The sequence below is a fragment of the Streptomyces sp. WG7 genome, assembly GCF_049975785.1.
Lineage (GTDB): Bacteria > Actinomycetota > Actinomycetes > Streptomycetales > Streptomycetaceae > Streptomyces.
Genome location: NZ_JBNGGE010000003.1, coordinates 173,015 through 287,242 on the forward strand (window position 1 = coordinate 173,015; position 114,228 = coordinate 287,242).

Annotated in this window: 97 protein-coding genes, 1 tRNA gene and 2 pseudogenes (1 of these 100 running past the window's edge); 32 read left to right on the forward strand and 68 right to left on the reverse strand. The window is 72.5% G+C overall.

The features are described 5' to 3' along the window. Window positions 1–348 precede the first annotated feature (348 nt). The 4 genes from ACP4J0_RS05255 to ACP4J0_RS05270 all read left to right on the forward strand — a co-directional run bounded on the left by ACP4J0_RS05255 (window position 349) and on the right by ACP4J0_RS05270 (window position 3,112). Window positions 349–1,140: a trypsin-like serine peptidase gene (locus ACP4J0_RS05255; protein WP_426597528.1), complete on the forward strand. Its 792-nt coding sequence runs from the start codon at window positions 349–351 to the stop codon at window positions 1,138–1,140. An 83-nt stretch (window positions 1,141–1,223) separates the two neighbouring features. Next, window positions 1,224–1,463: a carboxypeptidase-like regulatory domain-containing protein gene (locus ACP4J0_RS05260; protein WP_426597408.1), complete on the forward strand. Its 240-nt coding sequence runs from the start codon at window positions 1,224–1,226 to the stop codon at window positions 1,461–1,463. A gap of 369 nt (window positions 1,464–1,832) precedes the next feature. Further along, the gene (locus tag ACP4J0_RS05265; protein WP_426597409.1) at window positions 1,833–2,867 is read left to right on the forward strand and encodes a S8 family peptidase; all 1,035 of its coding nucleotides are present in this window, start codon (window positions 1,833–1,835) and stop codon (window positions 2,865–2,867) included. A 92-nt stretch (window positions 2,868–2,959) separates the two neighbouring features. Further along, a complete protein-coding gene (locus ACP4J0_RS05270; protein WP_426597410.1) occupies window positions 2,960–3,112 on the forward strand; it encodes a hypothetical protein in 153 nt (50 codons plus the stop codon). A 267-nt stretch (window positions 3,113–3,379) separates the two neighbouring features. Here ACP4J0_RS05270 and ACP4J0_RS05275 read toward each other — a convergent pair. From ACP4J0_RS05275 to ACP4J0_RS05365, 19 genes are all read right to left on the reverse strand, one after another. After that, window positions 3,380–3,464: transfer RNA gene (locus ACP4J0_RS05275), tRNA-Leu, on the reverse strand. A 273-nt stretch (window positions 3,465–3,737) separates the two neighbouring features. Continuing rightward, window positions 3,738–4,955, reverse strand: coding sequence for a sugar phosphate isomerase/epimerase family protein (locus ACP4J0_RS05280; RefSeq protein ID WP_426597411.1), 1,218 nt, complete (start codon window positions 4,953–4,955; stop codon window positions 3,738–3,740). Between the two features lie 114 nt (window positions 4,956–5,069). Next, window positions 5,070–6,575, reverse strand: a complete 1,506-nt coding sequence (locus ACP4J0_RS05285) for an alkaline phosphatase family protein (protein WP_426597412.1) — start codon at window positions 6,573–6,575, stop codon at window positions 5,070–5,072. Beyond that, window positions 6,572–7,816, reverse strand: a complete 1,245-nt coding sequence (gene eboE, locus ACP4J0_RS05290; protein ID WP_426597413.1) for a metabolite traffic protein EboE — start codon at window positions 7,814–7,816, stop codon at window positions 6,572–6,574. The genes ACP4J0_RS05285 and eboE overlap by 4 nt, the downstream gene beginning before the upstream one ends. A 3-nt stretch (window positions 7,817–7,819) precedes the next feature. Then, window positions 7,820–8,668, reverse strand: coding sequence for a TatD family hydrolase (locus ACP4J0_RS05295; protein ID WP_426597414.1), 849 nt, complete (start codon window positions 8,666–8,668; stop codon window positions 7,820–7,822). Next, on the reverse strand, window positions 8,668–9,438 hold the full coding sequence (locus ACP4J0_RS05300; RefSeq protein ID WP_426597415.1) for an EboA domain-containing protein: 771 nt from the start codon (window positions 9,436–9,438) through the stop codon (window positions 8,668–8,670). Before ACP4J0_RS05300 ends, ACP4J0_RS05295 begins: the two co-directional genes overlap by 1 nt. A 14-nt stretch (window positions 9,439–9,452) precedes the next feature. Further along, window positions 9,453–10,367 carry a sugar phosphate isomerase/epimerase family protein gene (locus ACP4J0_RS05305; RefSeq protein WP_426597416.1) on the reverse strand — a complete coding sequence of 305 codons (915 nt, stop codon included), beginning with the start codon at window positions 10,365–10,367 and terminating at the stop codon, window positions 9,453–9,455. Beyond that, window positions 10,364–11,467, reverse strand: coding sequence for an SCO3242 family prenyltransferase (locus ACP4J0_RS05310; protein ID WP_426597417.1), 1,104 nt, complete (start codon window positions 11,465–11,467; stop codon window positions 10,364–10,366). Before ACP4J0_RS05310 ends, ACP4J0_RS05305 begins: the two co-directional genes overlap by 4 nt. Continuing rightward, window positions 11,464–12,666, reverse strand: coding sequence for an inositol-3-phosphate synthase (locus ACP4J0_RS05315; RefSeq protein WP_426597418.1), 1,203 nt, complete (start codon window positions 12,664–12,666; stop codon window positions 11,464–11,466). Before ACP4J0_RS05315 ends, ACP4J0_RS05310 begins: the two co-directional genes overlap by 4 nt. Before the next feature lie 131 nt (window positions 12,667–12,797). After that, the gene (locus tag ACP4J0_RS05320; protein ID WP_426597419.1) at window positions 12,798–16,502 is read right to left on the reverse strand and encodes a ThuA domain-containing protein; all 3,705 of its coding nucleotides are present in this window, start codon (window positions 16,500–16,502) and stop codon (window positions 12,798–12,800) included. A gap of 264 nt (window positions 16,503–16,766) precedes the next feature. After that, complete coding sequence (locus ACP4J0_RS05325) at window positions 16,767–17,765, reverse strand: sugar phosphate isomerase/epimerase family protein (RefSeq protein ID WP_426597420.1); 999 nt, start codon at window positions 17,763–17,765, stop codon at window positions 16,767–16,769. A 16-nt stretch (window positions 17,766–17,781) separates the two neighbouring features. Then, window positions 17,782–19,059 carry a Gfo/Idh/MocA family protein gene (locus tag ACP4J0_RS05330; protein WP_426597421.1) on the reverse strand — a complete coding sequence of 426 codons (1,278 nt, stop codon included), beginning with the start codon at window positions 19,057–19,059 and terminating at the stop codon, window positions 17,782–17,784. Window positions 19,060–19,145: 86 nt separating this feature from the next. Then, window positions 19,146–20,192, reverse strand: a complete 1,047-nt coding sequence (locus ACP4J0_RS05335; RefSeq protein WP_426597422.1) for a substrate-binding domain-containing protein — start codon at window positions 20,190–20,192, stop codon at window positions 19,146–19,148. A gap of 17 nt (window positions 20,193–20,209) precedes the next feature. After that, complete coding sequence (locus ACP4J0_RS05340; RefSeq protein ID WP_426597423.1) at window positions 20,210–21,229, reverse strand: ABC transporter permease; 1,020 nt, start codon at window positions 21,227–21,229, stop codon at window positions 20,210–20,212. Further along, window positions 21,226–22,743: a sugar ABC transporter ATP-binding protein gene (locus tag ACP4J0_RS05345; protein WP_426597424.1), complete on the reverse strand. Its 1,518-nt coding sequence runs from the start codon at window positions 22,741–22,743 to the stop codon at window positions 21,226–21,228. The genes ACP4J0_RS05340 and ACP4J0_RS05345 overlap by 4 nt, the downstream gene beginning before the upstream one ends. 143 nt (window positions 22,744–22,886) lie before the next feature. Then, a complete protein-coding gene (locus tag ACP4J0_RS05350) occupies window positions 22,887–24,068 on the reverse strand; it encodes an ROK family protein (protein ID WP_426597425.1) in 1,182 nt (393 codons plus the stop codon). A gap of 280 nt (window positions 24,069–24,348) precedes the next feature. Continuing rightward, a complete protein-coding gene (locus tag ACP4J0_RS05355; protein ID WP_426517615.1) occupies window positions 24,349–25,296 on the reverse strand; it encodes a beta-ketoacyl-ACP synthase III in 948 nt (315 codons plus the stop codon). A 200-nt stretch (window positions 25,297–25,496) separates the two neighbouring features. Continuing rightward, entirely contained in the window at window positions 25,497–25,640 is a 144-nt protein-coding gene (locus ACP4J0_RS05360) for an MFS transporter small subunit (protein ID WP_398131410.1), read from the reverse strand. After that, window positions 25,609–26,952, reverse strand: coding sequence for an OFA family MFS transporter (locus ACP4J0_RS05365; protein ID WP_426597426.1), 1,344 nt, complete (start codon window positions 26,950–26,952; stop codon window positions 25,609–25,611). Before ACP4J0_RS05365 ends, ACP4J0_RS05360 begins: the two co-directional genes overlap by 32 nt. 190 nt (window positions 26,953–27,142) lie before the next feature. Between ACP4J0_RS05365 and ACP4J0_RS05370 the strand changes: the two genes are divergently transcribed. Continuing rightward, the gene (locus ACP4J0_RS05370) at window positions 27,143–28,153 is read left to right on the forward strand and encodes a site-specific integrase (RefSeq protein ID WP_426597427.1); all 1,011 of its coding nucleotides are present in this window, start codon (window positions 27,143–27,145) and stop codon (window positions 28,151–28,153) included. 82 nt (window positions 28,154–28,235) lie between these two features. Then, entirely contained in the window at window positions 28,236–29,231 is a 996-nt protein-coding gene (locus tag ACP4J0_RS05375) for a hypothetical protein (RefSeq protein WP_426597428.1), read from the forward strand. A 273-nt stretch (window positions 29,232–29,504) separates the two neighbouring features. On the opposite strand, the gene ACP4J0_RS05380 is transcribed toward ACP4J0_RS05375, so the two are convergent. Beyond that, window positions 29,505–29,693, reverse strand: a complete 189-nt coding sequence (locus ACP4J0_RS05380) for a hypothetical protein (protein ID WP_426597429.1) — start codon at window positions 29,691–29,693, stop codon at window positions 29,505–29,507. Between the two features lie 5 nt (window positions 29,694–29,698). Continuing rightward, a complete protein-coding gene (locus tag ACP4J0_RS05385; RefSeq protein ID WP_426597430.1) occupies window positions 29,699–30,571 on the reverse strand; it encodes a hypothetical protein in 873 nt (290 codons plus the stop codon). Window positions 30,572–30,754: 183 nt separating this feature from the next. Here ACP4J0_RS05385 and ACP4J0_RS05390 point away from each other — a divergent pair. The 3 genes and pseudogenes from ACP4J0_RS05390 to ACP4J0_RS05400 all read left to right on the forward strand — a co-directional run. Then, window positions 30,755–30,956: pseudogene (locus ACP4J0_RS05390) on the forward strand (2Fe-2S iron-sulfur cluster-binding protein); the annotation flags it as partial. 66 nt (window positions 30,957–31,022) lie between these two features. Then, a complete protein-coding gene (gene fdhD, locus ACP4J0_RS05395) occupies window positions 31,023–31,871 on the forward strand; it encodes a formate dehydrogenase accessory sulfurtransferase FdhD (RefSeq protein WP_426597431.1) in 849 nt (282 codons plus the stop codon). 285 nt (window positions 31,872–32,156) lie between these two features. Beyond that, window positions 32,157–34,031, forward strand: coding sequence for an exo-alpha-sialidase (locus ACP4J0_RS05400; protein ID WP_426597432.1), 1,875 nt, complete (start codon window positions 32,157–32,159; stop codon window positions 34,029–34,031). A gap of 16 nt (window positions 34,032–34,047) precedes the next feature. Here ACP4J0_RS05400 and ACP4J0_RS05405 read toward each other — a convergent pair whose 3' ends face one another. Next, the gene (locus ACP4J0_RS05405; protein ID WP_426597433.1) at window positions 34,048–35,190 is read right to left on the reverse strand and encodes a bile acid:sodium symporter family protein; all 1,143 of its coding nucleotides are present in this window, start codon (window positions 35,188–35,190) and stop codon (window positions 34,048–34,050) included. 138 nt (window positions 35,191–35,328) lie between these two features. On the opposite strand from ACP4J0_RS05405, the gene ACP4J0_RS05410 reads away from it, so the two are divergent. The 3 genes from ACP4J0_RS05410 (at window position 35,329) to ACP4J0_RS05420 (ending at window position 39,252) form a co-directional block, all read left to right on the forward strand. After that, on the forward strand, window positions 35,329–36,210 hold the full coding sequence (locus ACP4J0_RS05410) for a LysR substrate-binding domain-containing protein (RefSeq protein WP_426597434.1): 882 nt from the start codon (window positions 35,329–35,331) through the stop codon (window positions 36,208–36,210). 295 nt (window positions 36,211–36,505) lie between these two features. Further along, window positions 36,506–38,332 carry an AMP-dependent synthetase/ligase gene (locus ACP4J0_RS05415; RefSeq protein ID WP_426597435.1) on the forward strand — a complete coding sequence of 609 codons (1,827 nt, stop codon included), beginning with the start codon at window positions 36,506–36,508 and terminating at the stop codon, window positions 38,330–38,332. 83 nt (window positions 38,333–38,415) lie between these two features. Then, a complete protein-coding gene (locus ACP4J0_RS05420; protein ID WP_426597436.1) occupies window positions 38,416–39,252 on the forward strand; it encodes an aldo/keto reductase in 837 nt (278 codons plus the stop codon). Between the two features lie 279 nt (window positions 39,253–39,531). Here the strand turns inward: ACP4J0_RS05420 and ACP4J0_RS05425 are convergent, their stop codons facing one another. Further along, window positions 39,532–40,455, reverse strand: a complete 924-nt coding sequence (locus ACP4J0_RS05425) for a class I SAM-dependent methyltransferase (RefSeq protein WP_426597437.1) — start codon at window positions 40,453–40,455, stop codon at window positions 39,532–39,534. A 150-nt stretch (window positions 40,456–40,605) separates the two neighbouring features. After that, entirely contained in the window at window positions 40,606–42,333 is a 1,728-nt protein-coding gene (locus ACP4J0_RS05430) for a glycoside hydrolase family 6 protein (RefSeq protein ID WP_426597438.1), read from the reverse strand. 509 nt (window positions 42,334–42,842) lie between these two features. On the opposite strand from ACP4J0_RS05430, the gene ACP4J0_RS05435 reads away from it, so the two are divergent. After that, entirely contained in the window at window positions 42,843–45,764 is a 2,922-nt protein-coding gene (locus ACP4J0_RS05435) for a glycoside hydrolase family 48 protein (protein ID WP_426597439.1), read from the forward strand. Window positions 45,765–46,024: 260 nt separating this feature from the next. Then, window positions 46,025–48,670, forward strand: coding sequence for a cellulose binding domain-containing protein (locus tag ACP4J0_RS05440; RefSeq protein WP_426597440.1), 2,646 nt, complete (start codon window positions 46,025–46,027; stop codon window positions 48,668–48,670). A 101-nt stretch (window positions 48,671–48,771) separates the two neighbouring features. On the opposite strand, the gene ACP4J0_RS05445 is transcribed toward ACP4J0_RS05440, so the two are convergent. The 4 genes from ACP4J0_RS05445 to ACP4J0_RS05460 all read right to left on the reverse strand — a co-directional run bounded on the left by ACP4J0_RS05445 (window position 48,772) and on the right by ACP4J0_RS05460 (window position 52,293). Continuing rightward, window positions 48,772–49,173 carry a hypothetical protein gene (locus ACP4J0_RS05445; protein WP_426597441.1) on the reverse strand — a complete coding sequence of 134 codons (402 nt, stop codon included), beginning with the start codon at window positions 49,171–49,173 and terminating at the stop codon, window positions 48,772–48,774. Between the two features lie 117 nt (window positions 49,174–49,290). Then, window positions 49,291–51,165: a rhamnogalacturonan lyase gene (locus tag ACP4J0_RS05450; RefSeq protein ID WP_426597442.1), complete on the reverse strand. Its 1,875-nt coding sequence runs from the start codon at window positions 51,163–51,165 to the stop codon at window positions 49,291–49,293. Window positions 51,166–51,241: 76 nt separating this feature from the next. Continuing rightward, entirely contained in the window at window positions 51,242–51,982 is a 741-nt protein-coding gene (locus ACP4J0_RS05455) for a class I SAM-dependent methyltransferase (RefSeq protein WP_426597443.1), read from the reverse strand. A gap of 5 nt (window positions 51,983–51,987) precedes the next feature. Then, the gene (locus tag ACP4J0_RS05460; protein ID WP_426597444.1) at window positions 51,988–52,293 is read right to left on the reverse strand and encodes a 4a-hydroxytetrahydrobiopterin dehydratase; all 306 of its coding nucleotides are present in this window, start codon (window positions 52,291–52,293) and stop codon (window positions 51,988–51,990) included. A gap of 121 nt (window positions 52,294–52,414) precedes the next feature. Here ACP4J0_RS05460 and ACP4J0_RS05465 point away from each other — a divergent pair, with 121 nt between their 5' ends. Continuing rightward, window positions 52,415–53,230 (forward strand): helix-turn-helix domain-containing protein, encoded by an 816-nt coding sequence (locus ACP4J0_RS05465; RefSeq protein ID WP_426597445.1) that lies wholly within the window; start codon window positions 52,415–52,417, stop codon window positions 53,228–53,230. On the opposite strand, the gene ACP4J0_RS05470 is transcribed toward ACP4J0_RS05465, so the two are convergent. Further along, window positions 53,212–53,637, reverse strand: coding sequence for a hypothetical protein (locus ACP4J0_RS05470; protein ID WP_426597446.1), 426 nt, complete (start codon window positions 53,635–53,637; stop codon window positions 53,212–53,214). The genes ACP4J0_RS05465 and ACP4J0_RS05470 overlap by 19 nt on opposite strands. A 216-nt stretch (window positions 53,638–53,853) precedes the next feature. Here ACP4J0_RS05470 and ACP4J0_RS05475 point away from each other — a divergent pair, with 216 nt between their 5' ends. The 6 genes from ACP4J0_RS05475 (at window position 53,854) to narI (ending at window position 62,282) form a co-directional block, all read left to right on the forward strand. After that, entirely contained in the window at window positions 53,854–54,717 is an 864-nt protein-coding gene (locus ACP4J0_RS05475; RefSeq protein ID WP_426597447.1) for a helix-turn-helix domain-containing protein, read from the forward strand. Between the two features lie 132 nt (window positions 54,718–54,849). After that, complete coding sequence (locus tag ACP4J0_RS05480; protein ID WP_426597448.1) at window positions 54,850–55,665, forward strand: SAM-dependent methyltransferase; 816 nt, start codon at window positions 54,850–54,852, stop codon at window positions 55,663–55,665. A gap of 108 nt (window positions 55,666–55,773) precedes the next feature. After that, window positions 55,774–59,469, forward strand: coding sequence for a nitrate reductase subunit alpha (locus ACP4J0_RS05485; protein ID WP_426597449.1), 3,696 nt, complete (start codon window positions 55,774–55,776; stop codon window positions 59,467–59,469). Continuing rightward, window positions 59,469–61,064, forward strand: a complete 1,596-nt coding sequence (gene narH, locus ACP4J0_RS05490) for a nitrate reductase subunit beta (RefSeq protein WP_426597450.1) — start codon at window positions 59,469–59,471, stop codon at window positions 61,062–61,064. The genes ACP4J0_RS05485 and narH overlap by 1 nt, the downstream gene beginning before the upstream one ends. A 4-nt stretch (window positions 61,065–61,068) precedes the next feature. Continuing rightward, window positions 61,069–61,563 (forward strand): nitrate reductase molybdenum cofactor assembly chaperone, encoded by a 495-nt coding sequence (gene narJ / locus ACP4J0_RS05495; protein WP_426597451.1) that lies wholly within the window; start codon window positions 61,069–61,071, stop codon window positions 61,561–61,563. Beyond that, on the forward strand, window positions 61,560–62,282 hold the full coding sequence (gene narI / locus ACP4J0_RS05500) for a respiratory nitrate reductase subunit gamma (RefSeq protein WP_426597452.1): 723 nt from the start codon (window positions 61,560–61,562) through the stop codon (window positions 62,280–62,282). Before narJ ends, narI begins: the two co-directional genes overlap by 4 nt. Window positions 62,283–62,286: 4 nt before the next feature. Here the strand turns inward: narI and ACP4J0_RS05505 are convergent, their stop codons facing one another. The 6 genes from ACP4J0_RS05505 to ACP4J0_RS05530 all read right to left on the reverse strand — a co-directional run bounded on the left by ACP4J0_RS05505 (window position 62,287) and on the right by ACP4J0_RS05530 (window position 69,890). Further along, window positions 62,287–62,712 carry an OsmC family protein gene (locus ACP4J0_RS05505; protein WP_217253971.1) on the reverse strand — a complete coding sequence of 142 codons (426 nt, stop codon included), beginning with the start codon at window positions 62,710–62,712 and terminating at the stop codon, window positions 62,287–62,289. Window positions 62,713–62,797: 85 nt separating this feature from the next. Next, entirely contained in the window at window positions 62,798–64,606 is a 1,809-nt protein-coding gene (locus ACP4J0_RS05510; RefSeq protein WP_426597453.1) for a DUF2201 family putative metallopeptidase, read from the reverse strand. Next, a complete protein-coding gene (locus ACP4J0_RS05515) occupies window positions 64,603–65,664 on the reverse strand; it encodes an ATP-binding protein (RefSeq protein WP_426597454.1) in 1,062 nt (353 codons plus the stop codon). The genes ACP4J0_RS05510 and ACP4J0_RS05515 overlap by 4 nt, the downstream gene beginning before the upstream one ends. A 79-nt stretch (window positions 65,665–65,743) precedes the next feature. Next, a complete protein-coding gene (locus tag ACP4J0_RS05520) occupies window positions 65,744–67,156 on the reverse strand; it encodes an amino acid permease (protein ID WP_426597455.1) in 1,413 nt (470 codons plus the stop codon). Between the two features lie 84 nt (window positions 67,157–67,240). Further along, window positions 67,241–69,385 (reverse strand): phage holin family protein, encoded by a 2,145-nt coding sequence (locus ACP4J0_RS05525; RefSeq protein ID WP_426597456.1) that lies wholly within the window; start codon window positions 69,383–69,385, stop codon window positions 67,241–67,243. A 103-nt stretch (window positions 69,386–69,488) separates the two neighbouring features. Further along, window positions 69,489–69,890, reverse strand: a complete 402-nt coding sequence (locus ACP4J0_RS05530; RefSeq protein WP_426597457.1) for a hypothetical protein — start codon at window positions 69,888–69,890, stop codon at window positions 69,489–69,491. Between the two features lie 82 nt (window positions 69,891–69,972). Between ACP4J0_RS05530 and ACP4J0_RS05535 the strand changes: the two genes are divergently transcribed. Together ACP4J0_RS05535 and ACP4J0_RS05540 are read left to right on the forward strand one after the other, a co-directional pair. Then, entirely contained in the window at window positions 69,973–70,746 is a 774-nt protein-coding gene (locus tag ACP4J0_RS05535; RefSeq protein WP_426597458.1) for an MBL fold metallo-hydrolase, read from the forward strand. After that, on the forward strand, window positions 70,743–71,369 hold the full coding sequence (locus ACP4J0_RS05540; RefSeq protein ID WP_426597459.1) for a DedA family protein: 627 nt from the start codon (window positions 70,743–70,745) through the stop codon (window positions 71,367–71,369). The genes ACP4J0_RS05535 and ACP4J0_RS05540 overlap by 4 nt, the downstream gene beginning before the upstream one ends. Before the next feature lie 184 nt (window positions 71,370–71,553). Here ACP4J0_RS05540 and ACP4J0_RS05545 read toward each other — a convergent pair whose 3' ends face one another. The 8 genes from ACP4J0_RS05545 to ACP4J0_RS05580 all read right to left on the reverse strand — a co-directional run bounded on the left by ACP4J0_RS05545 (window position 71,554) and on the right by ACP4J0_RS05580 (window position 80,212). Continuing rightward, window positions 71,554–72,639, reverse strand: a complete 1,086-nt coding sequence (locus tag ACP4J0_RS05545) for an MBL fold metallo-hydrolase (RefSeq protein ID WP_426597460.1) — start codon at window positions 72,637–72,639, stop codon at window positions 71,554–71,556. Beyond that, a complete protein-coding gene (locus ACP4J0_RS05550; RefSeq protein WP_426597461.1) occupies window positions 72,636–73,949 on the reverse strand; it encodes an aminotransferase class I/II-fold pyridoxal phosphate-dependent enzyme in 1,314 nt (437 codons plus the stop codon). The genes ACP4J0_RS05545 and ACP4J0_RS05550 overlap by 4 nt, the downstream gene beginning before the upstream one ends. Before the next feature lie 140 nt (window positions 73,950–74,089). After that, the gene (locus tag ACP4J0_RS05555) at window positions 74,090–74,980 is read right to left on the reverse strand and encodes a hypothetical protein (RefSeq protein WP_426597462.1); all 891 of its coding nucleotides are present in this window, start codon (window positions 74,978–74,980) and stop codon (window positions 74,090–74,092) included. A 355-nt stretch (window positions 74,981–75,335) separates the two neighbouring features. Beyond that, on the reverse strand, window positions 75,336–76,130 hold the full coding sequence (locus ACP4J0_RS05560) for an RNA polymerase sigma factor SigF (protein WP_426517681.1): 795 nt from the start codon (window positions 76,128–76,130) through the stop codon (window positions 75,336–75,338). A 549-nt stretch (window positions 76,131–76,679) separates the two neighbouring features. Further along, window positions 76,680–77,096 carry a VOC family protein gene (locus ACP4J0_RS05565; protein ID WP_426597463.1) on the reverse strand — a complete coding sequence of 139 codons (417 nt, stop codon included), beginning with the start codon at window positions 77,094–77,096 and terminating at the stop codon, window positions 76,680–76,682. 5 nt (window positions 77,097–77,101) lie between these two features. Beyond that, window positions 77,102–77,530 (reverse strand): helix-turn-helix domain-containing protein, encoded by a 429-nt coding sequence (locus ACP4J0_RS05570; protein WP_426597464.1) that lies wholly within the window; start codon window positions 77,528–77,530, stop codon window positions 77,102–77,104. A 60-nt stretch (window positions 77,531–77,590) separates the two neighbouring features. Then, window positions 77,591–79,987 carry an ATP-binding cassette domain-containing protein gene (locus tag ACP4J0_RS05575; RefSeq protein WP_426597465.1) on the reverse strand — a complete coding sequence of 799 codons (2,397 nt, stop codon included), beginning with the start codon at window positions 79,985–79,987 and terminating at the stop codon, window positions 77,591–77,593. A gap of 69 nt (window positions 79,988–80,056) precedes the next feature. After that, window positions 80,057–80,212 carry a hypothetical protein gene (locus ACP4J0_RS05580; protein ID WP_426597466.1) on the reverse strand — a complete coding sequence of 52 codons (156 nt, stop codon included), beginning with the start codon at window positions 80,210–80,212 and terminating at the stop codon, window positions 80,057–80,059. Window positions 80,213–80,415: 203 nt separating this feature from the next. Between ACP4J0_RS05580 and ACP4J0_RS05585 the strand changes: the two genes are divergently transcribed. The 3 genes from ACP4J0_RS05585 to ACP4J0_RS05595 all read left to right on the forward strand — a co-directional run bounded on the left by ACP4J0_RS05585 (window position 80,416) and on the right by ACP4J0_RS05595 (window position 81,966). Further along, window positions 80,416–80,823 (forward strand): DUF2795 domain-containing protein, encoded by a 408-nt coding sequence (locus tag ACP4J0_RS05585; RefSeq protein WP_426597467.1) that lies wholly within the window; start codon window positions 80,416–80,418, stop codon window positions 80,821–80,823. 21 nt (window positions 80,824–80,844) lie between these two features. Then, window positions 80,845–81,330 carry a CBS domain-containing protein gene (locus ACP4J0_RS05590; RefSeq protein ID WP_426597468.1) on the forward strand — a complete coding sequence of 162 codons (486 nt, stop codon included), beginning with the start codon at window positions 80,845–80,847 and terminating at the stop codon, window positions 81,328–81,330. Window positions 81,331–81,423: 93 nt separating this feature from the next. Beyond that, a complete protein-coding gene (locus tag ACP4J0_RS05595; protein ID WP_426597469.1) occupies window positions 81,424–81,966 on the forward strand; it encodes a type 1 glutamine amidotransferase domain-containing protein in 543 nt (180 codons plus the stop codon). Window positions 81,967–82,258: 292 nt separating this feature from the next. Here ACP4J0_RS05595 and ACP4J0_RS05600 read toward each other — a convergent pair whose 3' ends face one another. Beyond that, complete coding sequence (locus ACP4J0_RS05600) at window positions 82,259–82,537, reverse strand: DUF6158 family protein (RefSeq protein ID WP_426517695.1); 279 nt, start codon at window positions 82,535–82,537, stop codon at window positions 82,259–82,261. Between the two features lie 60 nt (window positions 82,538–82,597). Here ACP4J0_RS05600 and ACP4J0_RS05605 point away from each other — a divergent pair, with 60 nt between their 5' ends. After that, the gene (locus ACP4J0_RS05605; RefSeq protein WP_426597470.1) at window positions 82,598–83,719 is read left to right on the forward strand and encodes a Vms1/Ankzf1 family peptidyl-tRNA hydrolase; all 1,122 of its coding nucleotides are present in this window, start codon (window positions 82,598–82,600) and stop codon (window positions 83,717–83,719) included. 58 nt (window positions 83,720–83,777) lie between these two features. Here ACP4J0_RS05605 and ACP4J0_RS05610 read toward each other — a convergent pair whose 3' ends face one another. Then, window positions 83,778–85,397, reverse strand: a complete 1,620-nt coding sequence (locus ACP4J0_RS05610) for an ATP-binding cassette domain-containing protein (protein ID WP_426597471.1) — start codon at window positions 85,395–85,397, stop codon at window positions 83,778–83,780. A gap of 124 nt (window positions 85,398–85,521) precedes the next feature. Between ACP4J0_RS05610 and ACP4J0_RS05615 the strand changes: the two genes are divergently transcribed. The 3 genes and pseudogenes from ACP4J0_RS05615 (at window position 85,522) to ACP4J0_RS05625 (ending at window position 88,162) form a co-directional block, all read left to right on the forward strand. After that, window positions 85,522–87,027, forward strand: a complete 1,506-nt coding sequence (locus ACP4J0_RS05615; protein WP_426597472.1) for a bifunctional phosphatase PAP2/diacylglycerol kinase family protein — start codon at window positions 85,522–85,524, stop codon at window positions 87,025–87,027. Window positions 87,028–87,116: 89 nt separating this feature from the next. Continuing rightward, a pseudogene (locus ACP4J0_RS05620) lies at window positions 87,117–87,937 on the forward strand (class I SAM-dependent methyltransferase). Window positions 87,938–87,991: 54 nt separating this feature from the next. After that, a complete protein-coding gene (locus tag ACP4J0_RS05625) occupies window positions 87,992–88,162 on the forward strand; it encodes a hydrophobic protein (protein ID WP_426517705.1) in 171 nt (56 codons plus the stop codon). A 71-nt stretch (window positions 88,163–88,233) separates the two neighbouring features. Here the strand turns inward: ACP4J0_RS05625 and ACP4J0_RS05630 are convergent, their stop codons facing one another. The 14 genes from ACP4J0_RS05630 to ACP4J0_RS05695 form a co-directional block, all read right to left on the reverse strand. After that, window positions 88,234–88,527 (reverse strand): gas vesicle protein K, encoded by a 294-nt coding sequence (locus ACP4J0_RS05630; RefSeq protein WP_426517707.1) that lies wholly within the window; start codon window positions 88,525–88,527, stop codon window positions 88,234–88,236. A gap of 1 nt (window position 88,528) precedes the next feature. Next, a complete protein-coding gene (locus ACP4J0_RS05635; protein ID WP_055419334.1) occupies window positions 88,529–88,711 on the reverse strand; it encodes a gas vesicle protein in 183 nt (60 codons plus the stop codon). After that, on the reverse strand, window positions 88,708–89,502 hold the full coding sequence (locus tag ACP4J0_RS05640) for a GvpL/GvpF family gas vesicle protein (protein WP_426597473.1): 795 nt from the start codon (window positions 89,500–89,502) through the stop codon (window positions 88,708–88,710). The genes ACP4J0_RS05635 and ACP4J0_RS05640 overlap by 4 nt, the downstream gene beginning before the upstream one ends. Then, window positions 89,499–89,825 carry a gas vesicle protein gene (locus ACP4J0_RS05645; RefSeq protein ID WP_055419336.1) on the reverse strand — a complete coding sequence of 109 codons (327 nt, stop codon included), beginning with the start codon at window positions 89,823–89,825 and terminating at the stop codon, window positions 89,499–89,501. Before ACP4J0_RS05645 ends, ACP4J0_RS05640 begins: the two co-directional genes overlap by 4 nt. After that, on the reverse strand, window positions 89,822–91,000 hold the full coding sequence (locus ACP4J0_RS05650) for an SRPBCC family protein (protein WP_426597474.1): 1,179 nt from the start codon (window positions 90,998–91,000) through the stop codon (window positions 89,822–89,824). Before ACP4J0_RS05650 ends, ACP4J0_RS05645 begins: the two co-directional genes overlap by 4 nt. Beyond that, on the reverse strand, window positions 90,997–91,656 hold the full coding sequence (locus tag ACP4J0_RS05655) for a DNA primase (protein WP_426597475.1): 660 nt from the start codon (window positions 91,654–91,656) through the stop codon (window positions 90,997–90,999). The genes ACP4J0_RS05650 and ACP4J0_RS05655 overlap by 4 nt, the downstream gene beginning before the upstream one ends. Then, window positions 91,653–91,916, reverse strand: coding sequence for a gas vesicle protein GvpG (locus ACP4J0_RS05660; RefSeq protein ID WP_426597476.1), 264 nt, complete (start codon window positions 91,914–91,916; stop codon window positions 91,653–91,655). Before ACP4J0_RS05660 ends, ACP4J0_RS05655 begins: the two co-directional genes overlap by 4 nt. A 4-nt stretch (window positions 91,917–91,920) precedes the next feature. Further along, window positions 91,921–92,694: a GvpL/GvpF family gas vesicle protein gene (locus tag ACP4J0_RS05665; protein WP_426597477.1), complete on the reverse strand. Its 774-nt coding sequence runs from the start codon at window positions 92,692–92,694 to the stop codon at window positions 91,921–91,923. Then, window positions 92,691–93,128, reverse strand: coding sequence for a gas vesicle structural protein GvpA (locus tag ACP4J0_RS05670; protein ID WP_426597478.1), 438 nt, complete (start codon window positions 93,126–93,128; stop codon window positions 92,691–92,693). Before ACP4J0_RS05670 ends, ACP4J0_RS05665 begins: the two co-directional genes overlap by 4 nt. Window positions 93,129–93,294: 166 nt before the next feature. Then, the gene (locus ACP4J0_RS05675) at window positions 93,295–93,660 is read right to left on the reverse strand and encodes a gas vesicle protein (protein ID WP_426597479.1); all 366 of its coding nucleotides are present in this window, start codon (window positions 93,658–93,660) and stop codon (window positions 93,295–93,297) included. Between the two features lie 107 nt (window positions 93,661–93,767). Next, window positions 93,768–94,700, reverse strand: coding sequence for a non-homologous end-joining DNA ligase (ligD, locus tag ACP4J0_RS05680; protein ID WP_426597480.1), 933 nt, complete (start codon window positions 94,698–94,700; stop codon window positions 93,768–93,770). Continuing rightward, a complete protein-coding gene (locus ACP4J0_RS05685; RefSeq protein ID WP_426597481.1) occupies window positions 94,697–96,544 on the reverse strand; it encodes a transketolase in 1,848 nt (615 codons plus the stop codon). Before ACP4J0_RS05685 ends, ligD begins: the two co-directional genes overlap by 4 nt. Further along, window positions 96,541–98,517, reverse strand: coding sequence for an FAD-dependent oxidoreductase (locus tag ACP4J0_RS05690; RefSeq protein ID WP_426597482.1), 1,977 nt, complete (start codon window positions 98,515–98,517; stop codon window positions 96,541–96,543). The genes ACP4J0_RS05685 and ACP4J0_RS05690 overlap by 4 nt, the downstream gene beginning before the upstream one ends. A 407-nt stretch (window positions 98,518–98,924) precedes the next feature. Then, window positions 98,925–99,440: a phage holin family protein gene (locus ACP4J0_RS05695; RefSeq protein ID WP_426597483.1), complete on the reverse strand. Its 516-nt coding sequence runs from the start codon at window positions 99,438–99,440 to the stop codon at window positions 98,925–98,927. An 81-nt stretch (window positions 99,441–99,521) separates the two neighbouring features. Here ACP4J0_RS05695 and ACP4J0_RS05700 point away from each other — a divergent pair, with 81 nt between their 5' ends. Then, window positions 99,522–99,869: a VOC family protein gene (locus tag ACP4J0_RS05700; RefSeq protein WP_426517732.1), complete on the forward strand. Its 348-nt coding sequence runs from the start codon at window positions 99,522–99,524 to the stop codon at window positions 99,867–99,869. A gap of 17 nt (window positions 99,870–99,886) precedes the next feature. Here the strand turns inward: ACP4J0_RS05700 and ACP4J0_RS05705 are convergent, their stop codons facing one another. Beyond that, window positions 99,887–101,863, reverse strand: coding sequence for a DUF5107 domain-containing protein (locus ACP4J0_RS05705; RefSeq protein ID WP_426597484.1), 1,977 nt, complete (start codon window positions 101,861–101,863; stop codon window positions 99,887–99,889). 163 nt (window positions 101,864–102,026) lie between these two features. On the opposite strand from ACP4J0_RS05705, the gene ACP4J0_RS05710 reads away from it, so the two are divergent. Further along, window positions 102,027–102,374: a DUF6204 family protein gene (locus ACP4J0_RS05710; RefSeq protein WP_426597529.1), complete on the forward strand. Its 348-nt coding sequence runs from the start codon at window positions 102,027–102,029 to the stop codon at window positions 102,372–102,374. Here ACP4J0_RS05710 and ACP4J0_RS05715 read toward each other — a convergent pair. The 8 genes from ACP4J0_RS05715 to ACP4J0_RS05750 form a co-directional block, all read right to left on the reverse strand. After that, a complete protein-coding gene (locus tag ACP4J0_RS05715; protein ID WP_426597485.1) occupies window positions 102,346–102,957 on the reverse strand; it encodes a GNAT family N-acetyltransferase in 612 nt (203 codons plus the stop codon). The genes ACP4J0_RS05710 and ACP4J0_RS05715 overlap by 29 nt on opposite strands. 42 nt (window positions 102,958–102,999) lie before the next feature. Then, a complete protein-coding gene (locus ACP4J0_RS05720; RefSeq protein ID WP_426597486.1) occupies window positions 103,000–103,923 on the reverse strand; it encodes a S66 peptidase family protein in 924 nt (307 codons plus the stop codon). Between the two features lie 14 nt (window positions 103,924–103,937). After that, on the reverse strand, window positions 103,938–105,905 hold the full coding sequence (locus tag ACP4J0_RS05725) for a prolyl oligopeptidase family serine peptidase (RefSeq protein WP_426597487.1): 1,968 nt from the start codon (window positions 105,903–105,905) through the stop codon (window positions 103,938–103,940). Window positions 105,906–105,933: 28 nt separating this feature from the next. Further along, window positions 105,934–107,256 carry a M20/M25/M40 family metallo-hydrolase gene (locus ACP4J0_RS05730; RefSeq protein WP_426597488.1) on the reverse strand — a complete coding sequence of 441 codons (1,323 nt, stop codon included), beginning with the start codon at window positions 107,254–107,256 and terminating at the stop codon, window positions 105,934–105,936. Then, window positions 107,249–108,082 carry a M55 family metallopeptidase gene (locus ACP4J0_RS05735; RefSeq protein WP_426597489.1) on the reverse strand — a complete coding sequence of 278 codons (834 nt, stop codon included), beginning with the start codon at window positions 108,080–108,082 and terminating at the stop codon, window positions 107,249–107,251. The genes ACP4J0_RS05730 and ACP4J0_RS05735 overlap by 8 nt, the downstream gene beginning before the upstream one ends. A 304-nt stretch (window positions 108,083–108,386) precedes the next feature. Further along, window positions 108,387–109,112 (reverse strand): class I SAM-dependent methyltransferase, encoded by a 726-nt coding sequence (locus ACP4J0_RS05740; RefSeq protein WP_426597490.1) that lies wholly within the window; start codon window positions 109,110–109,112, stop codon window positions 108,387–108,389. A 144-nt stretch (window positions 109,113–109,256) separates the two neighbouring features. Further along, window positions 109,257–111,734, reverse strand: coding sequence for a SpoIIE family protein phosphatase (locus ACP4J0_RS05745; RefSeq protein ID WP_426597491.1), 2,478 nt, complete (start codon window positions 111,732–111,734; stop codon window positions 109,257–109,259). Between the two features lie 145 nt (window positions 111,735–111,879). After that, on the reverse strand, window positions 111,880–114,228 hold the 3' portion of the coding sequence (locus ACP4J0_RS05750; protein WP_426597492.1) for an MFS transporter. Its footprint extends 51 nt past the window's final position; only the last 2,349 of its 2,400 coding nucleotides appear in the window; its start codon lies off the right edge, out of view — the gene reads right to left on this strand; it ends in the stop codon at window positions 111,880–111,882.

Genomic DNA, 114,228 nt, shown 5'->3' on the forward strand with positions numbered 1-114,228 from the left:
AGTTCGAGGTCCCCACTCCCCTTGACCGCGGTTGCGGTTGCGGTTGCGGTTGCGGGGGAAACAGGTATCCGGTATTGCGCCCGAGTGGTGATCACGACGCTTCGAGTGTTACATGAAAAGCAGAGAGAAAGACGTCGAAATGGGTACCGGCTGACAGCCCGCACCGCTCGTCTCTCCCTGTCTGAACATTCTCTTCAGGGATTTCCCATGACACGCGATCTCCATTCCCCAGTGTCCAACCAGTTCAGCGAAGCGGCGGCTCCCCCCGACGAGCAGGCTGCTTTCCAAGAACCCTCCGAAGGAGAACCGAGCGCTGGGAGCGCTCCGACCCCGGACGGTTTGGAGGATGTGGGCGGTTACGTCCGTGCCACTCCCATGGCCGTGCAGGCGGATGAGGGGGTCCCGCCGTCCACTTCCCTGCCGGACATCGGCGCGGCCTCCTTCGGTGCCGGTGACGTGACGGTCGAGACCGTCCACCTCCCCGACGACCGTGTGCAGATCACGAACACGGCGGCCTACCCGTGGCGCGTCCACTGCTCCCTGCACGTCACGGCCGCCGACAACTCCGAGTGGATCGGCACCGGCTGGTTCATCGGGCCGCACACGCTGATCACCGCGGGACACGTGGTGTGCATCAAGCACAGTGGTGTCCCCGGACGCGACGGCTGGGTGAGGAGCATCCGGGTCATGCCCGGCCGCAACGGCGCGACCCTGCCGTACGGCTCCGTCACCAGCACGAACTTCTGGTCCGTCAAGGGCTGGTTCGAGTCCGGCGATCAGAACTACGACTACGGGGCGATCATCATTCCTACCGAACTGGGCTCGAACACCGGGTGGTTCGGCTTCGGTAACTGGTCGGATGCGGAGCTGCTGAGCACGGTGGGGAACATTTCCGGTTACCCCGGTGACAAACCGGCCGGCACCCAGTGGTACGCCGCGCGCGGAATCAGCTCGGTCAACGCGTTGAAGGTCCACTACGACATCGACACCGCCGGCGGACAGAGTGGCAGCGCCGTTTACCGCGTACTCAACGGGAATCGCTACGGCTTCGCCGTCCACGCGTACGGCGGCGCCACCACGAACTCCGGGACGCGCATCACCCGGCAGGTGTACGACAATTTCGTGGCCTGGAAGGCATGAGGGCGCGCAGGCGCCACGGGCCGTCATACGGACGGAGTGCGGGGGAACCGTGCGGCGGTGGGCGTTGCCTCATCACCGGCATCGTGCTCGACAGCGTCGGCACTCCTGTCGCGGGTGCCACCGTCCACCTCGCCGACGGGCCCGCCGCATTCCCGGATGTCGCAGCCCTGACCGGTCAGGACGGCCGCTTCTCCTTCGCGGTGCCGGTGGAGGGCGTCTACACCGTCGTGTGCCGTGCGCCCGACGACACGGTCCGGCAGGTCTCGGCACGTGCCGTGACCGCGGAACCGGTCCGGGTCGAATTCCACGTCGGCGACGTGTGAGCGGCGGGCCGCACGCTTTCGTTCCGCGTCCCGCCGGAGGAACAACAGAAGAAGAGGCGAACGACACATGGTCAACGAACCCATGGACAGCAACCGCTTCGGCGAGCAGCCCGGCCGGCCCAACGGCACCGTCCTGGGCCATGACTCCGAGTACACCGGCCGGTACGTTGTCCTGTTCGATCCGAGCAGTCAGGAGAGCGGAATCAGCGCGCTGAGTTCTGCCGCCGGTATCGCGCCGCTCGAGCGCGTCGCGGGCACCGAGGAGACGGGGAACGTCGCCGAACTCCTGGAACGCCCCGACGTCTCGGTGCTCTTTAGGACCTCAGCGCGGCGGTCGTCGAGGTCCGGCCCGAGCAGCGCCACACGCTGGTGCTCACCGCTGAGGCCGAGCCGTCGATCATCACGGCGGAACCGGAGCGGATGGTCTACGCGCTCCCCATCACCACGCCGCAACAGGCGCCGACCGAGTTCTTCCCGGCGTTCCGCAGCGACGAGGACGTGACCGCCCGCCACGCCAGGGCCGAGACAGCCGCGGTACAGGGCCCGTCCTGGATCGAGGACGGATACACCTGGGGTCTGCAGGCCGTCCGGGCCCAGCTGTCCCACCTCACCGGGGACGGTGTGAAGGTCGCCGTCCTCGACACCGGTGTGGACACCGACCACCCCGACCTCACCGGCCGGCTGGAGGCGACGGAATCCTTCGTGCCCGGCGAGACCGTGGACGACGTCCACGGCCACGGCACCCACTGCGCCGGCACCGTCGCCGGCCCGGCCGAACCCCAGCAGGGCCCCCGCTACGGCGTGGCCCCCGAGGCCAGGCTCCTCGTGGCGAAGGTACTCAACAACAGGGGCAAGGGCCCCGACGGCCAGATCCTCGCGGGCATGGCCTGGGCCGTCTCCCACGGAGCCCGGGTGATCTCCATGTCGCTCGGCGCGCGGGTGCGGCCGGGCGAGCTCTTCCCCCAGACGTACGAGACGCTGGCCGTGCGCGCTCTCGCTCTCGGGACGCTGATCGTCGCCGCCGCGGGGAACGACAGCCGCAGGCCTGTCAGGACCGATCCCGTGAGCCGGCCTGCCAACTGCCCGTCCATCCTCTCGGTCGCCGCGCTCGACAGGGCACTTGCGCCCGCGCCCTTCTCCAACGGGGCTGTCAACGGCCAGGGCGGCGAGATCAACATCGCCGCGCCCGGCTCGCAGGTGCACTCGGCCGCCCCCGGCGGCGGTTACCAGGCCATGAGCGGGACCAGCATGGCGACACCGCATGTGGCGGGCGTCGTCGCCCTGCTCGCCCAGGCGCACCCCGAGGCCTCCGCCGCCGATCTCTCGGCCGCTCTGGTCACTGGCGTGTTCCCGCTGGGGCAGCCCGCCGCCGACATCGGCGCGGGCCTGCTGCAGGCACCGTGAATGGGACGCCCGGGCCCACGCCGATCGGGGTCATCGTCGCGGTAGACCTCGACCGCTTCACGGAAGCGGTCGAGGGCCTGAGGCGGGCCGGGATGACCGTCACGAGCACGCAACCGGTCCTCGGCACACTCTCCGGCACCGTCCCGGAGGACCGGATCGGCGCCCTCGAGGCGGTCGGCGGCGTCAGTTCCGTCGACCGCGAGCGCACCGCGGGGGTCGCCCGCCCCGACTCACCGATCCAGTGACGCGTGCACGGCGCGGATCCGGCCGCCGCGGGCGTTTCGAGAGGCGGAGACCACCGTCGACCCGGGGCCCTCGGCGCATGCGGCGATCCACGGGCACGGGCACGGCGGAGTCGTCGGCGGACGAGGGCCGTGGACGCAGTGGCCAGTGGCCGGACCGGCGGGCGGGCGGGCGGGCGGGCAGGCCGCACCACGCTCCCCCAGTCATGGACATACCGCAAGGGCCGCGACCGTAAGGTCGAGGCCCTTTGCATGCGTTTCCGAACGCGGTGTCCGAGGGGGGACTTGAACCCCCACGCCCGATAAAGGGCACTAGCACCTCAAGCTAGCGCGTCTGCCATTCCGCCACCCGGACTAGGTGTCTGCCGCCTGTGCGGGCTGTTCCCCGCGGCGACATGGACAACCATACCAAGCTTTCGCAGTGCCTTTCACCTGCGTTTCCTTCCCCGGGCCTCCCCCTGGGCGGCGGTCCGGGTGCGGCGGGCCCGCCGCACCCCGGGGTCACACCATGAGTAGTTGAACGGTCACCCGCAGCCCGCTCCGCGCCGAAGTTCGAGGGCATCGCGCCCACGGACCGGGCGGCCCTTCCCGCAGCACAGGGGAAGGGCCGCCCGGTCCGTGTGCCGGGTCAGCGGCGCCGCTTGCGCAGGGCCGCCAGGTTGTCGTAGCTGATCTTGGCCTCCCGCAGCGACTGCGCGGGGTCGGTGGCGCTCGGGGAGTTGTCGTCCTCGATCATCGGGTTGTGGTAGTTGCGCTGTCCGACCCGTGAGAAGAACGTCGTGTAGTCGATGACGCCGGTCCCGAAGGGCACCATGTCGTATCCCATGCCGTTGGTCGTGCTGACGACGCCGTCCTTGGCGTGGAACAGCGGGTAGCGCTTGTTGTTGCAGGCGACCAGGCCGGCCGGGTCGAAGACGTTCTTCCGGGTGGAGCCGTCGTGGGCGGTGTACGTGTGGAACTTGTACTGGGCGACGTGGGCCCAGAAGATGTCCATCTCCAGCCAGACGGCCTTCGGGTCGGTGACCTTCAGGAAGTACTCCAGCTTCCGGATGCCCGAGCTGCGGGTCGGCCGGCCCTGGTCGTCCAGCGGGCCGCCGTCGAGCAGGAAGCCGTAGGCGCTGTCGTGGTTGTGGGTGTAGAGCTTGACGCCCTCACGGCGGGCTATCGCGCCGAGGGCGTTCCACTTGTCGGCGGCCACGTCCCAGTCGGCGCGGTACGAGCTGCCGGTGGGGTCACCACCGGTGCCCATGTGGTCCAGGCCCAGGATGTTGGCGATCTCCAGTTGCTTCTTGAAGGTGTCCTTGTCCGCCGTGGTCAGCGGCCAGGAGGACGGGATGAAGCCGTGGTTGCCCTGGGCGCGCAGACCGTATTCGTCGAGCCAGCGACGCAGCAGCCTGGCACCCTCGATGGTGCCCAGGTCGGCGCCGCCGGGGGCGTTGGCGTGCTGGCGGTAGCCCGCGAACTCGACCTGGCGGTAGCCGTGACGGGCCAGTTGCTTGAACACCTCGCGGAAACCGGAGGGCAGGTCGGTGGTGAGGGGGTCGCGGCCGGTGGCGTCACGGACGGTGTAGAGGATGATGCCGCGCTTGTGCGCCGGGACGAGGACGTGCCGGCCGTGGCCCCCGTGGTCGCGGTCGCGGTCGTGGTCTCTGCCCCGGTCGTGGGCGAGGGCGGGGGCGGCGCCGAAGACGGGGGCGGCGACGGCTCCGGCCGCCACGGCGGTGCACGTGCTGAGGAAGCGGCGCCGGTCCACGCCGAGGGTGCGGCGCAGGCCTTCGCCCGGGCCGCCGACAGCGGCCGGGTCCGTGGTGGCGTCGGTGCGGGAGGGGTCGGAGAACGGAGTCACGGTGCCTGCCTTCTGTGTCGTGGCCTGCCCTGATGCGGCTGGGGCAGGCCGTTGTCAGTGCCGTGTGTTTCACTCTCAGTAGCTGGATCTCGGCAGGCTGTGCCTGGTGGTGCGTCAGCCGAGTCCGGCGAGCCGGAGCAGGAGTTGTTTCACATCGGTGGCCGCGACGCGGTCTCCGACAGCGCGGGGGGTGGAGCAGATGAGGAGCGGACCGTCGTCGTCGCTCGCGGGGAGGCGGCCGTGGCTGCCCCGAATAGGTGAGGGGCCCAGGGGCACGACCGCCATGCGGTAGCGCATGCCCAGTTTCTTGCGGGCCAGGGCGGTGGCCGCCTTGACCTTGACGTAGGGATCGAGGGGGTCCATGAACAGCTCGACCGGGTCGTAGCCGGGTTTGCGGTGGATCTCGACGAGCTGCGCGAAGTCGGGCGCGCGGTCGTCGTCGAGCCAGTAGTAGTACGTGAACCAGGCGTCGGGCTCCGCGACGGCGACGAGTTCGCCGGCGCGGGGATGGTCGAGGTGCTGGGCCTTCTTGCCCTCGTCGTCGAGGAGTCGCTCGATGCCGGGCAGTCCGTCGAGGGCGGCACGGGTGGCGTCGATGTCCTCGGGGCGGCGGACGTAGACATGGGCGATCTGATGGTCCGCGACCGCGAAGGCTCGGGAAGCCATCGGGTCGAGGTACTCCATGCCGTCCTGGGTGTGCACCTCCAGCAGTCCGGCGCGGCGCAGGGCGCGGTTGATGTCGACGGGCCGGTTCACTGGGGTGATGCCGTACTCGGACAGCGCGACGACGGTGCGGCCCTCTGCGCGGGCGTCGTCCAGGAGCGGGGCCAGCGCCGCGTCCAGGTCTGCGGCGGCCTTCAGGGAGCGGGGGTCGTCGGGGCCGAAGCGCTGCAGGTCGTAGTCGAGGTGAGGGAGGTAGCAGAGCGTCAGGTCCGGGTGGCGCGTGGCCATGATGTGCCGGGTGGCGTCGATGATCCACTGGCTGGAGACCAGGTCCGCTCCGGGTCCCCAGAAGTGGAAGAGCGGAAAGGTGCCGAGTTTGCCGGTGAGTTCGTCGTGCAGGGCCGGGGGCCTGGTGTAGCAGTCGGGTTCCTTGCGGCCGTCGGCGTAGTAGACGGGACGGGGGGTGACGGTGATGTCGGTGTCGGCGCCCATGGCGTACCACCAGCAGATGTTGGCCACGGTGTAGCCGGGGTGGGCGCGGCGGGCGGCGTCCCAGAGCTTGTCGCCGGCGACGAGTCCGTTGTGCTGGCGCCAGAGCAGGACGTCGCCGAGCTCGCGGAAGTACCAGCCGTTGCCGACGATGCCGTGCTCGGACGGGTGGGTGCCGGTGAGGAAGGTGGACTGCGCGGCGCAGGTGACGGCGGGCAGGACGGTCCCCAGAGGGGCACGGGAGCCGGACTGGCCGAGCTTCTTGAGGTGGGGCATGTGATCGAGGAGACGGGGGGTGAGGCCTACGACGTCCAGGACGAGGAGGGGCGTCGGGCCGCCGGAGGGAGCCGGGTCGCCGGAGGAAACCGGCTCATCGGAGGGGACCGGACCGCCGGAGGGGACCGGACCGCCGGAGGGGACCGGACCGCCGGAGGGGACAGGTGCGTCGGAGGGGATCGGTCGGGTCATGGCAGTTCCTTCAGTCCGAGGTCCGTCAACAGATCGCGGGCGAGGGTCAGCTCCGCGGCGATGCCGTCGGTGAGCTGGGCTCGGGCGCGGGGTCGCAACTCGGGCGGGAGGGCCTGCCACGTGTAGGTCTCGACCTCCAGATGGCGGGTGAGGGGGTGCGGACCGCCGACCAACCGGGTCAGCGCGGCCTTGAGCACGGGAAGCGTGGAGGTGAGGGGCGCGGCGGGGGCCGCGTGCAGCGGGACGTGGAAATGGGCGCGCCATGGCGCGGTGTCGGGCAGGGAGCCGCCGTCCGCCAGGGCCTCGTCGAGGTCGTCGGTGCCGTGCAGGACGGCGGTGCGGGTGGTGTCGGCGGTTTCGGAGGCATCGGCGGTGCGGGAGGCGTCGGTGGTGCCGGAGGCGTCGGCGGTGCCGGAGGTCCGGGTCTGGTGCAGGAAGCGGGGTTCGGCGAAGGCGGCAAGGGCCTCGCGGACCTCGGGCAGGTGGGGCTGTTCGGCGTGCAGGGCGGCCGACAGCTGGGACTTGACGATGGGCACACCGGCCGCGGCGACGGCGTCCAGGGCGGTGTGCGGGTCTTCGAAGGAGGTGGCGAGGTGACAGGTGTCGACGCAGATGCCGATGCGGTCGTGGGCGATCGCGGTCAGCGGGGCGATGGCGTCGTGGGTGGTCTCCACGATGCAGCCGGGTTCCGGTTCCAGGCCGATGCGGATGGAGCGGCCGGTCAGGTCCTGAAGGGCGTCGAGGCGTTCGCCGAGGGTGACCAGGGCGGTCCGGGCCTTGTCGGCGCGTGTCTCGTCGTACGCGGTGCGCCAGGCGAGCGGCAGGGTGGAGATGGTGCCCTCGATGACGTCGTCGGGCAGGAGGCCGGCCAGGAGCCGGGCCAGGGAGGTGGTGTGGTCGAGGCGTTCGGGGTCGGCCCAGTCCGGCTTGTACACGCGGTACTTGACCTCGCCGGCACCGAATCCCTCGTAGGGGAAGCCGTTGAGGGTGACGACCTCGAGGCCGCGCCGGTCGAGTTCGGTGCGCAGGCCGCGCAGGGCGGAGGGATCGGTGCCCAGGGCGTGGGCGGCGTCCCTGGCGAGCCACAGCCCGATGCCCAGGCGGTCGCGGCCGAGCCGGCGCCGGACCGGCTCGCAGTGGTCGCGGAGCTGGGCGAGGACGCCGTCGAGGGTCTCGGCGGGGTGGACGTTGGTGCAGTAGGCGAGATGGACGGTCGAGCCGTCGGGGTGCCTGAAGCGCATGGCTCACTCACCGCCGCGCAGGATGGAGTTGCCCTCGTGCGTGGCGTCGGCAGAGGTCACCTCCAGGAGCAGGCGTCCGCTGAGTCCGTAGAAGGCGACGGGGTTGCGCCACAGGACCAGGTCCACGTCGTCGTCGGTGAAGCCCTCGGCGAGCATCAGGTCGCCGACCTTGCGGGTCTTGAGCGGGTCGCTCTTGCCCCAGTCGGCGGCGGAGTTCACCAGGACCCGCTCCGGGCCGTACTCGCGCAGCAGGGCGACCATGCGTGCCTCGTCCATCTTGGTGTCCGGATAGACGGAGAAGCCGAGCCAGGCACCACTGTCCTTGGCTTCCCTGACGGTGGTCTCGTTGAGATGGTCGACCAGTACCCGGTCCGTGGGCAGCGCGGACTCGCGGACCACGTCCAGGGTGCGGCGCAGGCCGGCGAGCTTGTCCCGGTGCGGGGTGTGCACGAGGGCCGGCAGGCCGTGGTCGGCGGCGAGCTGGAGCTGGGTGGCCAGGGCGGTGTCCTCGGCGGGCGTCATCGAGTCGTACCCGACCTCCCCCACCGCCACGACCCGGTCCTTGACGAGATAGCGGGGCAGTTCGTCGAGGACGGGGAGGCACCGTGGGTCGTTCGCCTCCTTGGGGTTGAGCGCGATCGTGCAGTGGTGGGCGATGCCGTACTGGGCGGCACGGAAGGGCTCCCAGCCGAGCAGGGCGTCGAAGTAGTCGCGGAAGGAGGCGGGAGAGGTACGGGGCTGGCCGAGCCAGAAGGAGGGCTCGACGACGGCGCGGACACCGGCGGCGTGCATCGCCTCGTAGTCGTCGGTGGTCCGGGAGGTCATGTGGATGTGGGGGTCGAAGATGCGCATCAGGACTCCTTGCCGTGGGGGCCGACCGTGCCGCGCGAGGGACGCGCGGCCTCGGTCAGGGCCAGGACGCGGTGCAGGTCTTCGGGGACCGGGCGGCCGGCGGCGGTGCGTTCGGCGGCGTAGTCGGCGAGCATGCGGGCGAGTTCCCCGTCGGCGCGGGCCCGCCGGTCGAGGTCTGCCACCCGGTCGACGGGGACGCCGGTGAACAGGCACTTCAGTACGGCGTGCCGCCACTGGTGCGGGTCCAGGTGCCCGGCGGCGTACGGGCCCAGGGCGGCGGCGACCAGACGGGTGTCGTTGGTGCGCAGGGCGTCCTCGACGAGCGGGAGGGCATCGGGGCCGGGCACCAGGTGGGGCAGCGCGTGCAGGACGGCGCGGCGTTCGTCGGCGGTGCCCTGGGAGTAGACCCGGGTCAGGGCGTCGATACCGGGGCGGGCCGCGTGCAGGACGAGGACGCGGGCGGCGTCGGCGTGGGCGGGACCGCAGCGGCGGCCGGCCTCGGCGAGGCGTAGCTCCCACACGGAGATGGGGCCGTGGGCGTCGGGATGGGCGGCGGCGGCCTCGTCCAGGGCCTGGTCCAGCCAGGCGCGGGCGGCTCCGCCGAGTTCGGCGGTGAGGGCGGCGCGCAGTTCGGCGGGCGGGATGTGGGCGGGGGTGATGCCCTGGGACTGGGGCTCCTGCCCGGCGGGAGTGCCGTCCGCGTCGTGGGTGACGGGGGTGCCGTCCGTGTCGTGGGTGGTGGTGATGTGGGCGGCGTGCGGCTGCGTCATGGGGGTGGCTCCCTTCAGTGCGTGGCGGAGGGCTCGCCCGAGCGGTTGGTGAGGGGGTACGCCGCCGCGGCCCGGCGGAGGAACGGGAGGGAGCGTTCGGCGAAGTGGGGGCCCGCGTGGGAGTGGCGGGGCAGTTCGACGACGGTCAGGCCCTGGTAGCCGGTGGCGGCGAGGGCCTCGAGGACGGGCGGGAAGTCGATCTCGCCGTCACCGAAGGGGAGGTGTTCGTGGACGCCGCGGCGCATGTCCTCGACCTGTACGTGGCGCAGCCAGGGAGCGGCGGCGCGCACGCAGTCGGCGGGAGGGAGCGGTTCGAGGCACTGACAGTGGCCGATGTCCAGGGTGAGGCCGAGGTTCTCGGGGTCACCGAGGGCGCGGCGCAGCCGGTGGAAGTCGGCGAGGGTGGCGAGGAGGTGGCCCGGCTCGGGTTCGACGGCCAGGGGGACGTCCGCGGAGGCGGCGGCGTCCAGGACCGGGGCGAGGGACTCGGCCAGCCGCTTCCACGCCGTGTCCTCGTCCGTGCCGGCCGGGGTGATGCCGCTGAAGCAGTGCACGGCGTGGGCGCCCAGGTCGGCCGCGACGCGGACGGCGCGGAGGAGGAGGTCGGCGCGGCGGGCGCGGTCGTCCGGGTCCGGGTCGAGGAGGGAGGGGCCGTGTTTGCGGCGCGGGTCGAGCACATAGCGGGCGCCCGTCTCCACCGTGACGCCCAGACCGAGCGCGTCCAGCCGGTGCGCCACCTTGCGGGTACGGGCGGCCAGGTCAGGGGCGAGCGGGTCGAGGTGCATGTGGTCGAGGGTCAGTCCGACTCCGTCGTAGCCGAGGTCGGCGAGGAGGGCGAGGGCGTCGTCTAGACGGAGGTCTGCCAGGCCGTTGGTGCCGTAGCCGAAACGGAGGGGGCTGCGGACGGACGCGGTGGTCTCGTGGGTCACGTGATGCTCACCTTCCTCGCGAACTTCCGGCCCAGCGGGGCGAGCGCCGCGATCAGCAGCGCGGTGGCCGGCCGGCCGGCGCGGGCGGTGAGCGCGGCCTGGAGGGGGATCGTGGCGCGGATACCGCCGCCGACGGCGCGTTGGGTGAGCTGGGGTGAGGGGTTGAGGGCGGCGTGGAAGTAGGGGCGGGCGGCTGTGGCGGCGTAGCCGGCGGCGAGCGCCGCGGTGGCCCGGCCCGCGGACGGGCCGGACCCGTCCCCGCGGCGGTCGGTCGGGCCCGGCAGGCCGGGGGAGGCTGCTTCCCGTCGGTCTGCCGGGAGTCGGGGGGGGCGGTGAGCCACCAGCCGGGCCAGGAGGCCGGTCGTGGCGAGGGCCGCCAGGGGGGCCAGGGAGGAGCCGCCCCGGGTCTCCTCGCGGGAGACCGCGGTGACCGCGAGGGTGTGGGTGCCGAGCAACGCGGCGGAGGGCACGGCGACGCGGACGTCGCCGCCGGTCGCCGCGGCGCCCAGCAGCAGGTCGAGGCCGCGGGCGGCGGCCATGGCCGCCGGTCCGGCGGGCGTGTGCTTCAGGGCGAGGTCGTATGCCCATACGGTCGCCGCCAGGGGGACGGCCACGGCCGCGGCGGGCCGGCCGGCGCGGGCAGCGAGGACCAGGCCGGTCGCGGTCAGCCCGCAGGCCGCGGTGAGGGCGGCGGCCGGGTGGACACGACCGGACGGGATGGGCCGGTGCGGGCGTTCGGCGGCGTCCTCCGCACGGTCCGCCCAGTCGTTGAGGGCCATGCCTGCTTGGTACAGGCACAGGGAGGAGCCGATGGCGAGCAGCGTGCGGGGACCGGCCCGGACGCCGGTGGTCGCGGCTCCGGCGAGTACGTCGCCGGGGACGGTGAACAGCGCGGGCAGGCGCAGTAGTTCGGCCCAGGCGGCGACGCGGGCGGCGGGACTGTGTCCGTCCGCGCCCGGGCCGCCCCGGTCCGGGTCCTGGCCGCCGCCGGACGCCGCCGTGACCTCCGTGACTGCCGTGGCTGCCGTGGCTGGTGTGGCCGACGTGGCCGGTGTCTCAGCCGGATGGGCGTCACGCACCGGATCCGCCGCGCGGCTCACCGCTGCTCCCCGGCACCGCGGGCGCCTGCGTCCGGCCGGTCCCCGGGGTCCGTGCCCCGCAGGCCCGTCGCGAACCGCGTCAGCTCGGCGTACTGTTCCGCGAGGCCCGGCGGACCGTCGCCCACCGGGTCCTTGAAGTAGAAACCCAGTTCACCCAGCGGGCCGGACAGGCCCCTCTCCCGGGCGCGGGCGACCAGACGGACCAGGTCGAGGACGAGGGGGGCGGCGAGCGCCGAGTCGCAGCCCTGCCAGATGGTCTGCAGGATCATGCGGGAGCCGAGGAAGCCGTCGAAGGCGATGTGGTCCCAGGCGGTCTTCCAGTCACCGAGGGCGGGCACGTCGTCGATGTGGACCTCGCCCTGGGGCGCGGCCCCGAGGGTGTCGGCGAGGACGCGTTCCTTGCCGGCGTTCTTGGCGGCGGCGGCCGCGGGATCGGCGAGGGCGGCACCGTCGCCGCCGCCCAGGAGGTTGGTGCCGGACCAGGCACGCACGGTGAGGGCGCGCTGCGGGAACATCGGGCCGAGTACGGAGCGCAGCAGGGTCTGCCCGGTCTTTCCGTCGCGCCCGGCGTACGGCAGGCCGGACGACTCGGCGAGCGGGGCCAGCGCCGGGTGGTGCAGACCCGTGGAGGGGGTGAAGTTGACGTAGGGGCAGCCGGCGCGCAGGGCGGCCGCCGCGTAGAGGGAGCTGGGCGGCAGTGTGCCGTCGGTGGGGGCGGGTTCGGTGGAGGCGACGTTCACCACGACGGCGCCCGCGAGGTCCTGGCGGCGCACGAAGTCACGGATGTCGGCCGCGAACACGTCGATCCATTCGTCCTGCGTGCGGCCCGGGCCCTCGTCCGTGTCCGCGGGCAGGGGGCCGCCGGGCCTGATCTCCCGGTCGGCGGCGACCAGTTCGGCGTGCACGGCGGACGGCAGGCCGTGCGGCAGGACACCGCCGGCGGCGAGGTGTTCGGCGCGTTTGGGCAGCGGGCAGTCGACGGTGTCGTGGCCGCCGAAGACGAAGGACGACAGCGCCGGCAGTCCGCACGAGGTGAAGGGAGGGGTCTCGGTGACCATGCCGGTCGGCGGGTGGAGCCCGGCGGCGACGGCGGCGCAGCCCGCGATCGCGGTCGTGGCCACGGATCCGCGTGCCCCGATGAACCAGACGCCGAGGCGCGGAGCCGGGGAAGGGGAGGGCAGGGACGGCTCGGCGGACATGGGCAGCCTCCTTGTCGTACGCGAACCGGGTGCGAGCGCCGGAAGGGGGACGAGCGGGGTGCCGGGTGCGGGGCCCGGCGGGACGGCGGGCGGAGGTCCGGCGTCCCCCGCCCGCCGCCGTTCAGGTAGCCCTAGGAGGGCAGTTCCTTCAGCTGGATGTTGCGGAAGGAGACCTGGTCGTCGGCGCCGTGGTTCTGGAGGCCGATGTGACCGTCGGTCAGGCTCCGCTCGGGGTCCTTGTTGGTGAAGTCGTTGATCTTGACTCCGTTGAGGAACACCTGGAGGCGTTCACCCTGGACCTTGATCTCGTAGGAGTTCCACTGGCCCGGCGGGCGCAGGACCTGGTCACGGGCCTTGATGTTCGCCGACTTGAACGAGTAGACGGAGCCCGTGGTGCGGTCGGGAGCGTCGGTGGCGTCGATCTGGATCTCGTAGCCCTTGTTCACCGCGGACCAGGGGTCGTCGGAGGCCGGGAAGCCCACGAAGATCCCGGAGTTGTCGTCACCCTGCATCTTCCAGTCGAGCTTGAGGGAGTACGACTTCAGCTCCTTGGCCTGGTACCAGAGCAGCCCCATGCCGCCCTCGGACTCCATGGTGCCGTCCTTGACGACGAACTTGCCGGGGCCGGCCTGCTTCCAGCCGTCCAGGGTCTCGCCGTTGAAGATGTCCCGGTAGCCCTTGCTCGGCTTGCAGTCCGCCTTGACCTGGCCGGTGGCGTACTGCATGCCGCCGAGCAGGTGGGCGCGGAAGGCCTCGTCCGCGTAGGACTCCTTGGTGTGACCGCCGCCGGTGTAGAAGGAGCGGCCGCCGCCGTAGTTCTGGCACCAGGCGATCGGGTGGTCGCCCTTCATGGTGCCGCCGTCGTAGGTGGTCTCGTCGAGGGTGGCGAGGATCTTGGCCTGGTCGCGCGGGTTGGTGCGGTAGTTGTACCACTCGTCGGTGCGCTCCCAGGTGTCGCCGAGGTGCGCGGTGGACGGGTGGTCGTGGTCGTGGACGCGCACGGTGGCCTTCTGGATGGCCGGGTGCGAGTCGAAGTGGGCGCCGACGAGACCGCCGTAGAACTCCCAGTCGTACTCGGTGTCGGCGGCGGCGTGGATGCCCATGTAGCCGCCGCCGTTCGCGACGTAGTTCTCGAACGCCTTCTGCTGGTCGGTGTTGAGGACGTCACCGGTGGTGGAGAGGAAGGCGACCGCGTCGTACTTGGCGAGGTTGGCCGTGGTGAACTGCCGGGCCTCCTCGGTCGCGGTGACCGAGATGCCGGCCGGGGTGCCGAGCTCCTTCAGCGCGGCGATGCCCTCCGGGATGGAGTCGTGGCGGAAGCCGGCCGTCTTGGAGAAGACCAGGACCTTCTTGCCCTTCTTGAAGGGCTCCTTGGAGAACTCGAAGTCGTCCACGTCGTACAGCGCGCCGTCGCCGCCCCTGAAGACCAGGTAGATCTCCGTGGTGCGCTTCGGCAGCGAGCGCAGCGGCACGTCGACGTTCTGGAACGTCTCCCAGCTGCCGGTCGGCGGGATGTACGCCGAACCGTGCAGCTTGCCGGTGGGCGAGCCGGTGCGCAGTTCGACGAAACCGCCGGAGCCGCCGGAGGAGGCCCGCACGGTCAGCTTCTTCTGCCCGTCGAACTTGTAGGGGCTGAAGGAGATCCAGTCGCCGTCGTGGATGTCGCCGACGGTCTTGCCGCCGTTGGCGCCGGTCTTGTCGATGACCGAGACGCCCTGCTGGGTGGTGAAGTGCTCGGCCTGGCGGTGCAGCGGCTGGATCACGGTGCGCGCGGTGCCCGTGAGAGCCTCCTGACCGTTCGACCCGCCGTCCGTGTAGCTGGCGCCGACGACGCCGTAGATGTTGGCGTTGGGGTCGTGGCCGCCGTCACCCGGCGGCGGGTTGAGGGTGCCCTCACAGCCCGTCTCGCTGGTCAGCTCGTGGGCGTGGGAGTCGTGGCCGAGGCTGTAGGCGACCTTGACCCTGGAGCAGTCGACGGTCTCGTCGGGGTCGGTGACGGTCACCTTGAAGGGAACGGGCTCGCCCATGGCGGCCAGGCTGCCGTTGCCCGGTACCTCGATCTTCACCTTGGGCTCGGTGTTGCCGACCACGATGCGGACGCTGGCGTTGCCGGTGTTGCCCTCGGGGTCCTTCGCGGTGAAGGTCGCGGTGTAGGTACCGATCTTCTTGTACTTGTGGGTGGGCGTGAGCCCCTCGCCCTTGGTGCCGTCGCCGAAGTCCCAGCTGTAGGTGAGGTCCGGGGAGTCGGCGTCCTTGGCGGATGCGGTGAACTTGACCTTCAGGCCGGCCGCGCCGGAGGTCTTGTTGGCGCTCACCTCGGCGATCGGGGAGAAGCCGTCCTCGGCGTTCTCGATCCGGTACAGCGCGGAGTTCTCGTCGCCCTGAAACCAGGAGACGCCGTAGTCGAGGACGTAGAGCGCGCCGTCGGGGCCGAATTCCATGTCCATGATCTGGGTGCCGGTCCACGGGAAGTCGTTGATCTTCGCGACCGTGCCGTCGGCGTTCTGCTCGATCCGCTTGATCCAGCGGCGGCCGAACTCACCCGCGAAGAAGTCGCCGTCGAACTCCTCGGGGAACTTGACGGAGGAGTCGAGCTCGGGGTCGTAGCGGTAGACCGGGCCGGCCATCGGGGACTCGGATCCGGTGCCGAACTCGGGGACGCTGCCGTCGTCGTACGGGATCCAGGCGGGCTGCGCGGGCGGCAGGTCGACCAGGCCCGTGTTGTGCGGCGAGGTGTTCTTCGGGGCGGCGCAGTCGAACTTCTCACCGGAGGTCTTGGTGGCGAAGTCGTAGTCGACGTACGCGTCGTTGTCACCGGTGCAGAACGGCCAGCCGAAGTTGGCGGGCTCGGTGACCTTCGCGAACTCGACCTGGCCCGCCGGGCCCCGGTTCGGGTCGGCGGAGCCGGCGTCGGGGCCGTAGTCGCCGACGTAGATGGTGCCGGTCTTGTCGTCGACGCTCATCCGGAACGGGTTGCGGAAGCCCATCGCGTAGATCTCGGGACGGGTCTTGTCGGTGCCCGGCGGGAAGAGGTTGCCCTCCGGGACGGTGTACGAGCCGTCCTCGGCGACCTTGATGCGCAGGATCTTGCCGCGCAGGTCGTTGGTGTTGCCGGAGCTGCGGCGGGCGTCGAAGGCCGGGTTGCGGTCGGCCCGCTCGTCGATCGGCGTGTAGCCGTCGGAGGCGAACGGGTTGGTGTCGTCGCCGGTGGACAGGTAGAGGTTGCCCTCGGCGTCGAAGTCGATGTCGCCGCCGACGTGGCAGCAGGTGCCGCGGGAGGCCGCGACGTCCAGGACCTTCTTCTCGCTGGCCATGTCCAGCGTGCCGTTGGGGTTGAGGACGAAGCGGGAGAGGCGGTTGACGCCGTCGAACTTCTTGAAGTCCTCGGCGGTGCCGGTCTCGGGGGCGTCGCCCGCGGGGGTGTCGAGCGGCGGGGCGTAGTAGAGGTAGATCGCCCGGTTGTTCTCGAAGTCCGGGTCGATGCCGACGCCCTGCAGGCCCTCCTCGTCGTGGCTGTAGACGTCGAGCTTGCCGGCGACCTTGGTGACGCCGCCCTGGTCGGTCAGGCGCAGCGTGCCGTCGCGAGCGGTGTGCAGGACGCTGCGGTCGGGGAGCACGGCGAGCGACATCGGCTCGCCCATCTCGGGCTCGCCCTTGGCGAGCGGTACCTGCTGGAACTGCCCCTCGGCGGCTGCCGGTTCGGCCTCTGCGGGGGCGGCGCCGGCGACGGTCGCCGGGGTGCCCACCGCCAGCATCAGGCCGGTGAACAGGGCGAGGGTGGTGCGAAGCCTGGGACGCCTCGTGGTTCTGGTGCTTTTGAGTCTGCTTCTGTGCACGAAATCCCTCCGGGAACGGGGTGGGCCGTACGGGTGGGTGCGAGAACGTGCGGTGCGGGACGCCGGGGTGCGCCGTCACCCCGGAGGTATGGGTGTCCTGAACACATCAGGGACGGTAACCGCGTTCTTCCGGGGCGAACACCCCTTGGATCAGAACCGGTTGAACTTTTCCCCAATACTGGACAAAGCAGGATTCGGGCAGGTCGAACCGGGGACCGGCGGATTTCCGGCCCCCGTCCCGACGTGCGGTTCCGGGTGCGCTCCTCAGCTGTTGAACGCGGCGTCGAAGGAGGCGCTGGGCGGCTCGAAGTCGAACGCCTTGAGGCGGGTGAGGGCTTCGGGGGCGCCCTGGAGGCGGTCCATGCCGGCGTCCTCCCACTCGACGGAGACCGGGCCCCGGTAGTCGATGGAGCGCAGCATGCGGAAGACGTCCTCCCAGGGGACGTCGCCGTGGCCGGCCGACACGAAGTCCCAGCCGCGGCGCGGGTCGCCCCAGGGCAGGTGGGAGCCGAGCCGCCCGTTGCGGCCGTCGAGGCGCTTGCGGGCCTCCTTGCAGTCGACGTGGTAGATCCGGTCCCGGAAGTCCCACAGGAAGCCGACCGGGTCGAGGTCCTGCCACACGAAGTGCGAGGGGTCGAAGTTGAGACCGAAGGCGGGCCGGTGGCCGACCGCCTCCAGGGCGCGCTGGGTGGTCCAGTAGTCGTAGGCGATCTCACTGGGATGGACCTCGTGCGCGAACCGCACGCCCTCGGCGTCGAAGACGTCGAGGATCGGGTTCCAGCGGTCGGCGAAGTCCTGGTAGCCCCGCTCGATCATCGACTCGGGGGCGGGCGGGAACATGGCGACCAGGTGCCAGATCGCCGACCCGGTGAAACCGATGACGGTGTCGACGCCGAGCCGGGCGGCGGCACGCGCGGTGTCCTTGATCTCGGCGGCGGCCCGCTGCCGGACGCCCTCCGCGTCGCCGTCGCCCCAGATGCGTGCGGGCAGGATGGCCTGGTGGCGTTCGTCGATGATGGCGTCGCAGACGGCCTGCCCGACCAGGTGGTTGGAGACCGCCCAGCACTTGAGGCCGTACTTGTCGAGCAGCTCGTGGCGGGAGTCCACGTAGGACGGATCCGCGAGGGCCTTGTCGACCTCGAAGTGGTCGCCCCAGCAGGCGAGTTCCAGGCCGTCGTAGCCGAAGTCGCGGGCCAGGCGGCAGACCTCCTCCAAGGGCAGGTCCGCCCACTGACCGGTGAAGAGAGTGAAGTTGCGCGGCATGTCGCTGCCAGCCTCCTCAGGGGGCGATCGGGGTGTAGACGGAGTTCTTCTCGGCGCTCTCCTCCACGGCCGCGAGCACGCGCTGCACCCGCAGCCCGTCGGCGAAGGAGGGTTCGGGACGGCGGCCCTCGGCCACGGCGTGGACGAGGTCGCGCACCTGGTGGACGAAGGTGTGCTCGTAGCCGAGTCCGTGGCCCGGCGGCCACCAGGCGTCGAGGTAGGGGTGCTCGGGCTCGGTGACGAGGATGCGGCGGAAACCGGCGTGCTCCCCCGGCTCCGTACCGTCGTGGTACTCCAGCTCGTTGAGCCGCTCCAGGTCGAAGGCGAGCGAACCGCGCTCGCCGTTGAGTTCGATGCGCAGGGCGTTCTTGCGGCCGGTGGCGTACCGGGTGGCCTCGAAGGAGACCAGGGCTCCGGAGGTGAGGCGGCCGGTGAAGACGGCGGCGTCGTCCACGGTGACCTGTCCGGTGGCACCGTCCGCCGATCCCGCCGACAGGCCCCGCGGGGCGCCTTCGGGCAGCGGGCGTTCCCGTACGAAGGTCTCGGTGAGGGCGGAGACGCCCGCGATGCTCTCCCCGGTCAGGTACTGCGCGAGGTCGACGATGTGGGCGCCCAGGTCGCCGAGGGCTCCCGAGCCGGCCAGCTCCTTGCGCAGCCGCCAGGTCAGCGGCGCCTTCGGGTCCACCAGCCAGTCCTGGAGGTACGTCACCCGCACGTGCCGCAGCCTGCCGATGCGGCCCTCGGCCACCATCCGCCGGGCCAGCGCGGTGGCCGGCACCCGGCGGTAGTTGAACCCGACCATCGCCAACTGGCCCCGGGCGTGGGCCTCGTCGGCGGCCCGGGTCATCGCCTCCGCCTCCGCGACCGTGTTGGCCAGCGGCTTCTCGCACAGGACGTGCTTGCCGGCGGCGAGCGCGGCCAGCGCGATCTCGGCGTGGCTGTCGCCCGGCGTGCAGATGTCGACGAGGTCGATGTCGTCCCGTTCCACCAGGGACCGCCAGTCGGTCTCGGTGCTCGCCCAGCCGTGCCGGTCGGCCGCCGTGCGGACGGCGTCGGCGTCCCGGCCGCAGATCGCGGCCAGTACCGGGTTCAGCGGCAGGTCGAAGACCCGGCCGGCGGTGCGCCAGCCCTGGGAGTGTGCGGCACCCATGAAGGCGTAGCCGACCATGCCGACACGCAGCGGCGGTCTGGTCGCCGACGCCCCCGTCGCCCTGGTCCCGGTCCCGCTGTCGGTGCCGGTGCCGGTGGCTGATGGCTCCGCCCCGGCCCCCTCGGGCTGCTGCGGCTGTCCCATGCGGATGTCCTCCTCGTCGTGGTGGCGCGGTGGGGGGGTGGGCCCCGCCCCGGCCGGCTGGTCAGGCCGGTCCCGGGCGGGCGCCCTCACTTGAAGCCGGTGGGCATGTACTGGTCCACGTTCTCCTTGTCGACGACGGCCGAGTAGCAGGTGACGGTCGAGGGGATCTCGAACTCGGCGAGGCCGCTGATTCCCTTGCCCTGGCCGAGGGCCCGGGCCAGGTCGATCGCGGAGGCGGCCATGGTCGGCGGGTAGAGCACGGTCGCCTTCAGGACACCGCTGTCCGCCTTGATGGCCTGGAAGGCGGAGAGCGCGCCCGCGCCGCCGACCATGAGGAAGTCGTCGCGGCCGGCCTGCTCGATGGCGCGCAGCGCGCCCACGCCCTGGTCGTCGTCGTGGTTCCACATCGCGTCGAAGTCCGACTGGGCCTGGAGCAGCTGGGCCATCTTGGCCTGGCCGGACTCGACCGTGAACTCGGCGGCCTGACGGGCCACCTTCTTGATGTTCGGGTAGTTCTTCAGGCCGTCGTCGAAGCCCTGGGTGCGCTGCTTGGTCAGTTCCAGGTTGTCCAGGCCGGCCAGCTCGATGACCTTGGCGTCCGGGGTGTCCTTGAGCTTCTCGCCGATGTAGTGGGCGGCGTTGAGGCCCATGCCGTAGTTGTCGCCGCCGACCCAGCAGCGGTACGCCTGGGGGCTGTTGAAGATGCGGTCGAGGTTCACGACCGGGATGCCGGCGCGCATGGCCTGCAGCCCGACCTGGGTGAGCGCCTTGCCGTCGGCGGGCAGCACCACCAGGACGTCGACCTTCTTGTTGATGAGGGTCTCGATCTGGCCGATCTGCTGGGCGGTGTCGTTGGAGCCCTCGGTGACCTCCAGGGTGACGTCCGAGTACTTCTCGGCGCGCTTCTGGGCGTTGTCGTTGACGGCGTTGAGCCAGCCGTGGTCGGCCTGCGGGCCGGCGTAGCCGATGGTGACGGCCTTGCCCGGCTTGTCGTCGGCGGCCGGCTGGTCGTTCGCGGACGCCTTGTCGTCGCCGTCGTCGGGGTCGTTGCTGGTGCACCCGGTGAGGACGGCACCGGCGGACACGGCGGCGGCTCCGAAGAGCAGTCCTCTGCGACTCGTGAGCTTCGTCATGACGGTGAACCCTTTCCTCAGTGCGTGCTTGCGGTACGGCGCTGGACCAGCACGGCGGCGACGATGATCGCGCCCTTGGCGATCTGCTGGACGTCGCTCTGCAGGTTGTTCAGGGCGAAGATGTTGGTGATCGTGGTGAAGATCAGGACGCCGAGCACGGAGCCGAGGATGTGGCCGCGCCCGCCGGTCAGGAGCGTTCCGCCGATGATCGCGGCGGCGATGGCGTCGAGTTCGTAGAGGTTGCCGTTGGTGTTCTGACCGGAGCCGGCCAGGACGATCAGCAGGAAGGCGGCGATGCCGCAGCACAGCCCGGACAGCAGGTAGAGGTAGAGCCGCTGGCGGCGGACGTCGATGCCGGCGAGCCGGGCGGCCTCCGCGTTGCCGCCGACGGCGACCGTGCGGCGTCCGAAGGTGGTCCGGTTGAGCACCAGCCAGCCGATGACGGTGACGGCCGCGAACACCAGCACCAGGGGCGGGATGCCGAGGACGTACGCGTCGCGCTCGCCGAGGTCCAGGACGCTGGGGACCGTGACGACCTGGGTCCGGCCGTCGGTGATCTGCAGCGCGAGGCCGCGCGCCGAGGCCAGCATGGCGAGGGTGGCGATGAACGGCACCATCTGGCCGAACGCGATGAGTACCCCGTTCACCAGTCCGCAGCCCACGCCGACCACGACCGCCGTGAAGAGGATGCCGGCGAACCCGTACTCCTGGGTGGCGACCGTGGTCGCCCACACCGAGGCCAGGGCGACGATCGCGCCGACGGACAGGTCGATGCCGCCGGAGACGATGACGAAGGTCATGCCGACGGTGACGACGCCGATCACGGACGCCTGGGTGAGCACCAGCTGGAGGTTGCGGGTGTCGAGGAACGCGTCGGGCTGGGTGATGCCGCCGATGAGGACCAGTACGGCGAGCACGCCGAGCAGGGTGAGGGTGCGGATGTCGGCGCGGCCCAACTGGACCCGCCAGGCGGGCGGACCGTCCACCGGTGCCGCCTTGCCGGTGCCGCCCCGTGGCGGGGACACGTGCTGCGTCATGACGCCGGGCTTCCTTCCATCACGAGGTCGAGTACGCGGTGTTCGTCGAGTTCGCGGGCGGGGGCCTCGTGCACGACACGGCCCTCGCGCAGCACCAGCACGCGGTCGGCGAGGCCCAGTACCTCGGGCACCTCGCTGGAGACCAGCAGCACGGCGAGGCCGTCGTCGGCGAGGCGGCGGATGACCGCGTAGAGCTCGGCGCGGGCGCCGACGTCGACGCCGCGGGTGGGTTCGTCGAGCAGCAGGACCTTGCAGCCCCGCAGCAGCCAGCGGGCCAGGACCGCCTTCTGCTGGTTGCCGCCGGACAGCGTGCGTACGGGCACGGAGGGGTTGTCGGGCCGCAGGGACAGCTCGCGGGTCGCCGCGCGGGCCGCGTCCAGTTCGGCGCCGCGGTCGAGCCAGCCGCCGCGTGAGAAGCGGGACATGGCGGAGACCGACACGTTGCGGGTGACGGACTCCAGCATCAGCAGGGCCTGCGCCTTGCGTTCCTCGGGGGCGAGCCCGAGACCGGCGCGCACCGCGGCGCGCACGCTGCCGGGACGCAGCGGACGGCCGTCGACGAGTACCTGACCCGTACTCGCCTTGCGCGCCCCGTAGACCGTCTCCAGGATCTCGGAGCGGCCGGAGCCGACGAGACCCGCGAGACCGACGATCTCCCCGGGGCGGACCTCAAGGTCGAGGGGGGCGAACTCACCCTCCCGGGACAGCCCCCGCACGCTCAGCACCGGCTCGGCGGGAGGCGGTGCGGTGGGCCGGTCCGGGAAGACGTACGCGACGTCGCGCCCGGTCATCAGCGCCACCACTTCACTGGTCGGCGTCGACTCGGCGGGCAGCCCGCCGGCGACGGCCCGGCCGTCCTTGAGGACGGTGACCCGGTCGCCGATGCGGCGGATCTCCTCCAGGCGGTGCGAGATGTAGACGACGGCGACGCCGTCGGCGGTGAGGTCGGCGACGATGCGGAAGAGGTTGTCGACCTCGTCCGGGTCGAGCGCGGCGGACGGCTCGTCCATCACGATCAGCCGTACGTCGTGCGAGAGCGCCCGCGCCATGGAGACGATCTGCTGCTGTGCCGCGGAGAGCTCGCCGACCAGCCGTCCGGGATCGACCTCCGGGTGGCCGAGGCGCTTGAGGAGCTCGGCCGTCGACGCCTTGGCCGCCCTTCCCCGTACGACGAAGCCGGCAGTGGTCGGCTCGTGACCGAGGTGGACGTTCTCGGCGACCGACAGGTGTTCCACCAGGTCGAGTTCCTGGTAGATGGTGGCGATGCCGAGCCGCATGGCCGCGATGGGCGAGCGCAGGGTGACGTCCTCGCCGCGCCAGCGGATGGTGCCGGTGTCGGGCTGGTGGGCACCGGCGAGCACCTTGATGAGGGTGGACTTCCCGGCGCCGTTCTGGCCGAGCAGGCAGTGCACCTCGCCGGCCTGGACGTCGAGGTCGACGCCGTCCAGGGCCCGGACTCCGGGGAACGACTTGGTGATGCCGGACATGCTGAGCAGCGGTGGTTCTGGTGCCATGTGAGGTCCCCTCGGCGGGCGTGCGGGCCGGTGTCAGGGCAGAGCAGAGCTGGGCAGGGCAGGGCTTGACTTGGCAGGACGGGGCAAGCAGGGCAGGACAGGGCGGAGCGCTGTGCTGGTGGAGCTCGGGTACCGAGTGGTGCCTACGCGGGTGAGAACAGGTGGTCGCTGATCAGCCGGGCCGCGCCGATGACTCCGGCGGTGGGGCCCAGCTCCCCCAGTACGATGGGCAGGTTGCCGGTCGCCAGCGGCAGCGACTGGCGGTAGACCTGGGTGCGGATCGCGGCGAGCAGGTTGTGGCCGAGGCCGGTCACCCCGCCGCCGATCACCACCAGGCCCGGGTTGAAGAAGCTGACCAGGCCTGCGATGACCTGGCCGGTGCTCCGGCCGCCCTCCCGGATCAGATCGAGTGCGGTGGCGTCGCCCGCGGCGGCCGCGGCGGCGACGTCGGCGGCGCTGAGGCCCCCGTTCGCCTCCAGACGGCTCGCGAGCTCGGCCGACAGGCCCTGCTGGGCGGCCTCCGTGGCGTCGCGGGCCAGTGCCGCGCCGCTGAAGTGGGCCTCCAGACAGCCCCGGTTGCCGCAGGCGCACGGGCGTCCGTCGGGCACGGCCTGGATGTGCCCGATGTCGCCCGCGCTGCCGGTCGTCCCCCGGTAGACGTCGCCGCCCACCACGATGCCGCAGCCGATGCCGGTACCGATCTTGACGACGAGGAAGTCGTGCACGGTGCGGGCGACGCCCGCGTGCTGCTCCCCCAGCGCCATCAGGTTCACGTCGTTGTCGACCATGACCGGGCAGCCGAGTTCCTGGCTGAGCGCCTCCCGCACGGGGAAGCCGTCCCAGCCCGGCATGATCGGCGGAGCCACCGGCACACCCTCGGGGAAGCGGACCGGCCCCGGGACGCCGATGCCGGCGCCGTCGAAACCGTCCGCGAGCCCCGACGCCCGCAACTTGGCGGACATGGACAGCACTTGCTCGAAGACCGCGACGGGTCCCTCGCGTACGTCCATGGGCTGGTTGATGTGCCCGAGGATCTCCAGCTCGGCGTTGGTGACGGCGACGTCGACCGAGGTCGCGCCGATGTCGACGCCGAGGAAGCGCAGCTCGGGGTTGAGGCGGATGTTGTGGCTGCGGCGCCCGCCGCGCGAGGCGGCGAGTCCGTCGGCCACGACCAGCTCCGTCTCCAGCAGCCGGTCCACCTCCACGGCGAGCTTCGACCGCGAGAGGTCGACCTGATCACCGAGCTGAGCGCGGGAGTTGGGCCCTCCGTCACGCAACAGCTGGAGCAGTCGCGCCTGGTGGGCGTTGGCGGGTCGTGCCGTCATGCGTCTCACGAGCCCCTCCCCGCCTCGATCGGCCTTGGGTGTGCCGGTTTCCGGCCACGTCCGTGGCTTGCTTTCGGAGGGAACGTAGCAGTGGGCGCCGGGCGTGGGAAGAAGTCACGCACGAATTGCTGCGAACTTTCTCCACTGAGTGGACAAAGAGGCGCCGAGTGCTCAGTGGCACGGAACGCGACGAGGCCGCCCGGCCAACGCGCCGGGCGGCCTGCGGAACGCCTCCGAAGGGCTCCGACCTCCGGATTCCTCTCGTGCGTGGTGCGGCGGTTCAGGGGCAGCGGACGACCTGTCCGGCGTAGGAGAGGTTCCCGCCGAAGCCGAAGAGCAGCACCGGGTCGCCGGTGGTGATCTCGCCCCGCTCCACCAGCTTGGAGAGCGCGAGGGGGATGCTCGCGGCCGAGGTGTTGCCGGACTCGACGACATCGCGGGCGACGACGGCGTTGACGGCGCCGATCTTCGCGGCGAGGGGTTCGATGATGCGCAGGTTCGCCTGGTGCAGCACGACCGCGGCCAGATCGGCCGGTTCCAGTCCCGACCGCTCGCAGGCCCGGCGTGCGATGGCGGGCAGCCGCGTGGTCGCCCAGCGGTAGACGCTCTGCCCCTCCTGCGCGAAGCGGGGCGGCGTGCCCTCGATGCGGACCGCGTTGCCCATCTCGGGCACCGACCCCCACAGCACGGGGCCGATCCCCGCCTCCTCACCCGGCGCGCAGGCCTCCACGACGGCGGCTCCCGCCCCGTCGCCGACGAGCACGCAGGTGGTGCGGTCGGTCCAGTCGGCGACCTCGGACATCTTGTCCGCGCCGATGACCAGTGCGCGGCTCGCCGAGCCGGCCCGCACGGCGTGGTCGACGGTGGCCAGGGCGTGCGGGAACCCCGCGCACACGACGTTGACGTCCAGCACGGCGGGTTCCGGCATGCCGAGGCGGGCCGCGACGCGGGCGGCGGTGTTCGGGGAGCGGTCGATCGCGGTGGAGGTGGCGACCACGACCAAGTCCACGTCGGCGGGGGTCAGTCCGGCCGCCGCGAGCGCCTTCGCCGCGGCGTGGCCGGCCAGCTCGTCGACCGGCTCGTCGGGGCCGGCGATACGGCGGGAGTGAATGCCCACGCGGCTCCTGATCCACTCGTCGCTGGTGTCGACCATGCCCGCCAGGTCCTCGTTGGTAAGGACCTTGGCGGGCTGGTAATGACCGACGGCGGTGATGCGGGAGCCGTGCATGGGTGGAGACCTCGCTGCCTCGGGTACGGGATCCACCAGTGTGATGAGTGACCGACGGGTACGACGGCAGGTGATGCGACAGGAAACGGCCGCACGCCTTGTCGGCTTCGGTCAGCATCCCCGGTGCCCTTGCCCGCGTCCCCGCCCCCGCCCGCGTCCTCCCCGCCCCGGCCCACACCCACTCGGTGAACGGCCGCCCCTCACCCGGTGAACAGCTGGGTCGCCTTCCGGACGAGTTCGTACAGCCCGTAGGCGAGCGGTGCGCCCACCCACAGCCAGGTGAAGGTGATCAGCGGCCGCCGGCCGGGAAGGTCAGGCGGACTCTGGCTGCTGTCGTCGGACATCGGTGGCCTCCTTCGGTGCCGGGGCGGCGGATACGTGGTGGCGGGCGTGGACCGGACGGACGAGTTCGTTGGCGACGAAACCGACGACCAGCAGCCCGATCATGATGACGAACGACGTCCCGTACAGGGACGCGCCGTGCCGGCCGGCCTCCTCCTGCCGGTCGGCGACCCAGTTCACGATCAGCGGCCCGAGGACACCGGCCGTCGACCAGGCGGTGAGCAGCCGCCCGTGGATCGCACCGACCTGGTAGGTGCCGAAGAGGTCCTTGAGGTAGGCGGGGGCCGTGGCGAAGCCGCCGCCGTAGAAGGAGAGGACGACGAGGGCGCACAGGACGAACAGCGGCTTGGAGGAGTCGCCGAACAGGGCGATCAGTGTGTACATCAGCGCGCCGACGCCGAGGTAGAGGCGGTAGATGTTCTTGCGTCCGATCAGGTCGGAGGTCGTGGACCAGCCGATCCGGCCCGCCATGTTGGCCGCCGACAGCAGGGCCACGAATCCCGCGGCGGCGGTCACCGACACCGGCGTGGAGGTGTCGGCGAAGAAGTCGGTGATCATCGGCGCGGCCTTCTCCAGGATGCCGATGCCGGCGGTGACGTTCATGCAGAGCACGACCCACAGCAGCCAGAACTGCGGGGTGCGCACGGCGCTGCGCGCCGAGACCTGGACGCCTTCGAGGGCGACCGGGCCGCCGTCCGCCCGTTGTCTCGGGCGCGGCACCCGGACCAGCAGCACGCCCAGCAGCATGAAGACGGCGTACGCGAGTCCGTGCACGAGGAAGGCGAGGGCGATCCCGGAGTTGTCGGTGCCGAAGGACTTCAGCATCTGCGCCGACCAGGGCGAGGCGATGAGCGCGCCGCCGCCGAAGCCCATGATGGCGATGCCGGTGGCCATGCCGGGCCGGTCCGGGAACCACTTGATCAGCGTGGAGACGGGTGAGATGTAGCCGATGCCGAGGCCGATCCCGCCGACGAAGCCGTAACCGAGGACGATCAGCCAGTACTGCTCCGCCGCCGCGCCGAGCGCGGAGAGCAGGAAGCCGGACGAGAAGCAGACCAGGGCGACGGTCATCGCCCAGCGCGGCCCGTGGCGTTCGACGAGGGTGCCGCCGAACGCGGCCGACAGCCCGAGCATGACGATGCCGAGCTGGAAGGGCAGCGCGCTCTGTGTGCCGCTGAGGCCGAGCGCGGACTCCAGGGGCGGTTTGAACACGGACCAGGCGTAGGCCTGGCCGATGGAGAGGTGGACCGAGAGGGCGGCGGGGGGAACGAGCCAGCGGCTCCAGCCCGGGGGCGCGACGGGGGGACTACTCATGGGTCCCCAACCGTAGGGAGCGGGGACGCGATTGAGAAGATGGTTGAGCACACAACCACCGAGCGTGCACAAAGCCTTGCCGAGGCAACCGCACGGGAGCCGCCGCGGTTCGACATGTCGGCGGTCTCTAGCCACAAGGAACTGTTGCTGGGATTTAAGTGACTGTGAGTGGCTGTATGTTCACTCGTTGATGATCGATGAACTTGAGGCAGAAGCCGGTCCGTTGGCGCGGTGGCAGGTGCATTGGTGCGACCCGCGGCGGGAGGTTTCGTGGTACGCAGCTGATCCGGTGCTGGCGGGTCTGCCGACTCTGGCGGAGTGGGCGCATGCGCACGGTACGCAGGTGGGACAGCCGGTGTTGCTGCGGGCCGATGGTTGGTCGGTGCCGGAGGTCAATGGGTTCTTCGCTTCGGCTCGGATGCGTAACGCGAGCACGGGCACGCGGAGGAAGTACGCCTTCGCGGTAGCTGTCTGGCTGGGATTCCTTGATGCGGCGGGCCGGACCTGGCACGACGCCGACGAGGAGGACATCGCCGGGTTCAAGTTCTGGCGGATGACCGACGAGACCAACGTCCGGCGCGTGGCCGGCGGGACGGTGCTGGACGACCTGATCGCGATCAGCGCGTTCTACCGCTGGGCCGGGTTCCGATTCGGAGTGAGCGATCCGGTGGCCCGGCGGAAGGTTCGCGGCCCTGATGCGGGCATGGTGACGGAGTTGTTCGAGGCCGGCCCGCACCTCGTACGCGGCAAGGACGTGAAGTGGCTGGACCCGGCCGGCTATGCCCGCTGGGTCAACGTGGGGCTGCGCGGGCTGGACCTGCACGGTCGGGAGATCGACGGGTGGCGCGGGCGCAACAGCCAGCGTGACTGCGCGTTCGTCGACGGGCTCTGCGGCACCGGGCTGCGGCTGAGTGAGTGGGCCAGTGTCCTGCGCCTGGAGCCGATGGCGGGCCGGCCAGATCGACGCCGAGGCGGAGCCACGAACCTGGGAGCACGGCGAGCTGCTGGACTACGTGGAGCGGCACGGCGACGTCCCGCGCAGGGAGAACCGTTGGGGCCGGCAGCCCGACCACCGCGTCCGTCATTTCGGGGCGGGGCGGCTGATGGCGGACCTGCACCTAACGCGGCTGATGGCGGACCTGCACCTAACCTTCTCCGACATCGGCGCGGCCGGCGTGCTGCTCGGCCCGGGGCGCGCTGATCTGGCCGGACGTGGTGTCCTCGTGGGAGGGATCGCGGTAACCCGTTCGCGTGGCATGCTCCCGGCCGCGTACGTTCCGCCTATGACCAGGACAACGCCGGCCAGGCCGGTTGCCGTGGAGGCCGTGTTCCCCGAGCTGGTGGCATACCGAGGGCGAACGACCCGCCTGCACCCGCGGCCGGGGCAGCCCGGGCGGCACGACAGCCATGTCGGCGGGCCGTTGCTGTGGCCCAGCGACGAGCCGTGGCCGGTCTGCCGCGAACTGCACCAGCCCGAGACCGAGGGATACGCACCGGAGGACATCCGCACCGCCCGGGCCGCGGGCGTGCGGCCCCGGAGTCGCCCGTGGCACGGCGCCAGCAGCCCGGGGGAGGACGGGCCGACCCCCTTCGTGGCGCTCGCCCAGCTCTTCGGCCGGGACATCCCTGGCCTTGCCGCCGGTCCCGGCGGCGCTGACCTGGTGCAGCTCTTCCGCTGCCCGCGCACCCACGGCCCGTACCTGGAGCGACGATACCTCCTGCGGTGGAGGCTGGCCGCGCAGACGGAGCGAGTGGACCGCTTCCTTGCCGCCGCGCCTGAAGCGCCGCTGCTCCGGTGGGAGCACGAACTTCCCGAACCCTGCGTCGTGCACCCCGAGGAGGTGGACACCTATCCCTGGGCGGAGGACGACACGCTGCCTGCGGCTCTGATCGCCAGCATCGACGCCTGGGACGACGCCCAGACGGCGGAAGGCGGCCGCAACGCCCCGAACTACCAAGGCGCTCTCTCCATCCCGCCCGGCTGGCGGGTCGGCGGCTTTCCCAGCTGGGCGTCGACGGGCCCGATGGACATCACTTGCGCGTCCTGTGGCGCCCCGATGCGGCTCCTGCTGACGGCCGGGGGCGACGAGATGGACGCCGACTCGCACAGCTGGATGCCGCTGGAGGACCGCGATCCGTCCCTACAGGGGATGGTCTCGATCCGGGGCGGCCAGTCCGTCGCCCAGCCCACCCGGCTTCGCTTCGGCCGTGACCGGGACCTACACGTCTTCACCTGCCCGACCGACCCGGGACACCCGCCCCAATGGGTGCTCTCCTGATCCGTTCGGAACGCGACAGATCCGGTCGGCATGCACCGCTGCGAGCCGCTGGCACTGTTCCTGGATCTCGCCGACATTCCCCACGACAACCAGCCGCGACCGTTCCCCGAATCCGGCTGCAACCGTTCCTGCAAGTCGCCTACGTAGCCAGGTGTTACACCTCCGGCACGCTCAACCCAGTGGCGGCTGTGCCGGCACCCAAGCCGTGGGGTAACAGCGTGGGACCAGGAGCAAGATGCGGTACACCGCGGAGCGATCGAGGCGCCTTGCGGATTAGCCGTGGTCTTCCCATTCCACTGGGCAGAACCGGGCCTCGCTCACCACGGTGTCCCCGGCTCTGCTGGCTCGTACGTACATGTTGAGACCGTCCACCCCGAGGTCGCCGCCGCAGCCGATCACCAGGCCCAGGTCTCGCTCTTCGATGTGCTGGATCAGGGCTGTGTCAACGGCCGAGACCGTCATGCCGATCAGCCGGATGCCCGCGAACTCGACCTGAGGCCCAGTCCGTCCGTGAATGGTGACAGCGCCGAGAGGGGGGGCCAGTTATAGCCACTGGAGTAGTGGGCGGTTATGCCTACGCGGTCGAAGCGGTCCTCGCCCAGGATCCACTGTCCCAGGCCCTCCCACGACGTTCCGAAGGGATACCGGCCATGGCGGGTGGTCGGCTTCTCGCTCAGGGCAGCAGCCACCTCCTGCGGCTTCATACCGAACCTGAGCGGACCGACGCTCTCCAACGGTGTCCAGTCCCAGTGCTGTCGCTCCTGCTCAGCCCTTACTGGCCACGCCCCCACGTTCGGCGGCTCGTCACGGACGTCGCGCCGGCGGATGACCGGCTCGGACTCGAACGGGTTGTTCGCCAGCTCCGGACCAACCAGTAGCGCGTTCGTGATCATCGTGTCCAGCCGCTGTGTGTACCCCTCGGGCGACAGCCCCTGCTCCTGTGCGGCGCCCATCGAGACCCCCCATGCCTCGACTTCCGGATCACCGCTCCAGTTCACTCGCACGGAAAGCCCCTCCCGCTGTGCGAGGTCCTGAATGTCTGCGCTTACCTCGGACGGCACCCGGGCTATGAGGTCGATGTCCCGCAGGCGCACCAGCGGCCCATCCATCGCATCGATCGCTACGGCAACCAGGCCGTTGTCCTCGCCGTAGACCGCAGTCACACCCCAGTCCGTGTAATAGCCCCAGCCGATGCCGCTGCCCAACCCCTGCGAGACGTGGGCAACCGCTCCGTCCAGGGCCGATGCCACCTCGTCCGGGTTCATCCCGAACCGCAACGGCCCTACCTTCACCAATGGCTCAAGCAGCCACCCCGCCCGCTCCCGGGCTTTCTGTTCCACCAGTGAACGGCAACCCCCACGATCGCTCCGAATACCCCTGACGCCACCCGCCAGTGATCTTGCGGATCAACCTAGACGTAACCTCCGACAACGCAGTGTCCAGGAACGTCCGCTGGCACAGGGGACAGCCGCTGAACCGTGATCGATTGACGCCGAAGCAACAGTTCCGCAGAGGCGAGAGAACGCGCGGCCGGCACCTGGGACGAGGAGTGACGGAGCGAGACGACCACGGCGTGCGCGTACCGCGGAGCGGGCTGCGGCCTCACCCCGTACGTGCAGGACAATGAGATCGTGAAGGTCGCCTCGCCGCACGACAACCCGGTGACCCGCGGCAACCTGTGCAATCGAGGGCCGCTTCGGCTACCGGCACGTACAGAACCGGGACCGACCGGCACACGGAAAACGCCACACGTCACACGCCACACGCCACACGGGAATCGGGACACGCGACATGGGACGAGTCACGGAACGACGCAAGGTGATCCGGATACGGGACGGCGCGGTCTCCACCCGCCCGGACACCCTCGTCGCCGAGGAACCGCTGGAGATCCGGCTGAACGGCAAACCCCTCGCGATCACGATGCGCACTCCGGGCGACGACTTCGCGCTCGCCGCCGGTTTCCTGGTCAGCGAGGGCGTGCTCGCCGAGCAGGGCGACCTGCAGAACATCGTCTACTGCGCGGGCGCGACGGCCGACGGTGCCAACACGTACAACGTCGTCGACGTACGGACGGCCCCGGGCGTGCCGATCCCCGACATCACGCTGGAGCGGAACGTCTACACGACCTCGTCCTGCGGTCTGTGCGGCAAGGCCAGCCTGGACGCGGTGCGTACGACGGCCCGCTGGCCCATCGCCGACACTCCCCCGGTCCGCGTCACCCCGGAGTTCCTGGCGGGCCTGCCCAACCGGCTGCGCGCCGCCCAGCGGGTCTTCGACCGGACCGGCGGCCTGCACGCGGCGGCCCTGTTCCGGGAGGACGGTGAGCTGGTGGACGTACGGGAGGACGTGGGCCGGCACAACGCGGTCGACAAGCTGATCGGCCGCGCCCTGCAGAACGGGGACCTGCCGTTGTCCCGGTCGGTCCTGCTGGTGTCGGGCCGGGCCTCCTTCGAGCTGGCGCAGAAGGCCGTGATGGCGGGCATCCCGGTGCTGGCCGCGGTGTCGGCGCCGTCCTCGCTCGCGGTGGACCTGGCCGCCGAGACGGGGCTGACGCTGGTGGGCTTCCTGCGGGGCAGTTCTATGAACGTGTACGCGGGTGAGGACCGCGTCGCCCTGCGGGCCGAGGCCGCCCAGGGCTGACCCGGCCCTCCGCGGACACGGCGGCGGGGCCCGACCGGCGGGGAGCGCCTTCCTGCGCCGCAGCGGGCTCCGGCTCGATCCCGGGCGGATCCCGGGGCCTCCTGGATCCCATGACCCCCCGCTCCCGGGCCCCTGCGACGCCGGGTTCCCGCGTGTCCTCCTCGGCTCCGTCGGGCGACACGCGCGCAAACTGTAGAGGACGTACCGGGCACGGCATGTCCTGATGTAGTGATGTCCTGATGATCGGCTCCCTCCCGACCAGCCGCCCGAAGGGCAGACCGTTCCATGCCGTCACCCTCCCGCACGTGTCCGCGCTCCCCCCTGCTCGCCCTCGCCTCACTGTTCGCCCTGGCCGCCGCCTCGCTCCCCGCCCACGCCGAAGCCAGGACCCGGGCGCCCGAGTTCGAGCAGCAGGTCCTCTTCCGAGCGGACCGGGACCCCGGCGGCTACGCCTGCTTCCGCATTCCGGCGATCGTGCGGACGACGGACGACACCCTGCTGGCCTTCGCCGAGGGCCGCGTCCTGAACTGCGGAGACGCCGGTGACATCGACATCGTCGTCAAACGCTCCACCGACGGCGGGCGCACCTGGGGCCCGCTCCAGGTCGTCAACGACGGCGGCGGCGACACCCACGGCAACCCGGCCCCGGTCGTGGACCGCACCACCGGCCGGATCCTGCTGCTCGAGACGTACAACGCCGGCCGTACGGACGCCGCCGGCTGCGCGGTGCCCTGTGCCCGCACCCCGCACCTCCAGTACAGCGACGACGACGGCCGCACCTGGTCCGCGCCCCGCGACCTGAGTGCCGGCATCCAGCCGCCCGGCTGGAACTCCTGGTACGCCACCGGCCCCGTGCACGGCGTCCAGCTCACCGGCGGCAGCCACGCCGGGCGGCTCGTGGCCGGCGTCAACGCCGAGACCTGGGACGGCGAGAGGGTCACCGCCAACCACGCGGCGCTGGTGGTCAGCGACGACGGCGGCGAGCACTGGAGGGTGGGTGCCACCGACACCTGGCCCGTCGCCGCCGACGGCACCTTCCGGCAGAAGCCGTCCGAGGTCACCCTCACCGAACGCGCCGACGGCACGCTCCTGGTCAGCGGCCGGGAGGAGCACGGCACCGACCTCGGCCACCGCACCCAGGCCGTCAGCCGCGACGGCGGCGACAGCTTCGCAGGCCCCTTCCGGGCCCTCCCGGACCTGTATACGCCGCAGGTACAGGGGGCCGTGCTCCGCCGCGGCGACCGGATGCTGCTGTCCGCGCCCGCCGATCCCGACCGGCGCCGGACGATGACCATCCGCTCCTCCTACGACGGCGGCGCGACCTGGGACAGCGTGGACCGCGGCACGGTCGTCACCCGGGACTGGTCCGGCTACTCCGACCTGGTGGCCGTCGACGACGCGGCGGTGGGCCTGCTGTACGAGGCCGGGACGGTGGACGCCCGCGACGAGATCCGCTTCGCCCGCTTCACCGAGGACTGGCTCCAGCCGCGCCGGGGCGCCGATCCCACCACCCCGGACCTCGCCGCGGGTGCCGCGCCCGCGGCCGTGCTCGGCGGCGCCGGGACGACCGACGGCGCGGTGGGCGGCGCCCTCTCCTTCGACGGCGCCGACGACGCCGTACGGCTGCCGTACGACGAGCGGCTTCCGCTCGGGGCCGGGGACTTCACGGCGTCGCTGTGGTTCCGGTACACGGCGGACGGCGGGGAGCAGCCGCTGCTGTGGATGGGCGGGGTCGGCACCGCACAGCCCCAGGTGTGGCTGCGCGCCGAGCCCGGCAACGGCCGGATCCAGGGGCTGATCACCACGCGCGACGGCGGGGCGGCCCCGCGCTCGGCGTGGGTGCGCACCGACCGCGCCCACAACGACGGGCAGTGGCATCATCTGGCGCTGCGCCGCGGCGGGGGGCGGCTCACGCTGTTCGTCGACGGTACGGCGGTCGGCGCGGCGGACGTGCCCGGCTCGGTCAGCCGGAACTCGCCCTTCGGGGTGCACATCGGGGAGCGCGTGGACGGCCGGGCCCGGCTGACCGGCGCGATCGACGAGGTGCACGTCTGGAACCGGGCGCTGACCGACGAGGAGATCGCCGCCGGGAACCCGCGGTCGGCCATCGGGAACACCGTCCTGTACCTGCCCATGGACGGAGTGCAGGCGGGCGGCTGAGGGTGCCGCCGCCCGCTCAGCGCCTCCTGGTGCGGACCGTGGTGCGCGCCGGGGCGGCGGACCCCTCTGACCCCTCTGCCCCCTCCGCCCCCACTGACCCCTCTGATTTCTCCGCCCCTTCCGCCTCCTCCGCCTCCTCCGCCTCCTCGGAGGCGATCGCCTCCGGATCGCGTGACCGGCGCTTGGCGATGACCGCGCACACCATCAGCTGCATCTGGTGGAAGAGCATCAGCGGCAGCACGGCCAGCGAGGCCTGGGCGCCGAACAGGACGCTCGCCATCGGCAGTCCGGCGGCGAGCGACTTCTTCGACCCGGCGAACTGGATCGCGATCCGGTCCTCGCGGCCGAAGCGCAGCGTCTTCGCCCCGTACCAGGTGAGCAGCAGCATCACGGCCAGCAGCACGGCCTCCACCGCCAGCAGCCCGGCCAGCCGGACCGGGCTGACCTGGTGCCAGATGCCCTGGACCATGCCCTCGCTGAACGCGGTGTAGACGACGAGGAGGATCGAGCCGCGGTCGACGAGCCCGAGGACCTTCCTGTGCCGGGCGACGAAGCCACCGATCCAGCGGCGCAGCGCCTGCCCGGCGACGAACGGCACCAGCAGCTGCAGCACGATCTCGACCACCGAGTCGGCCGAGAACCCGCCCCCGCCCGCGCCGCCGAGCAGGGCTGCCGCCAGCAGCGGCGTCACGACGATGCCCACCAGGGAGGAGAAGGACCCGGCGCAGATCGCGGCGGGCACGTTGCCGCGCGCGATGGAGGTGAAGGCGATCGAGGACTGGATGGTCGACGGGACCAGGGTGAGGAAGAGCAGGCCCTGGTAGAGGGGGTCGGTCAGGAAGACGGGGACGAGGCCGCGGGACGCGAGGCCGAGCAGCGGGAAGACGACGAAGGTGCAGGCCAGCACGGTGACGTGGAGCCGCCAGTGGCGCACTCCGTCCATCGCCTCACGGGTGGAGAGCCGGGCGCCGTAGAGGAAGAAGAGGAACGCGATCGCGGCGGTGGAGGCACCGGAGGCGATGTCCGCGCCCGTGCCGCGGGCCGGCAGCAGCGCCGCGAGGCCCACCGTCCCGAGCAGCAGCAGGATGTACGGGTCGATCGGCAGCCGACGCGGCCGTCGCAGGCGTCTCACGGTGCTCCACTTGCTCGTCGTGCTCATTCGTCTTGCTCGTCGTGCTCGTTCATCGCGTTCGCGGGGCTCCCAGGCCCCGGCTCCATCATCCTGCTCCCTCGCTCAGCGATCGGGAAACCGGTATACCGCTCTGACTGTCATCACGTACCGCGATAGCGTGGGAGGGTGTACGACCCCTCTCACCTGCGTACGTTCCTGTCGGTGGCCCAGACGCTGAGCTTCACGCAGGCCGCCCGGCGGCTCGGACTGCGCCAGTCCACCGTGAGCCAGCACGTGCGGCGGCTGGAGGACGCCACCGGCCGGCAGCTCTTCAGCCGCGACACGCACTCCGTGGAGCTGACGGAGGACGGCGAGGCGATGCTCGGGTTCGCGCGCCGGATCCTGGAGGTGCACGAGCAGGCGACGGCCTTCTTCACGGGCACCCGGCTGCGCGGAAGGCTGCGGTTCGGGGCCTCCGAGGACTTCGTGCTGACCCGGCTGCCGGAGATCCTGGAGGGTTTCCGGCACGACCACCCCGAGGTCGACCTGGAGCTGACGGTGGAGCTGTCGGGGACGCTGCACGAGCAGCTGGCCGCCGGGAAGCTCGACCTGGTGCTGGCCAAGCGGCGGCCCGAGGACCCGCGGGGCGAGCCTGTCTGGCGGGACCGTCTGGTGTGGATCGGCGCGGAGCGGCTGCGCCTCGACCCGGACCGCCCGGTGCCGCTCATCGTCTATCCGCCGCCGGGCATCACCCGCGCGCTCGCTCTCGACGCCCTGCAGCGCCAGGGCCGCGAGTGGCGCGTCGCGTGCACCAGCGGCAGCCTCAACGGGCTGATCGCGGCGGCCCGCGCGGGCCTCGGCGTGATGGCGCACTCACGCGGACTGATCCCGCCCGGCCTGGTACGGGTGCCGGACCGGGCCGCGCTGCCGGAGCTCGGCCGGGTCGACTTCGTGCTGGTGCACGGCCGGCGCCGCCCCTCGGCGCAGGGCGCGGCGGACGCCCTCGCGTCGGCGGTCCTGGCGGGCGGCGACCGGTTGCAGCGGCCTCGGCGCACGGGCCTCGGATAGGCGGGCCGGGGTGCGGGTGTGACGGAATCCGCGGCGCCCGCGCTGAAGGAGGAGTGGGCGACCGCGGCCGCGTACCGACGGTAAGTGTGTCGTACAGATTCGGTGGAGATTGCGGAGCCGAAACCCGCCCAACGGCCGGGAACGTGCCCGACCCTTCCCCATGTGAGCGCATTTCCTCTCGCTGACCAGCGTGAACATGAGCGCTGTTCGATTTTTGCGGCCCTCCCGCCCCGGCCCCGCGTGGGGTAGCTTTCACCGCGCTGTGCGGGGGGCCACCAGAAGCGGGGAGCGGGGTTTGCGCGAGTTCACCAGTCCTCCGTCGACGTTGCCACCACCGGTGGGCGGTCTGGCCGACGTGGTCTTCCGGCATGCCCAGGAGGACCCGGACCACATCGCGCTCGGCCGCAAGGACGACGCCGGGCGGTGGCGGGACGTGACCGCCGGCGCGTTCCGCGACGAGGTGCTGGCCCTCGCCAAGGGGCTCCTCGCCCAGGGCATCCGCTTCGGCGACCGGGTCGCCGTCATGTCCCGCACCCGCTACGAGTGGACCCTCCTCGACTTCGCCCTGTGGACGATCGGCGCCCAGGTGGTGCCCGTCTACCCGACCTCGTCGGCCGAGCAGTGCCTGTGGATGCTGCACGACGCCGAGGTGACCGCGGCGGTCGTCGAGCACGAGGACCACGCGATGACGATCGCCACCGTCATCGACCGGCTGCCGCACCTGCGGGGCCTGTGGCAGCTCGACTCCGGCGCCGTCCAGGAGCTGTACGACGCGGGCGCCCACCTGGACGACGAGGTGGTGCACCGGCACCGGAAGGCGGTCACACCCGACACGCCCGCCACCGTCATCTACACCTCGGGCACCACCGGCCGGCCCAAGGGCTGCGTCATCTCGCACGGCAACTTCATGTACGAGGCGGACACCGTCATCGAGCGCTGGGAGCCGGTGTTCCACTCCCGGAAGGGCGACGAGGCGGCGACCCTGCTGTTCCTGCCGCTCGCCCACGTCTTCGGCCGCATGGTGGAGGTCGCGGCGATCCGCGGCCGGGTCCGCTTCGGCCACCAGCCGCAGCTGAACGCCGCCGCGCTGCTGCCCGATCTGGCCGCCTTCCGGCCGACGTTCATCCTGGCCGTGCCGTACATCTTCGAGAAGGTGTTCAACGCGGCCCGGCGCAAGGCCGAGCAGGAGGGCAAGGCCGGTCCCTTCGAGAAGGCCGTCGACGTGGCGGTGAGGTACGCGGAGGCGGTGGAGGCGAAGGCCTGGGGCAGCGGCCCCGGCCCGTCGGCGGGGCTGCGCGTGCAGCACCAGCTCTTCGACAAGCTCGTCTACGCCAAGGTGCGGGCGGCGATGGGCGGACGCATCCGCAACGCCATGTCGGGCGGCTCGGCGATGGACCGGCGGCTCGGCCTGTTCTTCGCGGGCGCGGGTGTGCGGATCTACGAGGGGTACGGCCTGACCGAGTCCACGGCGGCGGCCACCGCCAACCCGCCCGAACGCACCCGCTTCGGCACCGTCGGGGTGCCCGTGCCCGGCGTCACCGTGCGCATCGCCGACGACGGCGAGATCTGGCTGAACGGCGACAACGTCTTCCAGGGCTATCTCAACAACCCGGAGGCCACCGGCGAGACCCTGCGGGGCGGCTGGCTGGCCACCGGAGACCTCGGCGCGCTGGACGAGGACGGCTACCTCACCATCACCGGCCGCAAGAAGGAGATCCTGGTGACCTCCGGCGGCAAGAGCCTCTCCCCGGGGCTGCTGGAGGAGCGCGTCCGGGACCACCCGCTGGTCAGCCAGTGCATCGTCGTCGGCAACGACCGGCCCTACGTCGCCGCCCTCATCACCCTCGACCAGGAGGCCGTCGACCACTGGCTGACGATGCGCAACAAGCCCCGGCTCCCTGCGGCCGAGCTGGTGCACGACGCCGACCTGGAGACGGAGGTGCGGCGCGCGGTCGTCGCGGCCAACACGCTGGTGTCACAGGCCGAGTCCATCCGCACGTTCCGCATCCTCGCACAGCCGTTCACCGAGGAGCACGGGCTGCTGACCCCCTCGCTGAAACTGAAGCGCAAGGCCATCGAAGAGGCCTACCGCGGCGAGGTCGAAGCACTGTACTCGGCATGAATTCGCCGGTCAGGAATGCGGCGGGCGCCGTGATCGTTGACGATATGAGTACCACCTGACCACAACCGAAGGATCAAGAGCTCGTGAGCAGCAAGGTCCCCCCGATCATCCTGAACAACGGCGTCGAGATGCCCCAGCTGGGCTACGGCGTCTGGCAGGTGCCGGACGACGAGGCCGAGACGGCGGTCGCCCAGGCGCTGGAGGCCGGGTACCGCAGCATCGACACAGCGGCGATCTACGGCAATGAAGAGGGCACCGGCAAGGCGCTCGCCGCCTCCGGCGTCGCCCGTGAGGACCTCTTCGTCACCACCAAGCTCTGGAACACGGACCAGGGGTACGACTCCACCCTCCGCGCCTTCGACACGTCGATGGCGAAGCTGGGCCTGGAGTACGTGGACCTGTACCTGATCCACTGGCCCATGCCCGCCAAGGAGCGGTACGTCGACACGTACAAGGCGTTCGAGAAGCTGCACGCCGACGGCCGCGTCCGCGCCATCGGCGTCTCCAACTTCCTGCCGGAGCACCTGGAACGGCTGATCGGCGAGACGTCGGTCATCCCGGCCGTCAACCAGATCGAGCTGCACCCGCACCTCCAGCAGCACGCCGCCCGCGAGTACCACGCGGAGCAGGGCATCGCCACCGAGGCCTGGTCCCCGCTCGGCCAGGGCAAGGGCATCCTGGAGATCCCGGCGATCGTGGCGATCGCCCAGAAGCACGGCCGCACCCCGGCCCAGGTCGTGCTGCGCTGGCACCTCCAGACCGGCAACGTGGTGATCCCGAAGTCCGTGACGCCGTCCCGGATCAAGGAGAACATCGACGTGTTCGGCTTCACCCTGGACAACGAGGACCTCGCGGCGATCAGCGCGCTGAACGAGGACCGGCGGCTGGGCCCCGACCCGGCGGAGTTCAACGGGGAATGACCTTCATCCCTGCGCGAAGGGGCCCGGTCGGTGCGACCGGGCCCCTTCGCGTGTCCCGGTCGGGCTGCCCCGGCGGCCGTACGGCCACGGTGTCGACGTCGGCACCGGCGGGCCGCGCCATGGCCCGGACGACCGGGTCGGCGATCTCGTCGGCGGTGAATCGCCGGGCGGCAGACCGCCGGTGGCGTCCCAGAACCCGGTGACGGCCCCCCGGCGGTGGGGAGTCCGTCACCTGGAGCGCTCTCGGAGTCCGTACCCGGGTCGGGGCGGCGGGGCGGCTCAGGAAGGCCGCTGGGCCGTGTAGACCGTGTGCGCCACCAGCAGGAAAAGGTCCTGGCGCCGGTGCGCGCTCGCCTCGTCCCCGGGGTCGAGCAGCCGGTCCAGCGTGGTCCGGTCGACGGCGTCGAGGCCGTCCCCGACCCGGTCGCGCAGCCGGGACAGCGAGGAGACGACGTACGCGCGGACCTCGTCCGTGACGGGCGCGGGCAGGTCCAGCAGGAAGCTGCGGGTACCGGTGTGCTTCAGGCCCGCCGCGGTCAGCAGCGCCGGCCAGTCCTCGGTCTCGTTCACGGAGCCGGGCAGGCTCGCGCGCATCTCCGCGAACGAGTCCTCCTCCACGGCGTGCATCCTGGCCTGCAGCCCGGGGCGCCCGATCCCGAGGTCACGCGGCAGGAACCGGGCGGGCAGGCCGCCCTCCAGGACCGCCAGCGTGCCGCCCGGCGCGAGGTGCCCGGCGAGCGCGGCCAGGGCCGCCCGCTGATCGCCGAGGTGGTGCAGGCTCTGGCCGGCCCACATCAGATCGGCGGGGTAGTCGAGCTCGCCCAGTACGCCGGGCAGGTCACCGGTGAGGGTGCCGAAGCGGTCGGCGACGCCGAGCCGGGCGGCACGGTCGCGGGCCCGCTCCAGCAGCGCTCCGGCGCCGTCGACGGCGACGACGCGGGCGCCGGGGAAGGCGTCGGCGAACAGGCAGGAGACGACGCCGGGTCCGCTGCCGACGTCGACGACCAGGCCGGGCTCGGTCGCCTCCCGTGCCAGCCAGGTCATGGCCTGCCGGTACAGCGGCGTGTACAGCTCCGCCTGCGCCTCCAGCAGCGGGGCCATCTTGGCCCAGTCCATGTCGGTGTGGTCGTGGCCGTGGCCGTGGCCGTGCCCGGGTCCACGGTGGTCGTGGTTGTGCTGGTGGTGATGGTGGTCGTGCGCCATGGTGGTCAGCCTCCCGTTCGCGATGCCGTCAGCGTGCGACGGCTCACCGCTTCGGGGCAAATCATGTTGCCGCAACCGCAAAATCGCACGCGCCACCGGGGCCCGGCCCGAAGGCCGGGCCCCGACGGCGTCACCTACGCCGGAGCCCGCTCATGACAGGGGCGGGTAGGCGTTCTTCATCAGCTCCTGGAACTGCGCGGAGAACCAGTGCCCGGACAGCGGGGCGTCACCCAGGGCACCCGACGGGTTGTTGCCGTTGCGCTCGTTCCCCTCGTACGTGGGGTCGCACATCCGGTCGAAGCCCTTGCCCTCGTCGTTGTCGATCGGCTCGCTCGCGCCGTCGGACTCGCCCGGGGGCTTCATCCACACGTACGCGTCGATCCCGGCGGCGGGAGAGGCCTGCGGGCGTTCACCGAGGCCGGCTCCGGACTGGTTGCACCAGTTGCCGAGGTGGATGCGGCGGTCGTAGCGGCCACCGTCCACGTAGGCGTTGACGTCGGTCTGCGGGCCGGGACCGGCGGGCCGGGCCGTGCCGCCCCAGCCGTTGCGGGAGGTGTCGATCAGCATGCCGAGGTTCTGGTCGAAGCCGATCGAGACCAGCTTGTCGCGCATCGCCTGGGCGTAGGACAGCTCGTCGGTGTACTGGTTCCAGTCGACCCAGTCGGACTGGCGCACGGAGGTTCCGTTCACCGAGTCCGTGATCTTGAAGTTCTCCTCCTTCAGGGCGCTGTAGTTGGCGGTGTTGACGATGAAGCCGTGCACGTCGCCGACGGTCGCGCCCTCGGTGGTGGCGGCGGTCTTGAACATCTCGGCGGAGGGGCCGAAGTTGCTGTCCCAGCCGAGCCAGCCGTGGTGGCCGGCGTCGACGTAGTTGTAGACGTTGGCAGTGTCGCCGAGCTTGTTCAGGGCGTAGCCGACGCCCTTCTGGTAGTTGCCGTTGGCCTTCATCTCGTCGCAGTTCTTCGTGGCGGTCTCCCGCGGCGAGACGTTGGTGACCAGGTTGGGCAGCGAGTCGATCTCGACCGTGGTGACGATCCGCAGGTCCGCGTACTTCGGGTCGGCGAGGATCGCGGCGATCGGGTCGATGTACTCGGTCTTGTACCGGTCGATCTCCGTCGGGCCCAGCTCGCCGTTGGAGGCGAGGGCCGCGCAGTCACGGCCGGGCAGGTTGTAGATGACCAGCTGGATGGCGAGCTCGCCGGAGCCCTTCTGTACCAGCGCCTCGTCGAGGTGGTCGCGCAGGCCCATGCCGCCGTTCACACCCTCGATGGCGGCGATCCGGTCGAGCCACACACCGGTGGGCTGGCCGGCGATGCGGTCGCCGCCCGGCTCGGCGGCGGCCTTCTCGGACCACTCGGGGTTCACGTAGACCTTGGCGCCCTCGTAGGGGTTGTTCACCCGGTCGGAGGGGCCACCGGGGTCCGGCGGGTCGGTCGGGTCCGGGTCGGGCGATCCGCCGTCGTCGACGTTGCAGGTCACGCCGTTGAGGGTGAAGGGGGCCGGGATCGCGTTGCTGCCGCTGTAGGTGCCCTGGAAGCCGAAGCTCGCCGAACCGCCCGTGGACAGGGTGCCGTTGTAGGACTCGTTGGCCACGGTGACGGCGGCACCGCTCTGGCTGACCTTCGCGTTCCAGCTGTTGGTGACCTTCTGGTTGCCGGCGTACGTCCACCCCAGCGTCCAGCTGGAGGTGGCGGCGCCGTTGTTGGTGACGGTCACGGCGGCGGTGAAGCCGCTGCCCCAGTCGTTCTGCACCTTGTAGTCGACGGCGCAGGGGACGGCCGCCGCGCCGGCGTTCGCGGACTGGGCGGCGAAGGCCGTGCCGGTTGCCCCGGCGACCAGTGTCAGGGCGGCGAGCATCGCGGTTCTGCTACGGGTCATGAGTGCGGGTTCCTTCTTTCGTGGGGGTGCGGGTGCTGTCGTACGGGGCCGCGCGCCGACGGGGCGCGGCCCGCTGCCGAACGGCATGGGGGTGCCGTGATCGGAGGTCAGGAGCAGCCCGCGGGCGCGATGGGACCGCCCGGGGGGTGTGCGGGCCGGCACGCCGGCCGATGACGCGTGGGACAGGCCGCGACCGCGGCTAAAAGTCCTGAACACGAAGGGTGGAGCGGGGGGTGTCGCATGAGCGACTCCTTGCAGTTCGGGCGCGCCGTGACGAACGCGTCGACTGATGGAACCGCTCCCACTGGTGCCAGTGAAGGTAGCGCCAAGTGACGGTGAAGAACAGGGGAGTCACTGACTTTCTCTCAGCACCACCTGTCGAATCTTTTCGACTCTTCACACATCTTGACCGCCCCGCCCCCTCTCCCCACTATGGGAGCGCTCCCACTGGTTCAAGGCTTGTTGCTCCTCCCCCACACCTCCCCGAGCCGCAAGGAGGAACCAGCACCATGCATCCCGGACGCAGACGCAGACGCCGCACCGCGCGGCGGTTGTGGACCACCGCACTCGCCGCTCTCGCACTCCCCCTCACGATGCTGAGCAGCGGTTCGACTCCCGCTCAGGCGGCGGCACTCCAGTGCAGCGTGGACTACAGGACCAACGACTGGGGCTCCGGCTTCACCGCGGAGCTGACGCTCACCAACCGCGGCGCCGACGCCATCGACGGCTGGACGCTGACGTACGACTACGCGGGGAACCAGAAGCTGACCAACGGCTGGAACGGCACCTGGGCCCAGTCGGGGCGGACGGTCACCGTGAAAAACGCCCCGTACAACGCGCGGATCGCCGCGGGTGCCGCAGTCTCCACCGGCGGGCAGTTCACGTACAGCGGCACCAACACCGCACCGACCGGCTTCGCGGTCAACGGCACCTCCTGCGTCGGCGCGCACCAGCCGCCCATCGCGGTACTGACCAGCCCGGAGGCGGGCGCGGTGTACTCGCAGGGCGAGGCGGTCCCGCTGGCGGCCACGGCGGCCGCCGCCGACGACGCCACGATCAGCAAGGTGGAGTTCTACGACGACACCACACTGCTGGGCACCGACACCAGCTCGCCCTACACGCACTCCGCCTCTGGCTTGACCGTGGGCAGTCATTCCCTGGTGGCGAAGGCGTACGACAGCACGGGCGCCTCCGCGAGCTCGACACCGGTCGGCATCACGATCGCCTCGGGACCGACCGTGGTGGCCACCCCCACCCAACTGGGCGTTCAGCAGGGTGAGTCGGGGACGTACGAGGTCAAGCTGTCGAAGCAGCCGGCCGCCAACGTCGCCGTGACGACGTCCCACGCGAGCGGCAACACCGGTCTGACCGTCTCCGGCGGGGCGACCCTCACCTTCACCCCGGCGAACTGGGACACCGCACAGCGGGTGACCATCGCGGCCGACGCCTCCGGCACCGGCTCGGCGGTCTTCGAGTCGACGGCCCCCGGCCACGGCAAGGCCACGGTCACCGTGACCCAGCTGGCCGCCGCGAAGGACTACGACGCCCGCTTCCTGGAGCTCTACGGGAAGATCACCGACCCGGCGAACGGCTACTTCTCCCCCGAGGGCATCCCGTACCACTCGGTCGAGACCCTGATCGTCGAGGCCCCCGACCACGGGCACGAGACCACGTCCGAGGCGTACAGCTACCTGCTGTGGCTCCAGGCCATGTACGGCAAGGTGACCGGCGACTGGACGAGGTTCAACAACGCCTGGGAGATCATGGAGACGTACATGATCCCCACCCACGCCGACCAGCCGACCAACTCGGCCTACAACGCCTCGAAGCCGGCGACCTACGCGCCCGAGCTGGACACGCCCGAGGAGTACCCGGCGAAGCTGGACGGCACCGTCTCCGTCGGCCCGGACCCGATCGCCGCCGAGCTGAAGTCGGCGTACGGCACGGACGACGTGTACGGCATGCACTGGCTCCAGGACGTCGACAACACCTACGGCTACGGCAACTCGCCCGGCAAGTGCGAGGCGGGTCCGTCCGACACCGGCCCCTCGTACATCAACACCTTCCAGCGCGGCGCGCAGGAGTCGGTGTGGGAGACGGTGCCGCAGCCGACCTGCGACGCCTTCAAGTACGGCGGCAAGAACGGCTACCTGGACCTCTTCACGGGTGACGCGTCCTACGCGAAGCAGTGGAAGTTCACCAACGCCCCGGACGCCGACGCGCGGGCCGTGCAGGCCGCCTACTGGGCGGACAAGTGGGCCGAGGAGCAGGGCAAGGGCGACGAGATCGCCGGCACCCTCGACAAGGCCGCCAAGATGGGCGACTACCTGCGCTACGCCATGTTCGACAAGTACTTCAAGAAGGTCGGGAACTGCGTGGGACCGGCGAGCTGCCCGGCCGGCACCGGCAAGGACTCCTCGCACTACCTGCTGTCCTGGTACTACGCCTGGGGCGGCGCCGTGGACACCTCGGCGGGCTGGGCCTGGCGCATCGGCTCCAGCCACACCCACGGCGGCTACCAGAACCCGCTGGCCGCGTACGCGCTGAGCACGTACGACGACCTGAAGCCGAAGTCGGCGACGGGCGCGTCCGACTGGGCGAAGTCCCTGGACCGGCAGGTGGAGTTCTACCGCTGGCTGCAGTCCGACGAGGGCGCCATCGCGGGCGGCGCGACCAACAGCTGGGCGGGCCGGTACGCGACCCCGCCGGCCGGCACGCCGACCTTCTACGGCATGTACTACGACGAGAAGCCGGTCTACCACGACCCGCCGTCCAACCAGTGGTTCGGCTTCCAGGCGTGGTCCATGGAGCGGGTCGCCGAGTACTACCAGCAGAGCGGCGACGCGCGGGCCAAGGAGGTCCTGGACAAGTGGGTCGACTGGGCGCTGTCGGAGACGACGGTCAACCCGGACGGCAGCTTCCTGATGCCCTCGACGCTGAAGTGGTCGGGGCAGCCGGACACCTGGAACGCGGCCTCCCCCGGTGACAACGCCTCCCTGCACGTCACCGTCGCGGACTACACCAACGACGTCGGCGTGGCGGCGGCGTACGCCAAGACCCTGACGTACTACGCCGACCGCTCGGGCGACACGGAGGCGGCGGCGACCGCGAAGGCGCTGCTGGACGGCATGTGGGAGAACAACCAGACCGCGCTCGGCATCGCCGTCCCGGAGACCCGCGCCGACTACAACCGCTTCGACGACCCGGTGCACGTCCCCAGCGGCTGGACCGGGACCATGCCGAACGGCGACACGATCGACGCGTCGTCGACCTTCTCCTCGATCCGCTCCTTCTACCAGGACGACCCCGCCTGGTCGAAGATCGAGAGCTACCTCGCGGGCGGTGCCGCGCCCACGTTCACGTACCACCGCTTCTGGGCGCAGGCGGACATCGCCCTCGCCATGGGTTCGTACGCGGAGCTGCTCGAATAGCCCCCGCCGGGCGCTCCGCGGGTTGGGCGGTTCTTGGGACTGCGGGCCGGTGCGTGGCCGGTCGCGCAGTTCCCCGCGCCCCTGAGGGGCGCGGTGGGCACCGCTTCATTCCGGGTGGCGCTTGACGGCTCCGCGTGCAGGTCCCGTCACCGGACGACGGGACCATCCGACCGGGCGGCCCCTCACCCACGCCGAGGGCCGCCCGGTCCTCGCACGTTCCCCCTCCCCGAACGGTCCCTGCGAAAGGAAGACTCCCCACCGTGCGAAGAACCCGCATCCTCACGACCGTGCTCGCGCTGGCCGCCGGACTGCTCTCGGGCGCCCCCGCCGCACTGGCCGCCGAGGCACCGCAGGCGGCACTCACCGCCGACACCTACACCTGGAAGAACGCCCGCATCGACGGCGGCGGCTTCGTCCCCGGCATCGTCTTCAACCGCACCGAGAAGGACCTCGCCTACGCCCGCACCGACATCGGCGGCGCCTACCGCTGGCAGGAGCCGACGCAGACCTGGACGCCGCTGCTCGACCACGTCGGCTGGGACGACTGGGGCCACACCGGCGTGGTCAGCGTGGCCTCCGACTCCGTCGACCCGGACCGGGTGTACGCGGCGGTCGGCACGTACACCAACGACTGGGACCCGGGCAACGGCGCGGTCCTGCGCTCCGCCGACCGGGGCGCTACCTGGAAGAAGGCCGACCTGCCCTTCAAGCTGGGCGGCAACATGCCGGGCCGCGGCATGGGCGAGCGCCTCGCGGTCGACCCGCACGACAACGACGTGCTGTACCTGGGCGCGCCCAGCGGGAACGGCCTGTGGCGGTCGACCGACGCGGGCGCGACCTGGGCCGAGGTGACGGCCTTCCCGAACCCCGGCGACTACGCGCAGGACCCGGGCGACACGAGCGGCTACGCCTCCGACAACCAGGGCATCGTCTGGGTGACGTTCGACGAGTCGACGGGCAGCGCGGGTACGGCGACCAGGACGGTCTACGTCGGGGTCGCCGACAAGGAGAACGCCGTCTACCGCTCGACGGACGCGGGCGCGACCTGGCAGCGGATCCCCGGTCAGCCCACCGGCTACCTGGCCCACAAGGGCGTGCTGGACGCGGAGAACGGCTACCTCTACCTCGCCTACAGCGACACGGGCGGCCCGTACGACGGCGGCAAGGGCCGGCTGTACCGGTACGCGACGGCGACCGGCACCTGGACGGACATCAGCCCGGTCGCGGAGGCGGACACCTACTACGGCTTCAGCGGCCTGACCGTCGACCGGCAGAACCCGGGCACGGTGATGGCGACGGCGTACAGCTCCTGGTGGCCGGACACGCAGATCTTCCGCTCCACGGACAGCGGCGGCACCTGGACGCAGGCGTGGAACTACACGTCGTACCCCACCCGCGAGAACCGGTACACGATGGACGTCTCGTCGTCCCCCTGGCTGACCTGGGGCGCGAATCCGTCGCCGCCCGAGGAGACACCGAAGCTGGGCTGGATGACGGAGGCGCTGGAGATCGACCCGTTCGACTCGGACCGGATGATGTACGGCACCGGCGCCACGGTTTACGGCACCGAGAACCTCACGAACTGGGACGACGACGGCGGCAGGTTCACCATCGAACCCATGGTGCGCGGCCTGGAGGAGACGGCGGTGAACGACCTGGCCGCTCCCCCGTCGGGCGCCCCGCTGCTCAGCGCGCTGGGCGACGTCGGCGGCTTCCGGCACACGAGCCTGACCGAGGTCCCGTCGATGATGTTCACCTCCCCGAACTTCACCTCCACCACGAGCCTGGACTTCGCGGAGGCGAACCCGGACACGGTCGTCCGGGCCGGCAATCTCGACACGGGCCCGCACATCGCGTTCTCCACGGACAACGGAGCCAACTGGTTCGGCGGGACGGACCCCGCGGGGGTGAGCGGCGGCGGCACCGTCGCGGCGGGCGCGGACGGCAGCCGCTTCGTGTGGAGCCCGCAGGGCGCCGGCGTGCACTTCACGACGGGCTTCGGCACGTCCTGGCAGGCGTCGAGCGGCATCCCGGCCGGGGCGGTCGTCGAGTCCGACCGGGTCGACCCCGAGACCTTCTACGGCTTCAAGTCCGGCACGTTCTACGTCAGCACGGACGGCGGCGCGACCTTCACACCGTCGGCGGCGGCCGGCCTGCCCGCCGGTGACAGTGTCCGCTTCAAGGCGCTGCCGGGCGGGGAGGGCGACATCTGGCTGGCCGGCGGTGCGGCGGACGGCCCGTACGGCCTGTGGCACTCGACGGACGGCGGCGCGACCTTCACCAAGCTGTCCGACGTCGACGAGGCCGACACCATCGGCTTCGGCAAGGCGGCACCGGGCGCCTCCTACCAGACCCTGTTCACCAGCGCGGAGATCGGCGGCGTCCGCGGCATCTTCCGCTCCACCGACCAGGGCGCCACCTGGACCCGCGTCAACGACGACGCCCACCAGTGGGGCTGGACCGGCGCGGCCATCACCGGCGACCCGCGGGTGTACGGGCGGGTGTACGTGGCGACCAACGGGCGGGGCGTCATCTACGGCGACACGGCCGGCGACGACGGTGGCGGGCCCGGCCCGGGGCCGGCCGGCGCGTGCACGGTGACGTACACGATCACCAACCAGTGGTCCGGCGGCTTCCAGGCGGACGTCCGCCTCACCAACACCGGCAGCTCGCCCTGGAACGGCTGGGCCCTGGACTGGTCCTTCGCGAACGGCCAGAAGGTGACCCAGATGTGGAACGCCGAGCACACCCGGTCGGGCACGACGGTGACGGCCAGGAACACCGGCTGGAACGCCAACGTGCCGGCCGGCGCCTCGGTGGGCTTCGGCTTCACGGGCGAGTGGTCGGGCGCGAACGCGAAACCGGCGTCGTTCACGGTGGGGGGCCGGACCTGCTCGACCGGCTGACCGCCCGCCCGCGTCAGGTCACGCCGCCGAGGGGCGGCTGTGGCCTCCCACGCACGACGGCCCCGAACCGGCAGGGTTCGGGGCCGTCGCTGCGAGGTCGGTCAGGCGACGACGTCGATGTACGTGGAGGGCCCGTAGCTGCCACCCTTGACCGGGGTGACGTACATACGGACGGACTTGCCCTCTCTGAGGTCGCCGCCTTTCCAGGGACTGCAGTAACCGGCCGTGTGGCCGCGGGTGTCGACACTCCGGTCGATGACACCGTCGTAGTTGTAGTCGAGGGCGGTCTCGATGCCCCAGCCGTCCGACTTGGTGTCGCAGGCCCTGATGGCGTCGCCGGGGATCGAACCGGACGGGTCCGCGTTCCAGGTGGCGCTTCCCGCACCGTTGGGGGCGTAGATGGTCACTGATCCCGCCCACGCCTGGCCCTGCAGGCCGACGGCCAGACCGATCGCGCAGGCACCGGTGACGAGTGCTCGGATCGCGGTTCTCCGGGTCTTCATGCTGCTTCCTCCCCTGGCCGGGGACCTCGCGCCCCTGGCATGCACGGAACAATATGCCACACGTTGATCAACTGCAGAAGTCCCTTCGGGCCGCTCAGCGGTGAAGCCCGCCGCAGGTCAGGGCGTGTACACCGTCGGCCTGGGCGCCGTCGCCATGCCGGCGCCGATGAAGAAGCTCGGGTGCGGGGGCTGGTTGTAGGCGGTGTTCTGCCAGGCCAGGGCCGTGCGGTACTGGGTGTCGTGGAGGAGGGTCGTGATCCTCCGGTCCGTGTCGTGCGGGGTGGAGTAGATGCGCAGGGCCGTGTTGTTCGACGTGCGCCAGACGACCTCCTCCCGCCAGTCGCCGAGGATGTCGCCGGCGAGGACCGGTGTGGCCTTCGTGCCGTTGTTGGAGGCGACGCCGGAGCCGGTGAGGAGGCGGGTGTCGCCGGAGGTGCCGTACTTGTCGACGCGGGTGCCGTCGAGGAGTTCGCGGACGGGGTCGCCGTCCCACCAGGACAGGAAGTTGGCGCTGGAGGGCTTGCGGCTGTTCACGACCGTGCCCTTCGGGTTGCGGATGCCGCTCTCGACCGACGACCAGGACTCGGCGCCCGCGCTGCCGGACCAGATGTCGGCGGAGACGCCCCGGCCGTTGTCGCCGTTCGCGCCGGTGGACCAGATGACCTGGCCGGTGCGCGCGTCCGCCATCCACGAGGAGGGCTTCGAGCCGTCCTCGTCGACCTTGAACTCCTCCAGGCCCGCACGGGACGGGTCGAGGTCGCCGACGTGCATGGCGTCGCCGTGGCCGTTCCTCGTGGTCCACAGGGCATGGCCGTTGTCGTCGACGGCCATCGCGCCGTAGACGATCTCGTCCCTGCCGTCGCCGTCGACGTCGGCGACGGACAACTGGTGGTTGCCCTGGCCGTCGTAGCCCTTGCCGGCGTTGGTGGAGGAGTTGGTGTCGAAGGTCCAGCGGCGGGTGAACCGCCCGTCGCGCCAGTCCCAGGCGGCGATGACGGAGCGGGTGTAGTAGCCGCGCGCCATGATCAGGGAGGGGCGGGAGCCGTCCAGGTACGCCGTGCCCGCCAGGAACCGGTCGACGCGGTTGCCGTAGGAGTCGCCCCAGGAGGAGACGTTGCCCCGGGCCGGGACGTAGTCGACGGTGCCCATGGCCCTGCCGGTCTGCCCGTTGAACATGGTCAGGTACTCGGGGCCGGACAGGATGTAGCCGGACGCGTTGCGGTGGTCGGCCGAGGAACTGCCGATGACCGCGCCGGTGCCGTCCCGCGTGCCGTCGGCGGTCTTCATGGCCACCTCGGCCTTGCCGTCGCCGTCGTAGTCGTACACCTGGAACTGCGTGTAGTGGGCGCCCGAGCGGATGTTGCGGCCCAGGTCGACGCGCCACAGGCGGGTGCCGTCGAGCTTGACGCCGTCGACGATCGTGTTGCCCGTGTAGCCGGACTGCGAGTTGTCCTTGGCGTTGGTCGGCTGCCACTTGAGGACGAGGTCCGGCGCGCCGTCGCCGTCGAGGTCGCCGACGGAGGCGTCGTTGGCCTCGTAGGTGTAGGAGACGCCGTCGGGTGTGGTGCCGCCGGCCGGCGGGCTGATGGGGACGTCCTTGTAGCCGGCCCGGAACTGGATCGCGTGGACCGAGTCGCCCTGCTCCGTGCCGTTCACGACCGCGCGGACGGTGTAGTCGGCGTGGGAGGGGGCGCCCGAGTGGAAGAAGGTGGTGGAGCGGGTGACCGGACTGGAGTTGACCTTGGTGCCGGCCCGGTAGACGTTGAACGAGACGTTGTCCGGGTCGGTGCCCAGCCAGCGCCAGCTGACCAGGTTGCCGTCACCGGTGTGGACGCTGACCACGCCCCGGTCGAGGGCCTCGACCTGCCGGGCCGTGGCGGCCTCGGCGGTGTCGGTGGTGAGGGTCGTCAGACCCGCGCCGGCGAGCCCGGTGGCGGCGAGGGCCGCGGCCAGGACGAACGGGCGTCTGCGGTACGTGCGGGAGTGCCTCACGGGACGGACCTCCTTGAGGACGGATGGGTTCCGTCTCTCAGTCGCCGCCCGGAGCGGCCGGGTTGCCGCACCCGGCCTACGATTTCGCGAACGCCCTCAGGGTGAAGACCGGGTCGGGGCGCGGCCGGTCCTGGTCGGGGAGGGCCGCCAGCCGGGCGGCGAAACGCTCCGCGCGCGGATCGCCCGGCGGCAGCGTGACGAACCAGCCGCGCCGCAGGTCGGCGACGGTGCGACGGGGGCTGCGGCCCTGGCCGTGGCCGGTGAAGCGGGCCTGGCCCGCCGGCCTCAGGCCGTGTGCGCGGGCGTAGGACTCGACGAGGTCCGCGGCATCGTGGACGGTGCTGGGCGGGCGGGAGGCGAGCACGGCGTCGATGTCGCTGCCCACGTTGTGCGAGGCGCCCTTGTCGACCGTCGTCACGTACACCCCGCCGGGCCGCAGGACGCGGGCGCACTCGCCGACGATCGCCCGCGCGTTCTCGGCGCCGCCGGCGAGGTGCAGCAGCCACACACTGCTGACGGCGTCGAACTCCCCGTCCCGGAAGGGCAGTCGGCGGCTGTCGGCCAGCACGACGGCGCCGGGCAGCCGGTCGGCCGCGTACCGGGCCATGGTGGGGGTGAGGTCGGCGCCGGTCACGCGCATGCCCTCGCGTCCGGCGGCGAGGCGCCGGGTGACGATGCCGGTGCCGCAGGCGACGTCGAGCAGGCTGCGGGCCTGCCGCGGTACGAGGCTCAGTACGGCCTGTGCGGCGGCCTCGGCGCGGGGCTCGCCGCCGCGGGAGGCGTCGTACCGCTCCGCTTCCTTGTCGTAGTCGAGCACGTCCGTCAGTGTGCCCCATGGCCGGCGGCCAGGTCCTCCACCCTGCGGGCGAGCTCGACGTCCTTCTCGGTGACGGCGCCGCCCGCGCTGTGGGTGTGCACGGCGAGGGAGACCGTGTCGTAGCCGAGGGTCAGGTCGGAGTGGTGGTCGAGTTCCTCCTGCACCTGGGCGATGTGGACGACCATCGCGGTCGCCGCGAAGTGCGAGCCGAGCCGGTAGGAACGGGTGAGGCGGCCGGCGTCCAGGGACCAGCCCGGCAGTTCGGCCAGCCTCTCCTCGATCTCCTTCTGCGACAGCGGTCCGACGGGCATGGGCTGCGCTCCTCTCCTCGGCGGCGGCACCTTTTCAGCCTGCCACAGGATCGCCGCGCGGGCCCTGGTCAGGAGCGTCGGCCGGTCCCGGTGCGGACCGCCGTCGGCTACCGTTCGGCGTATGACCGCACTCATGTCCGGTACCGCCCCCACCGCCCAGGGCGTGGGTCCCCTGCTGCGGGCCTGGCGGGAGCAGCGGCGGATCAGCCAGCTGGAGCTGGCCCTGCGCGCCGACTCCTCCGCCCGGCACATCAGCTTCGTCGAGACGGGCCGCTCCCGGCCGAGCGCGGAGATGGTGCTGCGGCTCGCCGAGCACCTGGACGTCCCCGTGCGGGAGCGCAACGCGCTGCTGCTCGCGGCCGGTTACGCCCCGCACTACCCGGAGACCCCGCTGGACGATCCGGCGATGGACGCCCTGCGCGAGGGCATGGAGCGGCTGATCCGGGGCTACGAGCCCTATCCCGCGCTGGTCGTCGACGCGACGTACCAGGTGCTGGCCGCCAACCGGGGCATCCTGATGCTGATGGACGGCGTGCCGGAGCACCTGCTCGAGCCGCCGCTGAACGCGATGCGGCTGACCCTGCACCCGGAGGGCCTGGCGCCGCGCATCCGCAACCTGCGCGAGTGGCGCGGGCATCTGCTGGAGCAGATGCGGGGGCAGATCGCCCTGCGCCGCTCGGAGCCGCTGCGGGCGCTGTACGAGGAGGTGGCGGCGTATCCGGTGCCGGACACCGCGGCGGGGGAGGAGCCGGCCGAGCCGGTGCCGTACTTCGCGCTGCCCATGCAGCTCGAACACGAGGGCCACGTCCTGTCGTTCATCTCGTCCATCTCCACCTTCAACACGCCGATGGACGTGACGGTCGCCGAGCTGGCCATCGAGACGTTGCTCCCGGCCGATCCGGCGACGGTCAAGTACCTTCACACGCTGGTCTCCTGACGCTGCCTCAGTGCCGCGTACTGGAGCAGCGCGAACCCGGCGACGGCGAGCGCCTGGAGCACCGTCCACACCGCACCGGCCGTGGTGGGCGTCAGCCAGAGGGCGAGGGCGGCGAAACTGACGGCCGACCACGCGAGGTTGGCCTCGACCACGGCCCGCACGGCGAGCGCCGGAGGCCGGCGGCGCGCGGCCACCAGGGCCACACCGGCCGCGTACACCGCGAGGAACGCGCCGAGGCCGAGCAGCAGCCCGGAGCCGGCGCCGAGGAAGCGGCCCAGGGGCCCCGAGAGCGCGAGGTAGGCGACCGCGTTGGCACCGGTCACCACCGCGTCCAGCACCAGGAAGCGGCGCAGCATCAGCTGCGGTTCGGCGGTGCGGGCGAGTGCGGCCAGCTGGTTCGTGGACATGACGAGTCACCCTCCGTCGGGGTCGGACACGGCTGCGGGGCCGGGTTCCGGGCCGGAGTGCGCCGGCCCGGAACCCGGTGACTCCACGATCCCGTCCGGGCCCCGCCGGGTCGATTACCCGGCAGGTAATGATGTTGGTCCCCGCCCACCCCTGTGAGACCGACGGGGGAACATGACACACTGCGGGCAGACTTGGGCGCGTTGGGGAGGCGTGGCGTGAGTGAGCGGCGGGCCGCACCCACCGTGGGCCAGGTGGTCCTCGGCAGACGGCTGCAGGAACTCCGGGAGGCGGCGGGCCTCAAGCGCGAGGAGGCCGCCAAGGTGCTCCGGGTGGCCCCCGCGACCGTGCGGCGCATGGAAACGGCCGAGGTCGCCCTGAAGATCCCGTACATCCAGATCCTGCTGACGGCGTACGGCGTGCCCGAGGGCGAGGTGTCGGCGTTCGTCGCGCTGGCCGAGGACGCGAACCAGCCGGGCTGGTGGCAGCGGTACCACGACGTGCTGCCGGACTGGTTCAGCATGTACGTGAGCCTGGAGGGTGCCGCGCGGATCGTCCGTTCCTACGAGCCGCACTTCGTCCCGGGGCTGCTGCAGACCGAGGACTACGCGCGCTCGGTGCTGGAGGCCGGGACGATCGGGAGCGCGGGCCTGGACGCGGTGGAGCGGCACGTGTCGCTGCGCATGGAGCGGCAGCGGCTGCTGGAGGGCGCGGACGCGCCCCACCTGTGGGTGGTGATGGACGAGACGGTGCTGCGGCGCCCGGTGAGCATCGACGGCCGGGTGATGCGCGACCAGCTGGAGAAGCTGCTGGAGTTCTCGGCCCGGGACCGGGTGACGCTCCAGGTCGCCGAGTTCGCGGACGGGCCGCACCCCGGAACGTACGCGCCGTTCACGCTCTTCCGGTTCGCGGAGCCGGAGCTGCCGGACATGGTCTTCACCGAGTACCTGACCGGTGCGCTGTACCTGGACTCCCGCGCGGAGGTCTCCGCGCATCTGGAGGTGCTGGACCACATGACAGCACGTGCCGCCTCGACCGAGCGCACCGAGAAGGTCCTGCGCGAGTACCGCGAGGCCTTCTGACCCGGCGCCCCCGGCACACCGGGCCCCAGTCCCCAGTCCCCAGCCCCCCGCCCCGAACACCCGCGTCCGAACGCACCGGGCCCGCACAGCCCGGGCCCGACCACCCACCAGGCTCCGAGGAGACGAGAGCGCATGACCGGATCCGACGCCACCCCCGCCCCCATCGACACCAGCCGGCCGCATCCGGCCCGCGTCTACGACTGGTGGCTGGGCGGCAAGGACAACTACCCGGTGGACGAGGAGCTGGCCCGCAGGATCCTCGCCGCGGACAGCACGGCGGTCCGCGGGGCGCGGGCCAACCGCCGGTTCATGCACCGCGCCGTCCGTACCCTCGCCGAGGCCGGGATCCGCCAGTTCCTGGACATCGGCACCGGCATCCCCACCGAGCCGAACCTGCACCAGGTGGCCCAGGCGGTGGCGCCCGAGTCACGCGTCGTCTACGCCGACAACGACCCGATCGTCCTGCGGCACGCCGAGGCACTGCTGCACGGCTCGGCGGAGGGATCCACCGAGTACGTCCACGCGGACGTCCGGGATCCGGACACGATCCTGCGGCTGGCGGGTGAGTCCCTGGACTTCGGCCGGCCGGTCGCCCTGTCGCTGGTGGCCCTGACGCACTACCTCGGCGACGCGGTCGACGGCGACGACGTGCACGGTCTGCTGAAGCGGTACGTCGACGCCCTCGCCCCGGGCAGCTACCTCGTCCTCTCCCAGGTCACACCCGATCTGAACCCCGAGGCGGTGGGCAAGGCCGCCGGTCTGTTCGCCCGCAGCGGCACGCCGTTCTACCCGCGCTCCCTCACCGAGTTCTCGCGCTTCTTCGACGGCCTGGAGCTGCTGGGGCCCGGCACCATCCCGGTCACCGGGTGGCGGCCGGACCCGGAGGACGTGGCGGCGCAGGCGGAGGGCATCGTGCCGGTGTACGCGGGGGTGGCCCGCAAGGCCTGACCCGGACGCCGCGCCGCCCGCCTGACCCGTACGGGCCCCGCGAACAGGTGCGCTCCCGCGCCCGCCCCTAGGTTCGGACCCAGGGCCCGGTCGATCAAGGGAGCGCACGTGACCGACACGCGGACACCGCCCACCGAGCCGGGCGCGGCGCTGCTGCGGGCGGGACGGTTCTTCCGGCCGGGTACGGCAGCCCCCGACCTGCACAGCATCGGGCTGGTCGGCGGCCGGGAGTCGGACGCCTTCTACCGCGACCGGTGGAGCCACGACAAGGTCGTGACCTCCACGCACGGCGTGAACTGCACCGGTTCCTGCCGCTGGAACGTGTTCGTCAAGGACGGCATCATCACCTGGGAGACCCAGGCGACGGACTATCCGTCGGTCGGCCCGGACCGTCCCGAGTACGAGCCGCGCGGCTGCCCTCGCGGCGCGGCGTTCTCCTGGTACACGTACTCGCCGACCCGGGTGCGCTACCCGTACGTGCGCGGGGTGCTGCTGGAGATGTACCGGGAGGCGAAGGCGCGGCTGTCGGATCCGGTGCTGGCCTGGGCCGACATCCAGGGCGACCCTCGGCGGCGGCGGCGCTACCAGCGGGCGCGCGGCAAGGGCGGCCTGGTCCGGGCGACCTGGGACGAGGCCGTCGAGATGGTCGCCGCCGCCCACGTCCACACCATCCGCACCCGGGGCCCCGACCGCATCGCGGGTTTCTCCCCCATCCCGGCGATGTCGATGGTGTCGCACGCGGCGGGCGCCCGCTTCCACTCCCTCATCGGCGCGCCGATGCTGTCGTTCTACGACTGGTACGCGGACCTGCCCGTGGCCTCCCCGCAGGTCTTCGGCGACCAGACGGACGTGCCGGAGTCGGGTGACTGGTGGGACGCGGCGTATCTGATCATGTGGGGTTCGAACGTCCCGGTGACGCGCACGCCGGACGCCCACTGGATGGCGGAGGCCCGCTACCGGGGCCAGAAGGTCGTGGTCGTCTCCCCGGACTACGCCGACAACACCAAGTTCGCCGACCAGTGGCTGCACCCGCACCCGGGGACCGACGCCGCACTGGCCCTGGCGATGGGGCACGTGGTCCTCAAGGAATTCTTCGTCGACCGCGCCACCCCCTTCTTCGACGACTACGTACGGCGCTTCACCGACCTGCCGTTCCTGGTGACGCTGACCGAGCGGGACGGGGCCCACGTCCCGGCGAAGTTCCTGCGCGCGGCCGACCTGGGGCAGGAGGGCGAGGACGCCCGCTGGAAGACGGTCGTGCTGGACGGGGCGACGGGCCGCGCGGTCGTCCCCAACGGCTCGCTGGGCTTCCGCTGGAACGAGGCGGACCAGGGCCGGTGGAACCTCGACCTCGGTGACGTACGGCCGCTGCTGAGCCTGCACGGCCACGCGATGGCGTCGGGCGTCGAGGTGCTGCTCCCGCGCTTCGACACCGAGGGCGGCGCGCACGCGCAGGGCCGCGGTGAGGTGGTCCGCCGGGGTGTACCGGCGACGCGGCTGGGCGGGGCGAACGGGCCGCTGGTGACCACGGTGTTCGACCTGCTGCTGGCGCAGTACGGCGTGGCGCGGGACGGGGTGCCGGGTGACTGGCCGGCGTCGTACGAGGACGCGGCCGCGCCCGGCACTCCGGCCTGGCAGGAGACGCACACCTCGGTACCGGCGGCGGCCTGCGTGCGGATCGCCCGGGAGTTCGCGCGGACCGCCGAGCGCTCCAAGGGGCGCTGCATGATCCTGATGGGTGCGGGCACCAACCACTGGTTCCACTCGGAGACGATCTACCGGGCCTTCCTCGCGCTGCTCCAGCTGACGGGTTGCCAGGGCCGCAACGGCGGCGGCTGGGCGCACTACGTGGGCCAGGAGAAGTGCCGTCCGGTGACCGGGTGGGCGTCGCTGGCCGCCGCGTCGGACTGGTCGCGCCCGCCGCGCCAGATGATCGGCACCGCGTACTGGTTCCTCCACACCGACCAGTGGCGCTACGACCGGTTCGGCGCCGACGTGCTGGCCTCGCCGCTGGGCGAGGGACGACTGGCGGGCATGACCGGCGCGGACTGCCTCGCGCTGTCGGCGCGGACGGGATGGATGCCGTCGTACCCGACCTTCGACCGCAACCCGCTGGAGCTGGGCGAGGCGTTCGGCGACCCGGTGGCGAGGGCGGTGGCCGAACTGCGGGCGGGCACCTTGAAGTTCGCCTGCGAGGACCCGGACGCGCCGGAGAACTGGCCGCGGATCCTGACCCTGTGGCGGGCCAACCTGCTCGGCTCGTCGGCGAAGGGCGCCGAGTACTTCACCAAGCACCTGCTGGGCACGCACTCGTCGCTGCGCGCCGAGGAGGCCGCGCCCCAGGAGCGCCCACGGGACGTGGTGTGGCGCGACGAGGCACCCGAGGGGAAGCTCGACCTGCTGCTGTCGCTGGACTTCCGGCACACCTCGTCCACGCTGCTGTCCGACGTGGTGCTGCCCGCCGCGACCTGGTACGAGAAGCACGACCTGTCCAGCACGGACATGCACCCCTACGTACACGCCTTCTCCCCGGCGGTGGACCCGCCGTGGCAGACCCGTACCGACTTCGACACGTTCAAGGCGCTCGCGGAGAAGCTGAGCGAGCTGGCCGCCGGCCACCTCGGGGTGCGCAGGGACCTGGTGGCGGCGCCGCTCCAGCACGACACGCCGGGCGAGATCGCCCAGCCGGGCGGGGTCGTACGGGACTGGCGGCGCGGGGAGTGCGCGCCGGAGCCGGGCAGGACCCTGCCGGACCTCGTGGTCGTGGAGCGGGACTACACGGCGGTCGGCGCGAAGTTCGCGGCGCTGGGCCCGCTGGTGGAGACCAAGGGCCTGCCCGCCAAGGGCATCACCCTGAAGCCGGACGAGGAGGTCGACCGGCTGCGGCACATGAACGGCGCGGTGCGCGGCGGCCCGGCCGACGGGCGTCCGGCGCTGGACACGGCGGTCAAGGCCGCCAACACCATCCTGGCCCTGTCCGGCACGACCAACGGGCGCCTGGCCGTCCAGGGCTTCCACACGCTGGAGGCGAAGACCGGGCAGGAGATGGCCCACCTGGCCGCCGAGCACGAGGGCAGGCGGATCACGTACGCGGACACCCAGGCGGCGCCCGTGCCGGTGATCACCTCGCCGGAGTGGTCGGGCAGCGAGGCCGGCGGGCGCCGGTACACGGCGTTCACGCTGAACACCGAGCACCTCAAGCCCTGGCACACCCTCACCGGCCGCCAGCACTTCTTCCTCGACCACGACTGGATGCACGAGCTGGGCGAGGCGCTGCCCGTGTACCGGCCGCCGCTGGACATGAGCCGGCTGTTCGGCGAGCCGCGGCTCGGCCCGGACGGCCACCGGGAGGTGACGGTCCGCTACCTCACCCCGCACAACAAGTGGTCCATCCACTCCGAGTACCAGGACAACCTGTTCATGCTGGCGCTGTCCCGGGGCGGCCAGACCATCTGGATGTCGACCCAGGACGCGGAGGCGATCGGCGTGTCCGACGACGACTGGATCGAGGCGGTCAACCGCAACGGCGTGGTCGTGGCCCGCGCGATCGTCTCGCACCGCATGCCGCCCGGCACCGTCTACATGCACCACGCGCAGGAACGCACGGTCAACGTGCCCCTCGCGGAGACCACCGGCAAGCGCGGCGGCATCCACAACTCCCTCACCCGCCTGATCCTCAAACCGACCCATCTCATCGGCGGCTACGCCCAGTTGTCCTGGGCGTTCAACTACCTCGGCCCGACGGGAAACCAGCGCGACGAGGTGACCGTGATCCGCCGCCGCGGCCAGGAGGTCGAGTACTGATGCGCCCGATGGCCCAGGTCGCCATGGTCATGAACCTCGACAAGTGCATCGGCTGCCACACCTGCTCGGTCACCTGCAAGCAGGCGTGGACCAACCGGCGCGGCATGGAGTACGTCTGGTTCAACAACGTCGAGACCCGCCCCGGCCAGGGCTACCCCCGCCGCTACGAGGACCAGGAGAGGTGGCGGGGCGGCTGGGAGCTGAACCGGCGCGGCGCGCTGAAGCCGAAGGCGGGCGGCAGGTTCAGGAAGCTCGCCGGGATCTTCTCCAACCCGAGGCTCCCGGAGATCAAGGACTACTACGAGCCCTGGACCTACGACTACAAGAACCTCACCGACGCCCCGCTCGGCTCCGACTACCCGGTCGCCCGGCCCGTCTCGCAGCTCGACGGCAAGCCGATGAAGATCGGCTGGTCCTCGAACTGGGACGACGACCTGGGCGGCGCCCCCGCCTACGGCGACCTCGACCCGATGGTGGAGCGCACGCGCCGGCAGGCGTCGGAGAAGGTGCGGTTCGCGTACGAAGAGACCTTCATGTTCTACCTGCCGCGCATCTGCGAGCACTGCCTCAACCCGTCGTGCGTGGCGTCGTGCCCGTCCGGGGCGATGTACAAGCGGTCGGAGGACGGCATCGTCCTCGTCGACCAGGACCGCTGCCGGGGCTGGCGGATGTGCGTGACCGGATGCCCGTACAAGAAGGTGTACTTCAACCACCGCACCGGCAAGGCCGAGAAGTGCACCTTCTGCTATCCGCGCATCGAGATCGGGCAGCCGACGGTCTGCTCGGAGACCTGCGTGGGGCGGCTCAGATATCTGGGGGTCGTGCTCTACGACGCCGACAAGGTGACCGAGGCGGCCTCCACACCGGACGAGCAGGGCCTGTACGAGGCACAGCTGGGTGTCTTCCTCGACCCCGAGGACCCCGGGGTGCGGCGGGCGGCGGAGGAGGCGGGGATCCCGTACGACTGGCTGGAGGCGGCCCGGCGCTCCCCCGTGCACGCGCTGGTGAGCAAGTACCGGGTCGCGCTGCCCCTGCACCCGGAGTACCGCACCATGCCGATGGTCTGGTACATCCCTCCGCTGTCGCCGGTGGTGGACGCGCTGACGGAGACCGGGCACGACGGCGAGGACGCGGACAACCTCTTCGGCGCGATCGACACGCTCCGCATCCCCCTGGAGTACCTGGCGGAACTGTTCACGGCGGGCGACACCGGCCCCGTGCGGGCGTCGCTGGAGAAGCTGGCGGCGATGCGCTCCCACATGCGGTCGGTCAACCTCGGCGAGGACCCCGACCCCGGCGTCTGCGCGAGCGTCGGCATGCGCCCGCGGGACGTCGAGGAGATGTACCGGCTGCTGGCGATCGCCAAGTACGAGGAGCGGTACGTGATCCCGACGGCGGCCGTCGGGGACGCGCACCGGCTGGAGGCGTCGGCGCTGCCGGACACGTGCAGCCTGGACACCGACGGCGGCCCGGGGATGGGCGGGGACGGGCCGTTCGGCCAGGACTCGGGACGCAGGCGGCTGCCGCTGGTGCCCGTGGAGAACTTCCACGTCCTGCGCCGGCGGCAGACCGCGGACGACGAGAGGGAGGTCTGATCCGATGCCCGGCTTCGAGGTGCTGTACCAGGCGGCGGCGCTCTGTCTGACGTATCCCGACGACGACTTCCGCGCCCGGCTGCCGCTGCTGCGCGAGGCCGCGCCGCAACTGCGCGCCTTCACCGACCACGCGGCCGTGACGTCGCAGGGCGAACTCCAGGCGCACTACGTGGAGGTCTTCGACTTCAAGAACCGGCACAGCCTGTACCTGAGCTGGTGGACCGACGGCGACACCCGCAACCGCGGGATGTCCCTGGTCCGCTTCAAGGAGCTGTACCGCGCCCACGGACTGGAGTTCACGGACGAGGAACTGCCGGACTTCCTGCCCGCCGTCCTGGAGTTCGCCTCCCGCACCGGGGACATCGGCATGCTCACCGAGCACCGCGACGCCCTGGGCCGGCTCCGCTCCCGGCTCACCGCCTTCGGCACGCCCTACGCGTGCGTCCTGGACGCCGTGTGCGCCACCCTGCCGCCCGCACCCACCGGAGCCCGCCCGTGACCGTCTTCCTCTGGGGCGTCCTGCCCTACGCCGCGTTCGCCCTGCTGATCGCCGGCCTGGTCTGGCGCCACCGCTACGACCGGTTCGGCTGGACGACGCGTTCCTCACAGGTCTACGAGTCGAAGCTGCTGAACATCGCCTCGCCGGTGTTCCACTACGGCATCCTGTTCGTGCTGGTCGGCCATCTCGTCGGGCTGTTCGTCCCGGAGTCGTGGACGGACGCGGTGGGCGTGAGCGAGCACGCGTACCACCTGCTGTCGCTGTACGGCGGCACGGCGGCCGGAGTGCTCGCGGTGGCGGGGATCCTGCTCCTGATCTACCGGCGGCGCACCAACGCGCCCGTCTTCCGGGCGACGACCGCCAACGACAAGGGCATGTACGTCTTCCTGCTCGGCGCGATCGTGCTGGGCATGGTGGCCAAGCTCGCGCACTCCTCGGGCACCGGCTACGACTACCGGCACACCATCGCGCCCTGGTCGCGCAGCCTGTTCACCCTCCGGCCGGAGACGGAGCTGATGGTGGGGGTGCCGGTGCTGTACCAGGTGCACGCGGTGATCGGGATGGTGCTGATCGCCCTGGTGCCCTACACCCGGCTCGTGCACATGTTCAGCGCGCCGGTGCAGTACCTGGTCCGGCCGTACGTGGTCTACCGGTCGCGCGACCCCAGACAGCTGGGGCCGCGCCCGGACCGGCGGGGCTGGGAGCGCGCGGGCTCCTAGCCGGTTACGCCAGCTTCGCGGTGAGGGTGATGGTCGTGCCGGTCAGGGCCTGGCTGACCGGGCAGTTCTTCTTGGCGTCCTCGGCGGCGGCGACGAACGCGTCGTTGTCGATGCCGGGGACGGTGCCCTCCACGGTGAGGTGGATGCCCTTGATGCCCTCACCCGGCTGGAAGGTGACGTCGGCCGAGGTGGTGAGCTTGGTGGGCGGGGTGCCGGCGCCGGCCAGGCCGTGCGACAGCGCCATGGAGAAGCAGCTGGAGTGGGCGGCGGCGATCAGCTCTTCCGGGCTGGTCTTGCCGTTCGCCTGCTCGGCGCGCGACGGCCACGACACCGGCTGCTCGCCGATGCCGGACGAGTCGAAGGTGACGACACCGTTGCCCTCGAGCAGGTTGCCTTCCCAGACGGTGTGTGCGGAGCGCGTGGTTGCCACGGCGGGTCCTCTCGAATTCTCTTGCTGTACTGGGGCGGTGGGAGCCCGCGACCGGGTTCCCACCCCCATCCGATCACACTCCGGCTCAGCTCACCCGGAAGACCGGTCCTCGGGCGGTGAACGGCAGCCGCGCGCCCCGCGGAATCAGGTAGGCGTGCTCACGCCGCACCCTGAGCACGTCGCACCATCCGTCGGTGATGACGAGGACGGGCGCGGTGGGCGGGAAGTCGTCGGCGCGCAGCAGCAGGTCCACGCCGGGCTGGAGGACGGTGCCGCCGCGTCCGTGCACCCGCACCCGGCCCGCGATGTCCGTCACGGGCAGGTATCCGGCGTCGTGGGGTGCCGCGTCGCAGAAGACGACGCGGGCGGCGGGCACGTCGCGGGCCTCGGCGTAGGAGGCGATGGCACCGAGCGCCTTGCCGAGCAGGGTGCGGTCCATGGAGCCGGAGGTGTCGAGGACGACGCCGAAGGTGCAGCGGGCGGTCTCCTCGGGCGGGAAGTACCGCCCGGCGCGCGGGATGTCGGGGGTGGCGGCCTGGCGTCGGGAGGGGCGGGCGTACGACCGTACGGGCTCCGGGCGGGGCACGAACTCGTCGAACCAGCGGGCGAGCCGCGCGTCCCAGGGCAGCGGCGGATGGCTGAGCGCGCGGATCTCCTGGACCAGGCCGCCGGGGAGGAAGCCGCGTTCCTGCTGCCGGTGCAGGTCGAGTCCCTGGGTCAGACCGCGCCGGTAGAAGCCGTCGAGGTCGACGTGGTCGCGGGGCGGGCCGAGCGGGCCGCCGAGGATGTCGCCGACGCCCTTGCCGCGCAGGGTGGACAGGCGGCGTATGCGGCGCAGGTCGCCGGCCATGCGGTCGTAGACCTCCTCGGCGGACAGGCCGGCCAGTGCCGGGTCGTGCAGGACGCCCTCGGGCATGGTGCCGACCCGCATCTCGACGAGCCAGCCGTTGATGACGTAGTCGCAGGCGACGTTGAAGAGGTAGGGGTCGCGGGTGCCGCGGCGGTCGCCGTGGCGCAGGGCGGCGTGCAGCATCTCGTGGGCGAGGACGAACCGCCACTCCTCGTCGTCGAAGCGCCGCAGCGGGTTGACGTAGATCTCGCCGGCCTCGGCGTCGACGGCGGCGACGGAGATGCCGTGGGCGCGGGCCAGTTCGGCGTCGGCGACGAGGGTGATGCCGGCCGCGATGCCGCCGAGCAGCGGGTAGGAGGAGACGAACCAGCTCAGGGCCCGCTGCCAGGGGTGCAGGCGGGTGGGACCGCCCAGCATGTCGTCACGCCGGCCGCCCGCGAGGTCGAGGGCGGTGGACATGGTGCGGGTCAGCGCGTGGGCGAAGGCGAGCTGCCAGTCCGGGGCCCGGCCGCTGTACTTGTCCCAGGGCACGAGGAGCTGGTCGGGTTCGCGGCCGGCGGTGCCGCAGTGCTCGTAGGCGGCCGGGATGCCGCCCTCGCGGCGCCAGGCGGCGGCGATGCGCTCCTCGTCGCCGTCGGGGTAGGCCGGCGGCAGGTCGTCCGGGGTGCGGCCGACCGGGAAGGTCTGGAGGAAGCGGTTGACGACGACGCAGCGGGCGGCGAGGTCGTAGCGGTCGGGCTGGACGCGCTCCCCGGTCGCGGCGGGTACGTGGCCGAAGCCGAGGTGGATCAGCGCGTGCGCGATGGCCCACGCCCACTCGGCGGGTTCGGCGTGGCGGGTGGGGTGCAGGTGGAGCCGGCCGTTGGAGCTGACGCGGACGAGTCCCTGCCGGGGTGCGACCCGGCACTCCTCCTCCCGGCACAGCTTGACCTCCATCGCGGCCAGTGCCGGGTTGGCCCAGGCCAGCTGCACGCCCTTGGCGCAGTTCTCGGCGGCCGGGTCCTTCTTTTTCTTCTTCCGCTTCTGCCCTGCGGCCCGGCTCACCGTCGCGCCTCGACCAGCCGGGGCATGTCGCGGGCGGCCTCGACGAGGAACCAGGCGGGCAGCACCGGGTTGCCGTCGGCGTCGGAGGCGATGACGCTCTGGGCGACCTCGACGGAGATCTCGGCGAGCTGGACGAGCAGCGACTTGGCGCGGTAGGCGGTCTGGCGGCCGTTCGCCGACATGTGCTCCTTGCTCGCGGGCAGTTCCTTGACCAGCCGGCCGCGGAAGGACTCGGCGAGGTAGTAGAGCAGGTCCCGGTCCTGGAGGCGGTTGGGCCAGCGGGCCTCGCCCCTGAGGATCGCCTCGATGCCGAAGCGGCTGCGGACGATCTTGACGTAGCCGCAGAAGGCGGTGGCGTGGGCGGGGGTCAGCGTGCCGTGCGCGAGGACCTTCAGGGTCTCCTCGTCGAGATCCTGCCCGAAGGAGTGCAGGGCGTCGGAGAGCATGTGCCAGGAGCGCGGGGTGGAGAACGGTTCCTCGGTCTTGGGCGGATTGGACCACAGGTGGTCGGGGCGGTCGGTGAGGTGGTCCGTGATCCAGGGGTGGATGCCGTTCTCGGCGGCCCAGGCCAGCCAGTCCTTCGCGGAGGCGTCCAGGTGGACGTGGGTGAGGCGGTTGACCAGCGCGGAGGCGATGGGGCGGGCGAGGGCGTTGTCGGTGGCGCGGTTGCCGGCGCCGATGACGATGGAGCCCTTGGGCAGCTCGTAGCTGCCGATGCGACGGTCCAGGATGAGCGAGTAGAACGCCTTCTGCACGTCCGGAGTGGCCGCGTTCAGCTCGTCCAGGAACAGGCAGTACGGCTCGTCGCGGGCGATGGTCTCGGGCGGGCAGAACACCGACCGCCCGTCCCGGATCTGCGGTACGCCGATCAGGTCCTCGGGCGCGAGCTGGGTGCCGAGCAGGCTCACGCACTCCAGGCCCAGCGAGTCGGCGAAGTTCCTCACCAGGGAGGACTTGCCGATGCCGGGTGCGCCCCACAGGAAGACCGGCCGCACGGTGGCGAGACCGAGCAGCAGTTCCGGGAGTCGGGCGGGAGTGACGGCGACGGCTGCCTGCACGCAGGGGCTCCTCGGAAGGGGGGATGTCGGGAGGGGACCGCACCAGTGTGGGTCCCCCTGCCGCCCGCGCGCAGCCGAATTACGGTGCGGCGGGCCCCTCCGCGCGCCGCCTGCGGGCCGCCATCACCGCGTAGACCAGCACGCCCGCGAAGAGGAACAGCACGCCCTGGTAGACCGCCGCGTAGCCGGCGCCGGCGACCAGCCAGAGGGAGAAGCCGGCCGCGACCGCCGCGATCACGCCGTCGCGGACGAGCCGGGCGCGGTCGACCTTCTCGCCCTGCCCGGAGACCAGGTGGAAGATCTGCGCGGCGGTGGCCAGCAGGTAGGGCACGGTCGCGGTGAAGGTGGTGACGAGGACGAGGATCTCGAAGACCTTCGCCGAGCCGGACGTGTAGTTGTAGACGGTGAGGAGGGAGGCCAGGACGACGGTGACGCCCACGCCCACCGTCGGCACGCCCCGCCGCCTGCGGGCGAACGCGGCCGGGAAGAGGCCGTCCTTCGCGGCGGCGTACGGGGTCTGGGCGCTGAGCAGCGTCCAGCCGTTGAGGCAGCCGGTCATCGACACCAGGGCGGCGAGCGCGACCGCCCAGCCGCCCCAGGCGCCGCCGAACATGGCGTTCACGGCATCGGAGAAGGGAGCGGTGGAGTCCACCAGACGGTCGTGGGCGACCGTGCCGAAGACGGACAGGGTGCCCAGCAGGTAGACGAGGGCGGCGCCCGCGGTGCCGATGACCGTGGCCCGGCCGACCGTGCGGCGGGGGTCCTTGACCTCGCCGGCGCTGACGGCGGCGGACTCCACGCCGAGGTAGGAGAAGAGCAGGATCGCGGCGGCGGCGGAGACCGCGCCGATGCCGCTGCCGCCGCTCGCGTTGAACGGGCCGAGGTTGTCCGCGTCGAAGAAGAACAGCCCGCCGACCGCGACGAGCAGCAGCGGTGCGAACTTCAGCACCGTGGAGACGAGCTGCACCGCGCCGACGTAGCGGGTGCCCGCGAAGTTGGCGAGCGCCGGCAGCCACTGGATGACGAGCGCGGCCAGGCACGCGGTCCAGCGGTGGTCGTTCACCGGGATCAGGACGTCGAGGTAGCCGACGGCGGCGACGGCGAGCGCCGCGTTGGACACCCAGGTGGTGATCCAGTACGCCCAGGCGGCGAGGAAGCCGGCGAAGTCGCCGAACGCCTCGCGGGCGTACACGTAGGGGCCGCCGGTGCGCGGGTCGCGGGCGGCGAGACGGCCGAAGACCAGGGCGAGCGCGATGGCGCCGACGGTCAGGACACCGAAGGCGAGCAGGCTGATGGTGCCGAAGGGGGCGACGGAGGCCGGGAGCAGGAAGATGCCGCCGCCGATAATGTTGCCCATGACCAGGGCGGTGGCGACGGGGAGCCCGAAGCGGCGGGCGTGCCTGCCGTTGCCGGGGGCCGGAGCGGAATCGGGGGCCGCGGGGGGTTCCTGCGGATCCGGAGCCGGTGGGGGGACGGACCCGGTGACGTGCATGGGGTGGGGCGCCTTCCTTGGAACTGGTGCCCGGGATCGCCGGGACGGCGCCCATGGTCGGGCACGGTCCTGCGCGGCTCCAAATCAGGCGCTTTTATCCTGTACGACCCCGTCCGGGACCGGAAAAGGTCCGCTCTCGACAGCCCGGGACCGGGGATCCTCCAAGGGCACCTGCGGGCCGTTCGACTCGCGCAGCCAGCGGCGCAGGACCCGGTGGACGTGCTCGGCGCCGACGATCTCCGCGCCCTCGGCGACCGGCGCGGACAGGACGACCGGTGACAGCAGGAAAGCGCGGGACTGGGCGCCGCCGAGTCCGCCGTGGGAGCCGATCTGCTCCTCGAAGGCGAGGACCTCGCCGTCGGCCGGGTCGTGGAAGGAGTTGACCATGATGTCGGCGGTGTGCGGGAAGGAGTGCGTGCGGCGCACGGCGTCGGCGGCTCCGGGTCCGAAGGGCGCGAGCGGGCCGGGGTCCTCGTCGAGCCGGTCCAGGGGGATCTCCGCGCCGCGCGCGCCGAGCACCACGCCGCCGTGCCTCTCGCTGCGGACCAGCAGGAAGCCGATGCCGGGGTGGTTGGCGAGGGTCGGCAGCAGGGCGGGGTGGCGGGCGTCGATCTCCTCCCGGGTCATCCGGTGCGGCACGTCGGGGAAGGAGACCAGGCCCAGGTTGCCGGAGGCCAGCACGATCGGCTCGGAGCGGCGGCCGGTGGGGGTGTCGGCGGGGCGCTGCTGCTCGGCGCCCTCCTCGACGGGCCGGTGCAGGGCGGCCCGTACGGTGTTGCGCGCCTCGGCGCCGCTGCGGGTGCGCTGGGCGCGGCGCGGCACCGGCAGTCCGCAGCCGGCCCGCACCAGGTCGCCGAGGGTGAGGCCGTAGCGGGTGCGGAACGTCTCGCCGGGGCTCTGGCCGTGGTCGGACAGGACGACGATCCGGTACTTGCGGGGGGCGTGCTCGGCGACCTTCTCGATCAGCGCGAGCGCGCGGTCGAGCCGCTGGAGGACCTTCCGGGCGTCCCGGCCGTACGGCCCGGAGTGGTGCGCCACCTCGTCGTACGCCACCAGGTCGGCGTAGACGGCGGTGCGTCCGGCGAGCATGTCGCCCATCACCGCGGCGACGACGACATCCCGTTCGACGACGGTCGCGAAGGCGCGGACGAAGGGGTAGAGGCCGCCGCGGGAGACTCGCGGGCGGACCTTGCGCACGCGGGCGCGGGTGGACTGGCCGATCTCCCGGCACACCTCGGCGACGAAGGACATGGCGGTGCGGACGGCGTTGGCCGGGTCGGAGAAGTAGGCGAAGTAACCGGACCGGGACCGCGTCTGGGGGCTGCGGCGGCGGGTGGCGATGGAGAGCACGAGTGCCTGTTCGTCGGCGCCGCCGCCGAACAGGTTGCCGCGGCTGGCGCCGTCGAAGGTGAGCAGACCGCCGTCGCCGGTGCGCTCGACGGCCCGGTGCTGGAGCTCGGCCGCGCTGGTCGGCCGGTTGCAGACGACGACCTCGCCGCTGTCCTTCTCGTACCAGCGGAACGCGGGGACGTCGTGATTGCTGCCGTGCAGGATGCCGAGCTGGCTGGCGCCGGTCTGGCTGGACCAGTCGGTGCGCCACCGGGCGAGCCGGTGGGTCGCCGACGTTACGTCCCGGCCGAGCCAGCGGGCGACGGTGGGCATGGTGCCGTCGTCGACGGCGTCCAGCAGGACGTCGTGGCCGACGCCGTCCAGTTGCAGGAAGACGGTGCCGGGGTCGGCCGGGCAGGGCGGGCCGGCTCTGCGGCGGCGGTCGGCGAGCCGGTAGAGCCGGCGCCGGTAGGCGTCGTCGTCCCGCACGGCCAGGGCACCGCCGGTGGCCGAGGCGACCGCGGACATGACGGCGGCCACCACGACCGCCGTCTCGGGGGCGACACCGCCGCGCCCGGCCGGGTTCACGTCGATCGCGAGGAGCAGCAGCCCGCCGTTGAGGAAGAAGACGAGGAGCCCGAGGACGAGCGCCGGCACCAGCAGCAGCAGCCGGACCAGCAGCGGCCACACCAGGGCGGACAGCAGGCCGAAGGCGCCGGCGCCGACCGCGGCGGTCATGGCGATGTCGGTCGCGCTGTCGCCGTCGGGCGACTGGAGCCGGAAGTCCGGCAGGATCCCGGCGAGCACCAGCATGGTGAGGGTGGAGACGGCCCACACCGCGACACTCCGCCCGACCTGACTGGCGACCCGGCGCCAACGCCCTCCACCCACGCTCCGCACACCTCACGTCCCGGCCCGTCGTCCGCGCGGGCCCTCCCCACCCTGTCACAACGGTCCGGAGCACCCGTTTGTCCCCCCGGGTCCGGTTCACACCCCGGCCGGGTCAGCGGCCGTCGTACCCGGCCGTCGGCATCGACAGTCTGCGGTGCACGCACGCCTTCATCCGGGCGTCGTAGGACGGTTCCGCGTGGCCGGCCGTCTCGACGCGGACCCCGCGTCGCGCGCACTCCGCGGTGAACTCCTCCACGGACGACAGCGCGCTCTCCAGCACCCGGAGACTGGGCGCCACGAACAGGTCGTGCCCCGGGCGGACACCGTCCCACAGGGCTTCGTGGTCGGGCCGCAGACCGCGTACCAGCAGCTCCCTGGCGACGACGTATCCGTGGTCCGCGGCCCAGCGGGCGCACATGGCGTGCTGGCTGCGCGAGTCGACCAGGAAGGGATCGTCGTCCAGCTGCTCCAGCGGCGTCAGACTCGCGATCGCCGTCACCCGCACCGGCCCCATGCTGCCCCCTCACCTCCCGTTTTCGCCGCCGACCCTACCCCTGGACGTAGGCTTCGGGGAGTCGCACGAAGGAGGCAGAGAGGTGCCGGTGGAGCTCACGTGGTGGGGTCACGCCACCTGCACGGTCGAGGACTCGGACATACGTGTGCTCACCGACCCGCTGTTCGTCCGCAGACTCGCCCATCTGCGCCGCAGACGGGGCGCGGTGCCGCCGCCGGACGCCTGGCGCGCGGACGTGGCGCTCGTCTCCCATCTGCACGCCGACCACCTGCACGTGCCGTCGCTCGCGCGGCTCGCGCCGGGCACGCGCCTGCTCGTGCCCCGGGGCGCACGCCGGGCGGTGGTGGGGCTGCGCCGACTCGGGCACCTGAAGCTGACCGAGGTGGCGCCCGGCGACGAGACCAGGGTGGGTGACCTGCGGATACGGGCGGTGCCCGCGCGGCACGACGGGCGGCGGCTGCCGTTCGGACCCCACCGCTCCCCCGCCCTCGGCTATGTCGTCGAGGGCGACGCCCGGACGTATTTCGCCGGGGACACCGGCCTGTTCGACGGCATGGAGAAGGAGGTCGGGCCGGTCGACGCGGCCCTGCTGCCGGTGGGCGGCTGGGGGCCGTACCTGGGCGAGGAGCATCTGGACGCGGGGCGTGCGGCACAGGCGCTGGCCCGGCTGGCGCCGCGCACGGCGGTGCCGGTGCACTACGGCACGTACTGGCCGATCGGGATGGACGCCGTGCGCCCCCACGAGTTCCATGCGCCGGGCGACGAGTTCGTGCGCCTGGCTGCGCTGCGCGCGCCGGGGGTGGCGGTGCACCGGCTGGGGCACGGCGAGCGGACCCGGGTGGAGGTCGTGCGGTGAGCTGGCTGGGCGCCGTCACGACGAACATTCCGGCCGATCCGGCGCAGCAGGCGTTCGGTTATCCGTCGCTGTTCCTGCTCGTGCTGATCGGGGCGCTGGTGCCGGTGGTGCCGACGGGCGCGCTGGTCAGTTCGGCGGCCGTGGTGGCGATGCACCAGACGGTGCCGTTCTCCCTTCTGATGGTGTTCGCGACGGCGTCGCTGGCCGCGTTCTGCGGGGACTTGGCGCTGTACTGGCTGGGGCGGCGCGGCGTCGGCTCGAAGAACGGGTCGCGCTGGCTGGAGGCGATCCGGTCCCGGGCGCCCGAGGACCGGCTGGAGCAGGCGCAGAGGAAGCTCGCCGAGCACGATGTGGCGGTGCTCGTACTGTCCCGGCTGGTGCCGGCCGGGCGCATACCCGTGATGCTGGCCTGTCTGCTGGCCAAGTGGCCGCTGCGCCGGTTCGCCCGGGGCAACCTGCCCGCCTGCCTGGCCTGGGCGGTGACGTACCAGCTGATCGGCATCCTGAGCGGCGCGCTGTTCCGCGAGCCCTGGGAGGGCGTGGCCGCGGCGATCGCGCTGACCGTCCTGGTCGGCGGGGCGCCGAGCGTGTGGCGGCGGTGGCGAGGGCCCGCGAAGGCGTAGGCCTCCGGCGGTTCGGCCGGCCCCGGAGAGGCGTGAGCCCGGAGGACGAGCGGGCCCGGAGGACGAGCGGGCCCGGAGGACGTCGCCTGCCGGGCTCACGGCGTGCGGCGCGCGACCGCGCGGTCCGACGCGTCGACCGGCGTGTCGCGGCCCGCGGCGGCGCCCCGGTCCGGGCGAGCGACGGTCACTCCAGCACCCGGGAACCGCCGACCGGGAGGTCCCACAGGTGCTCCCGGGGCAGACCCGCCCGCTGCCAGGCGGCACGTACGCGGGTGAGCGGTTCCAGTACGGGTTCCGCGGAGAGCACGAACGTGCCCCAGTGCATCGGTGCCATCCGGCGGGCTCCGACGTCCTGGGCGGCCCGCACCGCCTCCTCCGGGTCGCAGTGCACGTCGCTCAGCCACCAGCGGGGATCGTAGGCGCCGATGGGGAGCAGGGCGAGGTCGATCCCGGGGTAGCGGCGGCCGATGCGGGTGAACCAGTGGCCGTACCCGGTGTCACCGGCGAAGTACACGCGCCGGCCGCCGGGGTCGGTGAGGACCCAGCCGCCCCACAGCGTGCGGCAGGTGTCGGTGAGGGTGCGCTTGGACCAGTGGTGGGCCGGTACGAAGTCGAAACGGACGCCGTCCAGCTCGACCGCCTCCCACCAGTCCAGCTCGGTGACGCGGGTGAAGCGGCGGCGGTGGAACCAGCGGCCGAGCCCGGCCGGCGCGAGGACGGGGGTGTCGCGCGGCAGCCGGCGCAGGGTGGGGGCGTCCAGGTGGTCGTAGTGGTTGTGGCTGACGACGACCGCGTCGACGCACGGCAGGGCGCTCCAGGGAACGCCCACGGGGGTGACACGAGCCGGGGTGCCGAGGATGCGGCGGGACCAGACCGGGTCGGTGAGGACGGTGAGCCCGCCGATGCGCACCACCCAGCTGGCGTGCCCCGCCCAGGTGACGGCGACGGTACGGGCGTCCACGCGGGGCAGCGGGCCGGGGGCGTAGGGCAGCCGGGGGATGTCGGCGAGGCCCTCGGGGCCGGGTCTCACCGCGCCCTCGCGGGCGAATCTGGCGAAGGCCTTCAGACCGGGCAGCGGCGCGGTGAGCCGGTCGTGGAAGGTCCGCGGCCACACCCGGTGTTCGGACATCGGCCGGGGATCGGCGAGCGGCGGGTACGAGGAGGCCGAGGAGGACGGGACCGGAGGCGCTTCGGTGTCCCCGGCGGGCGTAGCCGTGGACGTGGACGTGGACGTGGATGTACGCGTGGTCGACCGGGGCTGCTGCGTCATCGAGGAGACTCCCATCGCTGAGCGTCGCGGAGATCGTCGAAGACCGACTTCAGGCCGGCCAGCGCGCGGTGGACGTGCGGCAGTTCCAACGGGTCGGGGGACGTGAGGCATTCCGCGCGCCGCTCGTCGGTGCCGCCGAGCAGGGGGCCGGTGGCGAGCCGGACGCGCAGGGCCGGGAGGTCGTCGCCGAAGCGGTGGCCGCCGGGGGCGGGCATGCCGAGCCGGGCGGTGAGGAAGTCCTCCAGTTCCTGGGCGTCGCCGACGCCCTGGGCACCGAGCGCGTCGCGCAGCGGGCCGAGATCGGCGTACAGGTGGCGGCCGGCCTGTGGTGGCCGGGCGGTGGCCCCCGCGGCGACGACGGCGGAGTGCACGGCGGCGGCCACGCGCGCGTGCAGGCGTACGGCGGCCGACCGGCGGGCGGTGACCGGCTCGGGTTCGGCGAGCGCGTACCCGGCGGCGGCGGCGACGGGCGCGGCGACGTTGGCGCCGAGCGCGGTGAGTACGTCGAGTACGCGCGCGTGCAGGCCGTCTCCGGCGGCGGACGCCGGGAAGCGGGCGACGGCGGCCGGCCAGCCCGGAGGCAGCAGCGCTCCGGCCAGGTCGGTGACGACGGTGACCCGTCCGGGCAGCATCTCGGCGGGGCTGAGCAGCACGGTGGCGTGCGGATCGTGCACGGTGTCGCGCCAGGTCTCGTCGCTGACCAGGTGCAGTCCCTCGTCGGCGGCGGCCTCGACGGTCTCGTGCAGCAGTTCGGGCGGCGCGACGGTGCCCGTGGGGTCGTCGGCGACGGACAGGACGAGCAGTCGCGGGTCGCCGCCCTCCGCACGGACCCGGCGGACGGTCTCCAGGAGGGCGTACGGGTCGGGGACGCCGCCGGACTCGGCCGGGGTCGGCACGTGGAAGACGGGTCTGCCCAGCAGCCGGGCGTAGGGCGCCCACCAGGTGGCGCAGGGGCGGGGTACCAGGACGTCGCCGCCGAGCGCGGCGGTCAGCGCGAGCAGCAGGGCGTTGGCGCCGGGCGCGGCGGCCGCGTGGCCGGGCTCGGTGGGCAGGCCGCGCCGGTCCCAGTAGGCGCAGGCGGCGTCCAGGAGGGCGGGGGCGCCGCCGGCCGGTTCGTCCCGGCCGCGGCCCGCGGCGGCGGCGAGCACGGCGGACAGTTCGGGCAGCACGGGCAGTCCGTCGTCGGGGAGGTGCGGACCATAGCGGACGGGGCCGTGCCCCACGGGGTCATGTCCGTCGGCACGGCCTCCACGGTCGTGGCCCGCCTCGTGGCCCGCCCGGTCGTGGCCTTCACGGTCCGTCCGCCGCATGCGTGCCTCCGCGCAGTCCGTGGTGCCGTGTCCTGTCGCGCCCGGCCGGGTGCTCCTTCGTTGCTCCCAGTACCCACCGTGGCGGCCTGCCATGGCTGTGGCCCCGGTGAGCGGAGGCACGCGGTCCACCGGCGTGCGGATCAGCGGTGCTCGGCGTCTCCGCGCAGGCGGAGCCTCAGCCGGTGCGCGGCCGCGCCGAACGCGCCTGCGATCAGGGCGCCGCCGGCAACCAGTGCGGGCACCGAGTCGGTGAAGGCGCCGCCGGTGCCGGCCCGCACCCCGTGCTCCACGGCCCCGCCGCCGCAGGGCTTTCGCCGCGCGGAGGTCTCACCGTGCGGAGCCGCGGGTTCGGGGCACGCGGGGTCGGTGGCGCAGGACGTGCCGTGCGGGGAGGGCCCGCCCGGTGCGGCGTGCTCGCCGTGCGCGGAGGACTCGCCGTGCCCGGCCGCCGGTTCGGGACACGCCGGTTCGGTGGCGCAGGACGTGCCGTGCGCGGAGGACCCGCCCGGTGCGGAGGACCCGCCCGGTGCGGCGGGCTCGGGGCACGGGGATGCGGCGGCGCCGGCCCCGTGCGCCCCGGGCACGGTCATCGTCGCGCTCCACGGATCACCCTCGCCGCCGGACGCCTCCGGGCAGGCGCCGTCGACGGTCCACGCCTCCTCGGAACCCGCGGCGTCCGGGGCGGCTTCGATGTCCTCGGCGGCGACTATGCGGGCGGTGCCCCGGTAGGCGAGCCCGGGCGTCGTCCCGTCGTCGCCCTTCACCTTGCGCAGCTCGACGGTGCCCTCCTCGAACGCCGGCGAGGTGGCGTCGAGGGTCGCGGGCGCGGTCCCGCCGGTCGGGGCGCAGGAGACGGAGACGGTGACGAGGCCGCCGGGTGCCACGTCGGCCGGGCTGACCTCGGCGGTGGGTCCACCGGCGCCCGCCGACGGCGGGGGGACGCCGGGGTCGGCCGAGACGGACCCTGCGCTGACGCCGAGGGCGGCACTGGCCAGGACGGCGGTGGACAGGGCGCGGGCGGTGCGGCGCATGGGGCGGGCTCCTTCGAGCGACGGCTGCGGGGGCACGGCACTCGCGCCCCCTCGGCCATCACAGCCCGCCCGGTACGCGGGCGCGCGCCACCGTGCGCCGTTCGCGGGAACGGGTCGCCCGGGCGGGTGAGCCCCTGGTTTCGCCACACCCGCCACGGGTCAGGCCCGGCCGGAACGGCCCGCCGGGCCGGCCTCGCCGCATCGGCCTTCTCCGGACCCGTCCCGCCGGGCCGCCCGCGGCCCCGCCGGGCGAGGCCTCCGCGACGGCCCCGTCCCAGCTGGGGCGAGCCCGTCGGCTCGGCCCGGCGGTCTCGGACCCGCCGGACCGGGCCGCCACCGCTGCGGCCCCGCCGGCTCAGGCCGCCTGGTCCCGCAGCACCTGTTCCCGCACCCGGTTGCAGCACCGGCTGATCAGACGGGAGACGTGCATCTGGGAGATGCCGAGCTGTTCGGCGATGCGGCTCTGGGTCATGTCGTCGAAGAAGCGCATGTAGAGGATGGCGCGTTCCCGCTCGGGCAGGGCGGCGAGGCGGTCCTTGACCGCCTCGCGGTCGACGACGGTGTCGAGGGCCGGGTCCAGGTCGCCGAGGGCGTCGCCGAGTGAGTAGCCGTCCTCGCTGCCGGGGAGCTCCGCGTCCAGGGACAGTGCCGTGAAACTCTCCAGTGCCTCCAGGCCCACCCGGACGTCCTCCTCGCTCAGGTCGGCGTGCTCGGCGATCTCCGCGACGGTGGGGTTGCGGCCGGAGATGGTCTGGGACAGGTCCTGGCCGGCGAAGCGCACGCGGTTGCGCAGGTCCTGGACCCGGCGCGGCACGTGCAGGGTCCACATGTGGTCGCGGAAGTGGCGCTTGATCTCGCCGGTGATCGTCGGCACGGCGTAGCTCTCGAAGGCGTTGCCGCGCTCGGGGTCGTACCGGTCGACAGCCTTGACCAGACCGAGGGCCGCGACCTGGCGCAGGTCCTCGTAGCTCTCGCCGCGGCTGCGGAACCGTCCCGCGAGCCGTTCGGCCATGGGGAGCCAGGCCTCGACGATCCGGTCGCGGACCGCGTCGCGTTCCGGGCCGTCGGGAAGGGTGGTGAGTCGGCGGAAGGCGTCGGCGGTGTCGGGGGCGTCGTCGTGCGGGTGCTTCACGCTGGCGTGGATCGGCATGGTGCGTCGCAACTCCCTCGGAGCGCGGGGCCCTGTCGTCGCGCCGGGCTACGGCCCGGCAGGCGCGGCCGGTGCGGCCGGCGCCGGATTTCGTGCGGCCTCCGGCGCGCGGGACGGGCGTCACCGGTGCGACGACACGGCCCTTGGGTTCGGGCGGTCACCATGGGAGGGCGTCCGGCCCGGACGGACGCATCCGTGACGGCGTCGCGCCGCTCCCACGGACGTGCCTCCTGTCCGAAGCACTGAACTTGCGCCTGCCCCCTGGACCACACGGCAAACACCCGGAGATTCTCCGCGCGGGCCCGGGGTTCCAGGGGAAGGTGCGGGAGTTGCCCGCCGGGCCGGGAGCGGGGACGGCCGCGCTCCTCGCGCGTACGCGCACGCCCGGTCCCTCCGGGTTGGTGACGCGCGCGCCTCGGCGCCGACGGTTCCGTCGGTCCTCGGGTCAAGGCCTTCCGTCGGTCCTCGGGTCAGGGCCTTCCGCCGGTCCACGGGTCAGGGCCTTCCGTCGGTCCTCGGGTCAGGGCCTCACCGCGGCGGCCCTCGGGGTCACCGCCGGCGCGGCTGGTTGAAGCGCAGCATGTTGCCGGCCGGGTCGCGGAAGGCGCAGTCGCGGACTCCGTAGGGCTGGTCGACCGGCTCCTGGAGGACCTCGGCGCCCGCGGCCCGGATGCGTTCGAAGGTGGCGTCTACGTCGTCGGTGGTGAAGATGACGCCGCGCAGCAGGCCCTTGGCCAGCAGTTCGGCCATGGCCTCCTTGTCGGCGGTCGAGGCGTTCGGGTCCGCGAGCGGGGGTTCGAGGACGATGTCCACGCCGGGCTGGGCCGGGGAGCCGACGGTCACCCAGCGCATGCCCTCGAACCCGACGTCGTTGCGCACCTCGAGTCCGAGCACGTCCCGGTAGAAGGCGAGCGCCTTGTCGTGGTCGTCGACGGCGATGAAGCACTGCGAGAGGTTGATGTCCATGCGCTTCACGCTACGGGCGGGGGCGCGGGCCTCGCTTCTCCGTTCCTGACCGGTCGCGTGTAGATCTTGGCGACGCAGGCGGGGATGTCGGCGCCGTCGGCGTGGTCGCGGGCCCGGTAGGCGCTCGGGCTCTCGCCGACCAGTTCGGTGAACCGTGTGCTGAACGAGCCGAGCGAGGTACAGCCGACCTCGAAGCAGACCTCCGTGACGGACAGGTCGCCGCGTCGCAGCAGGGCCTTCGCCCGTTCGATCCGGCGCGTCATCAGGTAGCTGTACGGCGTCTCCCCGTACGCGGCGCGGAAGCTGCGGGAGAAGTGGCCCGCCGACATGAGGGCGACGCGCGCCAGCGCCGGGACGTCGAGCGGCTCGGCGTATCTGCGGTCCATCAGGTCGCGGGCCCGGCGCAGCCGGGCCAGGTCCTCCAACGTCGTCACCCCACCACGATCCCACAGCGCCGGGCGCCCCCGGTACCGGCGCTGCGGGCTCGTTCGCGGTCAGGCGCCGACGTACGCCGCGAGGTGCTCGCCGGTGAGGGTGGAGCGGTCGGCGACGAGGTCGGCGGGGGTGCCCTCGAAGACGATCCGGCCGCCGTCGTGGCCGGCGCCGGGGCCGAGGTCGATGATCCAGTCGGCGTGCGCCATGACCGCCTGGTGGTGCTCGATGACGATGACCGACTTGCCGGCGTCGACGAGCCGGTCGAGGAGGCCGAGCAGTTGCTCGACGTCGGCGAGGTGCAGGCCGGTGGTGGGCTCGTCGAGTACGTAGACGCCGCCCTTGTCGCCCATGTGGGTGGCCAGCTTGAGCCGTTGGCGCTCGCCGCCGGACAGCGTGGTGAGCGGCTGGCCGAGGGTGAGGTAGCCGAGCCCGACGTCGGCGAGCCGGTCGAGGATCTTGTGCGCGGCCGGGGTACGGGCCTCGCCGGCGCCGAAGAACTCCTCGGCCTGCGCCACCGACATGGCGAGGACCTCGCTGATGTCCCGGCCGCCGAGGCGGTACTCGAGGACCGAGGCCTGGAACCGCTTCCCCTCGCAGTCCTCGCACGGCGTGGCGACGCCCGCCATCATCGCCAGGTCGGTGTAGATGACACCGGCGCCGTTGCAGGTGGGGCAGGCGCCCTCGGAGTTGGCGCTGAAGAGGGCGGGCTTGACGCCGTTGGCCTTGGCGAAGGCCTTGCGGATCGGGTCGAGCAGGCCGGTGTACGTCGCCGGGTTGCTCCGCCGGGAGCCCTTGATGGGGCTCTGGTCGACCGATACGACGTCGGCGCCCGCGCCGGCCGGGACCGAGCCGTGGATCAGCGAGCTCTTGCCGGAGCCGGCCACGCCGGTGACCACGCAGAGCACGCCGAGCGGGACGTCGACGTCGACGCCCTGGAGGTTGTGCGTCGTGGCGTCGCGGATCTCCAGGACGCCGGTGGGCTTGCGGACCGTCTCCTTGAGGGAGGCCCGGTCGTCGAGGTGGCGGCCGGTGACGGTGCCGCTTGCCCGCAGGCCCTCGACGGTGCCCTCGAAGCAGACGGTGCCGCCCGCCGTGCCGGCACCGGGACCGAGGTCGACGACGTGGTCGGCGATCGCGATCGTCTCCGGCTTGTGCTCGACGACGAGGACCGTGTTGCCCTTGTCCCGCAGCCGCAGCAGCAGGTCGTTCATGCGCTGGATGTCGTGGGGGTGCAGGCCGACGGTGGGCTCGTCGAAGACGTACGTGGTGTCGGTGAGCGAGGAGCCGAGGTGGCGGATCATCTTGACGCGCTGGGCCTCGCCGCCCGACAGGGTGCCCGCCGGACGGTCGAGGGAGAGGTAGCCGAGGCCGATCTCCACGAACGAGTCGAGGGTGTCCCGCAGCGCGGTGAGCAGCGGCGCCACCGACGGGTCGTCGAGAGTGCGGACCCAGTCGGCCAGGTCGCGGATCTCCATCGCGCAGGCGTCGGCGATGCTGATCTTCCCGATCCTCGACGACCGGGCGCCCTCGCTGAGCCTGGTGCCGTCGCACTCGGGGCAGGTGGTGAAGGTGACCGCCCGCTCCACGAACGCCCGGATGTGGGGCTGCATCGCCTCCTTGTCCTTGGACAGGAACGACTTCTGGATCTTCGGGATCAGTCCTTCGTAGGTGAGGTTGACGCCGCCGACCTTCACCTTGACCGGCTCGCCGTAGAGGAAGTCCCGCAGTTCCTTCTCGGTGTACTCGCGGATCGGCTTGTCCGGGTCCACGAAGCCGGACTGGGCGTAGACCTGCACGGTCCACTGGCTGTCCGACTTCCAGCCGGGGATGGTGAACGCGCCCTCGGACAGCGACTTGGAGTCGTCGTAGAGCTGGGAGAGGTCGATGTCGGAGACCTTGCCCCGGCCCTCGCAGCGGTTGCACATGCCGCCGGTGCGCTCGTAGGTCGCCTTCACGGCCTTCTTGTTGCCGCGCTCGACGGTGATCGCGCCGCTCGCCCGGACGGAGGCGGTGTTGAAGGAGTACGCGCTGGGCGGGCCGATGTGCGGGTCCCCGAGCCGGCTGAAGAGGATGCGCAGCATCGCGTTGGCGTCGGTGGCGGTGCCGACCGTGGAGCGGGGGTCGGCGCCCATCCGCTGCTGGTCCACGATGATCGCGGTGGTCAGGCCGTCGAGGACGTCGACCTCGGGGCGGGCGAGCGTCGGCATGAAGCCCTGGACGAAGGCGCTGTAGGTCTCGTTGATCAGCCGCTGCGACTCGGCGGCGATCGTGTTGAACACCAGCGAGCTCTTGCCCGAGCCGGAGACGCCGGTGAACACCGTCAGCCGGCGCTTGGGGATCTCGATGCTGACGTCCCTGAGATTGTTCTCGCGGGCACCGTGCACACGGATCAGATCGTGGCTGTCGGCGACGTGTGGCACGGCCGACTGCTGGTCCGTTCTCCTGGCGCTGCTCATCGTGTCTCCATCCGTCGGGCGGGTCAGCAGGGACACGCTAGACGGAGCGCCACGGGCCTCGCTTCTCGATTACTGATCTGCCGGCCCGGCCACGGCCTCGGCCGCGTCGGGGCCGTCGTCGGACGGCGGCGCGGTGCCCGGCAGCACCAGTTCCTCGTAGCGGCCCAGGGCCAGCACCACGCCGAGCATGAGGACCGGGATGAACACAGCGAGCAGCACCGCCATGATCCGTCCTTCCCGACAAGGGGTGGGCGTGGGGGGTGGTGGCGCGCGGGCCGGGTTCCCCGTGCCCGCCGGGCAAACCCGCGGTGCACGCGGGCACACGCAGCGTGCCGGGGGAAATCGGATCGGGCCCGTCCGGATGTTTCCGTGTCGGCCCGCGGGGCCCGGGTACGCGGTCGGCACCCCCGAAGGATGTGGAGGGAGACATGCAGCGAGGCAGTGACCGGATGAGCGTCCACCGTGACGACGAGATGAAGCACGAACTGCAGGGTCTGCTCAGGTCCGGGCACCCCACCCGCAGCGAGGAGTGGAACGACCCGGAACCGGCCGCGGAGGACGACCCGGAGGTCACCTACGGACCCGTGACGCCGGGCCGCGGGCCGACGTATCTGGAGGCGCTCCGGCTCGAACTGGCCCGGAACCTGACCCGGGGCACCTTCCCCGCGAACCCGCGGGAACTGACCCGCGCGCTGCGCCGCGGCAACGCGCCCGACGCCCTCGTCGAGGGTCTGGAACGGCTGCCGCACAAGGCGCGCTACGACAACGTCCAGGAACTGGCGGTGGCGCTGACCGAGCACGGCGGATCCGGACCGGCCGGGGCGCGGAGCACGTAGGCGCCGGAAAGGGCGGTCCTCATGGCCGAGCGGGTGGCCGAGTACGTGCGGGACGTCATGACCCCGGGTGTGACCGCCGTCCGCCCGGACGCCTCCCTCGTCGAGGCGGCGCGGCTGATGCGCACCCACCACATCGGTGATGTGGTGGTCGCGGACGGGCGGGGCGTGACGGGCCTGCTCACCGACCGGGACATCACGGTGCGGGCGGTGGCGAAAGGCCTCGACCCGATGGCGGTCGGCGTCCGGGCGGTCTGCACCCGTGACCCGCTGACGGTCTCCCCGCACGACCCGGTCGCGGACGCGGAGACGCTGATGCGCGAGCACGCCGTACGACGGCTGCCGGTCGTGGAGGACGGGCTGCCGGTCGGCCTGGTGAGCCTCGGCGACCTGGCCGAGGCCCGGGATCCCGCCTCGGCTCTCGCCGACATCAGCCGCGCGGAAGCGGACGCCGGCCCCGACGCCACGGACGGACCCGCCGCCGGACCCGACGCCACGGACAGCGAGTAGGACGGGCTCGCCACGACACACACGACCGGACGACCCACACACGCGCGCGGGGCGGCGACGCCGGCCGGCGCGCCAGGAAAGGAATCCGACCACATGCGCATCGCATTTCTGACCGCGCCCGAGGGCGTGGAGCAGGTCGAGCTGACCGAGCCGTGGCGGGCGGCACAGGAGGCGGGCCACGAACCCGTGCTCGTCTCCACGCAGTCCGGCGAGGTCCAGGGCTTCGACCACCTCGACAAGGCGGACACGTTCCCCGTGGACGAGGTGGTGGGCGACACGTCGGCCGACTCGTTCGGCGGGCTGGTCCTGCCCGGCGGCGTGGCCAACCCGGACTTCCTGCGAATGGACGGGAAGGCCGTGGCTTTCGTCAAGGAGTTCTTCGAGCAGGGCCGGCCGGTGGCCGCCATCTGCCACGCCCCGTGGACGCTCGTCGAGGCGGACGTCGTACGCGGCCGGGTCATGACCTCGTGGCCCAGCCTGCGGACCGATCTCCGCAACGCGGGCGCCACCTGGGTCGACGAACAGGTGAAGGTCTGCGACCACGGCGACAACGTCCTGGTCACCAGCCGCAAGCCGGACGATCTCGAGGCGTTCTGCGAGACCTTCCTCGCCGAGTTCGGCAAGGCGGACGGCTGAGGAGCGGACGGCCGCAGGCCGGGGCGAGAGCCTCACGCCGGGCCCGGCCCGCCGGTGCGCCCCGATCGCGCCGGCGGGCCGGGTCCGCTGCTGCCCGGGTTCGAGGGCCGCCGAGTCTCAGCGTGAGGCTCAGGGCCGAGTCTCTTGCCCGCCCGGGGCTGAGTGCCAGGCCTCGTGCCCGCCGACGTCCGAGGCGCCCGCCGACGTCCGAGCGGCCGGGCCTCGCGCCCGCCGGGGCCGGACGGCCCTCGCGCCAGCCGGGCGGCGGTACGGCCGGTACTCAGCCGCCTACTCAGCCGCCGGGGGTGGTGGCCTCCCCGCAGCCCCGTTCCCGGGCGCCCTCGCGGGTGCGGCCCGCGGCGACCGGGCGCCGGGGGTTTCGGCGCAGCCACTCGCCCTCCAACTGGGCCATGCGGTCGTTGTGGGACCGCAGCGCGTCGTTCGACCCGTACAGCAGGGTGTCGTGACGTGTGCGGTGGATGGTCTCCAGCTCCTTCATGAGCTGTTGGTCGTCCAGGCGGCCCGGGTCCACTCCGGTCATGGTGTCGTCCCGCGTGTCGTGTTCGTTCATGCGGTCCGGGTACCCGCCCCGGAAGCAACACCACCCCCGAGCGGCACCCGGGAGGGAGCCATGGATCTCGCGTTTCTGCACCCCCTCTACGAACATCAGGGGCCCTGGGCCTCCGTATACGTCGATCTCTCCCGGAACGCGGAGGACACCGCCCACGAACGTGAGCTGACGGCCGCCGCGGTGGCCCGGGAGCTCGCGGAGCAGGGCGCGGACGACGCGACCTGCCGGGCCGTGAAGGAGGCGGTGGAGGGGCTGCGCCACGCCACCGACCCGCACGGGCGGGCCCTGTTCGCGTGTGCCGGGCGGGTGGTCCTCGATCCGCCGCTGGCCCGGCCCCCGTACGGCGGGACCACCGCCGACTGGGCGCCGCTGCCGCACGTCGCACCGCTGCTGGAGCTGGCCGGCGAGGACCCGGTGTGCGTGGTGGCCTACATCGACCGCAAGGGCGCCGACTTCGAACTGCGCAGCGCGCTGGGCAGCTCGGACGCGGGCGGCGTGACCGGCCGGCAGTGGCCGGTGCACCGCACCAGCAGCGTCGACTGGTCGGAGCGCCACTTCCAGCTGCGGGTGGAGAACACCTGGGAGCACAACGCGGCGGAGATCGCGGACGCGCTCGCCGTGTGCCAGGAGGAGACCGGCGCCGACCTGCTGATCCTGGTGGGGGACGACCGGGAGCGGCGGTCCGTGCACGAGCGGCTGCCGAAGCGGCTGCAGGAACGGATCGCCGAGGCCTCGCGCGGTGCCGGCAGCAGGCTCCTGGACGACGAGGTGGAGCGGCTGCGCGACGACCACGTACGCTCGCGCGCCCGGGAGGACCTGGACCGCTTCCTGGCGGCCCGGTCACCGGACGGCCAGGGCCGGGCCGGTGCCGCGGAGGGGGTGCCCGCGCTGGTCGAGGCCGCCCGGGAGCACCGCATCGACGAGCTGCTGATCATCCCGGACGGCCCCGACACCCACCGCGAGGTGTGGATCGGCGAGGACGCCGACCAGTTGGCGGTGCGCCGTACGGAGCTGAAGACGCTCGGCGAGCAGAACTCCTGGTCGGCCCGCGCGGACGACGCCCTGCTGCGCTCGGCGGTGATGACCGGCGCCCCGGCGATCTCCGTGACGGCGGCCCTGCCGTCCGAGGCCGCGGACAAGGCACCGGTGGGCGGTCTGGGGGCGCTGCTGCGCTGGAAGTGACTTCCGCGACCGCCCGCGACCGCCCGCGACCGCCCGTGACCGCCCGTGACCGCCCGCGTCAGCGGGCCCGCTCCACCCGCCGTTCGTCCCAGACCGGCTCCGGCGTCTCGCGGACGCGTCCGTCGCTGCCGAAGACGAGGTACCGGTCGAAGGATCGGGCGAACCAGCGGTCGTGGGTGACCGCGAGGACCGTGCCCTCGAAGCCCTCCATGCCTTCCTGGAGGGCTTCGGCCGATTCCAGGTCGAGGTTGTCGGTCGGCTCGTCGAGCAGCAGGGCGGTGACGCCCTGGAGTTCCAGCAGGAGGATCTGGAAGCGGGCCTGCTGGCCTCCGGAGAGCCGGTCGAAGGTCTGCTCGGCCTGCTGGGTCAGCTCGTAGCGGCGCAGCCTGGACATGGCGGCGCCCCGGTCCTGGGAGTGTTCGGTCCACAGGATGTCCAGGAGCGCCCGGCCCACCAGTTCGGGGTGGGCGTGGGTCTGCGCGAAGTGTCCCGGCACCACGCGCGCCCCGAGTTTCCAGTTCCCGCCGTGGGCCACGTCGCCGCCGGCGAGCAGCCGCAGGAAGTGCGACTTGCCGGAGCCGTTGGAGCCGAGGACGGCGACCCGTTCGCCGTAGAAGACCTCCAGGTCGAAGGGTTTCATCAGGCCGGTGAGTTCCAGCTGCTCGCAGGTGACGGCGCGTACGCCGGTGCGGCCGCCCTTCAGGCGCATCCTGATGTCCTGCTCGCGCGGCGGCTCGGGCGGCGGGCCCGCCTCCTCGAACTTGCGCAGCCGGGTCTGGGCGGCTCGGTAGCGGGAGGCCATGTCGTCGCTCACCCCGGCGGCCTGACGGAGCGTCAGCACGAGCTTCTTCAGCTGTGCGTGCTTCTCGTCCCAGCGGCGGCGCAGTTCCTCGAAGCGGGCGAAGCGTTCGCGCCGGGCCTCGTGGAAGGTGGCGAAGCCGCCGCCGTGCACCCAGGCGTCGGCACCCGCGGGGCCCGGTTCCAGGGAGACGATCTTCTCGGCGGCGCGGGCGAGCAGTTCCCGGTCGTGGGAGACGAAGAGGACCGTCTTGCGGGTCTCCTTCAGCCGCTCCTCCAGCCAGCGCTTGCCGGGTACGTCGAGGTAGTTGTCCGGCTCGTCGAGCAGCAGCACCTCGTCGGTGCCGCGCAGCAGCGCCTCCAGGACGAGGCGTTTCTGCTCGCCGCCGGACAGGGTGCTCACCTGCCGCCACTGGGCCTTCTCGTACGGCACCCCGAGCGCGGCCGTGGTGCAGATGTCCCACAGCGTCTCGGCCTCGTAGCCCTGGGCCTCGGCCCAGTCGGCGAGCGCCTGGGCGTAGCGCATCTGGGCGGCCTCGTCGTCGACCGTCATGATCCCGTGTTCGGCGGCGTCGACGGCGCGCGCGGCCTCGCGGATGCGGGGCGGCGCCACGGACACGAGCAGGTCGCGCACGGTCGTCTCGTCCCGGACGGAGCCCACGAACTGGCGCATCACCCCGAGGCCGCCGCCGACGGTGACGGTCCCGCCGTGCGGTTTGAGCTCCCCGGACAGCAGGCGCAGCAGGGTGGTCTTGCCCGCCCCGTTGGGTCCGACGAGGGCCACGACGGCCCCCTCCCCCACCCGGAAGGAGGCGTCGCCGAGCAGCGCCCTCCCGTCGGGGAGGTAGTACTCCAGGTGCGCGGCTTCGAGATGACCCATGGGACCGGATTCTGCGGCTCGCGGCACGTCCCGGGCAAACCCATTTCCGCCGCCGCGGCCCGGGGCGGCGGTACGTGGGGCGCGCCACCCGCAGGAAACGCCGTCCGCAGGGTAGGCGGGAGCCATGAGCCCCGACGTAGACCTCACCGCCCCGACGTCCGGTCCGCATCCGGTCCGCAACCGCCTGCTGCGGCTGGACCAGCGCCTGTTCGAGGCCGTCGCCGCCCGTACCTGGCCCGGCGCCGACCCCCTGCTGCCCCGCCTGAGCCGCAGCGCCAACCATGGTGTGCTGTGGTTCGCGGCGGGCGCCGCGCTGGCCGCGACCCGCACCCCGAGGGCCCGCCGCGCCGCCGCCCGGGGCCTCGCCTCGCTGAGCCTGGCCTCGCTGGCGATCAACACGCTCGGCAAGCGCTCGGTCCGCCGCCCCCGTCCCGTGCTGGACCCGGTGCCACTGGTGCGGCAACTGAAGCGGCAGCCGATCACGACGTCCTTCCCGTCCGGGCACGCCGCGTCGGCCGCCGCGTTCGCGACCGGTGTCGCGCTGGAGTCCCCGGCGTGGGGCGCGGCGGTCGCCCCGGTGGCCGCCGCGGTCGTCCTCTCCCGCGTCTACACCGGCGTCCACTTCCCGAGTGACGTGCTGGCGGGTGCGGCCCTCGGGGCGGGGGCCGCGTTCGCCGTACGGGGCATGGTCCCGACGCGCGCCCAGCTCACCCCGCCGGCCCGGCCGCGTGCCGACGTGCCGGCGCTGCCCGGCGGTGAGGGTCTCGTGATGGTGGCCAACATCGGCTCGGGCACCTCGGACCGGGTTCGGGCGCTGTGCGACGCGCTGCCCGACGCGGAGGTGGTGGAGTGCGAACCGGGCGACATCCGCGCGGAGCTGGAGAAGGCGGCGGACCACGCCCGGGTGCTCGGCGTGTGCGGCGGCGACGGCACCGTGAACGCCGCCGCCGAGACCGCCCTGCGCCACGGGCTGCCGCTGGCCGTGCTGCCCGGCGGCACGCTCAACCACTTCGCCTACGACCTCGGGGTGGAGGACGTACGGGATCTGTGCCGGGCGCTGGAGCGGGGCGAGGGGGTACGCGTGGACGTCGGCCGGTTCGCCTCCGGCGGGCGGCACGGCATCTTCCTGAACACCTTCAGCCTCGGGGTGTACCCGGAGCTGGTCAACGAGCGGGAGCACTGGTCGCCCCGGATCGGCGGCTGGCCGGCCGGGGTGCTCGCGGCCGTACGGGTGCTGCGCGCCGACCGGCACCCGCTGGAGGCGGAGGTACGGGGCCGCCGGCGCCCGCTGTGGATGCTGTTCGCCGGCAACGGCACGTACCACCGCCGGGGCCTCGCCTCCGGCCGCCGCCTCGACCTGGCGGACGGGCAGCTCGACGTGCGGGTGGTGCACGGCGGTCGCCGGCCGGCCCTGCGGCTGCTGTCCGCGGCCCTCGCGGGCCCGCTGACCCGCTCCCCCGCGCACGCGGCGGTGCAGGTGCACCGGCTGCGCCTGAACGGGGTCGCGCCGGGGACGCTGATGGCGTACGACGGCGAACTGACCGAGACGGAGGGCGATCTGGCACTGGAGAAGCTGCCGGAGGCGCTCACGGTCTACCGTCCGCTGCCCGGTACCGGACTGCTCTCCTGACAACCCGTCAGTCCGTATACTGACACACGGGTCTCATCATTCGGCCGGTGCGCGTACGGTGACCGCATCGTCGGTAGAGGGGACCCACCATGCCGGAACCGCGGGAGACCGCCGTCTACACGCACGGGCACCACGAGTCCGTGCTCCGCTCGCACACCTGGCGCACCGCCGCCAACTCGGCCGCCTACCTGCTCGGCTCGCTCGAGCCCCACATGCGGATCCTGGACATCGGCTGCGGTCCGGGCACCATCACCGCGGACCTGGCGGAACTGGTCCCGGACGGACACGTCACCGGCGTGGACCTGGCGCCGGAGATCGTCGAACGGGCCCGGGCCACGGCGGCCGACCGCGGGCTCGCCAACACCGCCTTCGCGGTGGCGGACGTGCACGCGCTGGACTTCCCGGACGACACGTTCTGCGTCGTCCACGCCCACCAGGTGCTCCAGCACGTGGGTGACCCGGTGCGGGCCCTGCGCGAGATGAGGCGGGTCGCGAGGCCCGACGGGATCATCGCCGTCCGTGACTCGGACTACGGCGCCATGACCTGGTACCCCGCGTCCCCGGGCATGGACGACTGGCTGGACCTGTACCGCCGGGTGGCCCGCGCCAACGGCGGCGAGCCGGACGCCGGACGCCGGCTGAAGGCCTGGGCGCTCGAGGCGGGGTTCACGGACATCACAGCGACCTCCGCCACCTGGACCTTCGCCACACCGCGGGAGCGGGAGTGGTGGAGCGGTCTGTGGGCGGACCGCACCGTGGCGTCGGCGTACGCCGGACTGGCCACCGAGGGCGGCCTGCGACGGCCGAGCAGCTGCGGGCCGTCTCGGCGGCCTGGCGGGAGTGGGGAGAGCGGCCGGAGGGCTGGTTCAGCGTCCTGCACGGGGAAATTCTGTGCCGAAAGGAAGCCTGACCCACGCCTGATCGGTGGATTACGGGAAACCAGTACGACAGGAGGTTAGACATTATGGTTCCGCTTCTGCTCGTACTGCTTCTCGCGATTGTTCTTTTCGGCGCGGGATTCGCCGTGAAGATTCTCTGGTGGATTGCCTTGGCAGTCCTGGTCCTGTGGCTGCTGGGTTTCCTGGCCCGCGGGACGACGGCCGGCGGCGGCAGGGGCCGCTGGTACAGGTGGTGAACGACGCGTGATGAAGCCGCTGCCCCGGGAGACCGACTCCCGGGGCAGCGGCCTTCCCGGCTCCGGGAGGCTCATTCCCGGGGCAGCAGCGGTCCCAGCGGCCCGAGGTCCAGGTTCAGGTCCTCGGGCCGCAGTCCGTAGCGGTCGCGCAGTTCGGTCATGCGGTCGTCGAGGAGCATCAGGGTCAGCCCGATCCGCTCCTCCTGCTCCTCGCTCAGGTCGCCCTCGTCGACGCGGCGCAGCGCCTGGCGCTCCATGAGCTGGCGCAGCAGCTCGACGACGGTCAGCACCAGCTTGATCAGGTCGCGCTCGACCGTGTCCGGCTCGAGGTCGAGGCGCTTGCGGGGCTCGGTGTGTTCACTCACGTCAATCCCCGAACGGCGACGGAACATCGCGGTTGACCGAGCTGATCAGCGCGTTCAGGTCGATGCGGACCAGGTCGACGTCCGCGATGCGCAGCGTGACGTCGCCGGTGATGACGACGCCGCCCGCCAGGAGCCGGTCGAGCAGGTCGACGAGGGCGATCTCACGGCGTTCGACGACGGTCATGATCCCTCCCCCGTCCCTGCCCCGCCGGAGGTCTCCTCCCCGGCGAATGAATACGCTGCCCACGGTCCGGTGAGTTCCACGCGAATTCCGGGGGCCTCGTCCTTTGTCCGGTCCACCATTTCCACGAATTCCTCGGAGACGTCGCGCCGCACCAAATAGGCCGCGTTGAGTACGTTCCGTCCGGCGGCGCCGGAGAGGCCGGGATTCTGCGGCGCGTGCAGCCGCGCGTCGTCGGCCCGGGACGTCAGCGTTTCGTGCAGGCGCGTCGCGAACTCCTCGGCGCTGGCCCACAGGGCGTCGTTCGCCCGGGTCCGCATGCGCCGCTGCCGCAGGTAGTCCCGGCCCGAGGCGGGCTTGGAGGCGGGCTCCGCCGCTGTGGCGGTCTGCTCGGGCTCCGCCTCGACGTACACCTTGACGCCCCATTCCACGCGTCCGTCCAGCCGGTCGAGCGTGCGCCGGAAGGCGTCCTCCCGCTCCTCCATCATCACGCGTACGCCGCTGTCGTCCCGGAAGACGGTGGCCAGCCGGAGCGGCAGCGGGGTGGTGACGGCGGTGAGCGCGTCGATGACCTGCTGGTGGGCGCGGGCCGTCCCGGCCAGCCAGTCGAGGTCCTCCAGGTGGGCGCGCAGCGCCTCCTCGCAGAAGTCGGCCTCCGGCACATGGCTGACCACGGCGACCAGGTCGCGGTGGGCCAGCAGCCGGGGCGGGTCGCCCGCCACCCCGGTCAGCTGGGCCTGCAGGGCCGCGCCGAAGGGACGGCAGACGGCGTAGACGTACCGCAGTCCGGTCACGGTGCCTCCCTCGGTACGCGACCCGGGTCCAGCTCGCGCAGACGTTCACGCAACTCGGCGTTCTCCCGGGTCAGTTCGTCGCGCCGAGCGCGGGAGGAGAGAGCGGGGTCGCTCTCCCACCAGTCGATGCCCATTTCCTTGGCCTTGTCGACGGAGGCGACGACGAGCCGCAGCTTGATGGTGAGCAGCTCTATGTCGAGCAGGTTGATCCGGATGTCGCCCGCGATCACGACTCCCTTGTCGAGCACCCGCTCCAGGATGTCGGCGAGGTTGGCGCTCTGTCCCTGGCCATAGGGATCGGGCAGCCGGCTGGGTGTGGTCATCGACGGCTCCCGCGATCGGCTTCCGCTTGATCGTCGTCCTCGTGATCGTCGTACGCGTCACGGGACGCGTACCCGTCCTCTTCCTCGTCCCCGTCCTCGTACTCGTCCTCGTACTCGTCCTCTCCGGTTTCCTTGTCCTCCTCGTACTCGTCCTCGGGCCCGGGCTCCGCCTCTTCCTCGTACTCGCCTTCGTATTCGCCCTCGGGCTCGGGCTCGGACTCTCCGTCGTACTCGCCCTCGGGTTCCTCCTCGTAGCCGGTCTCCGCCTCCGTCTCGGGCGGCTCCTCGCCCTCCTGCTCCCGCGCGAGGGCGTCCTCGTGGCTGCGGACGACCTCGCCGTCGCGGATCTCGCCGCGCCAGCCGTCGTCCGCCTCGCCCTTGAGGGTGATGTGGCGGACGTAGTTCTTCAGGTCGAGGCGGGCCCGGCGGCCCTGGGCACGCCAGATGTTGCCGGTCTTCTCGAACAGACCCTTGGGGTAGTACTCGATGACCAGGATCACGCGGGTGAGGTTGTCGGCGAGCCGGTGGAAGCTGACGACGCCCTTGGTCGTGCCCTTGGCGCCCTCCGACGTCCAGGAGATCCGGTCGTCCGGCACCTGCTCGGTGGTCTTCGCCTTCCAGCTGCGGTTGGACCAGAAGACCTTCAGCTGCCAGTCGGACGACGTGTCGTCGGCGCGGTTCGCGCTCTTCACGCCCTTCGCGAAGGTGCTGAAGTCCTGGTACTGGGTCCACTGGTCGTAGGCCGTGCGCAGCGGTACGCCGACGTCGACGTACTCGATGATGACGGTCGGCTTCTGGCCGCCGCCGCCCTTCTTCCTGCCCTTGCCGCCGCCGAGGTTCTTGACGGCGCCGACCACGTTGTCCTTCACCTTGCCGGCGCCGACCTCGAACGCGGCCCGCACCGGGCTCTTGCCCTCGGCGAGCTTGCGGCCGCCATCGAGGGCCAGCTTGGCGAAACCGGGGCTCTTGCCCTCGGCGATGTCGTTCAGCTTGCCGGTGGTCTCGCCGAGCTTGGTGCCGACGCCGGTCAGCAGCCGTGTGACCTGGGCGGCGAGGTAGTCCTGGACCTCCGCCTTGAGGCGGTCGGCCGCCTCGCTCCGCGCCGCGTCGGCGATCGGGTTCTTCTTCGCGGCCTTGCCTGCCGTGGAGGCCGCGGAACCGAGGGTGTCGGTCATCGCTCCCCACCGCCCTTCGACTGCCGGGCCCCGGCACCGCGGGCGGCGCTCCTGGCCCCGGCCGCCGCCTTCTTGCCGACTGCCTTCTTGTCGGCTGCCTTCTTGTCGGCTGCCTTCCTGGCCGGCTGCGCCCGTTTCGCCACGGCCTTCTTCGCTGGCGCGGGTGCCTTCCTGGCCGCCTTGCGTGCCTCGGCCGGTGCCTTCTTCGCGGCCCGCTCGCGCGACTCGCGCCGGCCCGCCCGCTCGTCCCGCTCGTCGTCGTACTCGGCGTCCTCCGAGTCCTCCGAGGCCTCGGAGTCGCGGGAGTCGTCGGATCCGGCGACCGGCACCTGTGACGTCACACCGGAGAGCTGGTCGCGCACCTGGGCGGTACGTCCGTGCAGGCGGTCGGCGAGCGCGTCGATCTGCCGCTCGACCATGGCGCCCGACGCCGCCTTGCCCACGCCCCGCAGGTCCGTGCGCAGCTGGTCCCCGATCTCCTTGAACTGGGGGTTGTTCTGCACCTGCGTGGAGACCAGTTCCGCGATGCCCTTCGGGGTCAGGTTCAGCTTCTTGCCGGCCACCATGGTGCCCACGGCGACCGCGAGTTTCAGTTTCCTCGTCCGTCCCAGCAGATAGCCGGCCCCTACCGCGAGGCCCAGTCCCGCTCGATTCATGGTGCCGTCCCGTTGCCCAATCCCGCGCTCGTGCGCGTAGCGATCTCCAGCCGGTCCAGAAGCCCGTCCTCCTGTCGGTCGAACTCCTCCTCGGAGATCTCGCCGGCCTCCAACTGCTCCTCCAGACGTGCCAGCTCGGCCCGGACCGTGGCGGGGTCGTAGTAGATCCGCTCGGCCTCGTTCATCACCTGTCTGATGGCCCATGCGCTGCCGCGCACCGGGGCGAACGGCAGCAGCAGGACCTCCGAGATCAGTCCCATGTCCTCATCCCGTTCCGGTGTCCATCCCGCCGGCCGCCGTGCCCGCGGGCTCCGCGGGACCGGGCTCGACGAAGCTGTACGGCGGCAGCGGGCCGTTCACGCGCACCTCCAGGTGCGGCATCCGGTCGCGGGCCTGCTCGACGGCGGCCAGGAACTCCTCGGCCGACTCCCGGTTCACCAGGAACGACACGTTGGCCAGCCAGCCGGTGGACTCGGGGCCCACGCTCACAGCGTCGGCGGCCGGCTCCAGGGCGCGCTCCAGCGCGGTGGCGTCCTCGGCCTCCTTGCCCTTGACCGCGGCCGCGACCATCTCACCGAGCTGGATCTTGCTCTCGTAACTGCCACCACCCGAACGCCGGTTGGACTCCGCGAGGGCGCGGATCTCCGCGTTCTCGGCCATGACGTGGTGCAGGACGGCCTCTTCGACGTGGTTGGCCTTGATGTTGTACTCGACCCGGCCGTCCAGCGCCTCCAGGCGCTCCCTGTAGTGCTCGGCCCGCTCGGCGAGCACCCCGGTGACCGACTTGTCGTCCGGGGCGACGCTGCCGAAGCGCATGGGCAGCACGCACCCGGCCGCGCCGACCTCGCTCAGTACGTTCTGGTGGGCGAGCAGTTCCCTGCGCTTGGGGCGCAGTCCCTCGGGCGCGTCGCTGACGACGGCCGCCAGCCCGCCCTCCTTCAGGAGCCGCACCTCGCTCGGCGGATCGCCGACGCCACGGATGCCCTCGGGGAGCCCGGGATGCGAACCGGCGGTGATGCCGTAGACGTACGTACTCACTCCTGCTCCTCCTTCCGGCGCGAGGGCGCGGCCTTGCGGGCGCGCGGACGCGATGCGGTCTCGCGCTCGGAGCCGCCCTCGTCACGGGCCTGCTTGAACGCGTCGGAGATGGTCTCGGCGGCGCCGGACAGCGCCCCCTTGGACTTGCCGCGGGCGCCGGACTCGGTCATCTCACCGACCAGGTCGGGCAGGCCCGGGGCCTTGCGCGGCCCGGCCTCCAGGTCGAGCCGGTTGCATGCCTCGGCGAAGCGCAGATAGGTGTCCACGCTGGCGACGACGACACGGACGTCGATCTTCAGAATCTCGATGCCGACCAGGGAGACGCGCACGAATGCGTCGATGACGAGCCCCCTGTCCAGAACAAGCTCAAGCACGTCGTAAAGGCCGCTGCTGCCGCCTCCACCGCCGGTCTGTTGTGCCGGTACGACAGTCATGCCTGCTGTTCCTCCATCTTGTTTGTGGGGGATGTTTTGTGGGGGGTGTTTGTGGGGGGGTGGGGTTGTGGGGGTGTGGGGGTGTTGGGTGCGCTGTTTGTTGGTGCCGTGTTCTGTGGGTGGTGTTTGCGGGTGTGGGTGCGTTCGGACGGTGCGGCCGGGCGGCCTAGCGGCCGCCGCGCGCGTCGGCCCGACCGCGCTCGTAGCGCCTGACGCGCCGGTAGCCCGTGAGCTGCCCCTCGGCGTCGAGCTCCACCTGGTAGCTCGCCATCAGGCTCATCGTTTCGGGCACCCGCTCGAGTTCGAGAACCTCGACCTCGAGCGACCAGCCCTCCTCCGTCTGCTCGAAGGACGACACGGACTCCGCGGTCATGCCGGTGAGCTCCGCGAGCTGGGCTCGCGCCTCGCGCAGAACTTCCATCGGCCGTGGCCGACGCGGCTCCTGTGAGTCCTGGGCCTTCTGTGTCTTCTGTGATTTCTGTGAACTCTGTTGTGAGCCTTGTGATTCGGACGTGTTGTTCGTGTTCGACATGGCCACCTCCCCCTCCGTGTGGCCGCAAGTGTGTTCGCCAAACCTTTACGGGCGCACGCATGTGCCACCCGCCCACTCCACGCCCCCCCGTGCCTGCCGGGGCCTGCTCAGCCGCGCAGGGCGTTCAACCGCCGGCGGGCGGGTCCCAGGGCCCGGGCGTGGCTCATGATCCCGGCCCAGGGCCGGGTGCGGGCCTGGCCGACGGCGTCCGCGATCGTCCAGCGGCGGGCGTGCAGGGCGGGGTCGTCCAGCTGGTCCCAGGAGATGGGGACGGCCACGGGTGCGCCGGGCCGGGCGCGGACGGTGAAGGGGACCACGGCGGTCTGCGCGTAGGCGTTGCGCTGGATGTCGAGGTAGAGCCGGTCGCCCCGGTCCTTCTTGCGGGCGGCGGTGGTGAGCCGGTCGGGGTGGGACGCCGCCAGGACATCGGCGACGGTCCGGGCGAACTCACGCACGTCGTCGAAGTCCTGACGGGTGGTCAGTGGTATGACGACGTGCAGCCCCCGGGACCCGGTGGTCATGAGCGCCGAGGGCAGTCTCAGCTCGTCGAGCAGCTCGCCCAGCAGCCGGGCCGCCTCCCGTACCGCCTCGAAGTCGTCACCGGCCGGGTCGAGGTCGAAGACCATCCGGTCCGGCCAGTCGGCCTTCCCGGCCCGGGACAGCCAGCGGTGCAGGGTGAGGGCGGCCTGGTCGGCGAGGTAGAGGAGGGTCGCGGTGTCGTCGCAGACGGTGTGGCAGACGGTGCCGCCCTCCTTGGCCACGTCGACGCGGCTGATCCACTCCGGGTAGTGCGCCGGAGTGTTCTTCTGCATGAACCGCGGTCCGTCGACGCCGTCCGGATGCCGCTCCAGCATCAGCGGGCGGCCCCGCAGGTGGGGCAGCATGAAAGGGGCGACGGCACGGTAGTAGTCGACGAGGTCGCCTTTGGTGTACTCCTCCTTCGCGCCGCCGTCCCCCTTGGGGAACAGCACCTTGTCCGGCCGATGGACCTCCACCGTGCGCCGGCCGGCCCGGACGGTCCGTACGGCGTCACCGCTCACGGGATGATCGCCTGCTCCACCAGCATCCGTACGGCCGCCTCGATGGACTCGGCGTCGATCCCCGCGGCGTGCAGTTCCTCGGCCGGGGTCGCGGAGCCCGGCATCGTCCCGACGGCGAGCCGGACCAGACGGGGCACGGGCCGGCCGTCGCAGAACGCGTCGACGACGGCGTCGCCGATACCGCCCTCCTGTCGGTGGTCCTCCACGGTCAGCAGGCATTCGGTGTCCTCGGCGGCCTCGCGCAGGGTGGCCAGATCGACGGGCTTGACCGAGTACAGGTCGATGACCCGGACCGGGATGCCGTCCCGGCCGAGGGCGTCGGCCGCGGCGAGTGCCTCGTGCAGGGTGACACCGGCCGCGACGACGGTCAGCCGGTCGCGGTCGGAGGAGCGCAGCACCTTGCTGCCGCCGACGGGGAACTCCTCGTCGGGGCTGTAGATCACCTTGCTCTCGCCGCGCGAGGTACGCAGGTAGCGGATGCCCTCCAGGCCGGCCATCTCGGCGACGAGCCGGGCGGTCTGGTTGGCGTCGCACGGATACAGCACGGTCGAGCCGTGGACGGCCCGCATCATCGCGAGGTCCTCCAGGCCCATCTGGCTGGGCCCGTCCTGGCCGATGGCGACGCCCGCGTGGGAGCCGACGAGGTTGATGCCGGAGCCGCTGACCGAGGCCATGCGCACGAAGTCGTGGGCGCGGGTCAGGAAGGCGGCGAAGGTGGTGGCGAACGGCACCCAGCCGCGCGCCGCCATCCCCACCGCGGTGGCGACCATCTGCTGCTCGGCGATGTAGCACTCGAAGTAGCGCTCCGGGTGTTCCTTGGCGAAGAACTCGGCGCGCGTGGAGTCGCCGACCTCGCCGTCGAGGGCGACGACGTCACCGCGGGCGGTGCCGAGCGCGGCGAGCGCCTCTCCGAAGGCGTTGCGGGTGGCGACCTCGTCGCCCTTGTCGTAGCGGGGCAGCTCGGTCTGGCCGGTGCCGGCCGAGTGCAGTGCCCGTGCGGACGGCGGTTCCTGTACCCGGACCGTGAGGTCGCGCGGGCCGCCGAGCTCGGCGATGGCCTCCTCGGCCTCGGGCAGCGGCTTGCCGTGCTGACCCTCGCGGTCCTCCACCGCCTTCACCCCCTTGCCCTTGAGGGTGCGGGCGATGATCGCGGTGGGCTGGCCCTTGGTGGACAGGGCCTCGCCGTAGGCGCGGTCGATGGCGTCCACGTCGTGGCCGTCGATCTCGATCGTGTGCCAGTCGAAGGCCCGGAAACGGCGCGCGTACGCGTCGAGGTCGTGGCCGTGCCGGGTCTGACCTCGCTGGCCGAGCCGGTTGACGTCGACGATCACGGTCAGGTTGTCGAGGTTCTCGTACCCGGCGTGCTCGGCCGCCTCCCACACCGACCCCTCGGCCATCTCGCTGTCGCCGCACAGCACCCACACCCGGTAGTCGGCGTGGTCCAGCCGCTTGCCGGACAGCGCGATGCCGACACCGACGGGCAGGCCCTGGCCGAGCGAACCGGTGGCCGTCTCGACCCACGGCAGCCGCTGCGGCGTGGGATGCCCCTCCAGGCGGCTGCCCAGCTTGCGGAAGGTGAGCAGTTCCTCGTCGTCGATGGCGCCGGCCGCCTTGTAGGCGGAGTAGAGGAGGGGTGAGGCGTGTCCCTTCGAGAGGACGAAGCGGTCGTTGCCGGGGTGGGCGGGGCGCTCGAAGTCGTAGCGGAGGTGGTTGGCCAGGAGTACGGCCATCAGGTCCGCGGCGGACATCGAGGACGTCGGGTGTCCGGAGCCCGCGGCGGCGGACGTCCGTACGCTGTCGACGCGCAGCTGCTGTCCGAGGTCGACGAGTTCACCGGTGTTCATGAGTCTCCTTCCGCGGCACGGCCGTCGGAACGCTTGACGGGGCCGGGGGCGATGTCGGGTCCGGGGGGCGGCTGGTTCGCCGGGGGTTCGGGGCCGGGGTCGTCGGGCGCGCCGGCGGAACGGGCGGGGGTGGGCGCCGCACCGGCGCCGTGCCGGGGTCTGCCGGGCGCCGCACCCGGCCGCCGTGGTTCGGCGGGCGCGTTGGCGGACGGCGGCCTGGCGGGCGCCGCGGTGGACGGAGGCTTGGCGGGCGTTCCGGCGGGGCGGGACTTGCCGGGGGCCGCGGATCCGCCGGGTTCAGTGGTCCGGCCCTTCGCCGGGCCGCCGCCCCCTCGGCCCTTCGCGGGAGCACCACTCGGCCCGCCCTTCGCGGGCTCGCCACCCGGCTGACTCCTGGCCGGTTCACCGCCCGGCCCGCCCTTCGCGGGCTCGCCACCCGGCTGGTTCTTGGCGGGCTCGCCACCCGGCTGATTCTTGGCGGGCTCGCCACCCGGCTGGTTCTTGGCTGGCTCGTCGCCCGGCTGGTTCTTGGCGGGTTCGTCGCCGGGGCTGCCGTGGGCGTCCGCAGAGCCGAGGCCGTCTCCGCGCCCCGGTCCGTGCCCGTCTCCGCGCCCCGGTCCGGGCCCGTCCCCGTCCGCCGCCCCCTCCTTCTTCCGTGTCCCCGCCTTCCCCGGCACCCGCGCCACCTCCGGCGACGCCGACTCCAGGGGGACGGACCAGGACCGTACGAGACCCAACTGGACGGCCTGCCGGGGCAGTACCGCGTCGAGCAGCCAGTCCGCGGCGACCCGCACGCGGTTGCCCGGCATCGCCGCGAGGTGGTAGCCGCGGGTGACCGCGCCCGCCGCCGGGCCGGACAGCGGGAGGCCGAGCGGGTTGGCGGCGGCCTTGGCGCCGCCCAGGTCCACGACGAACCCCATGTCACGGTGGCGGTAGACCCGCCGCCCGCCGCCGATGCCGAGTGACGCGGCGACGTTCTGGGCGCAGACCCTGCCGTGCCGCCAGGCGTGCTGTGCGGTCATCGGCGTGTACTGGCCGGGCTGGTTCAGGTCGGGCACCGCGGCGACGTCACCGCACGCGAACAGCTCGGGCCGCCCCGGCACCTGGAGGTGCGGGTCGACGAGCAGCCGGCCGCGTTCCATGGGCAGCCCGAGGGACTCCACCAGGGGATCGGGCCGCACGCCCACGCACCACACCAGCGTGCGCGTGTCGACGCTCGTGCCGTCGGTCAGCACGACCCCGTCGTGTGTGGCCTCCTTCACGGAGATCCCCATCCGGACGTCGACGCCCCGCTGCCGCAGCACCCGCTCGGCGGTGCGGGAGAGCCGTTCGTCCATCTCGGGCAGCACCCGCGGCGCTACGTCCAGCAGCATCCAGCGGGGCCGCATACCGGTGCGCATCGGGTGCCTGCGGACCTGCGCGTCGGTGTACATCTGGCCGTGCGCGGCGACCTCCGTACCGGTGTATCCCGCCCCGACCACGACGAAGGTGCACCGTGCGGCGCACTCCGCGCGGTCGCCGGCCGTGGCGGCCAGTTCCACCTGCCGGGTCACGTGGTCGCGCAGGTAGAGCGCCTCCGGCAGCCCGCGGAAGCCGTGGGCGTGCTCGGCGACGCCGGGAATGGGCAGCAGCTTGTTGACGCTGCCCGCGGCGAGCACCAGCCGGTCGAAGGACAGGGTGCCCCGGTCGCCCTCCGGGCCGGTGTAGCGCACGGTGTGCCCGTCGAGGTCGATGCCGTCGGCCTCGCCGAGCACCAGCCGGACGCGCGGCAGCGTGCCCGACAGGGACACGCTGACCCGGCGCGGTTCCAGGATTCCGGCGGCGACCTGGGGCAGCAGCGGCAGGTAGAGGAAGTAGTCGGTCGGGTTGAGCAGGGTGATGTCGGCCTGGTGCCGGGTGAGCCGGGACAGGGTGCGGGCCGTCCGGTACCCGGCGAAGCCGGCACCGACGATCACGATGCGGGGTCGGCTCACGGTTCGCCTCCGGGCTGTCGCGTACCTCGTGAGCCTTCCGCGTCCCCCTGGCCAGGGCACCCAAACGTCCGCCGGGCCCCGTGCGGCGGCCCCTCCCGGCACCCCGCGCAGTTCCGCACATTTCCCGCACAGTGCCCCGCGCCGCCGGTTTCCGGCCGGACGCCCGGGCGCCCGGGCCTGGCCCCTCCCTCCGGCGCGGAGCCGCGGGAGTTCGCCGACACGGGCTTCGACCGGGTGTACGCCGACCAGATCGGCCCCGGCCCGCGCGGCTTCTGCGACCTCTGCGACCTCTGCGACCTCTGCCGTACGACTGTGCTGCCGCAGCTCCAGCAGGGCGCCTGACCGGCGCAGGGCGGCGCCCCCCGCACCGCTGTCGGGGGGCGCCGTGCCGTGTGGGCGGCGGCTGGTCAGCCGCGGCCGTGCGGGGCCTCGGGGTCGATGTCGTCCCGGCGCGGCGCCGCCGGGCCGGTGCCGCCCGGTGCGGGCGTGCCCGCCCCCGGGGCGCCGGTCGCGCCGCCGACACCGCCGGGCGCGACGGGTGGCATCGGCGGGTACGGCATGCCGAGTCCGCTCGGCGGCACACCCGGCGCGTCACCGCCGAGGGTGCGGCCCGGCCCCGTGCCGTGGGTGGCCCCCGGCCGGGCCGCACCGCGCAGCAGGTACGCCGCGACGCCCAGGAGGACGGCCGTGATCAGCGCGGCGGTCCAGTCCGGCAGGCCGGTGGCGAGGGCCAGGCCCACGGTGAGCGCGAGGGCGGCGCCCGCGTACAGGGCGGCGGCACCGGACGCGGCGTACAGCGTGGCTTTGCGACGCTGCTTCCTCGTCTGCTCACGCAGCTCGTCGCGCACGGTCTCGCGTGCCACCTGCGCCAGTTCGTCGACCAGATGCTTGTCCAGGTGTTCCAAGTGATCCATGCGGTCCATATGTCGCGGGTACCCGCGAGCGGAACTTCCATGGGCCGACCCGCGGGTGAGGCCCCGCCCCTCCCAACTAGGCTCCTCCGTATGGACATTCTGGGAGCCACACTGCGCATCTACGTCGACGACCTGGACAAGGCGATCCCCTTCTACGAAGGTCTGGCGGGCGGTCGCGCCCACCGCTTCGAACGCGGCGGTGTCGAAGCCGCCGCGGTCGGCTGCTTCCTGCTGATGAGCGGGCCCGAGTCCCAGCTCGAGGTGCTGCGCAAGATCACCGCGACGATCGCCGTGACCGACGTCGAGGAGACCCACCGTGTCCTGACCTCGCTGGGCGCGGACGTCATCGCGGGCCCGGTCCCGACGCCCGCCGGCCGCAACCTGATCGCCCGGCACCCGGACGGGACGATCTACGAGTACGTGGACCGGCAGGCGTAGGGGCGGGCCGGGCGGGGTCACCCCCCGTCCGGCCGCATCCGGAAGTCGTACCGGGCCGGGAGCGGTTCGTCGCCGAGCCGGGCCCACAGCCGGCCGATGTTCTCCGCGCCCTCCCGCAGGTCGGCGACCTCGAAGCCCTCGTCGAAGACGGCCCGCGCCTCCTCGCGCCGGCCCTCGGCCGCCAGCAGCTCCGCCTCGGTCAGCCGGAACCGGCCGCGGGCCCGTGTCGCGGGGCGCAGCCGCTCCCACACGGCACGGGCGTCCGCCGTCCGCCCGACGGCGAGCAGCGCCTCGATCGCCTCGCGGCCGAGGGCGGCGGCGACGGCCACCCACTCCTCGGCGTCGCGGACGTCCTCCTCCTCCCGCCCTTCCCGCAGTTGCCCGCACAGGCCGTCGAAGGCCTCGGCGTACCGGTCGGCGGCCCGCTCGTGGTGGCCGTCCTCCTGGTCGGCGACGGCGAGGCAGCGCAGCAGCGGCCAGCCGGCCGCGGCGGTCTTCAGGCCCCGTTCCCAACTGCGCACCGCCTGGGCCCGGTCGTCGCCGTGCCACTGGGCGACACCGAGGTGGTACTCGGCGGCCGGGGTGGCGGCCGTGGTCTCCAGCATGTCCCGCCAGGGCCGGGAGACCAGTGTGACCCCGGGCGGCTCGTGGCCGCCCGGTCCGGGCAGGGACCCGGCGCGCAGCAGGTGCAGCCAGGGCCGCTGCTCGTCGCCGAGGGTGTGCTCCCCGAAGGGCGTGCCGGGCAGTTTCCAGCCCGCGCGCAGCACTTCGAGCGCGCCCCAGCCGGACCCGGTGGCGAGGCTCTCGCCTGGCTCGGCGTCGGCGTACGGCCGCCACGCCGCGTAGGCCGCGTCGACGTCGGCGCGCGGCAGGACCGTCTCCAGTCGCTCCTCGGTCCCGCGCAGTACGGTGTGCCACTCGCCCTCGGGTGCCGCGTCGAGCGGCCCGTAGGCCTCCAGCCAGGACACCTCGCTCTCCGCTTCCAGCTTGACGTGTTCCAGCTGGGTGCGGGCGAGCCCGGCCTGGATCTCGCAGTAGCCGCCGGTGCCGGGCTCGGTGAGCCACTCCTGCCAGCGCCGCCCGCCGGGCCCCGTGCCCCACACGAAGAGCTTGCGGCCGCGCAGCACGTCGGTCGAGGTCTGCACGAGCCCGTGCCCGTCCGCGTCGAGTGCGGCGATCCAGCGGCGCCGGCCGTCCGGCACCTCGTAGAAGTAGTCGGCGGCGTACGTGCTGTTCAGCGGGTACGTCCGGTCGGTCCCGTCGTACGACGGGACGGGCACCCGGCGCAGTCGCCTCTCGTAGCCGAAGTGCCAGGCCTCGTCGGCCGGGGCGAGGACGCGCCGCTCCTCCGGCACGGCGATGTTGGACCACCAGTACGTCGGCACCGGGCGCTCGTGCGGGTTGCGGATCCGGACGCCGACGTGGAGGAAGTCCGAGCCGTCCGGCAGCCACAGGTCGACCTGGAAGGGCAGGTCGCGCAGCCGCTCCCACTCCCACAGGCGCAGCATCTCCCCGCCGTCGGGGGCGGGCACGCGGGCGGCGTGCACGGGCGAGCAGGACAGGGTGGTGTGACCGGTGGCGCCGATGTTCCACTCGATGCCGCCGGAGAACCAGGCGCCGTTGAGGGCGAAGTTGGCGGGCTGGAGCACGGGGTTGACGTAGAGGAGTTCGCGGTCGGTCGGCTTGTGGTGGAGGGAGGCGATACGGCCGCCGAGGCCGGGCAGGACGGTGGCCCTCAGCCGGTCGTTCTCGATGACGAGGGCGTCGGTCTCCCGTGCCTCGCGCGCCCGGTCGTAGCCGTCTCTGACCCGCACGGGCAGCAGGCTGCGCAAGGGCTCGTAGTCGACCTGGCGGGCCATGTCCCGCGGCAGGCCGGCCCGGTCCCGTTCGTCGATGCGGTGGGCCTCGTCCAGGGGGCGCAGTGGCGGCAGGGGGTTGTCCGGCCCCAGCGGCGCGGCGGGCAGGCGCAGTACCTCACGTCGGATCGTCGTCACGGTTCCCCATGGAAGCCGTTCGCCGGTGCGCTGAACAGAGGGCCGCCGGTCACGTTCGCGCGACGTCGCGCACGTTCGAATTCCCTGGGCGCCGTGCGGGCGGCGGGCGTAGGGTCGGGCGGTCGACGCGGATACGGAGGAGCGGCACGTGAGTGAGCAGCACGTGAGTGAGCAGCACACCTACCGGGTGATCGTCCGGGGCACCTGGGAGGGCCTGACCGATCGGGCCCGTACCCGGCTGCTCGCCGAGGCCGGCGAGCACGGGATGGCGAGCATGCGGTTCACCGAGGAGGGCTCGCTGTCGTACGAGCCCTCGCCGCTGAAGCACTTCTCGATGCGGTACGTCGTGGTGTCGGACGCGGCGGACGGCGAGGAGATGGCGGGTGCGATCGCCGAGGACCGGGCGGAGACGACGTTGCGCGGGCTGGGTTACGGGTTCCGCGAGCTGCGGTCGACGGTGACGGACCTGGACACGATGAAGATCAACCGGAAGTCACGGTCTCGGCGGTGATCGCCCAGCGCTGGTGGTCGCGCCAGGCCCCGTCGATGTAGAGCATCCTCGGTGAGAAGCCCTCGAGGTGGAAGCCGCAGGCGCGGGCCAGCGCGATCGACGCGGCGTTGCCCGGCTGCACGTTGATCTCCAGCCGGTGCAGGCGCATCGGTCCGAACGCGTACCGCACGACGAGGTCCAGTCCCTCGCGCATCAGCCCGCGGCCTGCCGCGTGCGCGAAGGCGCCGTAGCCGAGCGCGCCGCTGCGGAAGCCGCCCTCGACGATGTTGTTGATGTTGACGAATCCGGCGATGGAGCCGCCGCCCGCCCCGCCGCCGTCCGCCCCGCCTGTTTCCTTCTCGCCCGGTTCCTGCTCGCCCGTTTCCTTCTCGCACACCAGGAACCCGGCCTTGGTCGGGTCCTCGATCAGCCGCGCCGCGTAGGCGTCGTACGCCCGGGCGGTGTCCGGCGGGAAGAGCCACGGGTGGTGCAGGTCCTTGCTCTGACGGGCCCGGGCGGTGAACTCGGCGCCGTCCTCGTAGGTGAAGTGCCGTATGACCACGCGGGGGCCCTCGGCGAGGAGGCGGGACGGGGTGTGCGGCATTCCGCCAGCCTACGACGTCGTGCCGCCGCGCGCGGGGCGTGGTCAGCGCAGCGCCGGCCGGTCCAGCGTCAGGGTGCCCGCGTCCGCGTCGAGCTCCGCCATGACGCCGAACGGTACGGTCAGCGCACCCTCGCAGTGCCCGAAGCCGAAGTCCTCGACGACCGGCACACCGAGGCCGCCGAGCCGGTCGGCCAGCATGGGCCGCAGCCGCTCGTAGGGCTCGCACTCGTGCCACGAACCGAGCAGCACACCGCTGACCCCGTCGAGCAGTCCGGCGCGCAGCAGCTGGGTGAGGTAGCGGTCCAGCCGGTACGTCTCCTCCCCCACGTCCTCCAGGCACAGCAGTCCGCCGCGCGCGGCGGGGCGGGCGTGCGGAGTGCCCAGTTCGGCGGCGAGCAGGGCGAGGCAGCCGCCGAGGGTGACGCCGCGCGCCCGGCCGGGGACCATGGGCGTGCCGCCGGAGGCGATCACGCGGACCGTCTCCGGGGCGAACAGGGTGGCCTTCAGGTGCTCCTGCGCCCGCGCGTTCTTGAGGAAGTCGATGCCCGCGGCCATCGGCCCGTGCAGCGTGACCAGACCCAGCCGGGCGGCGAACGCCTCGTGCAGCGCGGTGATGTCGCTGAACCCGACGAGCACCTTCGGTCCGGCCGCGCGCATCGCCTCCCAGTCGAGCAGGTCGGTCATGCGCTGGACGCCGTATCCGCCGCGGGCGCACAGCACCGCGTCCACGGACGGGTCGCACCACGCGGCCTGGAGGTCGGCGGCCCGGTCGGTGTCCGTGCCCGCGAGGTAGTCGAAGGCGTGGTGCCGGTCCAGGACGTGCGGTGCCACGACCGGGTCGAGGTCCCAGCCCCGCAGCACGTCCAGGCCCGCCTGCAGCCGCTCCTCGGGCACGGGGCCGCTGGGCGCGACGACGGCCACCCGGGCGCCGGGGGCGAGCCGGGGCGGCCGGGTCAGCTCGCTCACCTTTCTCCCCTCCCTCATCCGGTCAGCTCCAGGGTCGGGATGCCGCGCGGATCCAGGCCGAAGACCTGCGCGTAGAGGGAGAGTTCGGCCTCCAGGGCACGCACCATGGTCTCCGCCCGGCGGAACCCGTGTCCCTCGCCCTCGAAGGTGAGGTACGCGTGCGGCACTCCCCGGCCCTCCATGCGGGCGAGGAACCGCTCGCACTGCACGGGCGGGCAGATCACGTCGTCCAGGCCCTGGAGCAGCAGGAACGGTGCGGTGATCCGGTCGGCGTGCGCGGCGGGCGACCGCTCGACGTACCGGGCGGGCACCTCGGCGTACGGGCCGATGAGGCCCTCCAGGTACCGGGACTCGAAGTCGTGGGTCTCGCCCGTGCCCCAGCCGGTCAGGTCGAGGATGGGGTAGCTGACCGTACCGCAGGCGTAGACGTCGGTCGCGGTCAGCGAGGCGGCGGCCGTCCAGCCGCCCGCGCTGCCGCCCCGCACGGCGAGGCGTTCCCGGTCGGCGACGCCCTCGTCCGCGAGGGCGAGGGCGACGGCCGCGCAGTCCTCCACGTCGACGACGCCCCACTGCTCGCGCAGCCTGTTGCGGTACTCCCGGCCGTACCCGGTCGAACCGCCGTAGTTGACCTCCGCGACGCCGATGCCGCGCGAGGTGAAGTAGGCGATCTCCAGGTCGAGGACGAGGGGCGACCGGCTGGTGGGCCCTCCGTGCGCCCAGATGACGTACGGCGGCAGCTCGCCGTCCGGTGCGAGACAGGCGGGGTTGTGCGGCGGATGGAGGTGGGCGTGGATCTCCCGCCCGGCGGGGCCGGTGAACGTGCGGATCCGCGGTTCGGGGTAGTACGCCGGGTCCACGGCGTCGTCGTGCGGAGCGCCGACGACCCGGGCCCGGCCGGTACGGGCGTCCAGCTCGACCACCTCGTAGGCGCTGCGCGGGCTCGCCCCGACGGCCACGACCCTCTCGCCGTCGGCGGCGAGCGTGGCCGCGAACTCGGTCCAGGGGCCCGCCGCGTCGACGACCTCGCCGGTCTCGGGGTCGAGTATGCCGAGGGCGGTGGCTCCCCGGCCGTGCACGACGGCGATCAGGCCGCTGTCCAGCGGCGCGAACCAGCGCTGCCCGAGCTTCCACAGCGGCCCGCCGAACTCCTCCTCGCGGGTGCACAGCGGCTGCCCGTCGCGGTAGAGGTTCCACCAGCCGGTGCGGTCGGAGGCGTACAGCAGGGCGCCGTCCGGGGCCCAGTCCGTCTGGGCGATCGACTCCTCGGGCCCGCCGGCGATCGTCCGGGCGTCCCGGAACGTGCCCTCCGGGCCGACCTCCGCGACGATCAGTTCGGTGCCGTCCCAGGGCATGCGCGGATGGTCCCAGGCGAGCCAGGCCGCGCGCCGCCCGTCGGGCGAGAGGCGGGGGCCGGTGACGAAGCGGTGCCGGTCGCCGGTGAGTTCGCGGACCGCGTCCCGGTCGTCGGCAGCCGAGCCGTCCAGCGGCACCGCCGCCGGGACGCGGCGCACGTCGCCGGGCCCGTCGCCGGTGAACTCCTCCAGGACGCACCACACCTCGCCGCGCTCGGCACGCACGTCCGGCTCCGCCCACCGCAGCCCGCCGCCCAGCGTCGAGACGGGCGTGAGCGGACGCGGCTCGGCGCCGCCCGGCCGGTAGGCGTACAGCCGCTGGTCGGCGAAGTTCACGAAGACCACCAGCGGCCCGGACTCCGTCGTGAGTGCGGCCCAGGGCCGGCCGCCGTACTCGATGACGCGGCTGCGGACGTTCCACGGCGCGGGCAGCACCGGCTCCTCGGTGCCGTCGGGAAGCCGCCGCACCAGGGTGCGCCGCCCGCCCTCGGCGGGCCGGGGCGCGGTCCACCACACCTCGTCACCGACGAGGCCCACGTCGTCGGGCCGTCCGTCGTGCGCGGCGGCGAGGGCCGCGTCGACGGGCGAGGGCCACGATCCGTACGCCAGGGTCTGCACTGACTCGCCCACTTCTCCTCCAGGTCTCGTCGGGCAGGGGCTACGCCGTGCGCAGGAAACGGTCGAGCACACGGACGCCGAAGTGCAGCGCCTCGACGGGGACACGTTCGTCGACACCGTGGAAGAGGGCCTGGTAGTCGAAGCCCTCGGGCAGCCTCAGCGGCGCGAAACCGTAGCCGGTGATGCCGAGGCGTGAGAACTGCTTGGCGTCCGTGCCGCCGGACATGCAGTAGGGCACCACGTGCCCCTCCGGGGCGAACTCCTCGACGGCGGCGCGCATCCGGGCGTACGTCGGCGAGTCCACCGGCGACTGGAGGGCGACCTCGCGGTGGGCGAACTCCCAGTCCACGTCCGGCCCGGTGAGCCGGTCGAGGGTGCTGCGGAACTCGTCCTCCAAGCCGTGCAGGAAGCGCCCGTCGACGTATGCGACGGCCTGCCCGGGGATGACGTTGACCTTGTAACCGGCGTCCAGCATGGTCGGGTTGCTGCTGTTGCGGACGGTGGACTCGACCAGCCCGGCGGCGGGTCCGAGCTTGTCCAGCAGCGCGTCGACGTCGCGCAGGTCGGTCTCGATGCCGTAGACGGCGGCGAGTTCGGTGAGGGCGGCGCGCACGGTCGGGGTCAGGCGCAGCGGCCACTCGTGGCCGCCGATGCGGGTGATCGCCGCAGCGAGCCGGGTGACCGCGTTCTCCCGGTTCACCTTGGACCCGTGTCCGGCCCGCCCCCGTGCGGTGAGCTTGAGCCAGCCCGTGCCGCGCTCACCGGCGGCGATCGGGTAGAACTGGCGGCCGGCGCCGTCGTGGAAGGTGAACGCCCCCGACTCGCTGACACCCTCGGTGCAGCCCTCGAACAGCGCGGCGTGCCGGTCGGCGAGGAAGCCGGAGCCGTCCTCGGCGCTGGCCTCCTCGTCCGCGGTGAACGCGATGACGACGTCGCGCCGGGGGCGTACCCCCTGCCGGGCCCAGTCGCGCACGACGGCCAGGATCATCGCGTCCATGTTCTTCATGTCGACGGCGCCGCGCCCCCAGACGACCCCGTCGCGGATCTCCCCGGAGAACGGGTGCACGCTCCAGTCGGCGGCCTCGGCGGGCACCACGTCCAGATGGCCGTGCACGAGCAGCGCTCCGGCCGACGGGTCGGTGCCCTCGATCCGGGCGACGACGTTGGTGCGGCCCTCGGTCCGCTCCAGCAGCGTGGGTTCGATCCCCGCCTCGGCGAGCCGCGCGGCGGCGTACTCGGCGGCGGGCCGCTCCCGGCAGTCGCCGCCGCCCCGGTTCGTCGTGTCGATCCGGATCAGCTCGGAGGTGAACCGCACGACCTCGTCCAGCGCCCGCGCGTCCACGCCCTCGGGACTCTCAGCCATACTGCTCCTCCACCGCGGCCGAGGCGATCGTGGTGACCGCCTTGAAGGTGCGGATCGCCTCGAACATGGTGTCGTGGGTGTACGCCACCTTCCGCTCCCCGATGCGGGCCACGCCCGGCACGACGGTCGAGGCCGCCGCCAGGTGCTCGGCGTCGAACTCCACCGCGACGGTAAAGGGCCCGCCGCTCACCGGCTCGTGCCGCACCGCGAGCGCCGCCGCCTCCTTTGCCGCCGCCCGGATGTCGCCGGCGGTCCTGGCCGGCGTACGGCACACGGCCGCGTACCGCGACACATGGTCCTTGACCGCGACCTTCAGCGCCTCGGGCGCGTACCCCAGCGCGTCCTCGCACGCCACGTCGTCCCCGGTGACCAGCACCACCGGCACCCCGTACTCGGCGACGACGTGCGCGTTGAGCAGCCCCTCGCTGGCCCGTACGTCGTTCAGCCACACGCCGGTGATCTGGTTGGCCAGGTAGGTGTGCGCGAGGACGCCCTCCATGCCGGCGCCCGCGTGGTACCCGATGAACGCGATGCCGTCCACGTCCCCGTGCTGGACGCCCTCCACCATGGACAGCGCCTTGTGCCGGCCGGTGAGCATCTGCGTCCGCTCGTCGAGCTGCTCCAGGAGCAGGTTGCGCATGGTCCAGTGCGCCTCGTTGACGAGCACCTCGTCGGCACCGCCGTCGAGGAAACCCAGCACGGCGGCGTTCACGTCCGAGGTGAACATCGACCGGCACCGCTCCCACTGCGGCGTCCCCGGCAGCACGTCGGCCGGCCAGGTGACACCGGTGGCGCCTTCCATGTCGGCGCTGATGAGGATCTTCATGCCTCGAAACCGTACGCGCTGCCCGGCCGCCTCGGCCAGAGCTGTGGATAACTATCGGTGGTCCGGACCACTGAACTCACCTCGTACGGGCTACGACCAGCTCTTTCCATGCGATCGGCCGGTCGTGGAGCGGCGGCCGCCCGACGCCGGCCCGCGCCCGACCGACGTGCCGGGCGGGTGCGCGAGCCTCGGATGCGGCGCCTGCGGCGGGGCGCAGGCGCCGCTCCCGCCGCAGGCTCGGAACGGGCTCGACGCCTGCCCCGGGACAGCACGCGCCGGGCTCGCTCACCACCCGGCGCGTCCGTCACTCGCGCCGCCCCGCCACCACCCACGTCGACGGCAGTTCGATCCGTGTGCCGTCCGGTGTGTACTCCGTGGTGAACAGCGGGAGTTGACCGCTCGCCAGGACGGTGAGGCCGGCCGCGCCCAGGTACTCCGGTACCGCCTCGTCGGGGATCGCGCCGGGGGTCAGGCCGTGCCGCAGGACGGGTGCCAGCTTGGCCGGGGGCCCCTCGGGCCCCCGGGCCAGTCCCGTCAGCACGGTCCCGGCCTCCTGGGACGGTTCCACCAGGAAGGCGCGGCCGCGTACGCCGACGAGTGCGGCGAGGGCGTCGGCCAGTGGCCGGCGGTCGTCGGGCTCGCACTGGTGCAGGACGCCCCGCACGTAGACGTTGGCGTCGCCCAGCTCCGCGTGCAGCGTTTCCGCCTCGGCCTTGTCGGCGGCGTCCAGTTGCCGGTACACCGCCTGGCCGGCGGGGTCGGCGTGGCGGGCGTGGTCGAGGGCGGCGGTGGCCAGGTCGGCGCCGACGACGTGCGGGAAGCGGTCCGCGAAGTACCGGGTCTGGGTGCCGTTGCCGCATCCGAGGTCTATCAACGGCAGGCCGGGGTCGGTCAGGTGCGGCTCGAAGTACGCCAGGTGCCGCCCGGCGGTCAGCATGGGCTCCGCGTCCCAGAACACCGCCCCCTGGCCTCCGGGCGCCTCGCTCCAGAAGCTCTCCCAGGCGTTCCGGTACCGATTCGTGACGCTCATGCCCGTCTCCCCAGGTGCGACGTACGGCCCGCCGGAGTGACGGGCCCGTACGGTGTATCGCGCCCGGCGCACGGCCACAAGCGCCCGGCGCACACCTTTGTCGGACAGGGGGACCCTGCGCGCCCCCTGACGGCGTGTGACGACTCAGCGGCGGGGCAGCGTCAGCTCGAACCACACGGTCTTGCCCGCCTTCGTACGGCTCGCGCCCCATTCACGGGCGAGGGTGCTGACCACGCGCAGCCCGCGCCCGGTCTCGTCGTCGGGACCGGCGCCGCGCAGTGCCGGCAGTTCGTGGTCGTCGTCGTCCACCTCGCACAGCAGCGTGTCGGCGCGGACCAGGCGCAGCTCGACGGGGCGGGTGTGGGCGTGCCGCAGGGCGTTGGTGACGAGCTCGCTGACCATCAGTTCGGCGGTGTCGGCCACGTTCGCGGGCAGCGCCCAGTCGTGGAGTTGCTCGCGGACCGCCGCCCGGGCCCGGCCGGCCTCGGCCGGGTGGTGGTCGATGCGCCATGTGGCGACGGCGTCGGGCTCGATGCCGCCCAGCCGTGCCATCAGCAGGGCCACGTCGTCCCTGCGGCCCCCGTGGGTGCCCAGCGCGCGGATGATGGTGTCGCAGGCGTCGTCCATGGAGGCGGCCGGGTGGGCGGCGGACTCGCAGAGGGTGGCGAGGCCGACGCCGATGTCCTCGCCGCGCACCTCCACCAGGCCGTCGGTGCACATCACCAGCCGGTCGCCGGGCTCCACCCGCACGCGTACCGTTTCGAAGGGCACCCCGCCGACGCCGATCGGCGCCCCGGTGGGCAGGTCGAGCAGCTCGCCGGCACCGTCCTGGGCGCGGACCAGGACGGGCGGGATGTGGCCGGCGTTGGCGAGGTGCAGTTCCCCGGCGATGGGGTCGTAGACGACGTACAGGCAGGTCGCCAGGTGGGTGTCGCCGAGCCGCCGGGCGAGGTCGTCGAGGTGGCGCAGCAGTTGGGCGGGCGGCAGGTCGAGGCCGGCCATGGTCTGCACGGCGGTGCGCAACTGGCCCATCATGGCGGCCGAGTTGAGTCCGTGGCCCATCACGTCGCCGACGACGAGGGCGGTGCGGGCGCCGGGCAGTTTGACCGAGTCGAACCAGTCGCCGCCGACACGGCCGAGGAGGGTGCCGGGCAGGTAGCGGGTGGAGATGTCACAGCCGGCCATGTGCTCCGGGATGTGCGGGAGCATGCTGTCCTGGAGCGTCTCGGCGACGTTCTCCTGGTAGGTGTACATGCGCGCGTTGTCGAGTACGAGGCCCGCGCGGGCGGCGAGTTCGGCGCCGGTGACCCGGTCCATGTCGTTGAAGACGGGCCGCTCCGGGTGCCGGAGAAGGATCATGAAGCCCAGGACGACGTCGCGCGCCTTCAGGGGCACCAGCAGCATCGAGCGGCCCGTGATGAGCGGCCGGATGTCCCGCTTCTCGAACTGGGAGGCGATGGAGTGGCCCATCTCCTCGCTGATGCGGGGCACCAGGACGGGTTCGCCGGTGGTCATGCACTGGAAGAAGGGGGTGTGCGCCGGGAACGGCATGGCCTCGCCGACCGGTACGACGTCGTCCCAGCGGCCGGGTTCGTCGGTGTGTTCCAGGGCGACCCGGTGCCACATCGTCGTCGTGTCCGGCACACCGTCGGGGAATCCCTCGCCGGCGACGACCTGCTCCCGCAGATAGGTGCCGGCGACGTCGGTGAAGCGGGGGACGACGGCCCGGCTGACCTCGACGACGGTCCGGGAGAGGTCGAGCGAGGTGCCGATGCGTCCGCTGACCTCGTTGAGGAACTCCAGGCGTTCGCGGACGGCCGCGTACTCCAGGTCCTCGGCCTCGTCCCGCAGGTCCTCCGGCACCGGCTCGCCGGCCGCGAGTGCCCGGGCCGCCCGCTCGCGGCGCGCCCTGCGCCCGGCGCGCCGGGGCACGCCCCAGTCGGGGGTGACGGGCACCCGGTCGTTCCGGCTGAACTCCAGGACCGGGTAGCCCAGTTCGAGGACCTGCGCGACGATGCGGGCGCTCTCGCCCACGCTCATGCTGGGCAGGATCTCGGGGAGGCGGCGGGCGAGTTCGTCGGCGCCGGGGAAGTCGGTGTGCAGCGCGAAGCCGGGTGCGATCCGCTCGACGGTCGCCTCCCCGGCGCTCCCGCCGGCGAAGTCCCGCCGCAGCCCGTCCGCGTCGGCGGCCAGCACGAGCAGCCGTTCCGGGCCGGGCCCCACCAGGGGGTACGCCCACCACAGCACGTCGACGCGGTCGTTGCCCGGGACGGTCAGGCGGGCCCGGCCCGCCGCCGGGTAGGACAGCTGTCCGTCGAGGGAGGTCGCCAGGCCGGGTCCGAAGCCGTCGTAGGCCGCCGCGGACGAGCCGTACGCGGTGGCGTCCTCCGCGTCGGGGAGCGCACCCGAGACGGGCAGCAGGTCGGGGGCGGGCCGGCCGATCGCCTCCTCCTTGGGCAGGGCGAACAGCCGTCGTGCGCCCCGGCTCCAGTGGGAGACCAGTCCGTCGCGGTCGACCACGACGACGGCCAGCGGGACACGGCCGGCCACGGGGTCCGCGGGTACGGCGCCGGGTCCGGCCCGGCGGCCTGGAGGTGTGTCCCGCTCGGTGCCATGGTCCATGGCGTCAGGCCCTCTCTCCCCACGGCTCCGCAGGATCTGTGTCGCCGTCACCACCGTACGGCGGTGGCCGGTGACCAGGTGCGGCAACGGGGGAATTGGTGGCGCGCGAACACACCGGCGCGCGCCCGCGCGCCGGTGTCCGGTCTCAGTCCTCGTGCCCGAGTTGGAGGTCGCGTTCCGTGCGGCCGCCGCCGGCCATCTGGAGCACGGTCGCGACGGGCGGGTAGCCGGCGGCGATGACGGTGTACTCGCCGGACGACAGGTCGACGAACCGGAAGGTGCCGTCCGGCCCGGTGGTCAGCGTGTCCACCACGTTGCCGGCCGCGTCGAGCAGCGTCACGCGCGCGTCCTCCACGGCCCGTCCCCCGCCGGCCCGCACGGTGCCGCGCAGCACGGCGCCGCCGGCCAGCTCGATGTCCTGGCGGGTCTCCCGGGCGGCCTGGACACTGACGGGCAGCGCGGCCGGGCGGAAGGCGGGGGCGCTGCCGGCGAGGGTGTACTCGCCGGCCACCAGCTCGGTGATGACGTAACCGCCCTCCCGGCCGCTGCGGGTGGTGGCGACGACCTCGCCGTGGACGTTGGTGAGCGTGACGATCGCGTCGCGCACGGGGCTGCCGTCCGCGGTGAGCACGCTGCCGGCGAGGCGCCCGGCGCCGCCGAGGACCACGTCCAGTTCCACCGGGCGTTCGCCGACGGTCACGGAGACCGCCTGCGGCTGGTGACCGCCGGCCGCGGCGATCAGGACGTACGACCCCGAGCCGGGCGTGGCCAGCGCGTAGCGGCCGTCGTCGCCGCTGGCGCCCCGGCCGATCTGCTGTCCGCCGACGTTGATGAGGGTGAGCGCCGCGCGGGGCACGACGGTGCCGTCGGGGTGCTGCACCGTGCCGCAGACGGGGATGCCGGCGGCGTACGGCGACCGGGCCTGCGGGACGGGGGCGACGTGCTGCGCGGTCTCCGGCTCGGTGACGGGGGCGTTGTGGGACACCAGGGGTTTCTCCTTGAGGAAGCAGGCGATGAGCAGCCCGAGGACGAGTACCGGTACCAGGTAGAGGAAGATCCGCGGCATGGCGTCGGCGTACGCCCCGATGTAGGCCTCGCGCAGCGCCGGGGGCAGGGAGTGGACGAGCTCCGGGGTGATGGCCTCGGCGTCGGGCAGTCCGGCGCCCGCCTCGGCGGGGAGCCGGTCGGTCAGGGCGTCGGTGAGCCGGTCGGCGAAGAGGGTGCCGAAGACGGCCGCGCCGACGCTGCCGCCGATCTGCCGGAAGTAGTTGTTGGCACTGGTGGCGGTGCCGAGGTCGGCGGGGCGCACGGAGTTCTGCACGGCGAGGACCAGGACCGGCATCACCATGCCGATTCCGGCGCCGAGGACGGCCATCCAGATGCTGTAGTTCAGGCGGGGTGTGTCGGCGTCGAGCCGGGACAGGAGCCACATGCCGACGACGGACAGGGCGCTGCCGAGGATCGGGTGGGACCGGTAGTGCCCGGTACGGCTGATGAGTTGGCCGGAGATGATCGAGGCGCCGACGATGCCGCCCATCATCGGCAGCATCAGCAGGCCGGACTCGGTGGCGGTGGCGCCGTCGACCATCTGCAGGAAGGTCGGCAGATAGCTGGCGGCGCCGAACAGGGCGACACCGATGACGAGGCCGACCAGGCCGGTGACGTTGAAGACGGAGTCCCGGAACAGCCGCAGCGGGATCAGCGGTTCGGGCGCGAAGTGCTCGGCGACCAGGAAGAGGAGGGTCGCCCCGGCCGCTCCGGCGGCGAGGCCGAGAATGACCTCGGAGCCCCACTCGTACTCCGTGCCGCCCCAGCTGGTGAGCAGCACCAGGCAGGTCGAGGCGGCGGCGAGCAGCAGCGCGCCGAGGATGTCGAGGCGGGCCCTGGCCCGCGGTTTGGGGAGCTTCAGGACGACGGCGACGACGGCCATGGTGACCAGGCCGAAGGGCACGTTGATGTAGAAGCACCAGCGCCAGGACAGGTGGTCGGTGAAGTAGCCGCCCAGCAGGGGGCCGGCGACCGAGGCGAGTCCGAAGGCGGCGCCGATCAGGCCCATGAACCGGCCGCGTTCGCGGGGCGGCACGATGTCCGCGATGATCGCCTGCACACCGATCATCAGGCCGCCCGCACCGACGCCCTGCACGGCGCGGAAGGCGATCAGCTGGTCCATGGTCTGGGCCCGGCCGGCGAGTGCCGAGCCGACGACGAAGACCAGGATGGCGAACTGGAAGACGCCCTTGCGTCCGAAGAGGTCGCCGAGCTTGCCGTAGATCGGCAGGCCGACGGTGGAGGTGAGCAGGTAGGCGGTGATCGCCCAGGACATCTTGTCCAGGCCGTGCAGCTCGCCGACGATCTTCGGCAGCGCCGTGGCGACGATCATCTGCTCCAGGGCGGCGAGCAGCAGGGCCAGCATCAGCCCGACGAAGACCAGCCGGACCCGGCGCGGGCTCAGCCCGGCGTCCCACTCCGGCCCGGGAGCGGGGGGCTCGGGAGG

Coding starts and splice junctions, on each gene's coding strand:
- ACP4J0_RS05270 (WP_426597410.1), top strand. CDS start 2,960: ATGACCGTCACGAGCACGCAACCGGTCCTCGGCACACTCTCCGGCACC.
- ACP4J0_RS05285 (WP_426597412.1), bottom strand. CDS start 6,575: ATGACCCGACCGATCCCCTCCGACGCACCTGTCCCCTCCGGCGGTCCG.
- eboE (WP_426597413.1), bottom strand. CDS start 7,816: ATGCGCTTCAGGCACCCCGACGGCTCGACCGTCCATCTCGCCTACTGC.
- ACP4J0_RS05295 (WP_426597414.1), bottom strand. CDS start 8,668: ATGCGCATCTTCGACCCCCACATCCACATGACCTCCCGGACCACCGAC.
- ACP4J0_RS05300 (WP_426597415.1), bottom strand. CDS start 9,438: ATGACGCAGCCGCACGCCGCCCACATCACCACCACCCACGACACGGAC.
- ACP4J0_RS05315 (WP_426597418.1), bottom strand. CDS start 12,666: ATGTCCGCCGAGCCGTCCCTGCCCTCCCCTTCCCCGGCTCCGCGCCTC.
- ACP4J0_RS05325 (WP_426597420.1), bottom strand. CDS start 17,765: ATGCCGCGCAACTTCACTCTCTTCACCGGTCAGTGGGCGGACCTGCCC.
- ACP4J0_RS05330 (WP_426597421.1), bottom strand. CDS start 19,059: ATGGGACAGCCGCAGCAGCCCGAGGGGGCCGGGGCGGAGCCATCAGCC.
- ACP4J0_RS05335 (WP_426597422.1), bottom strand. CDS start 20,192: ATGACGAAGCTCACGAGTCGCAGAGGACTGCTCTTCGGAGCCGCCGCC.
- ACP4J0_RS05340 (WP_426597423.1), bottom strand. CDS start 21,229: ATGACGCAGCACGTGTCCCCGCCACGGGGCGGCACCGGCAAGGCGGCA.
- ACP4J0_RS05345 (WP_426597424.1), bottom strand. CDS start 22,743: ATGGCACCAGAACCACCGCTGCTCAGCATGTCCGGCATCACCAAGTCG.
- ACP4J0_RS05350 (WP_426597425.1), bottom strand. CDS start 24,068: ATGACGGCACGACCCGCCAACGCCCACCAGGCGCGACTGCTCCAGCTG.
- ACP4J0_RS05355 (WP_426517615.1), bottom strand. CDS start 25,296: ATGCACGGCTCCCGCATCACCGCCGTCGGTCATTACCAGCCCGCCAAG.
- ACP4J0_RS05360 (WP_398131410.1), bottom strand. CDS start 25,640: ATGTCCGACGACAGCAGCCAGAGTCCGCCTGACCTTCCCGGCCGGCGG.
- ACP4J0_RS05365 (WP_426597426.1), bottom strand. CDS start 26,952: ATGAGTAGTCCCCCCGTCGCGCCCCCGGGCTGGAGCCGCTGGCTCGTT.
- ACP4J0_RS05370 (WP_426597427.1), top strand. CDS start 27,143: ATGATCGATGAACTTGAGGCAGAAGCCGGTCCGTTGGCGCGGTGGCAG.
- ACP4J0_RS05375 (WP_426597428.1), top strand. CDS start 28,236: ATGACCAGGACAACGCCGGCCAGGCCGGTTGCCGTGGAGGCCGTGTTC.
- ACP4J0_RS05380 (WP_426597429.1), bottom strand. CDS start 29,693: ATGACGGTCTCGGCCGTTGACACAGCCCTGATCCAGCACATCGAAGAG.
- fdhD (WP_426597431.1), top strand. CDS start 31,023: ATGGGACGAGTCACGGAACGACGCAAGGTGATCCGGATACGGGACGGC.
- ACP4J0_RS05400 (WP_426597432.1), top strand. CDS start 32,157: ATGCCGTCACCCTCCCGCACGTGTCCGCGCTCCCCCCTGCTCGCCCTC.
- ACP4J0_RS05405 (WP_426597433.1), bottom strand. CDS start 35,190: ATGAGCACGACGAGCAAGTGGAGCACCGTGAGACGCCTGCGACGGCCG.
- ACP4J0_RS05425 (WP_426597437.1), bottom strand. CDS start 40,455: ATGGCGCACGACCACCATCACCACCAGCACAACCACGACCACCGTGGA.
- ACP4J0_RS05430 (WP_426597438.1), bottom strand. CDS start 42,333: ATGACCCGTAGCAGAACCGCGATGCTCGCCGCCCTGACACTGGTCGCC.
- ACP4J0_RS05435 (WP_426597439.1), top strand. CDS start 42,843: ATGCATCCCGGACGCAGACGCAGACGCCGCACCGCGCGGCGGTTGTGG.
- ACP4J0_RS05445 (WP_426597441.1), bottom strand. CDS start 49,173: ATGAAGACCCGGAGAACCGCGATCCGAGCACTCGTCACCGGTGCCTGC.
- ACP4J0_RS05460 (WP_426597444.1), bottom strand. CDS start 52,293: ATGCCCGTCGGACCGCTGTCGCAGAAGGAGATCGAGGAGAGGCTGGCC.
- ACP4J0_RS05465 (WP_426597445.1), top strand. CDS start 52,415: ATGACCGCACTCATGTCCGGTACCGCCCCCACCGCCCAGGGCGTGGGT.
- ACP4J0_RS05470 (WP_426597446.1), bottom strand. CDS start 53,637: ATGTCCACGAACCAGCTGGCCGCACTCGCCCGCACCGCCGAACCGCAG.
- ACP4J0_RS05480 (WP_426597448.1), top strand. CDS start 54,850: ATGACCGGATCCGACGCCACCCCCGCCCCCATCGACACCAGCCGGCCG.
- narH (WP_426597450.1), top strand. CDS start 59,469: ATGCGCCCGATGGCCCAGGTCGCCATGGTCATGAACCTCGACAAGTGC.
- narJ (WP_426597451.1), top strand. CDS start 61,069: ATGCCCGGCTTCGAGGTGCTGTACCAGGCGGCGGCGCTCTGTCTGACG.
- ACP4J0_RS05520 (WP_426597455.1), bottom strand. CDS start 67,156: ATGCACGTCACCGGGTCCGTCCCCCCACCGGCTCCGGATCCGCAGGAA.
- ACP4J0_RS05530 (WP_426597457.1), bottom strand. CDS start 69,890: ATGGGGCCGGTGCGGGTGACGGCGATCGCGAGTCTGACGCCGCTGGAG.
- ACP4J0_RS05545 (WP_426597460.1), bottom strand. CDS start 72,639: ATGACGCAGCAGCCCCGGTCGACCACGCGTACATCCACGTCCACGTCC.
- ACP4J0_RS05550 (WP_426597461.1), bottom strand. CDS start 73,949: ATGCGGCGGACGGACCGTGAAGGCCACGACCGGGCGGGCCACGAGGCG.
- ACP4J0_RS05555 (WP_426597462.1), bottom strand. CDS start 74,980: ATGCGCCGCACCGCCCGCGCCCTGTCCACCGCCGTCCTGGCCAGTGCC.
- ACP4J0_RS05560 (WP_426517681.1), bottom strand. CDS start 76,130: ATGCCGATCCACGCCAGCGTGAAGCACCCGCACGACGACGCCCCCGAC.
- ACP4J0_RS05565 (WP_426597463.1), bottom strand. CDS start 77,096: ATGGACATCAACCTCTCGCAGTGCTTCATCGCCGTCGACGACCACGAC.
- ACP4J0_RS05575 (WP_426597465.1), bottom strand. CDS start 79,987: ATGAGCAGCGCCAGGAGAACGGACCAGCAGTCGGCCGTGCCACACGTC.
- ACP4J0_RS05580 (WP_426597466.1), bottom strand. CDS start 80,212: ATGGCGGTGCTGCTCGCTGTGTTCATCCCGGTCCTCATGCTCGGCGTG.
- ACP4J0_RS05585 (WP_426597467.1), top strand. CDS start 80,416: ATGCAGCGAGGCAGTGACCGGATGAGCGTCCACCGTGACGACGAGATG.
- ACP4J0_RS05590 (WP_426597468.1), top strand. CDS start 80,845: ATGGCCGAGCGGGTGGCCGAGTACGTGCGGGACGTCATGACCCCGGGT.
- ACP4J0_RS05595 (WP_426597469.1), top strand. CDS start 81,424: ATGCGCATCGCATTTCTGACCGCGCCCGAGGGCGTGGAGCAGGTCGAG.
- ACP4J0_RS05600 (WP_426517695.1), bottom strand. CDS start 82,537: ATGAACGAACACGACACGCGGGACGACACCATGACCGGAGTGGACCCG.
- ACP4J0_RS05605 (WP_426597470.1), top strand. CDS start 82,598: ATGGATCTCGCGTTTCTGCACCCCCTCTACGAACATCAGGGGCCCTGG.
- ACP4J0_RS05610 (WP_426597471.1), bottom strand. CDS start 85,397: ATGGGTCATCTCGAAGCCGCGCACCTGGAGTACTACCTCCCCGACGGG.
- ACP4J0_RS05615 (WP_426597472.1), top strand. CDS start 85,522: ATGAGCCCCGACGTAGACCTCACCGCCCCGACGTCCGGTCCGCATCCG.
- ACP4J0_RS05625 (WP_426517705.1), top strand. CDS start 87,992: ATGGTTCCGCTTCTGCTCGTACTGCTTCTCGCGATTGTTCTTTTCGGC.
- ACP4J0_RS05635 (WP_055419334.1), bottom strand. CDS start 88,711: ATGACCGTCGTCGAACGCCGTGAGATCGCCCTCGTCGACCTGCTCGAC.
- ACP4J0_RS05645 (WP_055419336.1), bottom strand. CDS start 89,825: ATGACCACACCCAGCCGGCTGCCCGATCCCTATGGCCAGGGACAGAGC.
- ACP4J0_RS05650 (WP_426597474.1), bottom strand. CDS start 91,000: ATGACCGACACCCTCGGTTCCGCGGCCTCCACGGCAGGCAAGGCCGCG.
- ACP4J0_RS05655 (WP_426597475.1), bottom strand. CDS start 91,656: ATGAATCGAGCGGGACTGGGCCTCGCGGTAGGGGCCGGCTATCTGCTG.
- ACP4J0_RS05660 (WP_426597476.1), bottom strand. CDS start 91,916: ATGGGACTGATCTCGGAGGTCCTGCTGCTGCCGTTCGCCCCGGTGCGC.
- ACP4J0_RS05670 (WP_426597478.1), bottom strand. CDS start 93,128: ATGACTGTCGTACCGGCACAACAGACCGGCGGTGGAGGCGGCAGCAGC.
- ACP4J0_RS05675 (WP_426597479.1), bottom strand. CDS start 93,660: ATGTCGAACACGAACAACACGTCCGAATCACAAGGCTCACAACAGAGT.
- ACP4J0_RS05685 (WP_426597481.1), bottom strand. CDS start 96,544: ATGAACACCGGTGAACTCGTCGACCTCGGACAGCAGCTGCGCGTCGAC.
- ACP4J0_RS05695 (WP_426597483.1), bottom strand. CDS start 99,440: ATGGACCGCATGGATCACTTGGAACACCTGGACAAGCATCTGGTCGAC.
- ACP4J0_RS05700 (WP_426517732.1), top strand. CDS start 99,522: ATGGACATTCTGGGAGCCACACTGCGCATCTACGTCGACGACCTGGAC.
- ACP4J0_RS05715 (WP_426597485.1), bottom strand. CDS start 102,957: ATGCCGCACACCCCGTCCCGCCTCCTCGCCGAGGGCCCCCGCGTGGTC.
- ACP4J0_RS05730 (WP_426597488.1), bottom strand. CDS start 107,256: ATGGCTGAGAGTCCCGAGGGCGTGGACGCGCGGGCGCTGGACGAGGTC.
- ACP4J0_RS05735 (WP_426597489.1), bottom strand. CDS start 108,082: ATGAAGATCCTCATCAGCGCCGACATGGAAGGCGCCACCGGTGTCACC.
- ACP4J0_RS05740 (WP_426597490.1), bottom strand. CDS start 109,112: ATGAGCGTCACGAATCGGTACCGGAACGCCTGGGAGAGCTTCTGGAGC.
- ACP4J0_RS05745 (WP_426597491.1), bottom strand. CDS start 111,734: ATGGACCATGGCACCGAGCGGGACACACCTCCAGGCCGCCGGGCCGGA.